The sequence below is a fragment of the Leclercia sp. Marseille-Q4284 genome (assembly GCF_916618945.1).
GTDB classification, from domain to species: domain Bacteria; phylum Pseudomonadota; class Gammaproteobacteria; order Enterobacterales; family Enterobacteriaceae; genus Enterobacter; species Enterobacter tamurae.
Window position 1 is genome coordinate 3,043,457 of the sequence record NZ_CAKAKG010000001.1, and the last position, 90,043, is coordinate 3,133,499.

The following is a 90,043-nucleotide window of genomic DNA, read 5'->3' on the forward strand; positions in this document are numbered from 1 at the left end:
GCCTTCATTTAACCGAAGACCGCCTGTTCGGATGGTGCGGCTACGGTACCGGGCACATTCACCTGCTGTTTAACCTTTGGTATGGCGGAGAGTACAAATCTTCAGGCTTCCAGCATGAACCGCAAATTGACCACATTTTTGCCCGAAGTCTGTTAAAGGAAGAGAAGGTTTTAAACGAAGAAACCGGGCGCATGGTGCGCGTCTACGAAAACTGGGAAATCGACCAGTTAGCGAACTGCATGTTATTACCTGCGCATCAGAACGGCACTGGCGACAAAGGTGCCCGGTCTCTGGATAAATGGCTGAAAGACCAGTCCCCGGAGTTTCTGGATCTACACTGTATTCCCCAGACACCCAAAACTTTATGGAAACTGGAAAACTACCCGCGCTTTATTGAGAAGCGCAAACAGTTGATTCAGGCACGTATCGCCGAAATGGGATTACTTGAGAACGAAGAATAAGTGGTCTGAATTGCGGTGGCGTAAAGCCACCGCTGTTGCTTGTATCTGAATAAAAGCAGGGTTAACAGATATTTTTCCTATGACCTGCCACTATAACGATGTCCTATACTGGCATCAGAACCTGATCCTTTTAAAATGATAACCATCGAAAAATCCAGCCCGACCTCCACCGACTCGGAGGCACTTATCGAGCAACTCTCCGCTGAGCTGGCCGCGATTACCGGTGACAGCGGTAAAAGTCACTTTAATCCCCAGGATGTCTCAGGTGCGCGGGCCGTGTGGGCCATCGCGAAAGATGAAAACAATCATCCCGTTGGCTGCGGCGCGTTGCGGCCCCTCTCGGACACCACTGCCGAACTCAAGCGAATGTTCTCTTCCCGCGCTTATCCGGGCACGGGGGCAGCGCTGCTCGCCTGGCTTGAAGAGGCGGCGCGAACGATGGGCTATCGTGAGCTGTGGCTGGAGACGCGAAAGATTAACACTCGTGCCGTGCAGTTTTACCTGAAGCATGGCTATGCACAGATAAACAACTATGGCCCCTATGTCGGGCGTGAAGAGGCGATCTGTCTGGCAAAACGGTTACCGGACCAGGCCTGATTACTCTCCCGCCAGAATCACGTATCATTGCCCTCCCCTGTTTTCGCTCATGCCATTACTGTCCTATGAATCTCAATTCCCTCTGTTATTTTCTTCTGGTCCTTACCGCGGTGGGCAGCACCCTGCTGCCACACCCTTTGCCGACGTGGTTTGTGCTTTCCAGCGTGCTGACGCTGGTTATCTACGGTGCAGACAAACTGGCGGCCCGCAAAGCCTGGCGCCGGGTACCTGAGTCGACATTGCTGCTATTTGGCGTGGTGGGCGGATGGCCAGGGGCGATCCTCGGCCAGCAGCTGTTTCGCCATAAAACCCGGAAACAGCCGTTCAGGACGTACTTTATGATCACTGTAGTAGTGAACGTCGTGGTGCTGCTGGCAGCCTGGCGGTTCTGGCCTTGATTGACAGCCGCTTGTGAAACATGGTTGTATAGTACAACTAAATAGCACAAGTTAAGGTTAATGATGGCTGATTCGTCGATTGTTGAAGAAATTCGTATCTCGTCGCGCCTGATGGTGCGGGAACTCGGATTCATGAATCACACCCTGGCGGCAACGGACTACTCCCCTTCTGTCGTGCATACCCTGTTGGAAATGGAGAGCCGGGGCTCAATGACGGCAGCCCAGATCGTACAGGTTCTGGGACTGGAGAAATCCAGCGTCAGCCGGATGCTCGCAAAACTGATTAAGGCCGGTGAGCTGGAAGAAACCCCCTCCACGGAAGATGCACGGTTCAAGCAACTGAGCCTTAGCGCACAGGGCAAAGAAACGGTGCGCAAGATTAATGCTTACGGCAATGAACGCGTCATTTCTGCTCTGCAAAAAATGGACGCCAGCCAGCAGCGCATCGTTTCCGAGGGTCTTGGCTTCTATGCCAGCGCCCTGAAAGCCTGCCGCGATGATGCCGACCTGAACACCAGGAGCGACATCGAGATTGTCTCTGGCTATCACCCGGGCATGATTGGCCGCATAACGGAAATGCATGGCAGCTTTTATGCTCGCGAACACAATTTCGGCAGTTTCTTTGAGAGTAAAGTCGCCGCGGGCCTGGCGGAATTTTCAGGGCGTCTGGATAACCCGGACAATCAGATCTGGCTGGCAATGCTCAACGGGCGCATCGTCGGCTCTGTCGCCATTGATGGCGAAGACCTGGGAAACAACGAGGCGCATTTGCGCTGGTTTATCCTGGATGACGGCTGTCGCGGCAGCGGCGTAGGCAGAAAGCTGATTGCCGAAGCGATGAAATTTTGCGATGAGAAGGCGTTTTCTGCTGTTCAGCTGTGGACCTTCAATAAGCTGGCGGCGGCGCGGCGTTTGTATGAGTCATTCGGTTTTGAACTCGCGAAAGAGTGGCAGGGCGAACAGTGGGGTAGCTCCATCACCGAGCAGCAGTTTACGCGCAGATAGCGTTCGTGGTTCGTAGGCCGGGTAAGCGCAGCGCCACCCGGCGTATTATCTTCGAATGTCTACGTGATAAATAATGATTTTGGCCCGACCTGCCTGCGTCGTTCAGGTAAGCGTATCCAGTAAAGATCACATTCCTCAGATAATTGATAGAAAGATAAATATAATCCCGGTAGTCTTCTCAAAAACACACCAGCTATTTGATTATTACCCGGGATAAGTAATGAATGATTTAATCTTTATTGTCGATGAAGAGACTTACGACGATTTTTCAAACAAAGAGATTCTCACAACCTTAATCACCAATGGCGAAGAAATAGAAATTGAAAATGCGGCCAAAAAAGGCAAGACATTTATATCGCCTAAAAACAAATCGGAAGCAGAAACCGAACCAAAAGAGAAAGGCTTACTCAATTACCAGACCGCAGGAATGGCGATGGCCGTTGCGTCAAAGTTGCTTCCTTTGCCTGTTGCGGTTCTCGTCAATGCGGCACCAGCTGCGTTTTCACTGTATCAACTCCTTAGTAAGAAAGATGATAAGGATGTTTCGGTTGGAACGCTTAAAAACTCTGCACTTGCATTTGATAAATATATGAAGCGCATCAGCATGACGCCGGAAATAGCCTCAAATAAGAAATACACGTTTCAGCCAGGACATCCGCAAATAAATCTGGCGTATATCAAACATCCCCTTGCTAAGCCTGCATCAGTAAAAGAAAACTATTACATTCTTAGCGACACGCTGGATGACATTCTGCTTCAGGAACGTGAAACGGAGATGATTAAAGTATTCGTCAGCCTCGGCGCAACGAAAATAGAAATTCGTAAACAAACTGAAGCCAGAGCATCCAGTCACCTCCACGCCAAAACAGAAGCCGGACTTTCGGGGCGTACAGGGGAAGTAGAATTAAAAATGGAGTCCGCCTCCAGGGACACCGACACCGATAAACGCGTGATTACGCTGGGCGGTCGTGAATGGAAAAAAGGAATGACGCTGGAAACAGAGCAATTCAACTGGTTGAAATTTGAACCCTCCTGGGAGGCGATAGTGTATGCCAGAGAGATGGGCGGTTGTCTTAGCGCAGAGCTGGAGCTGAAGAAGAAAAGCATCTTCTCTTCCAATAAAGCGGGACGCCTGGGGCTGGGAGTACAAATGTTTAAGAGCTCGGTGGAAACCAGTATGGATCTGAGTCAGGAGCAGGATGAGACCTACAGCGTATATGTGGAGTTTAATCAGCCGGTGTAATACTCGCTGCCGATAGTTCCGTTTAAGCCGGTTACCCCTCACGCCAAAACAGGGGTGCCGCCTCCCCTTTCCCCTGCTCACTTATCTAATCGCCTCATAACAGCATTCTCGATTTAAGAGTAATCCCACCCCCATCGCCGTCTATGCTTAACGTTTAAAAAACAGACGACACAGTCGCACCCTCTTTCCTTTTTCATCCCCTTTAAACACCGGAGGCCTGGCATGAGCAACCAAGGCGAATATCCTGAAGACGGACAGCAACACGATTTCAGCCTGTCCCGACGGGATCTGATCAAAGTCAGTGCCGCAGCGGCGGCAACCGCGGCGGTTTACCCTTGTGGCGCACTGGCCGAGGGCGAACCCGCCGTTACGCCACCACCTGAGATCCTGCCCCTGACGCTGCGCGTTAACGGCAAAAGTCAGCAACTTGAGGTGGATACACGCACTACCCTACTGGATGCGCTGCGCGAGAATTTGCAGCTTACCGGCACCAAAAAAGGCTGTGATCATGGCCAGTGCGGGGCCTGTACCGTGCTGGTGGATGGCCGCCGGATTAACGCCTGCCTGACGCTGGCTGTCATGCATCAGGATGCTGAGATCACCACCATCGAAGGACTGGGTACGCCTGACAATCTGCATCCCATGCAGGCGGCATTTATCAAACATGATGGGTTCCAGTGCGGCTACTGCACATCAGGGCAAATCTGCTCTTCTGTCGCGGTCCTGAAAGAGATCGAGGCGGGCATTCCCAGCCACGTCACGCTCGATCTTGTCTCCCCTCCACCAATGAATGCGGATGAAATTCGCGAACGCATGAGCGGCAACATCTGTCGCTGCGGCGCGTACGCCAACATTCTGGACGCCATCGAAGACGCTGCGGGGGAGCTTAAATCATGAAAGCCTTCACCTATGAACGGGTAAAAACCCCGGCCGAAGCTGCTGCCAGCGCCAGGGATAAAAGCGGCGCAAAATTTATCGCCGGTGGCACTAACCTGCTCGATCTGATGAAGCTGGAGATCGAGACCCCCACCCATCTGATCGACGTCAACGGGCTCGGTCTGGACGAGATTGTCGCCACTGACGAGGGTGGTCTGCGCATTGGCGCGCTGGTGCGAAACACCGATCTGGCCGCCGACGAGCGCGTGCGCCGTGACTATGGTGTGCTTTCCCGGGCGCTACTTGCGGGCGCTTCCGGGCAGCTCCGCAACCAGGCCACCACGGCCGGTAATCTTCTTCAGCGTACGCGCTGCCCCTATTTTTACGACACCAACCAGCCGTGCAATAAACGCCTTCCCGGCAGCGGCTGCGCGGCGCTTGAGGGCTTTAGCCGTCAGCACGCGGTCGTGGGCGGCAGCGAAGCCTGTATCGCCACGCATCCGGGTGACATGCCTGTCGCGATGCGCCTGCTGGATGCGGTAGTGGAAACCATTTCCGCTGACGGCAAAGCGCGCAACATCCCGCTGGCCGACTTTTATCGCGCCCCGGGGAAAACGCCCCATATCGAAACCGTTCTGACGCCAGGGGAGCTGATCACCGCCGTCACCCTGCCGCCACCTGTCGGTGGGCAGCACATCTACCGTAAAGTGCGCGATCGCGCCTCCTACGCCTTTGCGCTGGTATCGGTCGCCGCGATTGTCCAGCCCGACGGTAGCGGACGCGTCGCCCTGGGCGGCGTGGCCCATAAACCCTGGCGGGTTGAGCAGGCCGATGCGCAACTCCCTCAGGGCGCTCAGGCCGTCTATGACGCGTTGTTTGCCGACGCTCACCCGACGCCTGAAAACGCGTTCAAATTAACCCTGGCGAAGCGAACGCTTGCCTCCGTGCTGACAGAAGCGAGGGCTGTGGTATGAAATTCGATAAACCCGCAGGTGAAAACCCGATCGATCGCTTAAAAGTGGTCGGTCAGCCCCGGGACCGTATTGACGGCGCATTAAAAACCACCGGCACGGCACACTACGCCTATGAATGGCATGATAAGGCGCCCAATGCGGCCTATGGCTATGTCGTTGGATCGGCGATCGCCAAAGGCGAGATCGCTACCCTCGACACCCAGGCCGCGAAAAACGCGCCGGGCGTGCTAACGGTAATCACCGCCAGTAACGCGGGCGAGCTCGGCAAAGGCGAAAGAAATGCGGCCACGCTGTTGGGTGGCCCGAAGATAGAGCACTACCATCAGGCCGTTGCGCTGGTGGTGGCTGAGACCTTTGAGCAGGCACGGGCGGCAGCGTCGCTGGTGCAGGTAAGCTACCGGCGTGAAAAAGGATCGTACTCGCTGGCGGATGAAAAACCCAATGTCAAACAGCCTCCCGAGGATACGCCCGATAAAAATACCGGGGATTTTGAATCCGCCTTTTCCACCGCCGCGGTGAAGCTGGATGCCACCTACACCACCCCCGACCAGAGCCATATGGCGATGGAGCCGCACGCCTCGATGGCCGCCTGGGAGGGCGATAAGGTGACAGTCTGGACCTCCAACCAGATGGTGGCCTGGTGCCGTACCGATCTGGCGGAGACCCTGAAGATCCCAGAGGAGAATGTGCGCGTCATCTCCCCGTATATCGGCGGCGGCTTTGGCGGGAAGTTGTTCCTGCGTAGCGATGCGCTGCTGGCCGCGCTGGCCGCCCGCGCCATAAAACGCCCGGTTAAGGTGATGCTGTCGCGACCGACGATCCCCAATAATACCACCCACCGTCCGGCTACCATTCAACATATCCGTATCGGGACGGACAGCGCCGGGAAAATTACCGCCATCGCCCACGACAGCTGGTCCGGGAATCTTCCCGGCGGTACGCCGGAAACGGCGGTTCAGCAGACTGAACTGCTCTACGCTGGCGCGAATCGCCATACCGGTCTGCGGCTGGCCAAACTGGATCTGCCGGAGGGTAACGCCATGCGCGCCCCTGGCGAAGCACCAGGTATGATGGCGCTGGAGATCGCCATCGACGAGCTGGCAGAAAAAGCGGGCATCGATCCGGTTGAGTTTCGCATCCTCAATGACACTCAGGTTGATCCGGCCGATCCGAGTCGGCCTTTTTCCCGTCGTCAGCTGATTGAGTGCCTGCGCACCGGCGCTGAGGAGTTCGGCTGGAAACAGCGCAACGCGACGCCCGGCCAGGTTCGCGACGGTCGCTGGCTGGTGGGTATCGGCATGGCCGCCGGTTTTCGTAATAACCTGTTAGATAAATCCGCCGCCCGGGTGCATCTCGACGCGGCCGGGAATGTGACGGTCGAAACCGACATGACCGACATCGGCACCGGGAGCTATACCATCATCGCCCAGACGGCAGCGGAGATGCTGGGCGTCCCGCTGGAAAAAGTGACGGTTCACCTCGGTGATTCGAGCTTCCCGGTCTCCGCCGGATCGGGCGGGCAATGGGGAGCCAATACCTCCACCTCGGGGGTGTACGCCGCCTGCGTGAAGTTACGCGAAAGCATTGCCACAAAGCTGGGGTTTGATCCCAACCAGGCGCAGTTTAGCGACGGCAAGATAACGACTGATACCCGCAGCGCAAACATTGCTGAGGCCGCCGCCCACGGCACGCTGATCGCCGAGGACGGCATCGAGTTCGGCGATCTGGATAAGCAGTATCAGCAGTCAACCTTTGCCGGACATTTCATTGAAGTGGGCGTGGACAGCGCCACCGGGGAAGTGCGGGTGCGCCGGATGCTCGCGGTGTGCGCGGCCGGACGCATTCTTAACCCGAAAACCGCCCGCAGCCAGGTTATCGGTGCGATGACCATGGGGCTGGGTGCGGCGCTGATGGAAGAGCTGGCGGTGGATACCCGGCTGGGCTATTTCGTCAACCACGATATGGCCGGGTATGAAGTCCCGGTCCATGCCGATGTTCCCGAGCAGAAGGTGATTTTCCTCGATGATACGGACCCTATCTCCTCGCCGATGAAGGCTAAAGGCGTAGGTGAGCTGGGCCTGTGCGGCGTGGGCGCGGCTATTGCCAATGCGGTATATAACGCGACGGGGGTGAGAGTCCGGGATTATCCCATCACCCTCGATAAGCTGCTCAGCAACCTGCCGGACGCGGTTTAAGGAGGAACCATGCCCCAACTTTTTAATCTGGCGGACGATCTGCGCCGGACGCCGGAACGGGCGTTTCTCACCGACGACAGCCGGGAGATAATGCGCTTCGCGGTGGAGACCCTGATGTCCGGCCAGGAGGCGGCGCTGGTGATGCTGACCGAGATACGCGGCGGCGCGGCGCGATCCCTGGGGGCGCAGATGGTGGTGCGTGAGGATGGCCAGTACTGTGGCTTTGTCTCGGGGGGCTGCGTCGAAGCGGCAGCGGCGTTTGAAGCGCTGGAGGTCATCGCGACAGGAGAGGATCGCGAGGTGCGTTACGGTCAGGGCTCGCCCTGGTTCGACATTGTCCTCCCGTGCGGCGGGGGGATTACGCTTGCCATTCATAAGCTGCGTTCGGCGCAGCCGCTGCTGGCGGTGCTGAACCGCCTTGAGCAGCGCCAGCCCGCCGGGTTGCGCTACGCCCCGCAGACCCAAACCCTCACCTGCCTCCCGGCTTCAACCCGAACCGGCTGGCATAACAACGGCATTGAGATGTGCTTCAACCCTTGCGTGCAGGTGCTGATCCACGGGGGGTCCATCGAAGCGCAGGCCACGGCTGAACTTGCGGCCGCCGCCGGGTATGACATTTGCCACTTCGACCCCTGCTCCGGTATCCCTGCTTCGCAAATTGATACTGACACGGCGGTGATCCTGCTGTGGCACGATCTTCACCGGGAACTGCCCGTTCTGCAGGCCGCCCGCAACGCGAACCCCTTTTACATCGGCGCGCTGGGCAGCCAGCGAACCCATATGCAGCGGCGGCAAAAGCTCAGTGAGCTGGGCTGGCGGGAAGAAGAGATAGACCGCATCAAGGCGCCGATCGGCATCTTCCCGAAAGCCCGGGATGCGCGCACCCTGGCGCTGTCCGTTCTGGCAGACGTGGCCGCCGCGCGCCTGCGCCGGGACGAAGGCTAATGTCCTCGCCGGTTGTGCTTATTCTCGCCGCCGGACGTGGCGAACGCTTTCTCGCCTCGGGGGGCAATACCCACAAGCTGGAGGCGCTGTTGGGCGAGCAAACCGTGCTGGCACATGTCATTCAGGCGGTAGAAGCCGCGCACCTGCCCTGGCATCTCGTCAGGCCTGAGGGCGGCACCTGTGGCATGGGGGAGTCGATCTCACTTGGGGTGCAGGCGACTGCTGAGGGGTCGGGGTGGTTGATTTTGCCTGCGGATCTGCCGCTGATCCAGCCAGCCTCTTTACTGAGTGTCGCTGGAGGGCTTGGGGAGAAAGGGATTGTGGTTCCACACCACCAGCAGCAGGCGGGGCACCCGGTGGGCTTCCGGCGGGAATATCGCGAGGCGTTGCTGGGGTTGAGTGGAGACAGGGGCGCAAGGGAGATAGTCATGGGTGCGCGAAGTCAGGAAGATGTTCTGGATCTTTCGCTGGCGGATTATGGGGTTACGTTTGATATCGATACGCTGGCAGATTTACGGACAGCGCAGGAAATACGGTAGGTAACCTCCGACGTTCCTGACTGAGACGGTTTTAACTACCCTTATCCAGGGTAGTAGAATTCAATTTCAATCTAATTGGCCAGCCCGTTAATTTGACTGGCGGACATGCCGGTCAAGAAAATCACGCACGTCGATACCTATCTCTTGAGCATGCGTTTCAAGGGCGAAGTGGCCGGTGTCATAAAAGTGTATTTCAGCTTCAGGCAGATCACGTTTCCAGGCTTCAGCTCCCGCCGCCATGAAAAACGGATCGTTTTTTCCCCATACGGCTAATAACGGTGGCTGATACTGACGGAAATAGTGCTGAAACAGCGGGTACATCTTCACGTTAGAGGCATAATCCAGTAACAGATCCAGCTGAATATCCGCATTACCTGGCCGTAATACCTGCGTCCCTTCAAGCGTATAACCATCAGGTGAAACCAGACTCTGATCGGCAACCCCTTCCAGATACTGCCATTTGATTGAAGCTGGCGTCGGGAATTCACTCAGCGAACGTCGGTTTTCAGAAGTGGGTTCGCGCCAGTATTTCTGTATAGGTGCCCAGGCCTCTCCCAGGCCCTCTTCGTAGGCATTGCCATTCTGGGAAATAAGGGCTGTCACGCGCTGCGGATGGGCTAATGCCAGACGCCATCCGACAGGGGCACCGTAGTCATGGACCATCAGAGCATAGCTATCGAGATTGAGCGCTTCGGTAAACTGGCCAATGGTCTTGGCAAGCTGGTCAAAGGTATACGCATATTCACCTCGTGCTGGCGCCTCGGTAAAACCAAAGGCCGGCAAATCTGGCGCGATGAGATGATAACGATCGGCCAACTGGGCAATAAGGTCACGGAACATAAAGGATGAGCCCGCGAAGCCGTGAAGCATCAGCAATACAGGTGCAGCCGGATCGCCTGCTTCCCGGTAGAAAACGTTAACATCGCCTGACTGTTGATAGCGGTAATGGATCTGCGTAGCTGGCGAGGCAGATGCGTTATCTGTGATGGAGGTGGTCATGACAAACTCCTTGTAACCGTTGAAGTGATAATTTGAAGGTTACACGCAAATTTGGTAACCTGTCAAAATGATTTTGTGAGTTACGGATAATTATGGAATTCAAACAACCTCCCTCTCAGCCTCTCTTCCTGGCCGATAACCTCGCACTGGATTTTATTAACAGTGAATATGGGACAGGTGATGAGCGGCATGATTGTTTTGAAGACAATCTCAGCGTCATCGACTGGCTGGAAACGGCGGGCCTTGTGCCGAAAGGCACTGAAGCACCCGATGACTTACTGGTTGAAGCCCGTCAGCTGCGCGATGCCGCCAGAGCAGTGGTCCACGCCGCGATGAAATCCGTTGCGGCTAACCTGACGGTGATTAACAGGGTGCTGCAAGCGGGACGTCCTGAGATCGGGCTGCAATGGGATGAAAATACACAGCGATACCGTGTTGATGTCTGTTCCGACGCGCATAGCTCTGCAGGCCTGCTCTGGCCCGTTGCTGATGCCCTGGTGAAACTGGTCACGGATGACAAGTTTGAATACGTGAGACAGTGTGAAGCACATAACTGTATTTTGCTTTTCCAGGATTTGAGCAAATCGCATCGCCGCCGCTGGTGCAGTATGGCGACGTGCGGTAATCGCATGAAAGTGGCGGCCTACCGCAACAGAAAAGGTTCATAGCGATTCTGGTCGCCTGTGTTTGTCAGATGACGCGTTCAGGCTGACCGCCCCCATCTCATTAACCCATCAGGTCAAAAAGAGTGTTGACGCGCACTTGACCGAGGAGAACGATCGTTCTACCATTAACCTATGAACAAAAATACGACTGATACCCGAGATAAAATTCTCGCGACCGCTGAACAGCTCATTTACCAGAACGGTATTCATGCCACCGGTATGGATCTTCTGGTAAAGACTTCAGGTGTGGCGCGCAAAAGTATTTATCGCTATTTCGCCAACAAAGACGAAGTGGCGGCAGCCGCGCTGAAGGCACGGGATGTACGCTGGATGGAATGGTTCAGGACTGAGTGCGACAAAGCGGATACGCCGCAGGAACGCATCCTGAATATGTTCACCGTGCTCAAAGGATGGTTTGAGTCAGAGGGCTATCGCGGGTGCGCATTCATCAACACCGCGGGGGAAGTGGGTGACAGTGCCGATCCCGTTCGCCAGATTGCCAGACTGCATAAACAAAAAATCCTGGACTATGCCCTTGAACTTACCGGACAGCTAAATATTGAGCACTCCTCAGCACTGGCAAGGCAGTTGCTGTTATTGATTGAAGGTGCCATCACCATGTCACGTGTTATGGGCGATTACAGCGCCGCAGATGATGCCAAAGATATTGCTCAGCTATTACTGAAACAGGTCTCATAACAGAGGCCTGAATTCCAGAGATAAAATACTCACTGAATATCCAGTATTACTGGAGGCTTTGACACATATGTGATTAATTCAATTCCACACTGCGCTATGAAATATTAACACCCTGCATCTACTTCTATTATCGTTAATTCAAAATTAACAATAGATATCGTATTCTGTTTTTCCTTCCCTTATCCCTACCGCTATTCCTCATCTCATTAAAACCTTATTTATCAGCAAATTAAAAACCTTATCGAGTTATTTTTTTATTTTTTAACTATTTTCATAAAAACCATGTTGACGAGGTAGAACGATCGTTCTACCATCAATTCATAGACACGACGCCCCCTCTGAAAATGAATGTCAGTGCTAATGGACAATGCTGAATCATCAAATAACAGGGGAGGAATTTATGTCTGAGTTTCGTAAAGCAGGATCATACCGATCCACCCAAATTTACAGGAGTCTTTACCATGTCTGATGCACAAATCCGTCCACCGCTTCCGCCGTTTACCCTTGAATCAGCGATTGAAAAAGTAAGGCTTGCTGAAGATGGCTGGAACAGCCGCGATGCTAAAAAGGTCTCGCTGGCCTATTCTCTGGATACCAAATGGCGTAACCGCGCAGAATTTGCCAATAATCGCGAAGAAGCCAAAGGATTCCTTGAGCGCAAATGGAAAAAGGAACTTGAGTACCGTCTTATTAAAGAATTATGGGCATTTGGCGGCAACCGCATTGCAGTCAGATATGCCTACGAGTGGCGCGATGATTCAGGTAACTGGTTCCGTTCTTACGGCAACGAGAACTGGGAATTCGGCGAAGATGGTCTGATGCAACGTCGTTTCGCGTGTATCAATGATATGCCCATCAAGGAAAGCGAGCGCAAATACCACTGGCCGTTGGGGCGTCGTCCGGACGATCATCCAGGGTTATCGGAACTGGGCCTGTAGCGTCCCGGTTTATTCCTCTGCAGATAAGAGTTTCAAATTCAAATAATGCCCTGGGCTTATCAGGTCCTGATAAGCCCGATGGTTCGCTTGTGTGAAAAGCACGCAAAATAATGTTATGCATTATTAATAAGGTAACACTATGAATATCAAGTCCGCGTTATTGTCTGTCGCAATGGCGGCAGTTTCAGCCAACAGCTTTGCTGATACAACTGCCCCAGAACGTCATGTTCAACAATTCCTTAATGCGCTGAACGGTAGCGGAGGGACGCCCATTGAGCAATTGTCTCCTCAGGCAGCACGTCAGGTCTTGATTGATGCGCAGAAAGGGGCAGCACTGCCTGCGGCCGACGTCAGTGAAAAAACAATTACTGTTAATGGGCAACAAATAACACTGAATATTGTGAAGCCTCATAACGCGACGGGTACCCTGCCGGTATTCATGTTCTTCCACGGCGGTGGCTGGGTCCTTGGCGATTTCCCGACACATGAGCGTCTCGTTCGTGATCTGGTTAATGCGTCCGGAGCAGCAGCCGTTTTCGTCAACTACACGCCATCCCCGGAAGCGCATTTCCCCGTTGCGATTAATCAGGCTTATGCAGCAACCCGCTGGGTAGCCGAAAACGGAAGTGAAATTGGCGTGGACGGCAAACGTCTGGCACTGGTGGGTAACAGCGTCGGCGGTAATATAGTCGCGGCCGTAGCACTTCAGGCTAAACAACATAAAACGCCTGCTATTCGCTATGACGTCATGCTCTGGCCTGTCACTGACGCGAATTTTAATACCGATTCTTATAATCAGTATGAAAACGGCTATTTCCTGACACGCAATATGATGAAGTGGTTCTGGGATGCCTACACCACCAATGAGAGCGACAGAAATAACATTCTTGCCTCTCCGCTGCGCGCAACAACCGAACAATTGCAGGGGCTGCCACCCACTCTGATTCAGACGGCTGAACTTGATGTGCTGCGCGATGAAGGCGAGGCTTTTGGTCGCAAACTTGATGTCGCCGGTGTAGACGTGACGGTTACGCGCTACAACGGATTAATCCATGATTATGGTCTGCTGAACGCGCTGAGTGACGTCCCTGCCGTGCGGACTGCTATTGATCAGGCGGGCTATCAGCTGAAAGAACATTTGAAATAACGACAAGGTGGCCAGCGGGACTTACCGGCTGGTCATTCTCAGCATGGCTTGAATTGGTGCGATAATAGGAACAAAACCAACAGCATAAAGACATTGATTTTAAATGACTTTATTTTATTCGATCTTTTAGCATACCCCCAGATGTCAGTATGTCACACAGTTCTTTTTTTTAGTGGCGTTCAAAAGTATCAGGTATCAGCCTTGATATCTGAAATCATTCCTGTGGCATCCAAGGCTACTACTGGGTCGAATTCATGTTCACACGTTCATTCGGCCGCCAAAGATTTCATCGGGTGCTTTAAAGTGTTTATTGTTGAGTTGCTCTACAAAGAGTTTGCTTCATCATCTTGTTTACTTAGGGTCCAGGGGCATATCCCCAGCCAAAAATGAGCGGATCGCACTGTCGATTATCTCGCGAGTGAGCACCGGCTCTTCCACGATGATTTGCAAACCAATGCCGCTACGATAGCCAGATTGAATGCGGTAGCCAGGAGTAACTACAGGCGGGTTGTCGCGCATGACTTCGGCCAAGCGTTTATCAATGTAGTCGAAATAGGTTAATCCACCGAATTGAGGATAAGAAACGCGGGTACGTTCTACCACCGTATGGCTAACCACCTTCCCTTTCGCATTGTAGTTTGGTGTTGTATCCATGCGGGCTTCATCTTCCTGCTGGTTTTGACTCAACATGGCATGAGCTTCTTCAAACACCAGATTTTCCACAATATCCGCACGCGCTACGTCAATGGTAATGATCTCCGCATTCCAGTACACATCTGGCGAATTACCCAAGAATAAAACATCGCTCCAGGTCCACATCCAACCCGCAGCAATGGCCTCTGCATTTTCAGAATCGCAATCATCATAATGCAGCCCTCCGCAGCGGTGACGCTCGCGCTGGATCAGATTCTTGACGTGTTGTGTCCGGGCACGACGCCGACGGCGGGAAAGAGTATTAAATGGTTTGTTTCTGCGGATCATGGTTCACTCTGCGCGTGCTCGCTGGGAGGAATCCAGCCGCACAGTTTAACTAATGGGAATAAGGAAATCTACTTGCTAACAAGAGGTCAAAAAGTAAGGGACCAGGGCAATATGCTGCATATCATTAATGTGCAGGGACGAAGTCAATGTGCTCATAGACACGCGAATAAAAATCTATCTAGATGTCGAAAACTTATTACCGTACCTCAAGCTCACGGGTAATAGCCTTTGGCTGGCCCTCAACCATCAAGTCATACCAACGAACCTGCATTATATTGATTTGCACAGAGTGCGTCTTCGCACGTAAGCAGCCAGTTAAGCATCCCACCGAGATCTGGATCTACGTCATGAGCGCACGTTAATAGTTTTAGAAATCAAGCTAATTAGCATAATATCTCTTAACTGAAGGGATATGGAGCCGCAGAAATAAATGAAGACACGGCAGTATGCGCAAAAATCTATCTTCGATCTGGAAGCAATCTTCGAACAGTCCCGCAACAATGTTAGTGAACTTGAACAGCTGTTGAGCGAGCTGACCTTTCGCAACACTGCCAGGGCGCGGACGCTGACGTCTAAAATCGAGCAATCTCTAACTGCACTTAGCGACCGCAGCGAGATCGCCATGTCGGCTTCCAGCCCATCAACATGTAATCCCGATTCGGCGTCCATACAATTTTCTCAAGCTGTGCCCCACAATGCACCTGCAGCTGTAGAGCAACTGCAACCGAAGGCTATCCCAGACACTGCCATGCGACAGCAATTCGACAAAGGCCAAATTGATCTAGGTCCACTCCCGTCTTTCTCTCCGTCAGAAAAGGCGAATGATGCGCGAGCAATACTGGCAGCATGGACAGCCCTCGAAGCACTGTCGCCTCAAGGTTATAAACGCCCAGAGGATATGGCAACCGGCGACCGCTCCAGGGTTGCTCTCTTGGAGCGAGGTGTTCCATGGGGACCAAATGCCCGCAGCAAGCCCAGTTATAAGCTTTATTTCGAGGTCGTCCTCGGCTCCATCGCTCTCGACAAGGCGACGGACGAGCTGGTCAAGGTTTTTGGCGAGGATGAGGAGCGTTCACGCCCGGACGGTAAGAAAGCGGCCATCGGCTCGATCCTGATCGACAAAGAAGGCTATGTGCTTGAGGACAAAGGCGTTGCCGTTTCCAGTTTTGCCTGGGCACTCAAGCTGGCTCTCGATCTGAAGCTTGGAAGCTTAGGGAATTGGCCGAATGTTGAGCAGCGCATTATCGAGCATCTGGATCGAATAGTTCGCCGCCACAACGAGGATGGAGAACCCATACCGATCGATCTGAATGTTGTTCATAACGCTTATAAATGGCTTGTATCGCAGTTCAGTGTACCTGAGCATTTGGTTGAGCCACCCACATTCGCGATTAAGGTGTTTCATCATTTCAAGGCCAGGGCGCTGCCTGAACCTTCGTTACTGAATTCCTTCTATCTTGAAGATCTCAGTGAAGCAACCAAATTGCTCGAGACGGGCAAAGCCGGGGCCGGTTTGCGCCGCTACATGGGAATTGGCAGGCCTGAACAGAAAATCGACGTGCTATCGCCCATTTCCGCAGTTGAGCCATTCGTCGCACCGTCGCTCATGCCGCAGGCTCGTTGGCCTTCGAAAGGCGGCCATCCACTGGTGCTGCTTCAACAGGCTGCCGTGAATGCGGCGCGTGCTGAGCTGAATGATGCTCCAGGTATCATCGGCATCAATGGGCCTCCGGGAACCGGAAAGACTACTCTTCTGCGAGATATTGTCGTTGGGTGCATTCTTGATCGGGCCACGGCGATGTGCGGCTTCAACAAACCGCAGGATGCCTTTTCCACAACAGGCGAGAAGCTGGCATTCGGTTCCAATGCATTCCTGCATTTCTACAAGTTACATGAATCCTTGAGGGGACATGAAATCGTCGTAGCCTCCTCGAATAACAAAGCGGTCGAAAACGTTAGTAAAGAGCTTCCTCTCAAGGAAGCCAATGGTCGTCATGAACAGATCGCCTACTTCCGGTCCATCAGCGACCTGATTGCGAATCCCAAACGCGCCGGCTATTTCGAAGCCGAGGCCGAGGGGGATATCCCCTCCGACCCTGTCGAAACCTGGGGGTTGATAGCCGCTGCTCTCGGCAAGAGCAGCAACCGAGGCGCGTTCCAGCAAAGTTTCTGGTGGAATGAAGACGGTGGTTTCCTTACCTACCTGAAAGCAGCTCGCGGCTTAAACGTCTTGCGTGAGATCAAGGACGAACAAACTGGCGAAATCATCGATCGCGTGATGCCCAGCGTGGTCGTCAATGAGCGGCCCAGCACCAACGAAGCGGACGCTTTAGCGGCCTGGCGGAAAGCGCGAACCGTTTTCCTTAAACTCAAGGAGACGGTAGACGCCGAAATCACCAGCATCGAAGAGATGCGACAGGATATCCAGGCGCTCAAGGGAGCGACCACCGAACTTCAAAGGGTGGAACAGCGTCGTCCGAGTCTGAATGAAGCCGTCGAAGAGGCACACCAGACTGCTGAATCCTGCCAACGGGAGCATGAGAAGGCAAAATCGCAGATCGAGCAGGATAAGATCATGCTCGACAGCCATCTTGCTGGCCGTCCAGGTTTCTTCTCCCGTTTGTTCGCGACTACGGCCTGGAAGTCGTGGAGATCGACACTGCAGAAGCTCTCGGCGACCTTGCAGCAATCAGTCTTACGGGCGCAGAAGACAGACGGTGCCCTGGAGCTTGCAAGGACTGAGTGGAGCAATACTGAGTCCCAGTTACAGCAGCTCGACAAGGAAATTTCCAGCAAATGTCAGGCTGTCTCGAAATTGAAGGCAACCGAGGCACAGGCACGAAACCGCATGGGAGACAGGGTCGTTGATGAGAGATTCTTCGAGCGCGAGCACGAGGCCATCCACCTGACTGCGCCATGGCTTCCCGATGAGGTTCATCGCCTGCGGGAGGATCTTTTCGCCGCTGCCCTGACTGTTCATAAAACGTTCATCGATGCTTCGGCCAGCCGCTTGCAACACAATCTTGGGCTATTGATGTCGGGCATGGTGGCTGGTGCCTTCCAGTCTTCCGCTCACCGTGAACTTCTCCCCGACCTTTGGTCGAGCCTTTTCATGGTTGTGCCGACCGTGTCCACGACCTTCGCCTCTGTTCGGACGATGTTCGGGGATCTGCCATCAGAGAGCATTGGCTGGCTTCTGGTAGATGAAGCGGGCCAGGCCGTTCCTCAGGCAGCAGTTGGAGCTATCATGCGGGCAAAGCGCTGCATCGTGGTAGGTGACCCGTTGCAAATACCACCTGTAGTTTCACTTCCTGAAAAGCTGAACGCCGAAATCTGCAAGTTCTTTGACATTGACCAAGTCGAATGGTCTGCCCCCGCAGCATCTACGCAGACCCTTGCTGATCAAGCATCGCGCTTCAAATCCACCTTCGTCATGGACGTAGGTGATCGAGAAGTCGGGCTGCCACTGCTCGTTCACAGGCGTTGCCAGAACCCAATGTTCGACGTTTCTAACTCCATCGCGTATGCCAAGCAAATGGTCCATGCTGTCGGGCCTAAAAGACCTGGATCTATCGGCTCGGCATTGGGGAGATCTCGCTGGGTGGATATCAATGGCGATGCTGAGACGAAGTGGTGTCCCGATGAGGGAGAAGCGGTTGTACGAATGCTAAAAGAGCTGGCAGCATCGGGCATTAAAAATCCAGACGTATTTATCATTACACCATTCAAGATCGTAGAGCAGAACATGCGTCGGCGTCTCGACAGAGAAACCGACCTGCTGCGAACGTTCGGCGTAAAGTTGGACGAGTGGTGCCGTGATCGTGTAGGCACGATCCACACGTTCCAGGGCCGAGAAGCGGACACAGTCATCCTGTTACTGGGTGCTCCGAAAGCGAGTCAGCAAAGGGCGCGTCAGTGGGCGGCAAGCCCGCCAAACATAATCAATGTAGCCGTCTCGCGCGCCAAGCAAAACCTGTATGTGGTCGGCTCGGCTGCTGCATGGGCAGGGGCGGGAACTAGTCTTCAGGTCCTGCATCGGCAATTGGCGAAATCAGCCTGACAATCTCCGCGGTGGCCCTCATTGCTGAGGGCGCATCGCGGCTAATCTACAACCTGCATGAGGTGTTTAAATGAGTTTTATTAAATACATATATTCCAGTAAGACATCTGGACTGACTGAACTTACCGAGAAAGAGTACATGGACATGTTAGTGAATATATGTCCCGATAAGGCAGAAAAAGCCTTCGAGAAGGCATGGGCAACAAGAAATTTTGAAATTGAAATGTATTGGAAAAGAGCAACATACTTTTGGGCATTCATTGCTAGTATATTTGTAGGTTACTTTGCTTTAATTTCATCAGAAAATTATGTCAAGTATGATAGATTTAACCATGTTGAAGTGTATTTTTTGATATGTATAGGTTTTGTACTTTCGTTAGCTTGGCATTTTACTAATATAGGCAGTAAGTCGTGGCAGAGGCATTGGGAGGTTCATGTTGATTTACTTGAAGATGCCTTTACAGGCCCATTGTATAAAACCGTTCATCCCCAGCTAACATATTCTGTTTCTAAAATAAATGAAATTGTAAGTTTTGTTTTTGTTTTTATTTGGTTTCTTCTTGGCGTAAAATATTTATTTGACCAAAATCTAATTCGTTCTCTTGGAGAGACTAAATCTGTAAACTGGTTTGTTGTTACAAGCACCATCATGTCATTACTCGTTGTTTGTTCAATGATTTTTGGCCATGGCAGAGGTCGTTTTGGTTCAAGACCAATAAAAATGTACAGAAGAAATGTTTCTTATAAAAGTTAATGTCATGAGTAAATAATGACCATCAAATCTATTTACTAAGGCGTGAAATTCTATTTTCAATAAAAAGGGGCAAATAAATGCTAAGCGATGGACTTATTGAAATACTACGAGATAAAAAAATTCCGGAAAAATTGATAAATGATGTAATAGATTCAGGCTATATACTCAGAAATTTTCATGATCCATTCTCCGGTTATAAATGGTTGAGTGTTAGTGATAAGATGTATGGCAACAAGCAGCATTCCAGTTCATTTGACATTGATGATTTTGTTAAATATATCAAAGGAGATAATGTTTTCGAAAAACTACCTAGCTTCACGGAATTTACAGCGAAAAACTATAAGGATATAGAGGAAATTTTATCTGAACCAAGGAGGCAGCACTATATTAATGAAGGCACGCTTTCATTTCGTGGTCAAACATCTCAATATACTTATAAGCGAAAAATCCCGAATCCAGTAAGAGCAGATCAAAACGGAAGGGAACTATCTATATTTCCTGGTTTATATAGACAAAAAGAGGAACTGTACTCATTCAATATTATTCAAGATGAACAAAGGAGTGCCCTCAGTGTTCTTCAAGAGCTCGAGCCCAACAATCCGAACGTGTTCTTTGATAGTTCTTATTCATACGATATTATGCGGGTGGAACAGCATTATGCCACTCAAACAGCTGGTTTAGACATATCATTTGATATTGAAACAGCTATATTTTTTGCCACCTATAAGTTTCTTTTTAATTCGCATGGTAATGCATATCATAGCAAGATTAAAAAAGGCGAACATGAGGGTGTTATTTATGGATTTCGTTTTAGAGCCCCCCCAGTAAAAAAAACTGAATTTCTAATTGAAAAATTTGATTTATTTAAAACATATAGACCTGAGAGGGTTCTAAGGCAAAATTGTGCCTTACCATTATTTAGTGATTATGAACGTAACATTGCAATCACCGATTTAGATTTTATAATATATCTCGATAAAGATTTTGACTATGAGGGTAAGAGAGAACCTAGTTATATGTTCCCAAATATAAAAGAAGATCGATTCTATGGAAAACTGCTTGAATTGAAAGATGCACATCCGCATTTACTTGCTAATGTTATCGAGTATCAAGGTAGCCGAGATTAAACTTATGAGCGTTTAATGTGCCAGATAGCGATGATATTTTATAATCTCATGTGTCTGCTTCTCGCTCAAAGCAGACCTTATGACCTCGATTTCTGGCAGATCCGAAGAGTGGACATTGGTAACATCAACGGCCTCTAGACCTGCGTCTTCCTGATGATATGCTCAATACTCGGCAAGGTCTGATATCTCGTTTCATTGAATCCCTTGATGCAAAGATTACAGCACGCTACCGAAGTAAGCTGAAGCAGGGTAAACGAACATATCCCTGCCACCTGCGAGATGCCTGGGTTCGGGAGGTGGGTGAGATTAATCAGAAATCGCATTACCACATGGTGTTGTTCGTGAATAACGATACGTTCAATGGACTGGGGAGTTACAAAGAAGACGGGACGGGCCTGGCGTCCCTGATACGAGAGGCCTGGCTGAGTGCTTTACAGCTTAGTCACAGCCCAGAGCACGGGACGCTAGCCCGCTTTCCCGATAATCCACTTTATTACTTGGATATTAACTCCCCCGGTTACAGCGAGGTTTATGATCAACTGACGTTTCGCTTGAGTTACTTCGCGAAAGAGAGAACCAAATCCTACAGCCGTGAAGAGCGATCTTTTGGCTGTAGTCAGCGTTAATACCTCTTGAGGCATCTATCTAAGAGGACAATTACTTGGTAGGCAACTCCAGAAATTAATGAATACCATTCATAGTCCCTATCCTCCCCCCTGTGATTATCAACAAGCACAAACCCGTTAACATACCCTTATCTCTTCATGTCCAACGGATCACCATGCTTAATCAACAGGCACAAACACAGTCGGCTGCAGCTAAAAAAACCGGTCTCTCGTTTCTACTCATTCTCAGCGCCCTGATGGCTGTAACCTCTTTATCAACCGACATCTATCTTCCGGCTATGCCGGTCATGGCAAAAGTCTTACAGGGTGATGCAGAGCTGACAATCACAGGGTTTCTTATCGGCTTTTGCATTGCACAACTGATTTGGGGACCGATTAGCGATCGTTATGGGCGTCGACTTCCACTGTTTATCGGTTTAGGTCTGTTCATCATCGGCTCGGTGGGCTGCGCGTTATCAACAGATATCGTGCAAATAGTCTTCTGGCGTGTTTTTCAGGCGTTAGGTGCCTGTACCGGGCCGATGCTGGCACGAGCAATGATCCGTGACCTGTTTAGCCGCACTCGTGCAGCACAAATGCTTTCGACACTGATGATAATCATGGCCATTGCGCCGATTGCCGGGCCCCTGATCGGCGGGCAGATCATTAAAGTCACCTCGTGGCATGCCATTTTCTGGCTGCTGGCGATTATCGGAACATTAATGCTGATGTCTTTATTCTGGTTACCCGAAACATTACCTGCTGAAAAACGCTCGCAAGCCTCCGTAACAAGAGCCTTTCACAACTACTATGCCTTGCTCACCAACGCCAGATACATGCGGTTTACGCTATGCCTGACGTTCTACTACGTTGCAGCCTACGCCTTTATCACCGGTTCTCCGTTTGTATACATCACGTACTTCGGTGTTGACCCGCAGCATTACGGTTGGCTGTTTGCAGTAAACATTGTTGGACTGATGGCGGTGAGCATGGTCAACAGACGTCTGGTTCACCGCTATCCACTGGAAGCGTTGCTCAGGAATGCCGTATTCATTGCCGCTATTGCGGCAATAGTACTGGCGGTCACCACCGGCCTGGGCGTAGGTGGAATTACCGTGATTGTCGGCACTGTGTTCGTATTCTTCTCCATGAATGGCATCATCGCGGCGACATCCACGGCTTGCGCTCTGGACGCAGTGCCTAATGTGGCTGGCTCCGCATCGGCGCTAATGGGGGCATTACAATACGGCAGCGGCATCATCTCTTCACTGCTTCTTGCCTTGTTCAGTGATGGCACACCCTGGACGATGGGCTGGATAATTGCGTTGTTTACAGCAGCCAGCGCCCTGATGGCACTGACCGTTCAGATAAAAAAATAAAACGTCGTTATTGATGCCAGACGACACTTTCGTCCAGAGATACCCGCCCTTCCCTGTAACTCAGGGAGGGATGCGTTTCATCTGGGATCCCAAAAGAAATACCGTAAAGCAGCCTGAAGCCCTCAGGAACATTTAATATTCGACGCACCGTTTGGGCAAAATAACTCAGCACTGCCTGTGGAACGCCTGCGTAACCGCGAGCTGCCAGGGAAAGCAGGAATGTCTGGGCATACATACCGGCGTCCGAGGCTACGCGAACGTTGTCCCCTACAGCAGGAATGAACAGCAGGGCAACATGAGGCGCGCCGAAAAACCTCACATTACGCTCGACCACTTCTGAGCGACTTAAGCAATCCCCCCGCGCAACGCCCAGTGCCTGATAGTACGAGCGCCCCTGCTCCAAAGCCCGTTGCCTGAATGGCTCGGGATAAGCTTCTTTATCAAACGTAAAATCAAGACTGTAGTTCCCCGCCCTCAGATCTTCCGTCAGTGCGTGGCTTAATTCACGAAGTTTATCTCCTGCAACGATATGCAGGGACCAGGGTTGAGTATTGCAGTTGGATGGTGCGCACTGCGCTTCGAGCAAAATGTCTTTGAGGATATCGCTGGGGATAGGAGATGGAAGAAAGGCTCTTGCCGAGTACCTGTTTTTTACTACCTCGCTAAATGTTGGCTCTTGCGAACTCATTTGCTTCTCCGCCTGAAAGTAATTTGAAGTGAATGATTCACTCTCTCCCGATCCATCCTGTCACATCAGGCCCATCGTTTTCATTGCTGGTTCCAGATTAGGTCTATGAATTCCATTCATAACGTCTATTTAAGCAGCGTAATTATCTTTAACCGCAACTTCGTTAATCTGGGTCTATCGCGTGAATACGCAAGCGGAAAGTGGCTACAGCTGATGGACATACCCCAGCCTGCGCGGCTGGGGCGTCATCGGAGGCTAGCTAAATATTCTTATCGAAGAAGACGTCTAACTTTTGCATCGCCTGGTCAACGTACTTTGGCACCCAATACGTCTCGATATGGGTAGCGCCATCGATCAGGAAGAGTTCTTTGTTCTTCGTACCGGTGGCTTTCGCGAACGCATCTTCAGTCATATAGAGCGTATCCGCTTTTGTGCCGGCAATCATCAGCAGCGGTTTATTGATGAGATTGATATGGTCCGTTACGTCAAAGCTCATCAAATCCAGAAGACTGCTGGTGGTGTATTTAAACGTGGAGTTCGGGTGGGCATGGGTTTTCCAGTAGTACTCGTAGCCCTGGCGATACAAGGCAAAGGGTAATTTAGCAATCTGTTCATCAGTCAGGTTGGCATCGCCGGAGTAAAGTACTTCTCCTCCGGCGGCTTCCTGAGCACGTGCGTCAGAAGCCTGCTGAAGACGCTGCTGGATAGTATCCAGCTGTGAATCCTGCATACCGTTGCGGCGCACAAGGCCTGAATTGAACATGCTGATGGTTGCTATCGATTTGAACCGCTTGTCAGTTTCGGCCGCAACAAGTGAATACCCGCCGCCTCCGCAAATACCCAGCAGACCAAGGCGGGCGGTATCTACACCGGGATACTGGCTGATGTAGTCAGCCATGCCGTGGATATCCTCAATACGATTAGCGGGTTTATCCACGCTGCGCGGCATCCCACCGCTGGCACCCTGATAAGCCGCGTCGGCGGTAATCGTGATGTAGCCCTGTTCGGCGAGACGCTGGGCATACAACCCGGCGACCTGTTCTTTTACGCCGCCATTAGGATGTGCCACCACTACAGCAGGGTATTTTTTGGCGGGATCGTAGTTAGCAGGGGTATAGACATTCGCAGCAATCTGGATGCCATGCAGATCGTATTTCACGGGATGAATGTTGACCTTGCCTTTGACGTTCTCAGTTATGGCACCGTCATAGACGAGTGTGAATGGATTTTTTTTGTAATCAGCCGCATTGACTGAGGTCACTCCGGCCATTGCCGTGAGTAGCATTGCACTGATAAGCGTGAATTTCATGGTCTCTCCCGATGAGTGTCGGCCTGGTTATACAGGCTCGCGGAATCAAATTTGCAGGCTCAGATTAGGCGGAGAGGGCTGTCAGCATCGTGACAGGGAAATAACATTTTTGTCAGGAAACAGGCTGGGATGGGAAAGCATTTCTGACAGCGCTGTCAGGTAGCCGTCAGCTTTATGTTGGCAATCCAAAGGCAGAATGGTCTCGCTTAAATGAGATTCATGTTCAATTTTCTGAGAAACGGAGCGATCAATGAAAAGACAGAATGCCCCAACAATGCCAGAGCGGCGCAAGCTATTAGTCGCCGGGGCCGGTATTGCCGCCGCCTCGCTGATTCCGCACGTATCAGCGGCGAGCCAATCCTCTCAGGTCGATTCATCCAGACAACCCAGCCAACGCAATGCTGCGCCGGTCAAGCGTAAACTCGGGAGGCTGGAAGTTTCTGCCGTCGGTCTGGGCGTGCAGAACATGAGTCGCAAATACGACACGTCCGTTCCCTGGCGTCCCGAGATGATCAATGTTATCCACCGGGCATTTGATGAAGGGGTAACGTTCTTCGACGCTGCTGAAGCCTACGGCCCGTTTGAAGTCGAAAAAATTCTCGGGGAAGGCGTCGCCCCGTTCAGGGACAAAATCGTTATCGCCACCAAGTTTGGCTGGAACATTGACCAACAGACGGGTAAGCGTCTGCCGGGCCTTAACAGCAGGCCGGAGCATATCAGGCAGGTCGTCGACAATATGCTCAAACGCCTGCGTACCGATCGTATCGATTTACTGTATCAGCACCGGGTTGATCCTCAGATCCCGATCGAAGATGTCGCCGGTGTGGTGAAAGATTTAATGGATCAGGGGAAAGTCCTGCACTGGGGTCTGTCTGAAATGGGCACCAACACGTTGAGACGCGCCCATGCCGCATTACCCGTTACCGCCGTGCAAAGTGAATACTCCATGCTCTGGCGCGGCCCTGAAAAGCAGGTACTCCCGGTATGTGAAGAGCTGGGCATTGGGTTCGTGCCATGGAGTCCACTCGGCGTGCAGTTTTTAACGGGCTGGATTGATGAGAATACCCGGTTGGCTGCCGGTGATTTTCGCGCGACAGAAACGCGTTTCTCGCCTGACAACCTGCCACATAACTTACAGCTGGTTGAACTACTGAAATCCTGGGCAATACGAAAAAATGCCGCACCGGGACAGATTGCGCTGGCATGGCTCCTGGCGCGTAAACCCTGGATTGTTCCCATCCCTGGCACCACCAATAAAGACCATATGCTGCAAAACACAGCGGCTACCGGCGTATCGCTGACTTCCGCTGAGATGACCGAGCTCACCCGCTCACTGGATGCGATCACTATCCAGGGGCAACGTCTGCCGGATGCCGTGCAGGTTTATTCCGATGTTGAAGCACCGTTGAAAAGTTAAGAGGAAGTCCCGTTATGCGCCTGCTGTTAGTCGAAGATGAAGAAAAAACGTCAACCTATCTCTCCCGTGCGCTGGGTGAGTCCGGGTTTACGGTAGATGTCTCTGCAGATGGCGCTGAAGGTCTTCATTACGCACTGGAGTTCGACTACGACGCGATAATACTGGATGTGATGCTGCCGGGAATGGATGGTTACCTGGTACTCGAGGGTGTGCGGGCAGTCAAACAGACCCCGGTGCTGATGCTTTCTGCACGGGGATCGGTCGACGAGCGCGTTAAAGGGCTGCGCCTTGGCGCGGATGATTATCTGCCCAAGCCCTTTTCGCTTATTGAGCTGGTGGCGCGTATTCAGGCACTGGTGCGTCGTCGCTCTACGGATGGCACAGATATCACCCAGCTGCAAATTCACGATCTGCATCTTGACCTGCTGGCTCGCCGGGTATTTCGCGCCGGAACGCGACTGGAGCTAACCGCGAAAGAGTTTTCCCTGCTAAGCCTTCTGGCCCGGCATCAGGGGGAGATCCTGTCAAAGATGATGATTGCGGAACAGATATGGGACATGAATTTTGACAGCGATGCCAACGTGGTTGAAGTGGCCATTAAACGACTTCGGGCCAAAGTGGATGCGCCGTTCGATATCAAACTGCTGCATACCGTTCGTGGCATGGGGTATGTCCTCGAAGTCCGGTCCGAATAAATGAAGGGGATAAGCATGCTTAAGCGTTCCATCTCCGTTCACCTGGCGCTGATGTTTGCCTTATCCGCGCTACTGATTGTTTCCGTTATCGGCATTCTGCTCAGAAGCTCCTTGCATGACTCTTTGCAAAAGCAGATGCACAACGAGCTGCTGTTCCGCGAATCATTAATGAGTCCGTGGATCACCGCACGAACCTCTTCTGACGGCTGGTCACTGCTTGCCAATAAATTTACCGTATTAACCAATTCTGAAGGTGAACGCGTTCGCTACTGGATAGTGAGCGATAACCCACGCTTTAGCATGGGGGGAACACCACCGGTAGGTGTTAAGTGGTCTTCTTTGCGGGAAGGCTTTAATAAAGTGCCCGGCGCATCAGAAGGTGCATGCTCGCTGTTTCTGTTAGTGAAAACGATCCCCGCCAACGGTGAGCGGCCTGAGCTGCGCTATGTGGTTGCCATCGACTCCACGCCGTACATGGGCACACTCGATGCGTTCACGCGGACATTGCTGATCATTACCGCACTGGGCGTCGTGATTGTCGCCTTACTGGGATACGTCGTGTCAAGGATCGGTCTTCGTCCCGTTGGGGCGCTCAGTAAACAGGCCCGGCAACTCGCTCCCGGGGACCATGGTCAGCGCCTGAATACCGAAGCATTACCTGACGAATTACAGCAGTTAGCATCCTCTTTTAATGGCGTGCTGGAACGGCAGGAGGTCGCCTGGCGGCAGCTCGAAAGCTTTAATGCCGATGTTGCGCATGAACTCCGGACTCCGCTGACTAACCTGATTGGCCAGACGCAGCTGGGGCTTTCACGCCGACGCTCGCAGGATGAACTGGAAGAGTTACTGGGCTCCAATCTGGAAGAACTTGAACGCATGACGTCTATCGTTAACGACATGCTGTTCCTTTCCCATGCCCATGCGGGTGAACATGCGTCCCAGCTTACCCAAGTGTCCCTTCGCGAAGAAACCCTGAAAACAGCGGAGTATGTGGAACCCTCTTTTGCTGAAAAACAGCTCTCTCTCGATGTTCAGGGCGACGTCACCGCGCACATCGACCGACGACTGTTCCACCGTTCACTGGCCAATTTACTGGAAAACAGCGCAAGACACTCCCCCTCCAACAGTACGGTTACTGTGCGGTTAAGCGAAACCGGTCATCAAGCCTGTGTTGAATTGTCAAACCCGGGCGATCCAATAGCACCAGAGCACTTACACCGGCTTTTCGAGCGGTTCTATCGCGTTGACACCTCCCGGGCCAGGAGTGATACCCATCATGGACTGGGCCTGTCAATCGTGCGTGCCGTCGCCATTATGCACCGGGGAGATGTCTTTGCCCGTAGTGAAGGTGGCATCAATACTTTTGGCCTCACCTTTGCGCTACAAGCGGATAAAGCGCCAGACAATGCTCAATCCGGTACTGAGCCGGGACCCGGGTTAGCTGACAGAATTGTCAGGGGGGCGTCAGCCTGACGTCATTACCCTCCCGATAAAATCATCGCAGGCAATCCCCTCTTCATTGATAAGGACGCTTTGCATGATCGGACATTTACTTTACCTCGGGCTGTTACTGCCCTTCTTCACATTTTCATCCTGGGCAGCGGAGCAAAATCCCGCTGTCCATATCGCCCCCGCAGGAAGTCAGAATGCGGTGTTCGGGCCAGCCGAGAACTTTACCGGTCGTGTCAGGGTTGATCCTCTCTTCAAACCGGATAACGACATTCCTGTTTCCGGGGCTTATGTCACGTTTGAACCCGGCGCTCGTTCCGCCTGGCATACGCATCCGGCAGGTCAGCGGCTGATTGTGACCTCGGGTGTTGGGCTCACCCAGCAAGAAGGCCAGCCGGTGCAGGTTATCCGCGCCGGTGACGTTGTCTCTTGCCCGGCGGGCGTCAAACACTGGCACGGGGCGGCCCCCGGCAGCGCGATGACGCATCTGGCGATAACCGGGATTGTGGATGGCAAAAGCGTTAACTGGATGGAGAAAGTGACAGATGAACAATACCACGCCCATTAAAACATTAGCGGCAGCGGTACTGCTGACCTTTGGTTTTGGTCTCGCGGCACATGCTGCGCCCGTCAGTAAAGGAGCCTCAGAAATGAACCACGAAAAAAAGGTTTCAGATACGTTGTCAGCCCGCCAACAGGCCATCCCGTTGATTGCGGCATCGATGGCCAGCAGTCAGATGGATAAGCTGAATGCAGCCCTGAATCAGGGACTGGATGCCGGGCTCACGATAAACGAAACCAAAGAGATTCTCGTCCAGCTTTATGCCTATACGGGCTTCCCCCGTAGCCTGAATGCGCTTAATGAACTGATGAAAGTCGTCGAAGTACGTAAACAACGTGGTATCAAAGACGTGGAGGGTAAAGAACCGGTTGCCCCGATCCCTGTCGGGTATGAGCTTCGCCGTGTCGGTACCGCAAACCAGACGAAAATCTCAGGCGCTCCCGTCCAGGGTCCGCTGTTTGATTTTGCCCCGGTCATTAACCAGTTCCTGCAAACGCACCTTTTCGGCGACATTTTCGCCCGCGATAACCTCGACTGGCAAAGCCGCGAGCTGGCAACGGTTGGCGCATTAGCGGCCACGCCGGGCGTCGAATCACAACTGCTGTCGCATACGCGAGCAAGCATGCGGGTCGGCCTGACGGCAGCGCAGCTGCGCCAGCTGGCACAGGTTCTGCGTGAACATGGCGAAAGTGATGCCGCAACGCGAGCTGAAAAGGCGCTGCAACAGGCGCTCGCAAACAATTAGGAGTGGGTTATGGAGCATGATCCCAACCGCAGAATGTTAATCACCGCACTTGCCGGGCTGACGCTGGCGAACGTTTCTTTTGCATCAGCTGCGACCGGAACCGCAAACGTGCAGGGTAAAAGCCGTGTTCTGGTGGCGTACTTTTCCCGCAGCGGAAATACACGGGTGATTGCGGGCGTCATTCACCGCAGCCTGAATACCGATCTGTTTGAAATCGAACCGGCTACGCCTTATCCAGAAGACTATTTTCAGACCGTTGAACAGGCGAAAAATGAGCGTGAGCGAGGTGTAAAACCGGCATTAAAAAATAGCGTTGCAGATATCTCACGCTACGAGACCGTGTATTTAGGCTTTCCGATCTGGGGGACCAGCGTGCCGCCTGTAGTGCAAACATTTCTCAGCAGCCACAACCTTGCGGGCAAATTACTCATCCCCTTCATTACTCACGGTGGCTACGGTAAAGGAGACAGCGACGACATCCTTACCCTTCTCGCCTCAACTGCGCGTCGGGAAAAACCGCTGGTCATTGAATGCGACCAGGAGCGAAGAACCACTGAAGCGGTCACCAGTTGGTTAGAGACAATACGCAGTTAATCGTCCGCATTCATGAGTCTGCCAAATAAGGGCAATCAGGGGTGCTAAATAATTAACGCTGACTACTCAGATATGATTGAACGGCAAACATAACAGAGGATGTAATCTTGAAGACAATCTTAAAAACGCTGGCCATCTGCGTGATGGCGGGTGGCCTGATGGCTCAGTCGGTATACGCCGAGCCGCTGGTCATTCAGGAACAGGGAAGCTTTTCTGCTGGTGGCACTATCATCACCGCGCCAGGAACATTTGACGCGAAAAAGCCGCTGGATTCAGCTGGCCAAACCTATCATGGCGATCATGCCTCAGTGTTCTACCAAATCCCGGAGAATCCGCATAAATACCCTATCGTCATGCTGCACGGCGCAGGTCAGTTCTCCCGTACCTGGGAAAGTACCCCGGATGGTCGCGAAGGGTTCCAGAACATCTTCCTGCGTCGCGGGTTCTCAACTTATCTTGTCGATCAGCCACGTCGGGGCAGCGCCGGGCGCACGACCGTAGAAGGTACTGTTTCGCCAAAACCGGATGAACAGATGTGGTTCAACCAGTTCCGCGTTGGCGTGTGGCCAGAGTATTTTAAGGGCGTTCAGTTCTCTCACGACAAAGAAGCACTGAATCAGTATTTCCGTCAGATGACCCCAAATACCGGGCCGTTTGATATCAATGTCATCTCTGATGCGATGTCCGCCGTCGTGGATAAATCCGGCCCCGCTATCCTCTTCACCCACTCTCAGGGTGGCGGACCAGGCTGGTACACGGCGATGAAAAATGACAAGGTCAAAGCCATTGTCGCCTTTGAGCCCGGCAGCAGCTTTGTCTTCCCGGAAAAAGAACTCCCTGACCCTATGCCAAGTGCGTTCGACACGCTGAAGGGTGAGCCTGTTCCAATGGAGCAGTTTATGGCACTGACCAAAATCCCGATTCTGATTATTTACGGCGATAACATACCGGATAAACCTGTCGCCATGCCCGCGCAGGACAGCTGGCGCGTAAGACTGGCGATGGCCCGTGAGTGGCGTGACGTGGTGAACAAGCATGGCGGGGATGTCACGGTGACGCATCTGCCTGAAGTGGGAATCAAAGGGAATACCCACTTCCCTTTCTCTGATTTAAATAATGTGCAGATTGCTGATTTGGTTAATAAATTTTTGAAGGAAAAAGATCTGCAGTAGGAAGAGCCAATATTGAGTCTTCATTAATGAAGGCTCAATACAAACATCAGTTTTTTCAAAAAATAAAATGGGAACGTGACGGTCTGCTTTGAGCGATTAGCGGACGTTAAAATCATGGCGATAGGGATGTTATGCCACATTAGACATAACATCCCTATCGCCCCATTAGTCGTTTTTCACCATCAAGCTAGACAGGGACTTTCATCCCAAGTCTGAGAAATGAGCACGCCCCCTCACCGAATGACCCAGCAACTTGGACAGCTCCGAGAAACAATTAAAAAGAACTAAAAACAATAAAAAACATGTTTACATGAGTAAGCATTTCAAATATATTTCGGATTAACAAGGTGACACAATGAAAAACAAGGGGTAAACATGAAGGTTCTTATAGATATTGAAGATTCAGTGGTGCGCGAGATTCTTAACCATGCTAATGAAAACGACGAAGACATGGACTTCGAGGACATTGTTTCATCGCTTCTTAGTGATGCTGTTAATAGTAAAAAAACCAAAACTTTAAGCGATGATGAAATCAATGAAGTAATTCATCAGATGATTTCCTTTGCGATACAAAACCGTAAAGAAAACAAGAGTTTCAAAGCAAATGAGTTATATTTTAAAGCCTTAAATGAATCATGGAGCAAACTGAGTCCCTCAACTAGAAAATCTTTGGGTCGTCGGTTCCGCACCACTGCTAACGAACTCTGGGATAAAGCAGCAGAGGGCGAGTTGGTTGTTGAGTTTCAAAACCGTAACATCAACAATGCAGCAGTATACGAGGTCGTAAAAAAAGTTGATTTGTAATTACTAATCAGAGTTCCCGTTACAGAAAGCCGCCAGATAGGGCGGCTTTCTTGTCGCTTGCAATCGTATTGATTTACCATAGCATCTCTTGGCCGCACCCCCGCAGGGGTCTTAAGCGCGTTTCAGCGGCCTCCTATCTGTTTAGAGCACCTTTCTTGTCCGTATCTCGAAAAAACCTCCCTGATGATCCCGGCATGTTTGCATGACTATGCGATAAGATCTGTTCTACGCGGATTAATGAATGCAAATCTTGGAAACGTCCGCTTTTGGCACGAAGCTGACTGAGCTGAAGGTCCGCTTTGAGCGATTAGCGGACGTTAAAATCATGGCGATAGGGATGTTATGCCACATTAGACATAACATCCCTATCGCCCCATTAGTCGTTTTTCACCATCAAGCTAGACAGGGACTTTCATCCCAAGTCTGAGAAATGAGCACGCCCCCTCACCGAATGACCCAGCAACTTGGACAGCTCCGAGAAACAATTAAAAAGAACTAAAAACAATAAAAAACATGTTTACATGAGTAAGCATTTCAAATATATTTCGGATTAACAAGGTGACACAATGAAAAACAAGGGGTAAACATGAAGGTTCTTATAGATATTGAAGATTCAGTGGTGCGCGAGATTCTTAACCATGCTAATGAAAACGACGAAGACATGGACTTCGAGGACATTGTTTCATCGCTTCTTAGTGATGCTGTTAATAGTAAAAAAACCAAAACTTTAAGCGATGATGAAATCAATGAAGTAATTCATCAGATGATTTCCTTTGCGATACAAAACCGTAAAGAAAACAAGAGTTTCAAAGCAAATGAGTTATATTTTAAAGCCTTAAATGAATCATGGAGCAAACTGAGTCCCTCAACTAGAAAATCTTTGGGTCGTCGGTTCCGCACCACTGCTAACGAACTCTGGGATAAAGCAGCAGAGGGCGAGTTGGTTGTTGAGTTTCAAAACCGTAACATCAACAATGCAGCAGTATACGAGGTCGTAAAAAAAGTTGATTTGTAATTACTAATCAGAGTTCCCGTTACAGAAAGCCGCCAGATAGGGCGGCTTTCTTGTCGCTTGCAATCGTATTGATTTACCATAGCATCTCTTGGCCGCACCCCCGCAGGGGTCTTAAGCGCGTTTCAGCGGCCTCCTATCTGTTTAGAGCACCTTTCTTGTCCGTATCTCGAAAAAACCTCCCTGATGATCCCGGCATGTTTGCATGACTATGCGATAAGATCTGTTCTACGCGGATTAATGAATGCAAATCTTGGAAACGTCCGCTTTTGGCACAAAGCCGATCTTCAGCCCTCCCTAAAAATTAATGAACACATCTAATAAACCCTAGCTAATTACCCCATCTAATCGAATAAATCAGTTTGCGTTATGCTTTTCCAACACAACAGCTGAAGGATAACGTCATGCAAACTGTAAAACTGAACAACGGTATTGAAATGCCCCTGCTAGGCTTTGGTGTCTTCCAGATGACGGATGCTGCTGAATGCGAAAGAGCCGTTATTGATGCGATCGATACGGGATACCGCCTGATCGATACCGCTGCGTCTTACCAGAATGAAACTCAGGTCGGGAACGCTCTGAAACAGAGCGGTATCGCGCGTAACGAACTTTTTGTAACGACCAAACTGTGGCTACAGGATACCAATTACGAAGGCGCTAAAGCCCAGTTCGAACGTTCTCTGAATCGGCTGCAACTTGATTACGTCGACCTGTATCTGATTCACCAGCCTTACGGCGATGTCCATGGGGCATGGCGTGCTATGGAAGAACTGCAGCAGGCAGGCAAAATTCGCGCCATTGGCGTCAGCAACTTCCATCCAGACCGACTGGCCGACCTTATCGCCTTTAACAAAGTGGCCCCTGCGGTAAACCAGATTGAAGTAAACCCCTTCAACCAGCAGCTGCATGCTGTTCCGTGGAATCAAAGCCATGGCATTCAGCCGGAAGCCTGGGCACCGTTTGCTGAGGGTAAAAATGGCCTGTTCCAGCATCCCGTGTTAACGGCGATTGGCCAGAAGTACGGCAAAAGCGTGGGTCAGGTTGTGCTGCGTTGGATCTTCCAGCGAGGCATCGTTTCGCTGGCGAAATCGGTGCGCAAAGAACGCATGGAAGAGAACATCAACATTCTCGATTTTGAACTCAGCTCTGAAGATATGCTGCAGATTGCTGCCCTCGACACTGCAACCAGCGCCTTCTTCTCTCACCGCGACCCGGCGATGGTGGAATGGCTGACGGGCCGCAAACTTGATGTTTAAGTCGCGATAAAAGAGGTATTCATTCAATGCAAAAACGTTATCTGGGTAAATCCCGACTTGAAGTATCCGCGCTTGGGCTCGGTTGCATGGGCTTAAGCCACGGCTATGGTCCGGCGACCGATACTCGTCAGGCTATCGAGCTCATTCGCGCAGCGGTTGAACGTGGCGTAACCTTCTTCGATACCGCTGAAGTGTATGGCCCCTTCCTCAATGAAGAAGTTGTCGGCGAAGCCTTAAAACCGTTTCGTGACCGTGTGGTCATTGCCACTAAGTTTGGTTTTACTTTTGGCGACGACAACAAGCAGCAGATTTTAAACAGCCGTCCGGAGCATATCCGTGAAGCTGTGGAAGGATCATTACGCCGTCTTAAGACTGATGTCATTGACCTGCTATATCAACACCGTGTCGATCCGGATGTCCCGATTGAAGATGTTGCGGGTACGGTAAAAGACCTGATAGCTGAAGGCAAAGTTAAACATTTCGGTCTGTCCGAAGCGGGTGCGCAAACCATTCGTCGTGCGCATGCCGTACAACCTGTCACGGCCCTACAAAGCGAATACTCAATGTGGTGGCGCGAGCCTGAGCAGGAGATCCTGCCGTTACTGGAGGAACTGGGTATTGGTTTTGTGCCCTTCAGCCCATTAGGCAAAGGATTCCTGACGGGATCGATTAAGCCAGGAACCACTTTTGGCAAGGATGATTACCGCAGCACCGTGCCGCGTTTCGCCGAGCAGGCGATCGAAGCCAATGAAAAGCTGGTCTCATTGCTGGGTGTACTGGCGGCAGAGAAAGGCGTGACGTCTGCACAAATCGCGCTGGCATGGCTGCTGGCACAAAAGCCGTGGATTGTTCCTATCCCTGGTACCACGAAACTGCACCGGCTGGAGGAAAACCTGGGGGCCGCCGACATCATCCTTTCTCAGGATGACTCGCGACAGATAACCCAGGCGCTTGAAACGATTAAAATCGTCGGCGAACGTTACTCTCCTGAGCACCAGGCCCGCGTAGGCCGTTAATACCCGGACGGGTCCGCTGCAATTGGCGGACCCGTTATTCCTGATAGCGAAGTGCATCGATCATCAGCGCAAAAGCGGGGGGATGCTGCTTGCGGCTCGGGTAGTAGAGGTAATATCCGGGGAAAGATGGGCACCAGTCCTGCAAAACCTGAATAAGCTCTCCTGACTTTATATAATCCTGCACTCTGTCTTCAGGTATACAGGCGATGCCAAAACCGGATAACGCCGCATCAATTCTTTCCGCCTGCAGATTAAACGTTACCTGCCCTTCCACTCTGACCCTTAACGGTTTCCCTTCCTTCTCAAACTCCCAGTGGTAAAGCCCACCGGCTGTCGGCAGGCGCATATTGATACACCGATGATTTTGTAGCTCGTGCGGCGTTTCAGGTGCAGGATTTGCAGCGAAATAAGACGGCGCTCCTACCACGGCCATTCTCATGTCCGGCCCAATTCTTACCGCAATCATGTCCTTATCCACGCTTTCGCCCAGGCGGATCCCGGCGTCAAAACGCCCCTCAACAATATCGACAAAGCCGTTATCAACCACCAGTTCAACATTGATTTCCGGATATTCCCTGAGGAAGGGTTTTAGCTTCGGCCATACCAGACTTCGCACGGCATGCTCCCCGGCAGATAAACGGATATTGCCGGAGGCAGTGCCGTTCAGTTGAACAAGCGATTCCAGCTCCTGCTCAAGATCGGCAATACGCGGTTCAAGGCAGGCAATAATTCTCTCACCGGCCTCTGTAGGGGCAACGCTTCGGGTCGTGCGGGTCAGAAGGCGGATATTCAGCCTTTCCTCCAGGGCCTTCATCGCGTGGCTGAGTGCAGATTGAGAAACGCCCAGTTTGCCCGCTGCTTTGGTAAAACTTCGCTCCCTTGCCACCACAAGAAAGATTTGCAGTTCGTTGAAATTTTCTTTGAGCATCGGCGATTTCCTTATGGAGGCATTCCCTTCATCGCACACTCATGAAGGGTGTTCATAGACACAATCATTTTAGCCCCATTACTGACATTAATGATAATTGATATTCTGACCGTATCGAAAATAAGTCTGAATTATCAGTAGGTTTATCATGAGAATACTCGTTGCAGGGGCGACAGGAAGTATTGGCCTTCATGTCGTCAATACCGCTATCAAAATGGGCCATCAGCCTGTAGCGCTGATTCGAAATAAGCGCAAAGTGAAATCGCTTCCTCGGGGAACAGATATTTTTTACGGCGATGTTTCATTACCTGAAACACTCACCGAATTACCGAAAGATATTGATGCCATCATCTTCACTCTCGGTTCCGATGGTCAGGGTCGTATTGGTGCCAGGGCGATAGATTATGGCGGAGTGCGCAATATTTTACGAATATTCAGGGATGTATCTGTTCGTATCAGCCTGATGACCACGATTGGCGTGACTGAACGACTCAGCACCTGGAATCAACGCACTGAGGTTCATGACTGGAAAAGACGTGCCGAGCGTCTGGTCAGGGCCACTGGTCACCCCTATACCATCGTCAGGCCCGGCTGGTTTGATTACAACAATGATGATGAACACCGAATCGTTATGCTTCAGGGAGATCGTCGCCATGCAGGAACACCGGAAGATGGTGTGATATCCCGGGAGCAAATCGCCCAGGTTCTGGTCAGTGCCCTGACCCACGACGAGGCAAAAAATAAAACGTTCGAGCTGGTGGCTGAACGAGGTGAAGCACAGCAGGATCTTAACCCACTGTTTGCAGACCTGCAGGCTGATGATCCACAAAAAAATGATGGGATTCTGGACATAGACAATATGCCGCTACGTGAAGAACCTGACTGCATTTTTAACGAGCTGAACCTGTATTCAAAAAAATAACCAATCTACAACCCTGACAATTTTGTCATATAGCGGTCAGTCTCATGACAGCTTAAGTCTGTATATTTGAATACTCAGATGGAGGAAGTTACTCCTGATACAAATCCAGTTTCAAGCATATTGTTAAAGAGGTACTAGATATGAAAGCAAGACTTATTACTACATTGGTCATGGGATTTATTTCAGTGAATGCCGCATCTGCCGCTCAGGAAATTAACCACGCAGTTGGGAAAGAAAAGATGGGTGTAGTCTCAGCCAGCAATGCCTATACGCTTGATGAGTTATCGGATGTTCTTTCTCGTAAGGCTGATGAGCAAGGGGCAACATCATTCAAAATCCTGTCGACAACGGGGGATAACAGGCTACACGGGGTTGCTGAAATCTATAAGTAAATCAGTAACATCCCGAACAGAATATGTCACAACCCTCTTAAAGTGAGCGTCGTTCTATGTTCAGAACAGAAGACATTATCGATGAGATAATTCAATGGATTGATTCAAACTTACATAAACCGCTGAAGATAGAGGATGTTGCTGCGCGGGCAGTATACTCTAAGTGGCATCTTCAGCGGATTTTTTTGCAGGTAAAAGAAGTTAGCCTTGGGAAGTATATTAAAGATAAAAAGCTTAGACTTGCGGCGAAAGATCTTATTGAAACTAATGAACCAGTGATGGGCATAGTCTATAAATATTACCAAGGGGGGGGTATTACGAAAATTGAAGGCCTTTTACTCCAAACTTTTCTGGCCCAGAACGAAGTTTATAGCCTGCTGTACAAGGCTATAATATTCAACTGTTACACAATACCCTTCAGTTACTGCACATTAGCAGAATAAATCAGAATCTGATGTTTATACAAACCACATATATCAATACAAATTCATATTTGCGAGACTAGTATTCCCATTTTTTAATTGTGGATAATTTCACTCAAAGAACAATATATGTTGTATTCAGACAGACCCAAGACTGAGTAAAATTTATCTTACAACAGCTTACAACCAAATACATTAATAATAACAACCGTCAAATAAACTGTTTAATATTTATAAAACCAAGCTGGAAACATAAAATAATGGCTCACACTCAAAAAGCTGAGCCATTATTAATTATCATTCAGGCAGGGAAGAAACCTTTTCTACCATTTGAGCCAGACATTCCTACGAATTCAGTATATTTTAGCTTTTCTTTTTGTAACGGAGATGGCTCTTCATTTTCAAGAACTATTATCTGGCCTAATGTAGTTTCGTTTCCTAGCCAGGAATAGAAACGTTCTTTGACACTTTCATCTAAAAGCTCTTCATCTTCATTATCAACTGAATGCTTTGGATCTTTATAAGTAACTACAGGTGAATCAATAATCAGAAAACCTGGATGAGGGTATCCATTCTTAATTGCCCGATCCATTAGACAAATCATGAAAGCAGTTAAGAAAATCCCTCTTTTACCTTTACCGAAAGATACGCGTTGACGATGATTTATCAAAATATCAGAAAATTCATCATTGAAAGAAATGCTATTTACCCCAGGCACCTGCCATTCAGATAATAAAAAAATTATATCTTGGCATAAAGCAGTACTACTTACTGATAAATCCCTAATGACTTTATGCTTAGTTCTTTTTGTTTTCTTTGCTACCTCAGCGAGACGGACGCTTAAACTATCTAATTTTTCCATCGATTTAATAAATAATGTTAGTTCGCTTTTTTTTTCTGACAAAAGATCAAACCCAAATCTGTCAATCGGTTCTACTGGTTTCATTAATAATTTTTTCTTCGCTACAACATCACTAATCATTTCCATTATAAGATTTTTTTCATTAGCTAAAAAACTTATGTCGCTTCGAATTTCGCTAACAGCATCCAGAAGACCGGATTGAAGGCTTCTAATTTTCACAATTTCAGATTCAGATGCTGAACAAAGAACTGAAAAATCCAAATTATTACTATCATTACCAATTTGATTTTGTAATGGAGTCGAGCACAACGGGCAAGATTTTATTTCAAAACTTGGTACAATTGCAGCTGCTTTCTTAAGTACTTCTAATCTAGAAATATCATTTGAATACTTTTCATTCAAAAGATCAAAGCGAGATAGTGATTCATTGAATGCTATTATTTCACTATCTATTCTACTCTTTTCTTTTTCAAGAAAAATCTCTTGCGTTCTTATTTGAATCAATTCCTCACTCAAGTCCTTCACTACTCCATTAACTCTTTTAATTTCAGAATCAATTTTTCTTAAGGAATCTTCAAGTTCGCTTCTAACCAAATTTTCAGGCAACTCTTTTTTGAGGGTATCAATTTGCTCTTCAATAGCAGCGGCGTGACCTTTAGCTTTATTAATCTCATCCGTTGATAAAGGTAAAATAATATTAGAATCATCGTTACCGGATAGAACCAAAGCCATACTTGCCGCATTTCTAGTCTTTAAGTTTGTATCTGTGCCAACGAAAGCATCATTGTCTAATGTTCTTATCTCATCAAAAATTGAAATAAATCGTATGTCGCCTGCAGTGAAATTACCCTTTACTCCACGCTTAGTTAAAATTAGCTTACCATCAGCATTACTCCATTTAACTAACAATGAAGACAAGTCTTCATTCAGTTTATTATGCTGTGAGCTTGGTATTATATCAGTAAATCCACGATATACATTTTGCTCATTACTCACTAAGTCTCTGAATATAGTAAACTCTTCTTTTTCATTAACTTTAATCTGTAATGAAAGTGTTGAATAACCCTCAGAAAAACCAATATCTTTTGGCTTATCCCTTCCACCCAAACAATAACGAAAACACTCTACAATATACGACTTTCCTGTATCAGTCGGCCCAAATATCAAATGAGACTCACAGTTGAATAAGATAGTGGCTTTTTCTTTCTTTATTCCAGATGCTGTGAGTTTGAATATTTTAATTGTCATAAATAATTCCATTTCACTTCTGAAGAGGAAAACTCCGCACCCCAAGCCAAGCTTTTCTTATCAAATAAGGATGAGAGTTCGCTTACACTTAAATCTCCAAAATGTCTCGAGACCCATTCGCAAGACAAAAGTAGCTGTGATGCATAACTACCTCCAATAAGTCCCACTAGTGCAGGTCCATTTTCACCAACAGAATAATAGATACCCGAAGGGTCATAAGTAACATCAATAAAAGATCTTGCTGACATTAGATAAAGGCCATGCTCAATAACATCTCTTTTGCATATATACTCCCCCCCTCTCATTGGAACAGGAGTATGTAAACTTGTTGGGCCACCTAAATCCTCAGAATATACAGCTGCATATTCAAGATATACTAACTTTTGCAAATCAGCCTTTCTTGGATATAGCGAAAGCAAAAGAAAAACCATTCGAACCCCTATTTCAAATGGCGAATTAAATAAATTATTCATCCTCATCCTCCTCAACCCAACATAATGTTCTATTATTAGCTAGGTGATGGCATGTTCCTTGGAGATCTCCGGCTTGTAACCGTGCATGTAGAGGGTTAGAAGTAACCTGAAGGGCATTAGCCACCTTTTGAACCTCTGTAATTTTTTCAACACCATGTGTATAAGGAAGCGATTCTACTGAACCTATTCCTGTATTGACTTGGTCTAGCAGGTCCTCAAATGCTCCTGGAATCTTATCCCTGCTAAATCTATTCAACCCCTCGGCAGAATAGAAGAGAATCCTTTGCTGAGAGAAATGCTTATTATAAATTTTTGGTATTTCACTAATCGATAAAACTTCTTTCTGCTGTGCACTACCATAGGCTTTACATAATTTTTTTATATAGTTTTGCTCTTGAATTTCCGGCTCGTTAGGAACTTCGGGGTTATCTCCTCGCGGACCTAAGATGCCAAAAACTTCCCAGTGCTTATCAGTTCTAGAATGTATATCAATCAATTCGCTTGGAGTTTTTATCTTTATAATATCAAAAGGAAACTTCTCTATGAACAACTCTAATTCAGGGGTCATATCTTTCTTAAAGGTTTTAAAGTCTCCTTTTTTATTTTCCCACTCTTTTAAAATCCAAGTTTTTAGTGTTTCACCATTTAATGAAATAGGATTAGTGACTAAATCGTAGAGTTTGGGCCCAATTCTAAGTGCACAGATAAAATAATTTTTTGGTTGTGTGTATTGTTTTGAAAAAACATAAAACAAAAATTTTGCAAGATCAGGAGCAAACGTGCTCGGCGATAATGTATCTTCATAATGTTTGGCTTGGTAAAGATCCCAAGAACAGAATTCAGTCTTTTCCTGTGTGTTACCACAAACATCACGCCCTTTATCTCCGGCACCACCAATACGATGTACCTGTGTATACACTCCTTCTTTAGCAAGTTGATACACAGACTGCAGGATAAAATTTTCCCAATCATCCTCATTCATAAGCAACAATCTTTGCTCTGGTGTTGGAAGCGATGGTCCTCTATGGTAAGCAATGCTCATGATCATCCCTCGTAGACAGCCAATACGTTGTTTCGCCTGATCTTTAACCCAGCACGGATAATGACTTTAAAAACACTCATTTTCGCTAATTTTGATACACATAGTTTTATTTACAAAAGTCATTCAATTATCTCAGTTAAACATGATTTTAAGAACTAGATACTTATCAATTTGTTATGTCAGTACAGATTAATAGTAAAAAGTCATTTTGACTGTAAGAAAAGCATTACAACACAATCGTATGAAAAGAGACATGGTAGTTACCATGCCTCAATCCATTGATATTTAATACTTTATCGAAAAAAAACTATGATGTCCAACGGTCGAAAACCAGCAAAGTGAACGATTTGTATTAGATTTTGTAGCCTGACAGCATTGCGGAATTTAAATCAATAATGAGATCGCTATACCACTGCATCATCTCCCTACGTCCTTCCAGATACAACGCATGGTTGTACGTCCCACGAATCGCGTTCTTATCGACATGCGCAAGCTGGGTTTCAATCCACGCTGTATTGAACCCTTCCTCATGCAAAATCGTACTCATCGTGTGGCGGAAACCATGCCCCGTTACCTTCCCCGTGTATCCAATCCGCTTGAACACCTGATTTATACTCGCTTCGCTCATCGTTTTACGCGGGTCATTCCTTCCTGGAAACACAAGAGGATATTGCCCAGACATCACTTTGAGTTGCTGTACGATTTCCAGCGCTTGGGTAGAGAGGGGCACCAGATGAGGCCGTTTCATCTTCATACGCTCTGCAGGTATTTCCCACACCGCTTTTTCAAGATCAAACTCACTCCAGAAAGCACCTCGAAGCTCGCCGGTGCGAACTCCCGTAAGGATCAGCAAACGTGCGGCAAGAACAACCAGCGGGCTGCCTGTATAGCCAGAAAGAGCTTTAAAGAAGTCTGGTAACTCCTCAACGGTAAGGAAGGGATAATGCTTCGATTCATGCCCTGACATCGCGCTGGTAAGATCCGCTGCAGGATTATATTCCGCACGGCCAGTCACGATGGCGTAACGAAAGACTTCGCTGCAGCGCTGGCGAACTTTCTTGGCCTTCTCTGTCGCGCCACGGCTTTCCATTCGACGCAGCACATTAAGCAGAACCAGCGGTTTGATTTCATTCACCGGCTGTTGACCAATATAGGGGAAAATATCTTTATTGAAAGCTTCGATAATGTCCGAGGCATAACCTTCTGACCACCGGCTCACCTTCGTTCCGTGCCATTCAAGCGCCACAGACTGGAACGTGTTGTTGAGCTGCACATCCCGAACCAGCTTTTCTTCTTTCTTTGCGAAAGACGGATCGATACCCTCGGCCAGCTTTTTCTTGGCTTCATCACGCAGTGCCCTCGCTTGTGCAAGGGACACTGCCGGATAGACCCCAAAAGCCATACGCTTCTCTTTTCCATTGAAGCGATATTTCATCCGCCAGTATCGGGAACCAGAGGGAACGACTTCAAGATACAAACCAGCACCATCTGCCAGCTTATAGGCTTTCTCTCTGGGTTTAGCTGCATCTACCTGCCGCGCATTTAGCTTCATTGGGGGCATCTCCCTGGACCGAACACAGAATGCCCCCACTTATGCCCCCAACTATAACTTGATTCCGGTTGAGTCCAGTTGATAACAGGAGATAAGATACGGGCTTGAATCCGCAGTATACGGGCTTTAAGTTGATTTCGGTAGACTTGGGAAGAGTTTGAAATGGTGCCGATAATAGGAGTCGAACCTACGACCTTCGCATTACGAATGCGCTGCTCTACCAACTGAGCTATATCGGCCCTGAGAGGCCGGTTACGAACGTAACCACGGGGCAAAAGCCTAGATCTAACCTCGCGATGCGTCAATAGCCTTATGCACCGAACGGCTATTTTTGCATCGTTTCCCTGCGCGCTTACCGCTTCTGCCGGGCGCAGTCAACCGCCGACACGGCTTGTCTTAGATTTGCTGCAAAAGAGGCGTAGAATAATAATACGCCCTCCCCCTAAATAATTGCTTTACTCTTTTTGGTCTATTTTTGTTATTAAACATGAAGCTATGTAAATTATTCAAAATAGTCCCATAAGCTTGTTACGATTGTATATAGTTTATAACAAATCCACCTGGAATGATTAAAAGGAATTATCATGAAAGATGTCTATTTGCTGAACAATCATGTTTATTTTAATGCGGCCGCTGGCTTGCTCTCAACTTCACTCTGCTTTTCCAGTAAAGTCTCACTTAGCAGGCCCGCAACTAACTGTCTTAAGCTGCTGATTACCAGGCAGGGCGATCTCTGTGCCTACCCTTACCTGAGCCGTAAGATATGGGGCGACAGGGGGAAGTGGATTACTAATAACACACTGCACCAACATATTTACCAGCTCCGTAATAGCCTTAAAAAAGCGGGAATCCAGGAAGAGGCTATCATTACCGTTCCACGAAAAGGTTTTCAGCTTTGCCCGCATTTTTCCGCCTTACCCATCGATGAAATCCCGCCTGTAACTGATAACGAAACTACAACGTCGACGGGGCCAGATAATCAATCCGGCATCACGTTGTCATTACGCTTTTTTTATACGCTGCTTATATCTAATGCAATATTGATGCTTATTCTTATCGCCATACTTATTCATAATTAATCGTAAAGTTTGCCGTCGCGTTGGCTTCTCCGGCCTGAATACGGCTTTCCGTCTGCACATAGCGGGCCGTAAAGCCGTAGCTGTTGACGCCGCTGCTGGTGGTGCCCAGGGAGAGCGCCTGACCCAGCGTTACCGTATTCTGTCCATACAGCAGCTCCAGGCCCACCCCCTTCGCCGTGGTGGAGGCATCTGAATTATCCAGCGGCAGTACCGTTCCGCCAGAGGTCGAGACGCCGGTAAATGTCACCGTCGGCTTGATGCTGGAGTCGCAATCCATATCCAGCGAAAAAGGCTTGCTCCCGGCGCTGCTACCCACGCCGGTGAAATGCGAGACGTGAACCTCTCCCAGCGGCACTGTCGGGGTGTTATTGATTAGCGAGCAGCTTTTGACGTTTACGACAAAGCTATTGAGCATGATATCGACAAAATTTACCCCATCAGAGGTTCGCCAGCGGGCTAATAATCCTGCTGGCACTACGCCGCCCTGGGATATTCTGCCCGCCTGATACAGATAGACGGTGGCATTCCCAATATCAACCCAGCGGCCGGATCCGCTGTTGATGGTGCTTGCCAGACGGCTGTAGCTCCCTCCCGCAGTAGTCGGAAACAGGATACCCGTCGCCGTGCCGGGGGTATAAACAATATACATATAGAGGTTGGGTATCCCCGTCTCTATATAGCCGGTATTACCCGGGGAGTAGCCTGCCCGCACGGTATAGGCGCTGTCGGTGATCATCAGGTTTTCTCCGCCGTTGCAGGCGGCGATACGCTGCGACCCGGTGATGCCCATCGCCGATGCCATAGTCGCATTGCTTATTGCCCGCGTCTGTTTTTGCGTACCGGCGCTGACGCCGGGATCGAACGTCTCTGTCGAAAAGGAGATAGAGACGCTCCCTGCCTTCGCCCCGTTTTGCAGGGTACAGGTGGCCCGCACGCTGGTGGCGCTAACGCTCAGCCCCGCCAGTGCCGCGTATAAAGCCCATTTTCTCATCATCACTCCTTAATTCGTCCTGCATTCGAGATCCATAATGGCGATACCGTTAACTTTCGTGACCTTGCTAAGATCGGCGGACGCCACACAGCCTTTGCCGCTACCCCATGTCACGCTAAGCGCCACCCTGTCATCCAGCCCGCTGAGGTAGACCTCACCACGCTCGTTAACGATGCCGCTGTGCGAGTCGCCGGCATTCACCAACGCACCATAGGGGACATTTTTCCCCTGCCAGAACAGCCGGGTATAGAGCCTGTTACCGCGCTGAGGCTTGAATTCCGCCAGCACCAGCGCGCCGCGGCTTGGGACCACGCGCTGCAGGGTGTTGCCAATCTCCACATCGTCCGCCGCGCTTTGGGCGTCAATTGGAATGATGTTTTCCTGATAGACGGTAAGCCACGGCACGACGGCGTTCCCCGCGCTATCGGTTGAGACGCCGGTGGCGTTTTTCACTTTCAGGTTTCCGCCGCCGGGGGCGTGCACCAGCGCGCTGGCTCCCCCTTCCGCAAGCTCCTGCCCTGCGGTCAGGCCATAAGGATGTAACAACAGCGAGCCCTGCAGCCCATAGTTAATGCGCTGGCTTTGCCCGTATTCCGTGGAGTACCCCACGGATGCCACCCCTTTACTGCCGGTGTAGCGGAGACTGGCGGCGCTGCCGCTGCTATGCCCGGTCTGATCATCGTTGACATAGCTTTGCGACAGGGAATAGTTCAGGTTGCGATCCTCCAGCGCGGTCCCGGACAGGGTGGCCTGGTTCTGACTGCGTCCGCTCTGCGCATGCGTCTGGCTATAGCTGGCAAGCGCGGTATTGGATCGACTCAGCCAGCGGTTCAGCGGTAACGAAAGGTTTAGCGACGCGATTTTATCGTTACCCTCGTGTCCCCGGGTCTGGTTATCGCTGTAGCTGAGCGACACCCCCACCCCGAAGATGCTCACGTTGTAGCCGAGCGTCAAAGAGCGCGTTTTGCTGCCATCACCCCGCCAGTAGTTTTGCTGATACGCGGATAAGGTGAGGCCTCCCCCCTCGCCGAGGCTCTGGTTCAGGATCATCTGCATGCGCTGCTTCGGCTGGCCATACGGGTGCGAACGATCGTCCCGCCAGGCCTCGCTGGCCTCTTCAAAGCTGTAATAGCCGACGGTCGAGTAGCGATAGCCCGCCAGGGTCATGGTGGTGTCCGTGGCGCTGATATTTTTGCTGTAGCGAAACTGCACCGAGTTGCCCTTAGCCTCATCCCGGTCAGAGAAACGGCTTTGCGCACGGGTGATATCGACTGAGACAGCCCCCAGCTCGCCCAGCCCCTGACCAATGCCCACAGCGGCCGCGGCATAATGTTCGGCACCCGTCACGCCGCCATACAGGGTGGTCGCGTTCAGCACACCGTAAACCATCTCCCCCTGGACGAACTGTTGCCGGGTAGCTGAGGCGTAATCGCTACGGTATTTGCCGCCGCTCAGCGCGTATTTCAACTGGCCCTCACGCACCATGGCCGGTGCGGATGAAAACGGCTGCACGAAGGTACGGACGCTGCCATCCTCTTCCCGGATGGTGATGTTCAGATCGCCGCTTGAGGAGGTGGGAAAAAGATCGGTTATTTCGAACGCGCCGGGCGGCACCCACGTCTGGTAGATAATATTGCCCTTCTGGCGCACCTCGATCTGGGCATGGCTCACCGCGATGCCGCGAATGATGGGGGCAAAGCCTTGCTGGCTCTGCGGCAGCATGCCGTCGTCCGAGGCCAGCATCAGCCCGCTGAAATTAAAGCTGTCAAAGACCAGCGCCGTGGTGGCGCTTTCACCCAGCGTCAGGCGCGATCGCAAAGCCCGGATATCGCGCTCAAGCCAGGTCTGCATGCTCTGCCAGCGGTCGCCGCTATGATTATCATGGCTGTAATAGCTGTAGTTGCGTAAGCGCCAGGGCCCAAGGTTAGCGCCATTGCGCAGGTTGAGGTACTGCGATCGGTCTCTGCTATCCTGGTAGCGCGACGCCATACCGTTGAGGTTGTAGCTGGTAAACAGCATCGGCAGGCCATCGTCCCATCGCGCGGGTGAAACATCGCCGCGGATCATCGGTTTTAACGCCGCCTGAGGAACCATCAGCAGCAGCTGCTGCCGTGCCGGGTCAAACAGGCTCGTTGCGTGCGGAATATAATTTTCAATGTCCGTCAGCCCCTGATCGGCTGGCAGCGCGGCCAGCTCAGGAAACTGTTCGGTGCGCACGCCCAGCTCAGACAGCAGCGCCGGTGAATAGCGGGCGCAGAGCCTTTTTCCGCAGGCATCGAAGGTGATGGTGCGCTGCCCGGTAGCCACGCCGTTAACCAGTACCTCCACATCCCAGTCCCCGGTAGAAGCCGTTTCGGGATCGCTAAATGATTGAAGATTAAGCTGCTGCTTCTGCTCATCAGAGAGATCTAACGCGTTGGTATCAAAATAGAGATCGGCATGCGCGCCCCACGGCGTGCAGCCCCAGGTCAGCAAAAGCGCCAGCTTTCTTACTCTCATCTTCTATGTCCATATTGATCTGATGATTAGAAATCAAGCGTGACTGCCGAGGTTAAACCGCCGTAATCGTTTATCGCCTGGATCTCAAGCTTTCCCTGCCGCTGTGGATGGCTAATGGAGCGGGTGGCAAAGGGGGCGATATAGCCCGGCGTCTTTACCGGCAGACCATTCACCCGTAGCGAACCAATATTGATAAAATAGGGACCCGGGTTGCGCAGCGTAATGGTTTGTCCATCGCCTTTGGCGCTAATCTGCTTTACTGCATCGGCCGCGGCTGATGCGCTTAACGATGCGGGACGCCAAATCAATTTCATTACGCTCTTGGTGGCAATCAGCATACGGTTATGCTCATTGCTATCCACTGCGGGAATAGCTTTAACATTGAGCCAGAAAAGTGATTCGCGATCCTGCGGCAGCGTATCGCGTATTTTGGTAATACGAATTTGCCAGGTAGTATCTGGCATCAACTTAAAAAGCGGTGGTGTAATAACAAAGGGTGATGAGGTATCGCCGCGATCGCTATTTTCCAGCCACGACTGCACCAGCCAGGGGCGATTTTCACCGGAGGTGCTAATGCTAATAGCCGCCTCTTTCGCAGATGCATCATAAATCACCCGCGTTGCGCTTAATGTAATACCCGCCAAAGCAGGCTGCATGCAGAATATAATCAGCAACAGTGAAATTAATAATTTCAATTACTATTCTCCAGAGCGGATTAATCGCATTAAAAGAGCTGGCTTATCACCAGCCCCAGCATTATGGATAAACGATGGTAAAATTAGAGGTCGCGGCAATATTACCGACGTTGACGGTATCCGCCGTGGATTGCAGTTTGGCCGAGAAATTAAGCGTATTCGCCGCCGTCTTTGACAATACGTAAGCGCTGGACGGGCTATTTGGCAGCACCTGCACATTGTTGGCATCATAAATGGCAATACCCACATTGCTCGCATTATCTGCCCCACTATCTACCTGAAACAGCTTACCTTCTGCATCGGCGTTGCCGTCGAAGCGAACGGTAGCGCTTTCGTACGGGCAGTCGGTCAGGGTCAGCTGAAATGCACGGCCGCCCGTCGTGTCACCTTTCGCCTTAAAGGCGCTGGCAGCAACCGTGCCAAAATCGACCGTGACGTTACTGGTGGAAATAGTACATGACGTATCGGTGATAGTGCCGGTAAAAGTGATGGTGCCGTCGCTGGCGAAAGCGGTGGCGCTGAAAAAAAGTAAAGCTAAAGGAACGGCATGTTTCATGGGTAGCATCCTTTTAAATAAACCCTCCCTGGCGTCTGTTTACCGTTAATGGAGGTGATGTTGGTGAAGCTGAGGTATATCTGGGTTATCAAATAATTGCACTAATGCGCATGTTTTTATGCAGCTCAATAATATTCCTGACACCCAACTTGGCATAAATTCGGTGTCTGTGGGTGTATACCGTTTTAGGACTTACATATAACTCTTCCGCAATTTCCGTCGGGCTTTTTCCCTGAGCCAGATAGTTCATTACTTCACGTTCTCGCTTTGATAACGCCGAAAGCATTGAATCAGTACTGTTAAGCATGATTCGTCCGGTACGCGAAAAACGATTTAGCAAACGCGTGGGACCATGCTGCATAAGTAAACCTAATTGAGTCAGGTTACGCTTTATCCCGGGTATGCTTTCGTAACGATTAACCAGAATGTCACAGATCGGCATTAATACAGGGATAAACGGATTTTGATAATCCACAATCTCATTTACGAATACCATAATGCGAATCAGCGGATATTCACGTTTGATCCGATTAAGCAGGCTAATGGTTCTGGCATTAAGATTATCATGGATGTTTACGATTAATGCGCTGCATCGGTTAGCAGCCAAAGTGCGATCGATACTCCCCCGCCAGGTGACAAAATAAATATCCGTCACCGCATCGTTTTTTACCTGCGTGCTGACATCTGATTTCACCTCTTTCAGTAAAACCGTTATAGCCTCACCAAAGATATAATCGTCACTCAAAATCAGTATTGAACTCAATAGGGTGCTCCATGTTTAAAAAGCTGATTAGTGTACTCGCTATACGTTACCCATATTCATTACAATCTATGTATAAATATTAAATAAAAAGACCATACTTATCCAATGGGATTCTTCCTCAGTATCTGTAATAATAATCCTAAATATTAAACTTATTGATTTTCGATAATGAAATTTTCTTTATTTAAAGCTAACGCCCTATAAGCCTTAATTCCAATGAAGTTTTATTAAAAAATCAATTAAGAGACAAATAGTTTAAAAACAACAAGTTAAATAGTTTAACTTAAGGAGATTAGGCGCATATTTCAGCGCAACGAACAGGGTGGATAGTGACGGTCACGCAATAGGCTGACTGTTTTTTACTCACCAGCCGATCAACCAGCAACAATGAATGTGTGTTGCTGCCGTTTTGCCTGGCCATACGCATCCTCCGTCACATTTGGCAGCTATTTGCCGTTAACACGCATCGCATCTACTTCTTTTAACCCTATAATCGGCTATCTTTACCTTTACCTTTTTGAAATAAAGCCCCGCCGGAACAGGTCGATACTAATTCTAATCGGAACACAGAAATGCCTGAGAGAGTGGGTAAATAATGCATAAATTTTTTGTCACCGATGATATATCCGGTACGGATCTGGAGCCGAAAAGAACGGCGACCTTTATCAAACGTGCCCTGCTGCTGATGTTTGCCCTGCTGTCAGGGCTGTTTATTATCGCCATCATCGCGCTGCTGACGATTGTGCAAAACATCAATCAGGACAGCGATAAGCACAGTGCCATGCTGCTGGAAAAGGCGATCCATAACCGCGTCGATACGCTCACCACCCATGTCAAAGACTACGCCTGGTGGGGCGAAGCCTACCAGCATCTTCATCCCAGCGTGGATACTGACTGGGCGTACACCCGGCAAAACATGGGTGCCACGCTGTGGCGCGATTTTGAGTACGAAGGGCTGTTCGTCGTGGACGGCAGCGGGCAGACCCGTTACAGCGTGATCGACGGCAAGCTGGTGACAGGCTCGCTGCAAACCTGGCTGGGAGACGATCCTCTGCCCGAGCTGCTGCAGAAAATAGCCCAACCGGACGCCATGCCGGTGTCCAGTACAGTGGTGATGAAGGACGGCCATCCGGCGCTGGTGGCGGCAGCGCGCATCACCACGGGTGACGACATGAGTATCCCTGTAGCTCCCGGCCCCGCCTCCGTGCTGGTCTTCGTTGACGTGCTGGATGCCCGTAAGCTCAGCGCGCTGGGTGAAGAGTACGGTATCAATCAGACCCGCGTGCAGCACAAGGGCGCCGCGAAACTGGCAGGGCGACGCGGGGTGGCAACCCTTCCCATTGATGGCCAGCAAATCACCTTTGAATGGAAAAGCGAGAACCCTGGTCGGGAACTGCTGCGCTATATCCTGCCGCTGTTGATCCTGCTGGCACTCTGCACCGCGATCCCCGGCCTGATGCTGGGACGCAACGCGCTCAAAAAGGCGCGGATGTATGATGAAAATACTTATCTGCTGGCCCAGAACCGTCTGGCGCTCACCGCCAGCGAACGCCGTTTTCGTGACGTCGCCGAGGCGACCACGGACTGGATCTGGGAGACCGATCCCGAGCTGCGTTTTACCTGGCTTTCCGAGCGTTTTCCCGGCATTACCGGGCACAGCATATCAGCCTGGATCGGCCGCCCGCTGAGCGAGTTGATGTCCGCAGAAAACCAGTCGCTGGCGGAGTGGATCACCCTCCCCGGCCAGACGGGTCATCGCCGCCTGCTGCACTGCCGCTATCTCTCCGCGATGGGCCACCAGCGCTACTGCCATATTGCGATCAAACCGGTTATCACCCCGGAAGGGATAACCGGCTACCGGGGCACCGCCACGGATGTCACGCTGGAGGTCGAAGCTCAGGCGCGCGTGGAGTATCTCTCCCGCCACGACGAGCTGACCGGGCTGCCCAACCGGGTGCGGATGCGCGAGTTTCTGGAGGGCAAACTGCGGGCGCAGCCGACGCAGATGCACCCGCTGGCGATGCTTAGCCTCGATCTCGATAAGTTTAAACCGGTCAACGATCTGTTCGGTCACGGCGCCGGCGATATCGTGCTGCATGAGGCCTCGGCCAGGCTCCGGCACTGTATCCGCGATTACGATCTGGTGGCGCGCCAGGGCGGAGACGAGTTTATTCTGGTTATCTCCGACATTCATGACCGGCGGTACATTGATACCCTGTGTGAACGTATTATTGCCGAGCTGACCCGCCCCTTCCTGATCAACGGGAACGAGATCGTGATCGGGGCCAGCATCGGAATCGCGATGGCGCCGCACGATGCCGTCGATGCGGGCGAACTCCTGCGCTTCTCGGACATCGCGCTGTACAAAGCCAAAAGCACCGGGCGCAACAAGTGGGTGTTCTATATGCCCGAAATGGCTGAGCAGATGGTGCAGCGCCGGGAGATGGAAGAGAGCCTGCGCGACGGCATTAAAAAAGAGCAGTTCCGTCTGGTTTACCAGCCGCGTTACGGCCATGACCTGTCGCGGATCATCGCCGTGGAGGCGTTAATCCGCTGGGATCACCCCGAGCTTGGCCTGATCATGCCGGATCAGTTTATTTCGCTGGCCGAAGAGACCGGGCTGATCATTCCGCTCAGCGACTGGGTGCTGAAGACCGCCTGTCGGGATGCACAGCAGTCCCTGCACGGTCTCTCGGTCTCGGTGAATATCTCTGCCGTCGAGTTCCAGTCCTGGCAGGTGGTGGATCGTATCAAGGATGCGCTGCAGATCTCACAGTTAGACCCGGCCCGGCTGGAGATCGAAATCACCGAAAACGCCACCCTGTGGAACCCGGAAAACAGCCTTGAAATCATGCTGGCGCTGAAGAAGCTGGGCGTGAAGCTGCTGATGGATGATTTCGGGACCGGCTACTCCTCCCTGAGCTATCTGCGCAATTTCCCGTTCGATGGCATCAAGCTGGATAAGTCCTTTATCGACGGCATGCCGGATAGCGACAGCGCCAACACCATCGTTGAAAACATTATCGGCCTGGGTAAAGCATTCTCGCTGAGTATTACCGCTGAAGGGGTAGAGACCGAAGGCCAGCTGCAGAAGCTGATGATGATGAAGTGCGATGAAACGCAGGGCTATTTAATCAGCAGGCCACTCAGCCTGACGGCGTTGCAGGAGCAAATTGCCACGCTGGACTCGGCGGCACAGGAACGTATCGAACAGAATTCACAGGGATAGCGCGGGCAGCAGTTGCCGCCCGCACGGGGATTACGCCCGAATGGTATCGTCGCCGAAGCCGACCCACTTGTAGGTGGTTAAGGCTTCCAGCCCCATCGGGCCGCGCGCGTGCAGCTTCTGGGTGCTGACCGCCACTTCGGCGCCGAGGCCAAACTGGCCGCCGTCGGTAAAGCGGGTGGAGGCGTTGACGTACACGGCAGACGAGTCCACTTCGTTCACAAAGCGGTTGGCGTTGCTCAGGGTACGGGTAAGGATCGCGTCCGAGTGCTGAGTGCCGTGGGCGCGAATGTGGGCGATGGCGTCGTCCAGATCGGCAACCACTTTCACGTTCAGGTCCAGCGACAAAAACTCGTCGTCATACTGCTCTGCTTTCACTTCCTCAACCTTCGCCGGGCCCGCTTTCAGCAGCGTCAGCGCACTGGCATCGGCGTGCAGGGTGACGCCGCTCTGCGCCATCTGCTGGCTCAATGCAGGCAGGAAACGTTCGGCGATATGCTGATGCACCAGCAGCGTCTCCACCGTGTTACAGGTGCTCGGACGCTGGGTTTTGGCGTTGACGATGATCTTCAGGGCCGGTTCGATCTCAGCACTCTCATCGACAAAAATATGGCATACGCCGATACCGCCGGTGATCACCGGGATGGTCGACTGCTCGCGGCACAGCTTGTGCAGCCCTGCCCCGCCACGCGGGATCAGCATGTCGATGTATTTGTCCATCCGCAGCATCTCGTTGACCAGGGCACGATCCGGGCTTTCAATCGCCTGTACCGCACCGGCGGGCAGGCCGCACTCTTCCAGCGCCTGCTGGATCACTTTTACCGTGGCAGCGTTGGTACGCCAGGTCTCTTTCCCGCCGCGCAGAATGGCAGCGTTGCCGGTTTTCAGGCACAGAGAAGCGACATCAAGGGTGACGTTAGGTCGTGCTTCGTAGATCACGCCAATTACGCCGAGCGGCACGCGGCGACGTTCAATGCGCAGACCGCTGTCCAGCAGCCCGCCGTCAATCACCTGCCCAACCGGATCGGCCAGGCTGCATACCTGACGCACATCGTCGGCAATGCTTTTCAGGCGCACGGGGTTTAAGGCCAGGCGATCGAGCATCGCCTCGCTCAGGCCGTTGTCGCGCGCTTCGGCTAAATCCTGTTCGTTGGCACGTAAAATCTCTGCGGATTGTGATTCCAGATACTCTGCGATTTTTTCCAGCACGCGGTTTTTCTCGCGGCTGGAAAGGAGCGCCAGTTTGTACGAGGCGGCTTTGGCAGCGGCGCCCATTTGTTCCAGCATGTCCTGCTCCTTAACGGGTGATCATATCGTCGCGATGGACAGCAACCGGGCCATACTCATAGCCGAGAATGGCATCGATCTGCTGTGAATGGTGGCCTGCAATACGGCGCAGCGCGTCGCTATTGTAGCGGCACACGCCGTGGGCAATGTCGCGCCCTTCCAGATTACAGATACGGATCACTTCACCACGGGAGAAGTTGCCTGTCACGTTTTTAATTCCTTTTGGAAGCAATGAGCTGCCTCGTTCCAGAATCGCGGCAGTAGCACCTTCATCAACGGTAATCTCCCCGGCAGGCGGCGCGCCGAAAATCCAGCGTTTGCGGTTTTCCAGCGGGGTGGCTTCGGCGTGGAAACGGGTTCCAACCGAAATGCCTTCCATCACATCGCCAATCACGCCCGGACGGCTGCCGGCGGCGATGATGGTGTCGATACCCGCCCGGCACGCCACGTCGGCAGCCTGCAGTTTGGTGCCCATCCCGCCGGTGCCAAGGCCAGAGACGCTGTCGCCCGCAATGGCACGCAGCGCATCGTCGATGCCTTTCACATCGGTGATCAGCTCGGCCTGCGGGTTGGTGCGTGGGTCAGCGGTGAACAGCCCCTGTTGATCGGTGAGCAGCAGCAGCTTATCCGCACCTGCCAGAATGGCGGCCAGCGCCGAGAGGTTATCGTTGTCGCCAACCTTAATTTCGGCGGTGGCGACCGCGTCGTTCTCGTTAATGACCGGCACGATGTTGTTATCCAGCAGCGCGCGCAGGGTATCGCGGGCATTGAGGAAACGCTCGCGGTCTTCCATATCGGCGCGGGTCAGCAGCATCTGCCCGACGTGGATACCATAGATAGAGAACAGCTGTTCCCAGAGTTGAATCAGTCGGCTTTGTCCGACGGCAGCCAGCAGCTGCTTGGAGGCAATGGTGGCCGGGAGTTCGGGGTAGCCCAGATGTTCACGCCCGGCGGCAATCGCCCCGGAGGTCACAATCACAATACGGTGCCCTGCGGCATGCAGCTGTGCGCACTGGCGCACCAGTTCGACAATGTGGGCGCGATTAAGGCGGCGCGATCCGCCTGTTAATACACTGGTGCCGAGTTTTACCACCAGCGTCTGGCTGTCACTCATGATTCTCTGCCGTTTAACAATAAGGAAAATGATATCAATCAGACTTTTTATCAGGACTGGGGCTCGTTGCCAACCGCCATAACACGCAGGCTGGTACTTTGTTGCGCGGGACCAGGAAGCGTAGCGGCAAACGTTGACACTTTTATTACTGAAATAAAAAAATACGCTTTTTTAAACTTATTCTGTATTTGTCATAAAACGTTCATTTCAGAACGTTAAAACCCTTCCTGTTTTTTCACGGAACATAAGCTTGAGCTGACTGTTCAGCGAATATTAGCGCGTTTATAAGAAACCAGGATTGAAAATGAAAAAGAGTACTCTGGCATTAGTGGTCATGGGCGTTGTAGCAACTTCATTTGTACAGGCAGCCGAAGTATTTAATAAAAACGGCAATAAACTGGACGTGTACGGTAAAGTAAAAGCCATGCATTATCTCAGCGATGATGATGCCAAAGATGGTGACCAGACTTATGTGCGTTTTGGCTTTAAAGGCGAAACCCAGATTAACGAACAGCTGACCGGTTATGGCCGTTGGGAAGCTGAATTCTCCGGCAATAAAGCCGAAAGCGACGCGACACAGAAAACCCGTCTGGCCTTCGCCGGTATCAAGCTGAAAGACTTCGGTTCATTCGACTACGGTCGTAACCTCGGCGCCCTGTACGACGTCGAAGCCTGGACCGATATGTTCCCGGAATTCGGCGGCGACTCCTCCGCGCAGACCGACAACTTCATGACCAAACGCGCCAGCGGCCTGGCTACCTACCGTAATACCGACTTCTTCGGTGCCATTGATGGTCTGGACCTGACCCTGCAATATCAGGGTAAAAACGAAGGCCGTGAAGCGAAGAAACAGAACGGTGACGGTTTCGGTACGGCGCTGACCTATGATTTCGGCGGCAGCGACTTCGCCATCAGCGGCGCCTACACCAACTCTGACCGCACCAATGCCCAGAACCTGCTGGCACGTGGTGAAGGTGAAAAAGCCGAAGCCTGGGGCACCGGTCTGAAATATGACGCCAACAACATTTACCTGGCGACCATGTATACCGAAACGCGCAATATGACGCCAATCTCCGGTGGCTTCGCCAATAAAGCACAGAACTTCGAAGCGGTTGCACAATATCAATTTGACTTTGGTCTGCGCCCTTCCCTGGGTTATGTCCAGTCTAAAGGCAAGGATATTGAAGGCATCGGTGATGAAGATATCGTGAAATATATCGACGTCGGCGCGACCTACTATTTCAACAAAAATATGTCCGCGTTTGTTGATTATAAAATCAACCAGATTGATGACGACAATAAACTGGGCGTGAGCAGCGATGATATCGTTGCCCTGGGCATGACCTACCAGTTCTGATTGAGCGAAATAAAAAACCCGGCGCTGGATGGCCGGGTTTTTTTATTGTCTGCTTTTTACGCCGGACGTTAAGCGGTCAGCTTCACCGGTTCGTTGGTGAAATCATCCGCAGGCTCGAGTTTCAGATCGAACGTCGCCAGCAGCGCGCGGGCTTTCTCATGGAATTCACGCAGGGTGTGCTCCAGGCGCTGAACCACTTCAGGATCCTTAATCGCCGTCGCCTGCCAGTGACCGTCTTTATCGAACAGGCCAAACTGGTAGTTATAGGTGAAGCGTGACGCTTCGGCTTCCATTTCCATCCACCATCCCCAGAATTCGCGCTTTTCCGGCGATGGCTTTACGTTAACGCAAACGGCCAGACAGTCGAAAAAAAAGCGATTCTCTTCGCACTGCTCTTCGCGGATGTAGGGGCCAAGAGCCATAAACTTCTTGATCATTCTACTTTTGGGATGTCCACTCGGTAACGTCATTGCGATCTCCTTTTATGAAGCCACTGTTGTACCAAAACACCAAAAATTAGCAATCTCTTAACTCAATCTCTGATGGATCCAGCGCGCTATCTGTTGCAGTGCCTTGTCAAAATTCTGATACACAGGATTGAACGGCACCTCCAGCAGCTTGCCATCGACAGATGACGAGGTGATTAAGCGGGACTCCTCTTCCGGGCTGAAGGGATCGTTTTTCCAGAAGCCAGAGAGCATCGGCGTCGGACAACGACGGCCCAGTAAGCCCTGGGTTTTCAGGGAGTAGCGATTGAGTTCCACGCGCAGCGCCTCGTCGGAGGCATCGTGCATGCCGAGGCTACTGGCCAGCACGTCGAGGTACATTTCCGGCACGCTGCCCTGCCGCGCAGGTTCGCTTAACAGCGCATGCACCACCGGCCCCAGACAGGCCACCGCTTTCAGGCGTGAGGATTCCAGATAGGCCAGACGCACGGCGACGTTAGCGCCAAAGCGGAAGCCAAACGCCGCCACCCGGGTATGATCCACCCACGGATTCTGCTCCAGCGCCTTGAGGGCATGCTGGTGGAGCAAGCTGGAATCCTGGGTCAGTTTCCACTTGGACGAGAAGCCGATTGACGGCATGTCGAGAGTCAGCATCGCCAGCCCTTTCGGGGCTAAGTAGCGCTCATACAGGCTGTAGTAATCGGTTTGCAACGAGTCGAGGCCGCCGCACATCATCACCGTCGGGAAGGGGCCGTCGCCTGCGGGCAGATGCAGGAAGCCGGTCACCGCCGGGCCGCCAGGGATGGTAAAGGTGAGTTCGCGCATCTGACCCGGCAGATGCTGGGCCGCTTCCTGGTAGGCGCGGTTCGCCAGCGCCTGCGCCTGCTCGGCCAGTTCGTCGCCTTTCAGGTGCGGGTAAGCCGCAATGCTGTAGAGATTACAGGCATGCAGCCAGTGCTTGCCGCTTAGCAAGGGGTCCTCTTCCTGGCTCGCCTTTTGCTGCCAGATCATCGCCTGGGTTGCCCATTCGTAGATCCAGTTGCCACCGCGATAGCCCACCACCGTGTCGTACAGATCGTCGTCGGTACGTTCGGCCTGACTCATCACGATACGCGCCTGCACATCCAGAATTTCACGAGGATCGATGCCGCGCCAGATCCACATCAGACGGTTAACCATGCGATACCAGTGCGGGATGTTTTTGCCATCCAGCGCCGATTGCACTGACGGTTGTACGCCACTGTTGAAGCGACGAACCAGCGTCGAGGTTTCCGGGTGTTTGAATTTGGGCTTGAAGAGAATTTCGCTGAGATTCGCCTGGGACATTGCGCGCTGCCTCTTAAGATACGTCAGAGGGCATCATTGTAACGCGACAAGGGCAAAAAAAATAACGCCCGGCATCACCGGGCGTTAAAAATGTATGGATTAGCGGCCTGAAATAGGTGGGACGAATACTACGCCCATATCCCATGGCTGTTCGATCCAGGTATCCTGCGGGATATCAATCACATAATCGTCAACCAGCGGCTGACCGGCTGGCTTAGCGAAGATGGTAACGAAATGGGCTTTTGGATACATTTCGCGAATAGCGACTGCTGTACCGCCGGTATCAACCAGATCGTCAATCACGATGAAACCTTCACCATCGCCTTCAGCGCGTTTCAGCACTTTCAGCTCACGCTGGTTGTCGTGGTCGTAGCTGGAGATGCACACGGTATCGACATGGCGAATACCCAGCTCACGTGCCAGCAATGCCCCCGGTACCAGGCCACCGCGGCTAACCGCGATGATGCCTTTCCACTGCTCAGATGGCATCAGGCGTGCAGCCAGTTTACGTGCATGAATCTGCAACATGTCCCAGGTGACGATGTATTTTTCGCTCATGTGAATTGTCCCAGCCTGTTTATATACGGCTTAAAAAGTGTTCGAGGGGGAAAATGGTTGCGCGAGATTATAGAGATCTGAAGCACTAAAAACCAGTGCTAAGCGGCCCGGCCCGGAGTTTTTACTTGCTAACCCCTACCAGCCGACAGAGAAAGTGGTATTCTCGAACCCACCTCGCAAGTCTGACTTGTGGTAACTCTAAACCTGCTAACCCCGTGACCTGCAACATTGTCTGCAGGCCATCGACAAGGAGACTTACTGTGTCTGAACTGTCTCAGTTATCGCCACAACCGCTGTGGGATATTTTTGCCAAAATCTGCTCCATTCCTCACCCGTCTTATCACGAAGAACAGCTTGCCGAACACATCATGGGCTGGGCGAAGGAAAAAGGGCTGCACGCCGAACGCGACCAGGTTGGCAACATTCTGATCCGTAAACCTGCCACCGCCGGGATGGAAAACCGTAAACCGGTTGTGCTCCAGGCGCACCTGGACATGGTTCCACAGAAGAACAACGACACCGTTCACGATTTCACCAAAGATCCGATTCAGCCGTACATCGACGGCGAGTGGATCAAAGCCCGCGGCACCACTCTGGGTGCCGATAACGGTATCGGTATGGCCTCTGCGCTGGCGGTACTGGCAGACGATCGCGTTGAGCATGGTCCGCTGGAAGTGCTGCTGACCATGACCGAAGAAGCCGGGATGGATGGCGCCTTTGGTCTGCAGGCGAATTGGCTGCAGGCGGATATCCTGATCAATACCGATTCCGAAGAGGAAGGCGAAATCTACATGGGTTGCGCGGGCGGTATCGACTTTATCTCCACCCTGCCGCTGACTCGTGAAGCGATCCCGACAGGCTTCCAGACCTTCAAGCTGACGCTGAAAGGGCTGAAAGGCGGCCACTCCGGCGGTGACATTCACTTAGGGTTAGGCAATGCCAACAAGCTGCTGGCCCGCTTCCTGGCCGGTCATGCTGCCGAGCTGGATCTGCGTCTGGTGGATTTCAACGGCGGTACGCTGCGTAACGCGATCCCGCGTGAAGCCTTTGCCACCGTGGCCGTTGCCGCAGACAAAGCCGATGCGTTGAAAAAGCTCTCCACCGTCTATCTGGATATCCTGAAAAACGAGCTGGAAGCGAAAGAGAAGAACCTGACCGTGGTGCTGGAAGCAGTTACGACGGATAAAGCCGCGCTGACTGAACAGTCCCGCGACCGCTTTGTTCAGTTGCTGAACGCTACGCCAAACGGCGTGATCCGCAACTCTGACGTGGCGAAAGGCGTGGTAGAAACCTCCCTGAACGTCGGCGTGGTGACCATGGCTGACGACAGCGCAGAGATTATCTGCCTGATCCGCTCCCTGATCGACAGCGGGAAAGAGTACGTGGTGAGCATGCTGGAATCTCTGGGCAAACTGTCTGGCGCGCAAACCGTCGCCAAGGGCAGCTACCCGGGCTGGCAGCCAGATGCGAGTTCACCGGTGATGGCGCTGGTGCGCGAAACCTATCAGCGTCTGTTCAACAGCACGCCGAACATTCAGGTGATCCACGCGGGTCTGGAGTGCGGTCTGTTCAAGAAACCGTACCCGGATATGGATATGGTTTCCATCGGGCCAACTATTACCGGTCCTCACTCTCCGGATGAGCAGGTGCATATCGAAAGCGTGGGCCATTACTGGACCCTGCTGACCGAACTGCTGAAAGCGATCCCGGCGAAGTAATCCCCTCACCCCAGCCCTCTCCCACAGGGAGAGGGAGAAAGACCCAGGCCCGGTAAGCGTCAGCGCCACCGGGCTTTTTTACAGCCCCAGTACCAGCTGCCGCTCCAGCTGCGGATCCAGCAGCGTGACATGCAACCCCACCAGCCGTACTCCCCGCCCTGCCCGACGCTCTTCCCAGGTTTTTTTCGCGGTGGCAATCAAATCCTCTTTGTTCAGCCGCGGCCAGACGTGTTCCTGGGTGGTTTGCTGAAAATCGTTGAACTTGAGTTTCACCCCCTGGCGGGCAATCAGCAGATCCGGTTTGACCTTCGCCAGCCGCCGCTCCAGCTCAGGATAGAGCTGCCCGACGATAATGGCTTCGCAGTCTGCCCAGTCGTGAATATCCTCCGCCAGGGTGCGTTCCACCCCCACCGATTTACGCAGTCGCTCGCTGTTAACATTGCGCTCATCAATGCCCTGGCTCCGCTCCCACAGCACCCGGCCAAACTTACCGAAGCGCTTTAACAGCATCCCCAGATCGCTGTTCTGCACATCTTCACAGGTGCGCAGCCCCATGTTCTCCAGCTTTGCCGCAGAGACTTTCCCTACGCCGGGGATCTTGCCCAGCGGCAGCGTTTTGATAAACGCCGGCACTTCGTCAGGGGTGATCACATACTGGCCGTTGGGCTTATTGAGATCCGAGGCGATTTTGGCGAGAAATTTAACCGGCGCGACGCCCGCCGAGGCGGTGAGCTGCAGTTCATCAAAAATCGTCTGACGGATCTCCTGGGCCATCAACGTGGCGGAGCCGTGACAGTGAAGGCTGTCGGTGACATCCAGATAGGCTTCGTCCAGCGACAGGGGTTCGATCAGGGAAGTGTAGCGGGAGAAGATCTCACGAATATGGTGGGACGCTTCTTTGTAGGCCTCGAAACGGCCTGGTAACAAGGTGAGGTGCGGGCAGAGTTTTAACGCCATCGCGGTCGGCATGGCGCTGCGCACGCCAAATTTACGTGCCGGGTAGTTCGCGGTACTGATTACTCCGCGCTGCACACGGCTGCCGCCAATGGCAATGGGGATATCCCGTAGCGCCGGATTATCCCGCATTTCCACCGCAGCAAAAAAACAGTCCATATCGACATGGATTATTTTGCGCATCATCTTCACCACACCTGTAATTATGCACAGTATAACAAAGTGCAAAAAATGCGTCAGCAGATTTACTGTCGCACTTCTGTCATTAAACCGTGGTACAAGGATAAGCCATTGGGCATTTACAACTCATTGAATTACATGATTTAAAATGGAAAATTATTCATGAAAAAGATGATTATCGCTTCACTTCTGCTAACGACCTCCGCCTGGGCCAGCCCACAAATTATCGCTCACCGCGGAGGAACCGCCGATGCGCCGGAGAATACGCTTCCGGCCATCCAGCTTGCGCTGGAAAACCGCGCTCAGGCGATCTGGGTCACCGTGCAGCTCAGCCGTGACGGCGTGCCCGTTTTGTATCGCCCGAGCGATCTCAGCGCGTTAACCGCAGCAAAGGGCAACGTCTCTCAGTACACCCAGGCCGAGCTGGCGACCTTTGATGCCGGTGCAAAATGGAAAGAAAAGGTCGCCGGAACCACCATTCCGACCCTGAAAGCGGTACTGGAACGCTGGCCTGACGTCCACTTTTACATCGATATTAAATCCCCCGATGCCGATCCGGCTGAGATGGGCAAACAGCTGCTTGGCGTGCTGAAAGAGACCAACAGCCTGGCGCGTGTTCGCGTCTATTCCACAGAGGATCGCTATCTGGATGCCCTGCCTGCAGAGGTGTCGCGCTTTGTCACCCGGAGTGAAACCCGCACCCGGCTGGCGAATATCTCCCTGAACCACGTTTGCCAGACCCCGGCAAAGAAAATGGATGCGTACTGGTACGGGCTGGAGCTGAATCGCAAGGTGGAAGTGGTGGAGAAATTCACACTGGGGGATGGTATCTCCCCGGCTACCCTGACATGGGATAAGGAGGCGATGGACTGTTTCCGCTCACAGGGGAATGCCCATGTGATCCTGCTTGGTGTTAACTCCGCTGAGGATTATCAGAAAGCCCAAACGTTGGGGGCCGATGGGGTGATGGTGGATTCTCCGGCCCAGGCCAGAGCGTGGGTTAAGTAAAAAAAACAGGCCGCTGTTGCGGCCTGTTTCGTTCAGAGAATTCGGTTTTGCTGGCGCTGTGCTTCGCGTTCCATGCGCTTTTTACGCGCGTCGCACGGCTCCGGGCAGTCGCAGACTTTCTCCATCCCCAGCGAAGAGATGCCGCCGCAGCTGCCCTGAATGCTTTTACGCTTAATCAGCCAGCCGAGCGACATGCCAAATATCACCAGCACAAAGATCGCGAAGGTCAGCAGGAAGGTCACCATCATCAGCCTCCAAAATCATCCAGCATGATGTTCTCATCTTCCACGCCGAGATCCTGCAGCATTTTGATCACCGCGGCGTTCATCATTGGCGGCCCGCACATGTAGAACTCGCAGTCTTCCGGAGCAGCGTGGTGTTTGAGGTAGTTTTCATACAACACGTTATGAATGAACCCGGTGTAGCCGGTCCAGTTATCTTCCGGCAGCGGATCGGACAGCGCAATGTGGAAGCTGAAGTTTGGGTTATCCCGCGCCAGCTGTTCAAACTCCTCCTGATAGAACATCTCCCGCAGCGAGCGGGCGCCGTACCAGAAGCTGATCTTACGCTGGCTACCCAGACGCTTAAGCTGGTCAAAGATGTGCGAGCGCATCGGCGCCATCCCGGCCCCCCCGCCGATGAATACCATTTCGGCATCGGTCTCTTTGGCAAAGAACTCACCAAACGGACCGGAGATAGTTACCTTATCGCCCGCTCTCAGCGACCAGATATAGGATGACATGATCCCCGGCGGTGCATCCGGTACGCCTGGCGGCGGCGTGGCGATACGCACGTTGAGCATGATGATGCCCTTCTCGTCCGGGTAGTTGGCCATGGAGTAGGCGCGCAGCGTCGGCTCCTTAACCTCAGAGACAAAGCGGAACAGGTTGAATTTATCCCAGTCGCCGCGGTACTCGTCCGGCACGTCAAAGTCTTTATAGGCGACGGTGTGCTCCGGGCATTCGATCTGAATGTAGCCACCCGCGCGGAACGGCACGTCTTCGCCATCGGGTACCCGCAGCTTCAGCTCTTTAATGAAGGTGGCTTTGTTATCATTGGAGATAACCTCACACTGCCACTTTTTCACGCCGAAAATCTCTTCCGGCAGTTCAATCTTCATGTTCTGACGTACCGCCACCTGGCAGGCCAGACGACAGCCCTCTTTCGCCTCACGCTTGCTGATGTGCGACAGTTCGGTCGGCAGTATATCGCCGCCACCCTCTTTGACCGTGACCCGGCATTGCCCGCAGGAGCCACCGCCGCCGCAGGCAGAAGAGATAAAAATGCCATTGCCGGAGAGCGTGTTCAGCAGCTTGTCACCCGCAGGGGTGCGGATCTGCTTATCCGCCTCATCGTTAATCTCGATGATCACATCGCCGGAGTTCACCAGCTTTGACCGCGCCACCAGGATCAGCCCCGAGAGCACCAGCACGATCAGCGTAAACATCACCACGCCAAGAATAATTTCCATACAGTTTGCCCTTACAGCTGCACACCGGAGAAGGACATAAAGCCCAGCGCCATCAGACCGGTGGTGATAAAGGTGATCCCTAAGCCGCGCAACCCGGCCGGCACGTTGGCATACTTCATTTTTTCACGCAGGCCCGCCATCGTCACGATAGCCAGCATCCAGCCAATGCCGGAGCCGAAGCCGTAGACCACCGACTCGCTAAAGTTGTAATCACGTTGCACCATGAACGACACGCCGCCGAAAATGGCGCAGTTCACGGCAATCAGCGGCAGGAAGATGCCCAGCGCGGTGTAGAGTGACGGGAAGTATTTATCGAGGATCATCTCGAGGATTTGCACCAGCGCCGCGATCACCCCAATGAAGGTGATGAAGTTGAGGAAGCTCAGATCAACGCCATCCACCAGCGCGCTGTCGCGCAGCACCAGGTTAAAGACCAGGTTGTTGATCGGCACCGACAGCCCCAGCACCACCGTAACGGCAACGCCCAGGCCGAAGGCGGTCGACACCTTTTTGGACACGGCGAGGAACGTACACATGCCGAGGAAAAATGCGAGCGCCATGTTTTCAACAAACACCGCCCGCACAAACAAACTCAGGTAATGAGCCATTGTCGGTTACTCCTTTTCCTGCTGCTCAGGGCGCCAGGTTCTCACCGCCCAGATCAGCAAACCGATAATGAAGAACGCGCTGGGGGCCAGCAGGAACAGGCCGTTCGGCAGATACCAGCCGCCGTTTTGCACGGTATCGAACACGGTGATACCAAACAGTTTGCCGCTGCCGATCAGCTCGCGCAGGAAACCGACCGTCAGCAGGATCACGCCGTAGCCGAGACCGTTGCCGATGCCATCCATAAAGCTCGCCAGCGGCGGCATCTTCATGGCGTAGGCTTCTGCCCGGCCCATTACGATACAGTTGGTGATAATAAGACCGACAAACACCGACAGCTGTTTTGAGGTTTCGTAGGCAAAGGCCCGCAGCAGCTGATCCACCACGATCACCAGCGAGGCGATGATCGCCATCTGCACGATGATGCGCACGCTGTTGGGGATGTGGTGGCGGATCATCGAGATGAACATGCTGGAAAACGCCGTCACCAGGGTTACCGCCAGGGTCATCACCACCGCGGTTTCCATTTTGGTGGTCACCGCCAGCGCCGAACAGACCCCCAGGACCTGCAGGGTAATCGGGTTGTTGGCGATCAGCGGCCCGATAAGAACCCGTTTAACTTCTTTCAGTTCGCCCGCATCAGCCATTGTTCAGCTCTCCTTCACGTACCTTTTTAAGAAAGGGTCCAAAGCCCAGCTCACCCATCCAGAAATCAAAGCTGTGCTGAACGCCGTTTGAGGTCAGCGTGGCACCAGAGAGGCCATCGACAGCGTACTCATCCCCCGGACGTGCGGCCCCTTTCATCACTTTCAGCGCCGGTTGACCGTTATCATCCAGCACCTTTTTGCCGACAAACTGCGCCCGCCAGGCCGGATTCTCTACTTCGCCACCCAGCCCCGGGGTTTCGCCCTGGTCGTAATAAGTGATGCCTTTAACCGTGCGGCCATCAGTATTGAGGGCGACGAAGGCATACATCATCGACCACAATCCGTTGCCGTACACCGGCAGAACCAGCTCCTGGACGCGTTGTTGCTCATCCCGCACCAGGTAGATCTCCGCCGTGTTGCTGCGACGCTTGATGCCAGCCGGATCCTGACTGGCCTCCAGCACGGTGCTGCGCTGTGGATCTTTCAGCGCCTGCGCCTGGTTGTAGCTGGACGGATCGCTCTCAAGCAGCTCGCCTGTATTGAGATCCACCAGACGCGGGGTGATGCGTTCGGCAAAGGTCTGCGCCACATCTTCGGCGCTCATTTCGCCCTGCATCAGGCTGGCCACCGCCAGAATGTTACGTTGCTTATCGAGGGCGCGTTGTTCCTGCTGACGGGACTTAAGCCCTACCGCAGAGCCCGCCACCACGATGGAGCAGACCAGGCACAACACGATGACCACCATCAGCGTCTTGCCGATGCTGTCATTATTTTTTATCTCAGCCACGCGCCTTCCTCCGTTTGATGTTGGCCCGCACTACCAGGTAATCGAACAGCGGCGCAAACAGGTTGGCGAACAGGATCGCCAGCATCATCCCTTCCGGGTAGGCCGGGTTCACGACGCGGATCAGTACACACATCACACCGATCAGCGCCCCGTACCACCATTTGCCTTTATCGGTAAAGGAGGCTGACACCGGGTCGGTGGCCATAAACATCATGCCGAAGGCGAAACCGCCCAGCACCAGATGCCAGTACCACGGCATGGCGAACATCGGGTTAGTCGTCGAGCCGATCAGATTAAACAGCGTTGCGGTGAGGATCATGCCGAGCATGACGCCAGCCACGATGCGCCAGGAGGCGACGCGGCCAAACAGAATGATGGCACCACCAATCAGGATCATCAGCGTGGAGACTTCGCCTATCGAGCCCGGAATGGTACCGATAAAGGCATCGAACCAGCTGACCGGTTGCCCGGTGGCGTTGTTGACCAGCGCCTCGCCGCCGTGGGCGGCCCACTGCGACAGCGGCGTCGCACCGGAGAAACCATCCGCCGCCGTCCAGACCAGATCGCCGGAGATTTGCGCCGGGTAGGCAAAGAACAGGAACGCACGTCCGGCAAGGGCCGGGTTGAGGAAGTTACGCCCGGTACCGCCGAAGATCTCCTTCGCCATCACCACGCCAAAGCTGATGCCCATCGCCGCCTGCCACAGCGGCAGCGTTGGCGGGACAATCAGGGCAAACAGAATGGAGGTGACAAAGAAGCCTTCGTTGATCTCGTGCTTACGGATAATCGCGAACAGCACTTCCCAGAAGCCGCCGACCAGGAAGACCGTCAGGTAGATGGGCAGGAAATAGACCGCCCCCAGGGTCATCATGCTGATCCAACCGGCATCAGGGGTAAAGCTGACCCCCAGCATCTGCGCCACCCGGTAGTGCCAGTCCCCCGCGATAATCTGCGGCAGCTGCTGGGCATCATAAAGATGCGTCAGCGCCGGGATAGTCTGCAGGCCGACGTTGTACATGCCCCAGAACATCGCCGGGAACACCGCGAACCAGACGAGGATCATCATGCGCTTGAGGTCGATGGCATCACGCACGTGCGCGGCCCCTTTGGTGACCTGGCCAGGCGTATAGAACAGCGTCGCGGTCGCTTCAAACAGCGGGTAGTACTTTTCCAGCTTGCCGCCGTGGGTAAAGTGCGGCTCCAGCTTCTCAATGAGATGTTTCAGGCCCATCAGTTATCCTTCCTGCTCAATGCGGGTTAATACCTCGCGCAATACGGGTCCGTATTCGTATTTACCGGGGCAAACGTAGGTGCACAGGGCCAGATCTTCTTCATCCAGCTCGAGGCAGCCCAGCGCCTGGGCACTGTCGGTATCCCCCGCCAGCAGATCGCGCAGCAGCAGGGTCGGCAGGATGTCGAGCGGCATTACGCGCTCGTAGTTGCCAATGGGCACCATCGCCCGCTCGCCGCCGTTGGTATCGGTGGAGAAGTTAAACAGCTTGTTGCGCAGGAAGTGGCCGAGTGTGGTGCGGGTGACGGAGAACTTCTCTCTGCCGGGCATCACCCAGCCGAACAGCTCTTTCTCGCGCCCCTCTTTCACCACGCTGACCTGGAGATGAAAGCGCCCGAGATACGCGTAGGTGCCTGTGGCATGCCTGCCGCTCAGGACTGAACCCGAAATATGACGGTTTTCGCCGTCCAGGGTTTCATCCGCCAGCAGATCATTGATGTCTGCTCCCAGGCAGGTGCGCACCAGACGCGGGTTGCGCATCTGCGGGCCGCCGAGGGCGATAACCCGCTCGGTACAAAGCTCTCCGGTGGTGAACAGCTTGCCGATGGCGATCACGTCCTGGTAGTTCAGATGCCAGACCTGTTTGGTCTGGCTGACGGCCTCCAGGAAATGAATGTGAGTGCCTGGCAACCCTGCCGGATGCGGCCCGGCGAAGGCGTTGAACGTCACTTTCCCCTGCGGGTGCCCGCCCAGCTTGCCGCCGCCCGCCTGGCAGACATGCACTTTGCCGTCCGTCAGGCGTGTGAGGAGGGTCAGCCCCGCGTCAAATGCCTGACGCTGGGCCAGGATAATCGGCTGCGGGTCGGCGCTGAGCGGATTGGTGTCGATGGCGGTGACGAAAATGGCGGCAGGCACGGTGCCAGGCACCGGGGTTTTGCTGAATGGACGGGTACGCAGCGCCGTCCACAGCCCTGATTCCAGCAGTTGCGCCTGCACCGACTGGCGTGAAAGCGTGGGCAGGTCAGCAGTATCGTGACGGGTAAACTCGCGCTGCCGATCGCCCTCCAGCCGGATCACCACCGATTGCAGTACCCGACGCTCGCCACGATGAATGGCCACTACCGTTCCGCTGGCGGGTGCGGTGAAGAGGACGCCGGGATTTTTTTTATCCTCGAAAAGCGCCTGGCCCTTCATGACGCTGTCGCCCTCCTGCACCAGCATGGTGGGACGCATCCCCAGGTAATCGTCCCCGAGGATCGCTACATGGCGGGGAGCCGCACAGGGCGAAATCTGCTGTACGGGAATGCCGGAAATCGGCAAATCAAGTCCTTTTCTTATTCTGATCATAGTGTTAGTTGATATCCATGAATAACCGTTCCGCCCAGGGGGGCGGACGAGTCAGAAGTCGTTGCACAGGATAAAGAAAGGCGGCGAGAACTCGCCTGTGTGAACAGCAGGATCGCGGATGATCCTGAAAAAGCGTCCTTTCTTACCCTTCGGTCATAAGACGGGCGCAGTGTACCATTTTCACCTATCAGGAGGCAGAGATAACGCAGCGGCAGGTGCTAAAATGCGACCGATTACGCAAAGTTCTCAATGCCAGCGCGACCGATCCAGGTTATAAGGGAAAACTATTTTGTAAACCGTCGAGCTGGCGCTTGCGAAAAAATGCAGTGGTGCTAATGTGAGCACGCCCGATACAGACAAATCTGATTTCGGCTCTCTTTTGCCGTCCTGGCAAGTTGGTTATGTTTTATCAAGGAACATGTAGTATGCGTAAAATCGCATTGTTCATTGCGATGCTTCTTATTCCGTGCGTTTCGTTTGCCGGGCTGCTCAGCAGCAACAGCTCCACGACGCCAGTGAGCAAAGAATACAAGCAGCAGTTGATGGGCTCTCCGGTCTATATCCAGATCTTCAAGGAAGAGCGTACGTTAGACCTGTTTGTGAAGATGGGTGAGACGTATCAGCTGCTCGACAGCTATAAAATCTGTAACTACTCCGGCGGCCTCGGCCCGAAACAGCGTCAGGGCGATTTTAAAAGCCCGGAGGGGTTCTACAGCGTTCAGCGTAGCCAGCTAAAACCCGACAGCCGCTTCTATAAAGCCATTAACATCGGCTTTCCGAATGCCTATGACCGTGCGCATGGCTATGATGGTAAATACCTGATGATCCACGGGGCATGTGTTTCCGTTGGCTGCTACGCCATGACCGACAGCGGGATTGATGAGATCTTCCAGTTTGTGACCGGTGCGCTGGTGTTTGGCCAGTCTGCCGTGCAGGTGAGCATCTATCCGTTCCGGATGACCGATGCCAATATGGCGCGTCACAAAACGTCCTACTACGCGGAGTTCTGGAAACAGCTTAAACCGGGTTATGACTACTTCCAGCAGACCCGTAAGCCGCCGACTGTTTCGGTAGTGGATGGACGTTACGTGGTCAGCAAGCCGCTGAGCCACGAAGTCGTCCAGCCACAGCTGGCGTCAAACTACACGCTCCCCGAGACAAAATAAGATCCACTCGCCTGGCATAATTTTTTGCCAGGCTTCGTTGCCCGTCAGCGGCTGCGTTGCAATCACAGTGACCACATCGTTCGGTGTGGTCTCTTTCTGAAAGTCGATTTCCACATCCTGATCCAGCAGCTTTGCCACGCCAAACGGCGCCCGGCGGGTGATCCAGAACAGATTCGTGGAGCAGAACGCCATCACGTAGCGCCCGTCAGACAACAGCATGTTAAACACGCCCTTCTCACGTAGCTCGGACGCCAGCGACGCAATGTATTTAAACACTGCGGTCATGTTGCTCGGGGTGCGTGGATAGCGCTCGGTCAGCTTATGCAGCAGCCAGCAGAAGGCTTTTTCACTGTCGGTTTCCCCCACCGGACGGAAGTTGCCGGTCTCCAGTGACTTATAGCCGCTCAGCTGGCCGTTATGGGCGTAGGTCCAGTTGCGACCCCACAGCTCGCGGGTAAACGGATGGGTATTTTCCAGCGCGACTTCGCCGCGGTTGGCCTGGCGAATATGGGCCACCACCGAGCGGGATTTAATAGGATAATCCTGCACCAGTCTGGCAATCGGGGAGTTAAAGCTGGGTTGTGGATCCTTGAACGTGCGACAGCCTTTCCCTTCGTAGAAGGTGATACCCCAGCCGTCTTTATGCGGCCCGGTTCCTCCACCGCGCTGCACCAGCCCGGTAAAACTGAAGCAGATATCGGTCGGCACATTGGCGCTCATCCCGAGCAGTTCGCACATACATCACCTCCACAACTGTGGGGGCGATATGCCCCCAGCGAAGTCTTACTTAACCATCTCTTTTTCGATTAACTGAATCAGGATATGGATCACTTTGATGTGAATTTCCTGAATACGGTCAGCGTAACCGAAGTGAGGCACGCGAATTTCGATATCCGCCGTACCCGCCATTTTCCCGCCGTCTTTGCCGGTCAGGGTAATGACTTTCATCCCCTTCTCGCGTGCCGCTTCAATCGCTTTGATCACATTACCGGAGTTGCCGGAGGTGGAAATCCCCAGCAGGACATCCCCTTCACGACCCACCGCTTCAACATAGCGGGAGAAGATGTGATCGTAACCGAAGTCGTTGCCCACGCAGGAGATGTGGCTGACGTCAGAGATGGCGATCGCCGGATAGCCCGGACGGTTTTCACGATAACGACCGGTCAGCTCCTCGGCAAAGTGCATGGCATCACAATGTGAACCGCCATTGCCGCAGGAGAGCACTTTACCGCCCTCTTTGAAGCTGTCGGCCAGCAGGACCGCCGCGCGCTGAATAGCGTGAATATTGGCTTCATCTTTCAGAAAGTTAGCCAGCGTTTCCGCCGCTTCGTTCAGTTCGTTACGAATAAGATCCTGGTACATGAGGATAATCCTTCAGTATTGATGAAATAACAGAGCAAGTTTACCGGATAGCGGTAAAAGCGAGAAGCTAAAGCCGCATGAATCGGCAGGCGTTTTGCTTATTTGTGCCGCGTAAAACATGAACAATGTGAACCAGGTTGTAATTATTTTGTGAATGCATTGCTAAAAGAAATAACATCCACTACAACCATATCATCACAAGTGGTCAGACCTCCTACAAGACAGGGAGCATTTCTTTATGATGATTTTAAGTATTCTTTTATCCGTTATGCTGATCGGGGTGTTGTTCTATCACCGTGTCAGCTTGCTTTTGAGCAGCCTCATCTTGCTGGCCTGGACCGCTGCGCTCGGCGTCGCTGGCATCTGGAATATCTGGGTGCTGGTGCCGGTGGCGATCATGCTGGTGCCGTTCAACATGCCTTCCATGCGTAAGTCGATGATTTCCGCTCCGGTATTCCGTGGCTTCCGCAAAGTCATGCCGCCGATGTCGCGTACCGAAAAAGAAGCTATCGATGCGGGCACCACCTGGTGGGAAGGCGATCTGTTCCAGGGCAATCCTGACTGGAAAAAGCTGCACAACTACCCTCAGCCGCGCCTTACTGCGGAAGAGCAGGCGTTCATTGATGGTCCGGTTGAAGAAGCCTGCCGGATGGCGAACGACTTCCAGATCACCCATGAGATGGCCGATCTGCCACCGGAACTGTGGGCATTTTTAAAAGAGCATCGCTTCTTCGCGATGATCATCAAGAAAGAGTACGGCGGGCTGGAGTTCTCTGCTTACGCTCAGGCTCGCGTGCTGCAAAAACTGTCCGGCGTCTCCGGGATCCTGGCGATCACCGTCGGCGTGCCTAACTCCTTAGGCCCGGGAGAACTGCTGCAACATTACGGTACTGAAGAGCAGAAAGATCACTACCTGCCGCGTCTGGCACGCGGTCTGGAAATCCCATGCTTCGCACTGACCAGCCCGGAAGCGGGTTCCGATGCTGGTGCCATCCCGGATACCGGTGTGGTCTGCATGGGCGACTGGCAGGGTGAACAGGTGCTGGGTATGCGCCTGACCTGGAACAAACGCTACATTACGCTGGCGCCAATCGCTACCGTGCTGGGGCTGGCCTTTAAACTCTCCGATCCGAATAAGCTGTTAGGCGGTGAAGAGGATCTGGGCATTACCTGTGCGCTGATCCCTACCTCTACCCCGGGCGTGGAAATTGGTCGTCGCCACTTCCCGCTGAACGTGCCGTTCCAGAACGGTCCGACCCGCGGTCAGGATATCTTTGTCCCAATTGATTACATCATCGGCGGCCCGAAAATGGCCGGTCAGGGCTGGCGTATGCTGGTGGAATGTCTGTCTGTTGGCCGCGGCATTACCCTGCCGTCGAACTCAACCGGCGGTCTGAAATCGGTGGCGATGGGGATTGGTGCTTACGCTCATATCCGCCGTCAGTTCAAAGTCTCTATCGGTAAAATGGAAGGGATTGAGGAGCCGCTGGCGCGTATCGCAGGCAACGCCTACGTAATGGATGCAGCTGCCTCCTTAATTACCTACGGCATTATGCTGGGTGAAAAACCAGCCGTGCTGTCCGCCATCGTGAAATATCACTGTACCCACCGTGCGCAGCAGTCGATCATCGACGCGATGGATATCGCTGGCGGGAAAGGCATTATGCTCGGCGAAGGTAACTTCCTGGCACGCGGCTATCAGGGCGCACCTATTGCCATTACCGTGGAAGGGGCCAACATCCTGACCCGCAGCATGATGATCTTCGGTCAGGGCGCAATCCGCTGCCATCCATACGTACTGGAAGAGATGGCGGCCGCACAGAACAATGACGTGGATGCTTTCGACAAGCTGCTGTTTAAACACATCGGCCACGTCGGCAGTAACCAAATGCGCAGCTTCTGGCTGGGTCTGACCCGCGGCCTGACCAGCGCCACGCCAACCGGCGATGCTACCCGTCGTTACTACCAGCATCTGAACCGTCTGAGTGCCAACCTTGCGCTGCTCTCCGACGTGTCGATGGCGGTGCTGGGCGGTAGTCTGAAGCGCCGGGAACGTATCTCCGCTCGTCTGGGTGATGTGCTGAGCCAGATCTTCCTCGCCTCTGCGGTACTGAAACGCTACGACGATGAAGGCCGTCATGAAGCGGATCTGCCGCTGGTGCACTGGGGTGTGCAGGATGCGCTGTATCAGGCTGAACAGGCTATTGACGATCTGCTGGTGAACTTCCCGAACCGCATTGTCGCCGGTGCCCTGCGCGTGGTCATCTTCCCGACCGGCCGTCACTATCTGGCGCCGTCCGATAAGCTGGATCATAAAGTGGCGAAGATCCTGCAGGTGCCGAGCGCAACCCGCTCCCGTATCGGCCGCGGTCAGTACCTGACCCCGAGCGAGCATAACCCGGTGGGACTGCTGGAAGAGGCGCTGCTGGATGTGATGGCTGCCGATCCGATTCATCAGAAGATCTGCAAACAGCTCGGTAAAAACCTGCCGTTCACCCGCCTGGATGAGCTGGCGAAACAGGCCCTCGCCGGGGGCATCATCAGTCAGGACGACGCTGCCCTGCTGATCAAAGCGGAAGAGAGCCGTCTGCGCAGTATTAACGTCGATGATTTCGATGCCGATGAGCTGGCAACACAGCCGGTAAAGCTGACAGAGATCGTGCGTAAACCGGAAGCCGCATAACCCATTGCAGTGCTAAACAACCCCGCCTGGTGCGGGGTTTTTTATTGCCGCCCGTTTCTCTGATTGTCGTGCTACAGTGTCAAAATGTGGTTCTTCGAGGAGTCTTACTGTGCCTGGTTTGAAGATTACGCTTTTGCAACAACCGCTGGTGTGGATGGATGGCCCCGCCAACCTGCGCCATTTTGATCGTCAGCTGGAGGGGATCGCCGGACGCGACATCATTATCCTGCCTGAAATGTTCACCACCGGGTTTGCCATGGAAGCGGCAAAACAGTCCCTGCCGCAGGAGGATGTAGTGGCCTGGATGCAGGCCAGAGCGCAGCAAACTCAGGCATTAATCGCCGGGAGCGCCGCGTTGCAGACCGAACGTGGGCCGGTTAACCGTTTTCTGCTGGTTGAGCCCGAGGGCAAGGTGCATTTCTACGATAAGCGCCACCTGTTCCGCATGGCGGATGAGCACCAGCATTATGAAGCGGGTAATGAGCGGCTGGTGTTTGAGTGGCGCGGCTGGCGCATTCTGCCGTTAGTCTGTTACGACCTGCGCTTCCCGGTATGGTCGCGTAACCGTAACGATTATGACCTGGCGTTGTATGTCGCTAACTGGCCTGCCCCGCGCTCGCTGCACTGGCAGGCGCTGCTGACCGCACGGGCAATCGAGAACCAGGCCTATGTCGCGGGCTGCAACCGGGTGGGTACTGACGGCAATGGGCATCACTATCGCGGCGACAGCCGGGTGATAAACCCGCAGGGGGAGATAATCGCCACCGCAGAGCCGCATCATGCCACACGCATTGACGCCGAGCTGTCATTGACGGCATTGAGAGACTATCGGGAGAAGTTTCCTGCCTGGCAGGATGCGGATCCGTTTAGCATTAACTAAACATCTGCCGGGTAGCATCAAAGCGTGTTGCCCGGCCAAATCTGCAGCGCTGATAAAACGAGAAAGGCCTGAATCATTGCTGATTCAGGCCTTCTGAATAGTGGCGGAACGGACGGGACTCGAACCCGCGACCCCCTGCGTGACAGGCAGGTATTCTAACCGACTGAACTACCGCTCCGCTGTGTTCCCTTGGGAACGAGGCAGATATTACGGTTTGCCTCCGATCCCGTCAATGCTTTTTCTCTGCTTTTGAATCGTTTGCTGCAAAAACGATCCAAACGGTTATTTTACCAGCATTTCTGTCGCAATTAACTGCGCCAGAGGCAGCTACCGCCCTTCTTCTGCACCAGATCCAAGCGCGATTCATGTTGCAGTAACTCTTCATCGCTGGCAAGAATGACGCGTAGTGCGCTGGCCTGACGAACAATGCGCTGAATTTCGTTCTCTCCGGACTGCTGCTGGGAATCATTTTCGGCGTTAAAGGCCAGCGCTGTCTGGCCCCCCGTCATGATCAGATAGACATCGGCCAGGATTTGGGCATCGAGTAATGCCCCGTGCAGCGTTCGTTTGCTGTTATCTATTTCATAGCGCGAGCACAACGCATCGAGGCTGTTACGCTTGCCGGGGAACATCCTCCTCGCCATCGCCAGACTGTCGGTGACTTTACAGAAGGTATCGGTCTTCGGCAGGCCGCGGTTAAGCTTGCTGAATTCATAGTCCATAAAGCCGATATCAAACGAGGCGTTATGAATGACCAGCTCGCCGCCTTTGATGTAGTCGATGAACTCATCGGCGACGTCGGCAAAGGTGGGTTTATCCAGCAAGAATTCATCTGCGATACCGTGAACGCCAAAGGCTTCCGGGTCCACCAGCCGGTCTGGCTTCAGGTAAACGTGAAAGTTATTGCCGGTAAGACGGCGGTTGATCACCTCTACCGCACCGATCTCGATAATCTTGTGCCCTTCATAGTGAGCACCGATCTGGTTCATACCGGTGGTTTCGGTATCGAGGACGATGATCCTGTCGGCATTATGTGTGTCTGCAATACTCATTCTGAAAACCTGCTCTGTTCAACGGCGACATTGTAAACAACCTGGCCAGGCCTTCAAAGGCTAATTCGCACCGACTCTATTTTGCAGTGCTGATGGCGACCATTTATGTCAGACTTACCGTTTTGATTACAGGATGTCTGCCAGGATGCGTAAACAGGTAGAGATTTACACCGACGGATCGTGCCTCGGCAACCCGGGGCCGGGGGGCTACGGTGCAATTTTGCGTTATCGCGAACACGAAAAAACCTTCAACGAAGGCTATCGCCTGACCACCAACAACCGTATGGAGTTGATGGCGGCGATTGTGGCCCTCGAGGCGCTAAAAGAGCACTGCGATATCGTGCTGAGCACCGACAGTCAGTATGTGCGCCAGGGGATCACGCAGTGGATCCATAACTGGAAAAAACGGGGCTGGAAAACGGCCGACAAAAAACCGGTGAAGAATGTCGATCTCTGGCAGCGTCTGGATGCGGCACTCAGCCAGCATAAAATCCAGTGGGAGTGGGTGAAAGGCCACGCCGGGCATCCTGAAAACGAACGCTGTGACGAACTGGCCCGCGCAGCGGCGATGAATCCGCAGCATGACGATCTAGGGTATAAACCGGAAGCCTGATCAGGGCTTACGGTATTGTCGTGTCGCACCCACGGCGGCACGCAGCGGCGTTTTCGCTTTGCTCTGTTTCATGGGGTTAAGCGTCAGAGGGATGGTGCGCTTGCGCGCCACAATCAGCTGCATACAGCCCAGCGCCGGGAAATGGGTGCTGAGCATCTTCCCGCCCTGCCGCGTCCAGGGTAAAACCTGAAAACCGCTATGGTGCATCACCTCAAAGTTGAGCAGCGACAGCCAGTCGAGCTGGCGCATCAGGGTGAACATCCGGCTGTTGTACGGCGGGGTGTGGCGCAGAACAGGCACCAGCTTACGCAGCCCCATCAGACTCATCGGGTTAAACCCGCTGATCACCAGCCAGCCATCATCAATCAGCACCCGATCAGCTTCCCGCAGCAAACGGTGTGGATCTTCGCACCAGGGCAACGAATGCGCCAGCAGGCAGGCATCCACAGATTTTTCAGCAAACGGCAAATGTAACGGGTCCGCCTTCACCTGAACGGGCTCGCCCCCCAGCGAAACATTAACCTGATGTGAGATCCCGCAACTTTCGGTGTTGATTTCCGCGCTCAGATTGCCAATCTTAAGCAGGTGAAAACCATACATTTTCGCAAACCAGGGCTTAAGCTGCTGCTCAAGCGCTTCGCGATAATATTCGCCCCAGGGCAATTCCGCCCAATGTGCTGGTGCTGAGACAATCTGAGGTATCCTTGCCGGTTTCATCAAAACACCCGCCACGCTATGAGAGGTAATGTATGAATCTTATCAGTATTCCTGCTTTTCAGGACAATTACATCTGGGTTTTAACCAATGATGAAGGTCGCTGCATCATCGTCGATCCTGGCGAAGCAGAGCCGGTGCTGAAGGCCATTGAGCAAAACCAGTGGCAGCCGGAAGCGATTCTTCTGACCCATCATCACCACGACCACGTGGGCGGCGTGGCAGCAATCTGTGCAAAATTTCCGCATCTTGTGGTCTATGGCCCCGCTGAGACACAAGATAAAGGTGCTACCCGCATAGTCGAAGATGGAGAAAAGATCCTCATTCTTGCGTCGGAGTTTTCCGTAATTGCCACACCGGGTCACACTTTAGGACATATCTCGTTCTTCAGTTTTCCTTATCTTTTCTGTGGCGATACCATGTTCTCCGGCGGCTGCGGAAGACTGTTCGAAGGCACGCCAGCCCAGATGTACCAGTCCTTCCAGAAAATTAACGACCTTCCCGCCGACACCCTCATTTGTTGCGCGCATGAATACACTTTAGCGAATATGAAGTTTGCAATGCACGTTTTGCCCGAGGATATGGCGATTCAGGATTATTACCGCAAAGTTAATGAGTTACGTGCGAAAAAACAAAAAACACTCCCCGGAATTCTGAAAAATGAACGTCAAATTAATTTATTTCTCAGAACTGATGACATTGATTTAATTAATAAAATTAATGAAGAAACAAATATGCAACAACCTGAAGAGATTTTTGCATGGTTAAGGGCTAAGAAAGATAACTTCTCATAATTGTGTGTTGCCTTTTCAAATATTCGTCGTTATCATCGCTCGTCTTTTAAGCAACTATTGACACACACATGAAGGCAAAAGCGATATTACTCGCCTCTGTCCTGCTTGTGGGTTGCCAGGCGTCTCAGAACACTGGCAACGTACAACAGCACGCACAGAGCCTTTCTGCAGCTGGTCAAGGGGAAGCAGGGAAGTTTACAAGTCAATCGCGATGGGCAGACGATGGGACGTCTTTCGCACAGGATCAAGACTTGTGGGTCTCTATTGGCGACGAGCTAAAGATGGGAATTCCGGAAAACAGCCGGATTCGCGAACAGAAACAGAAGTATTTAAGCAATAAGAGCTATCTCCACGATGTAACTTTACGGGCAGAGCCGTATATGTACTGGATAGCAGGGCAAGTTAAGAAACGTAACATGCCTATGGAACTGGTACTACTACCCATAGTGGAGAGCGCTTTTGACCCACATGCAACGTCTGGCGCCAAGGCCGCAGGTCTTTGGCAGATCATTCCGAGCACAGGGCGAAATTATGGTTTAAAACAGACCCGCAACTACGATGCGCGTCGTGATGTGGTCGCTTCGACGACTGCAGCACTCGACATGATGCAACGTCTGAACAAGATGTTCGACGGTGACTGGCTGCTGACTGTCGCTGCGTATAACAGCGGTGAGGGTCGTGTACTGAAGGCAATGAAAGCGAATAAAGCACGGGGTAAACCTACCGACTTTTGGTCGCTTCCACTGCCACGGGAAACCAAATTATACGTACCAAAAATGCTGGCTTTGAGTGAAATTTTCAAAAACAGCCAACAGTACGGCGTGAAGCTGCCGACCTCGGACGAGAGTCGCGCGCTGGCGAGAGTGCGTATCAACAATCCTGTTGAACTGCGACAGGTTGCGGATATGGCAGGTATCTCGGTCACCAAACTGAAAGCCTTTAACGCAGGTGTAAAGGGCTCTACGTTGGGTAACAGCGGGCCGAAGTACGTTCTGGTGCCGCAGAAACACGCTGAACAGTTACGGGTATCTCTGGCGGCGGGTGAAATTGCTGCGGTTCAGTCTACGCTGATCGCGGATAATTCACCGGTTAACAGCCGTAGCTATCAGGTACGTACAGGCGATACGCTTTCAGGTATTGCATCACGTCTTGGCGTGAGCACCAACGATCTGCAGCAGTGGAACAAGCTGCGCGGCTCTAGCTTGAAAGTGGGTCAGAACCTGACGATTGGCGCGGGTACCAGCGCGCAGCGTCTCGCCAATAACAGCGATAGCATTACCTATCGCGTGCAAAAAGGCGATTCGCTCTCCAGTATTGCGAAGCGTCACGGCGTGAACATCAAAGATGTGATGCGCTGGAACAGCGATACCGACAATCTGCAGCCTGGCGATCGGATAACGTTGTTTGTGAAAAACAACGCGACACCGGATTCCTGATTTCAGAGACCTGATGTAAAAAAGGCACCGATTCCCCCGGTGCCTTTTTTGTTTTATCCCGCTTTCCGGGCTTCAGCGAAGAGCGTATCGCCGGTGAATGAACCCTCCTCCTGCAGCTCAAAATAGGCTTTTACCTCTGCGGAAGCGCTGTCCTGATAGAGACGAATTGCCTGGCTCAATGCCTCTGGCGTGCGCATACGAGCAATCCATGAAGAGAACTCCAGGGTCAGCCTGTCGGTCTGCAACGCCCGCGTAATCAGCCCGGCGTCAGTGAACATCGATAACCATTCGCCGCTGGAGTAATTACGGACATGGGAGGTATCACGCAGGGCTTCAACCGTCTGCAACCAGATATCCCGAACAGGATGGCCGGGCGACATGATATCCATGATGATGACCACACCGCCCGGTTTCAGAACCCGCTTAACTTCGCGTAACGCCTGGCCGACATCATGCCAGTGGTGCGCCGAGTAGCGGCTGATGACGATATCAAAAGAGTGGTCGGCGAAGGATAAGGATTCGGCATAACCCTGGCGGGTAGCAATATTCCCCAGCCCCTTCTCACTGGCAGCCGCAGCGACCACCTCCAGCATCTGGCTGGATAAGTCATATGCCGTCACATGAGCGACCTGCTGTGCCGCCACAAAGCTGGCATGACCCGCTCCGCAGCCTAAATCCAGCACGCTGGCATCGGGAAAGTCGGCCAGACGCTCAGCCAGACGCTGGAGATCGCGCCCGGACGCGTGAACCGCGCTGGTGAGATAGGCCTTCGCCTGGGAGCCAAACTGTTTTTCTACGTTGTCATGATGGGACTGTATTGTCATTTTTTGCTGTCCTTTGGTTGATGAAAAATAAAGGGCAGCACCCGCACAGGCCTGCCCCACGGCAGACCTGACATACCTCTATCTCTCAGGCTTGCCGGGACTGAATTCGACGAGTAGCGGATTGTGATCGGATGCGCGCGTCACCAGCACTGAAGCTTCACTGACGTTCAGACCACGATAGAAGACAAAATCGAGCGGGCGACCAAACGCCTTGCGACGTTGGTCATCAGTAAAGCGCACTTCGCGCAGCGACATCTCACGCGCGAAGCGATAAAGCGCATTCATCCGCGGGCGGCTCCAGGCATTGAAATCACCGGCCATTACCACCGGACCGCTGTGATGCGCGATCTGATCCCCGATGGGCAGCAACTGTTTGCTGTAGACATCAACGCCGAGGCTGAAATTGACCGCATGGATATTCACCACCATCAGCAGACGGGTATCCGGCAGTGGGTAGACGGTGACCAGGGCAGATTTTGCCAGGCGCAGGAGCGGTTCTCGTTCCCGCAGCGGGCAGCAATAAACAGGGTGGGCGGCAGAGAGCGTCATCACGCCTGACGGATGCTGAGGCAGGACAAATGCCGGTACCTGGTCAGCAGCAAGATAGTTAGTGGTCGCAAACCTGACCAGCTCTGGTGTGGTTTGCGCCTCCTGCAACAGCACCAGGTGCGCATCCTTACCAAAGTTTTGCAGAACGGATAACCATTCGGCGCGCTGCTGTTTGAAGATATTCCACACCAGCACCCGAATTTTTTCATCACTGCTTAAAGGTGCGCCCGCGGGCAACGCCTGGCCAATGCTCGCAAACGACCCCGGAGGCAAAATTCTCTCCGCAGGTTGTCCGGCAACATAACGCATGGCATAGGTATTTTTTCGCACGATGTGAAACGACCTCTATAGACAGAACCCGTCCAGAAACAGGAGCGGGTTCTAATGTTATAGGGTTTTAAGCTCACACTTTCAACGCAATTACTGATAAACCGCTGTTTGGTTTTGTTAGCAAGTGCTTACACCAACTTATTCCAGCACAACACGAGGGGTCTTATCCAGGCGACCGCTCAGGCCAATCAGCATAAATGCTGCGAGTACAATTACCGCCCCAATCCATGGCGTTTGTGCCAGACCAAAGTGCTCTACGGTCTGCCCGCCAATAATAGACCCCAGCGCAATGCCCACGTTGAAAGCAGCGATGTTCAAACCAGAGGCAACATCTACGGCATTAGGGGTATAGAGCTCGGCTTTTTGTACCACGTAGACCTGCAGGCCCGGTACGTTACCGAAGGCGAAGATCCCCATCACCAGTACCGTCGCCAGCGCGGCATATTGCATCGAGGCGGTAAACTGGAAGACCAGCAGCAGGACAACCAGTGCGGCAAAGATAATTTTTAGTGCCGGAACGGCGCCGTGCTTATCTGCCAGCTTGCCGCCCCAGATGTTGCCGATCGCCACCGACACCCCATAGCCGAGCAGGATCCAACTGACTGCGCTCGGTGAGAATCCGGCCAGATCCTGCATCATGGGTGCCAGGAAGGTAAAGGCGGTAAACACACCGCCGTAACCCAGCGCCGTAATGGCGTAGATCATCAGCAGGCGAGGATGGGTCAGCACCTTCACCTGATCGCGTAACGTTGCTGCCGCACGACCCGGAATGTTCGACGGGATCAGTATCAGACTGCTGATCAAAGCGATCACCCCCAGCAGCGAGACCGCAAGAAACGTTTCACGCCAGCCAAAATGCTGTCCGATAAAGGTGCCCAACGGGACACCGGTAACCAGCGCCACGGTTAAACCACCAAACATGATGGCAATGGCAGAGGCTGCTTTCTCTTTAGGCACCAGGCTTGTCGCGATGGTCGAGCCGATGGAGAAGAAGACCCCATGGGCAAGGCCGGTCAGCAGACGGGCAATCACCAGGGTGGTGTAATCAGGTGCCTGCCAGGCAAGAATATTGCCGGCAGTGAAAAGTACCATCAACGCCATCAGCAGTTGTTTACGCGGCAGACGGCCTGTAAGGGCAGTCAGCACCGGCGCGCCGATCGCCACGCCCAGGGCATAGATGGAAACCAGCAGACCCGCAGAAGGCAGGGAGATGGCAAGCTGGTCAGCAATTGTTGGAACCAGACCTACAATAACAAATTCGGTAGTGCCGATTGCAAAGGCACTGATCGTCAGGGCAAGTAGCGCCAGAGGCATATAAAACTCCGTCTCATCAGGATTAAGATGACACGGAGTATGCGCCAGTGTTTAAATAACAAAAATGCTCAAAGTATCAATACAATTTTGCGGATTAAGCAACAATGAAAGCAACCTCTGAGGAACTGGCGATCTTTGTCGCCGTCGTTGAGAGCGGCAGCTTTAGCCGCGCCGCCGAACAGCTCGGTCAGGCCAATTCAGCCGTCAGCCGGTCGGTAAAAAAGCTGGAGATGAAGCTGGGCGTCAGCCTTCTGAACCGGACGACCCGCCAGCTAAGCCTGACAGAAGAAGGCGAACGTTATTTCCGTCGCGTGCAGTCTATCCTGCAGGAGATGGCGGCGGCAGAAACAGAGATTATGGAAACCCGGAGCACGCCGCGCGGCCTGTTGCGTATCGACGCCGCCACCCCCGTGGTGCTCCATTTCCTGATGCCTTTAATTAAACCTTTCCGCGAGCGTTATCCGGAAATGTCGCTGTCTCTGGTCTCGTCAGAAACCTTTATCAACCTGATTGAGCGCAAGGTGGATGTGGCGATCCGCGCCGGGACGCTAACCGATTCCAGTCTGCGGGCACGCCCGCTGTTCACCAGTTATCGCAAAATCATCGCCTCTCCGGACTATATTGCCCGTTTCGGCAAGCCTGAGACGATTGAGGAGCTCAAGCAGCATCTGTGTCTGGGCTTTACGGAGCCGGTATCCCTTAATACCTGGCCCCTTGCCTGTCGGGATGGCCAGCTTCATGAAGTGGCGAGCGGGTTATCCTCAAACAGCGGCGAGACGCTCAAGCAGTTATGCCTTGAAGGGAACGGGATTGCCTGTCTTTCGGATTATATGATTGATAAAGAGATTGCCAGGGGGGAGTTAGTGGAGCTGATGGCGGATAAGCGCCTGCCGGTTGAGATGCCCTTCAGCGCGGTCTATTACAGTGACAGAGCGGTAAGTACCCGCATCAGGGCCTTTATCGACTTTCTGAGCGAGCATGTAAAACAGCTCCCGAAGGAGCTGTAAGAGGGTTTTGGGTACAGAGGGAGGGTTAAATTAATCCCAGTTCGGCGCCAGCCCTTCCGGGCTCACCAGGCGATCGTTGCAATCCAGTGCCGCGATCGTTTTTTTATCGTCCTGATCCAGCGTCAGATCCTGTGCCAGCAGGTTGCTCGCCAGGTTTTCACGTTTGGTTGAAGAAGGGATCACCGCATATCCCTCCCCCATCGCCCACGCCAGGATAACCTGCGCGGCAGTGGCGTTATGTTTGGCAGCGATACGCAGAATGGTTTCATCTTTTAGCGCTTTGCCGTAAGCCAGCGTCATATAAGAAGTGATATGAATGTCGTGCTGCTGCGCCCACTCCACTACCTGACGGTTCTGCAGATAAGGGGAAAGTTCGATCTGATTGGTCGCGATATTTTCTGCGCCAACAGCCGCAATCGCCTTTTCCATCAACGGGATAGTAAAGTTAGAAATCCCAATCTCACGCGTCAGCCCCTGGGATTTAGCTTCCAGCAACGCCTGCATAAACTCTTCAACTGACACGGTGTCGTTTGGCGATGGCCAGTGGATCAAGGTCAGATCGACATAATCGGTGCGCAGCTTTTTCAGGCTCTCTTTCAGGCCTGGAATTAATTTCTCTTTGCTGAGGTTCTCAATCCAGATTTTGGTGGTGATAAAAAGTTCGTCGCGCGGTACGCCGCTCTCTTCGATGGCCTGGCCGACCGCAGCTTCGTTATCATAGATCTGCGCGGTATCAATCGCGCGATAGCCCAGTTCGAGGGCAGTTTTAACGGATGCGATGACAACGTCGTCTTTAAGGCGGAAAGTGCCGAGACCAAATGCAGGGATAGTCATTGAATTCCTCTTTTCTTCATCATGTTTGTTAATAAAGAGGATTATTACTGCTGGGGCGATGTGAAAAAAGAGCGTATTAAGCAGAGGATTTTTGCGTTTATAGCAATAATTAAACGACAGGCAAGAAAAAAGCCCTGAGCGTTAGCTCAGGGCTTTCAATAGGTGGCGGAACGGACGGGACTCGAACCCGCGACCCCCTGCGTGACAGGCAGGTATTCTAACCGACTGAACTACCGCTCCACCGAATACTTCTGTAACCACCGGATTAACGCCCCGGTTCACTACGTAATTTGATGCCTGGCAGTTCCCTACTCTCGCATGGGGAGACCCCACACTACCATCGGCGCTACGGCGTTTCACTTCTGAGTTCGGCATGGGGTCAGGTGGGACCACCGCGCTACAGCCGCCAGGCAAATTCTGTTGTCATGCCCCAAGGGCACACCGGTTAATCTGTATCAGCTGAAAATCGTCTTCTCAAATCCGCCGAAACAGCTTCGGCGTTGTAAGGTTAAGCCTCACGGTTCATTAGTATCGGTTAGCTCAACGCATCGCTGCGCTTACACACCCGACCTATCAACGTCGTCGTCTTCAACGTTCCTTCAGGACCCTTAAAGGGTCAGGGAGAACTCATCTCGGGGCAAGTTTCGTGCTTAGATGCTTTCAGCACTTATCTTTTCCGCATTTAGCTACCGGGCAGTGCCATTGGCATGACAACCCGAACACCAGTGATGCGTCCACTCCGGTCCTCTCGTACTAGGAGCAGCCCCCCTCAATTCTCCAGCGCCCACGGCAGATAGGGACCGAACTGTCTCACGACGTTCTAAACCCAGCTCGCGTACCACTTTAAACGGCGAACAGCCGTACCCTTGGGACCTACTTCAGCCCCAGGATGTGATGAGCCGACATCGAGGTGCCAAACACCGCCGTCGATATGAACTCTTGGGCGGTATCAGCCTGTTATCCCCGGAGTACCTTTTATCCGTTGAGCGATGGCCCTTCCATACAGAACCACCGGATCACTATGACCTGCTTTCGCACCTGCTCGAGCCGTCACTCTCGCAGTCAAGCTAGCTTATGCCATTGCACTAACCTCCTGATGTCCGACCAGGATTAGCTAACCTTCGTGCTCCTCCGTTACTCTTTAGGAGGAGACCGCCCCAGTCAAACTACCCACCAGACACTGTCCGCAACCCGGATTACGGGTCCACGTTAGAACACCAGCCATTAAAGGGTGGTATTTCAAGGTTGGCTCCACGCAGACTGGCGTCCACGCTTCAAAGCCTCCCACCTATCCTACACATCAAGGACCAGTGTTCAGTGTCAAGCTATAGTAAAGGTTCACGGGGTCTTTCCGTCTTGCCGCGGGTACACTGCATCTTCACAGCGATTTCAATTTCACTGAGTCTCGGGTGGAGACAGCCTGGCCATCATTACGCCATTCGTGCAGGTCGGAACTTACCCGACAAGGAATTTCGCTACCTTAGGACCGTTATAGTTACGGCCGCCGTTTACCGGGGCTTCGATCAAGAGCTTCGCGTTGCCGCTAACCCCATCAATTAACCTTCCGGCACCGGGCAGGCGTCACACCGTATACGTCCACTTTCGTGTTTGCACAGTGCTGTGTTTTTAATAAACAGTTGCAGCCAGCTGGTATCTTCGACTGATTTCAGCTCCACGAGCAAGTCGCTTCACTTACCATCAGCGTGCCTTCTCCCGAAGTTACGGCACCATTTTGCCTAGTTCCTTCACCCGAGTTCTCTCAAGCGCCTTGGTATTCTCTACCTGACCACCTGTGTCGGTTTGGGGTACGATTTGATGTTACCTGATGCTTAGAGGCTTTTCCTGGAAGCAGGGCATTTGTTGCTTCAGCACCGTAGTGCCTCGTCATCACACCTCAGCGTTAGTAAGGTTCCGGATTTACCTGGAACCTCCGCCTACATGCTTAAACCGGGACAACCGTCGCCCGGCCAACATAGCCTTCTCCGTCCCCCCTTCGCAGTAACACCGAGTACAGGAATATTAACCTGTTTCCCATCGACTACGCCTTTCGGCCTCGCCTTAGGGGTCGACTCACCCTGCCCCGATTAACGTTGGACAGGAACCCTTGGTCTTCCGGCGAGCGGGTTTTTCACCCGCTTTATCGTTACTTATGTCAGCATTCGCACTTCTGATACCTCCAGCAGACCTCACAGTCCACCTTCGACGGCTTACAGAACGCTCCCCTACCCAACAACGCATAAGCGTCGCTGCCGCAGCTTCGGTGCATGGTTTAGCCCCGTTACATCTTCCGCGCAGGCCGACTCGACCAGTGAGCTATTACGCTTTCTTTAAATGATGGCTGCTTCTAAGCCAACATCCTGGCTGTCTGTGCCTTCCCACATCGTTTCCCACTTAACCATGACTTTGGGACCTTAGCTGGCGGTCTGGGTTGTTTCCCTCTTCACGACGGACGTTAGCACCCGCCGTGTGTCTCCCGTGATAACATTCTCCGGTATTCGCAGTTTGCATCGGGTTGGTAAGCCGGGATGGCCCCCTAGCCGAAACAGTGCTCTACCCCCGGAGATGAGTTCACGAGGCGCTACCTAAATAGCTTTCGGGGAGAACCAGCTATCTCCCGGTTTGATTGGCCTTTCACCCCCAGCCACAAGTCATCCGCTAATTTTTCAACATTAGTCGGTTCGGTCCTCCAGTTAGTGTTACCCAACCTTCAACCTGCCCATGGCTAGATCACCGGGTTTCGGGTCTATACCCTGCAACTTAACGCCCAGTTAAGACTCGGTTTCCCTTCGGCTCCCCTATACGGTTAACCTTGCTACAGAATATAAGTCGCTGACCCATTATACAAAAGGTACGCAGTCACACCACGAAGGTGCTCCCACTGCTTGTACGTACACGGTTTCAGGTTCTTTTTCACTCCCCTCGCCGGGGTTCTTTTCGCCTTTCCCTCACGGTACTGGTTCACTATCGGTCAGTCAGGAGTATTTAGCCTTGGAGGATGGTCCCCCCATATTCAGACAGGATACCACGTGTCCCGCCCTACTCTTCGAGTTCACAGCAGGTGTATCTTCGTGTACGGGAGTATCACCCTGTACCCTGCGACTTTCCAGACGCTTCCACTGACACACATGCTGATTCAGACTCTGGGCTGCTCCCCGTTCGCTCGCCGCTACTGGGGGAATCTCGGTTGATTTCTTTTCCTCAGGGTACTTAGATGTTTCAGTTCCCCTGGTTCGCTTCGTTAAGCTATGTATTCACTTAACGATAGTGCAACGGATTGCACTGGGTTTCCCCATTCGGAAATCGTCGGCTATAACGGTTCATATCACCTTACCGACGCTTATCGCAGATTAGCACGTCCTTCATCGCCTCTGACTGCCTAGGCATCCACCGTGTACGCTTAGTCGCTTAACCTCACAACCCGAAGATGTCTCTTTCGATTCATCATCGTTTTGCAAAAATTTGAGAGACTCGAACACACCGCTCATCTGCTCTTATTACGGAGAGCAGACACAGTGTGTCGTTTCAATTTTCAGCTTGATCCAGATTTTTAAAGAGCAAAACTTCGCAGCGCACCTTCGCAGGTACACTCTGAAGTTTTTGTGTTGTCGCAGTAAAGGATGGTGGAGCTATGCGGGATCGAACCGCAGACCTCCTGCGTGCAAGGCAGGCGCTCTCCCAGCTGAGCTATAACCCCATCGTAGTTAAATCTCTTCAAATTTGCGTGGCAAATTTGGTAGGCCTGAGTGGACTTGAACCACCGACCTCACCCTTATCAGGGGTGCGCTCTAACCACCTGAGCTACAAGCCTGCAGAGATTTTTTACTGCTTACTTTTCATCAGACAATCTGTGTGAGCACTGCAAAGGCAGGTTCTTTAAGGTAAGGAGGTGATCCAACCGCAGGTTCCCCTACGGTTACCTTGTTACGACTTCACCCCAGTCATGAATCACAAAGTGGTAAGCGCCCTCCCGAAGGTTAAGCTACCTACTTCTTTTGCAACCCACTCCCATGGTGTGACGGGCGGTGTGTACAAGGCCCGGGAACGTATTCACCGTAGCATTTTGATCTACGATTACTAGCGATTCCGACTTCATGGAGTCGAGTTGCAGACTCCAATCCGGACTACGACGCACTTTATGAGGTCCGCTTGCTCTCGCGAGGTCGCTTCTCTTTGTATGCGCCATTGTAGCACGTGTGTAGCCCTACTCGTAAGGGCCATGATGACTTGACGTCATCCCCACCTTCCTCCAGTTTATCACTGGCAGTCTCCTTTGAGTTCCCGGCCGGACCGCTGGCAACAAAGGATAAGGGTTGCGCTCGTTGCGGGACTTAACCCAACATTTCACAACACGAGCTGACGACAGCCATGCAGCACCTGTCTCAGAGTTCCCGAAGGCACCAAAGCATCTCTGCTAAGTTCTCTGGATGTCAAGAGTAGGTAAGGTTCTTCGCGTTGCATCGAATTAAACCACATGCTCCACCGCTTGTGCGGGCCCCCGTCAATTCATTTGAGTTTTAACCTTGCGGCCGTACTCCCCAGGCGGTCGACTTAACGCGTTAGCTCCGGAAGCCACTCCTCAAGGGAACAACCTCCAAGTCGACATCGTTTACGGCGTGGACTACCAGGGTATCTAATCCTGTTTGCTCCCCACGCTTTCGCACCTGAGCGTCAGTCTTTGTCCAGGGGGCCGCCTTCGCCACCGGTATTCCTCCAGATCTCTACGCATTTCACCGCTACACCTGGAATTCTACCCCCCTCTACAAGACTCTAGCCTGCCAGTTTCGAATGCAGTTCCCAGGTTGAGCCCGGGGATTTCACATCCGACTTGACAGACCGCCTGCGTGCGCTTTACGCCCAGTAATTCCGATTAACGCTTGCACCCTCCGTATTACCGCGGCTGCTGGCACGGAGTTAGCCGGTGCTTCTTCTGCGAGTAACGTCAATCGATGAGGTTATTAACCTCACCGCCTTCCTCCTCGCTGAAAGTACTTTACAACCCGAAGGCCTTCTTCATACACGCGGCATGGCTGCATCAGGCTTGCGCCCATTGTGCAATATTCCCCACTGCTGCCTCCCGTAGGAGTCTGGACCGTGTCTCAGTTCCAGTGTGGCTGGTCATCCTCTCAGACCAGCTAGGGATCGTCGCCTAGGTGAGCCATTACCCCACCTACTAGCTAATCCCATCTGGGCACATCTGATGGCAAGAGGCCCGAAGGTCCCCCTCTTTGGTCTTGCGACGTTATGCGGTATTAGCTACCGTTTCCAGTAGTTATCCCCCTCCATCAGGCAGTTTCCCAGACATTACTCACCCGTCCGCCACTCGTCACCCGAGAGCAAGCTCTCTGTGCTACCGTTCGACTTGCATGTGTTAGGCCTGCCGCCAGCGTTCAATCTGAGCCATGATCAAACTCTTCAATTTAAGTTTGATGCTCGTGAATTAAACTTCGTAATGAATTACGTATGTTCACTCAGAGACTTTGGTATTCATTTAT

At 52.5% G+C, this 90,043-nt stretch carries 78 protein-coding genes, 5 tRNA genes, 3 rRNA genes and 2 pseudogenes (1 of these 88 only partly in view); 45 read left to right on the forward strand and 43 right to left on the reverse strand.

Annotated elements, in window-relative coordinates:
* The 10 genes from LG383_RS14365 to LG383_RS14410 form a co-directional block, all read left to right on the forward strand.
* A protein-coding gene (locus tag LG383_RS14365; RefSeq protein ID WP_225759432.1) for a DUF262 domain-containing protein crosses the window boundary here: on the forward strand, positions 1-461 show its end. It extends 1,225 nt beyond the left edge of the window; only the last 461 of its 1,686 coding nucleotides appear in the window; the start codon falls outside the window, past its left edge; the stop codon is at positions 459-461.
* 135 nt (positions 462-596) lie between these two features.
* Positions 597-1,058: a GNAT family N-acetyltransferase gene (locus LG383_RS14370; RefSeq protein ID WP_225759433.1), complete on the forward strand. Its 462-nt coding sequence runs from the start codon at positions 597-599 to the stop codon at positions 1,056-1,058.
* Positions 1,059-1,123: 65 nt separating this feature from the next.
* Complete coding sequence (locus tag LG383_RS14375; protein ID WP_106992071.1) at positions 1,124-1,456, forward strand: DUF1294 domain-containing protein; 333 nt, start codon at positions 1,124-1,126, stop codon at positions 1,454-1,456.
* A gap of 60 nt (positions 1,457-1,516) precedes the next feature.
* Entirely contained in the window at positions 1,517-2,461 is a 945-nt protein-coding gene (locus LG383_RS14380) for a bifunctional helix-turn-helix transcriptional regulator/GNAT family N-acetyltransferase (RefSeq protein ID WP_225759434.1), read from the forward strand.
* 220 nt (positions 2,462-2,681) lie between these two features.
* Positions 2,682-3,704 carry a hypothetical protein gene (locus LG383_RS14385; RefSeq protein ID WP_225759435.1) on the forward strand — a complete coding sequence of 341 codons (1,023 nt, stop codon included), beginning with the start codon at positions 2,682-2,684 and terminating at the stop codon, positions 3,702-3,704.
* A gap of 222 nt (positions 3,705-3,926) precedes the next feature.
* Entirely contained in the window at positions 3,927-4,601 is a 675-nt protein-coding gene (gene paoA / locus LG383_RS14390; RefSeq protein ID WP_225759436.1) for an aldehyde dehydrogenase iron-sulfur subunit PaoA, read from the forward strand.
* A complete protein-coding gene (locus LG383_RS14395; RefSeq protein WP_225759437.1) occupies positions 4,598-5,554 on the forward strand; it encodes a xanthine dehydrogenase family protein subunit M in 957 nt (318 codons plus the stop codon). The genes paoA and LG383_RS14395 overlap by 4 nt, the downstream gene beginning before the upstream one ends.
* A complete protein-coding gene (paoC, locus tag LG383_RS14400; protein ID WP_225759438.1) occupies positions 5,551-7,749 on the forward strand; it encodes an aldehyde oxidoreductase molybdenum-binding subunit PaoC in 2,199 nt (732 codons plus the stop codon). The genes LG383_RS14395 and paoC overlap by 4 nt, the downstream gene beginning before the upstream one ends.
* Positions 7,750-7,758: 9 nt before the next feature.
* Complete coding sequence (locus LG383_RS14405) at positions 7,759-8,694, forward strand: XdhC family protein (protein ID WP_225759439.1); 936 nt, start codon at positions 7,759-7,761, stop codon at positions 8,692-8,694.
* Positions 8,694-9,233: an NTP transferase domain-containing protein gene (locus tag LG383_RS14410; RefSeq protein ID WP_225759440.1), complete on the forward strand. Its 540-nt coding sequence runs from the start codon at positions 8,694-8,696 to the stop codon at positions 9,231-9,233. The genes LG383_RS14405 and LG383_RS14410 overlap by 1 nt, the downstream gene beginning before the upstream one ends.
* An 87-nt stretch (positions 9,234-9,320) precedes the next feature.
* Here the strand turns inward: LG383_RS14410 and LG383_RS14415 are convergent, their stop codons facing one another.
* The gene (locus LG383_RS14415; protein ID WP_225759441.1) at positions 9,321-10,232 is read right to left on the reverse strand and encodes an alpha/beta fold hydrolase; all 912 of its coding nucleotides are present in this window, start codon (positions 10,230-10,232) and stop codon (positions 9,321-9,323) included.
* 92 nt (positions 10,233-10,324) lie between these two features.
* On the opposite strand from LG383_RS14415, the gene LG383_RS14420 reads away from it, so the two are divergent.
* The 4 genes from LG383_RS14420 (at position 10,325) to LG383_RS14435 (ending at position 13,681) form a co-directional block, all read left to right on the forward strand.
* On the forward strand, positions 10,325-10,900 hold the full coding sequence (locus tag LG383_RS14420; protein WP_106992063.1) for an ABATE domain-containing protein: 576 nt from the start codon (positions 10,325-10,327) through the stop codon (positions 10,898-10,900).
* Between the two features lie 129 nt (positions 10,901-11,029).
* Entirely contained in the window at positions 11,030-11,596 is a 567-nt protein-coding gene (locus LG383_RS14425; protein ID WP_225759442.1) for a TetR/AcrR family transcriptional regulator, read from the forward strand.
* 461 nt (positions 11,597-12,057) lie between these two features.
* On the forward strand, positions 12,058-12,534 hold the full coding sequence (locus tag LG383_RS14430) for a DUF1348 family protein (protein WP_225759443.1): 477 nt from the start codon (positions 12,058-12,060) through the stop codon (positions 12,532-12,534).
* 172 nt (positions 12,535-12,706) lie between these two features.
* On the forward strand, positions 12,707-13,681 hold the full coding sequence (locus LG383_RS14435) for an alpha/beta hydrolase (RefSeq protein ID WP_370635168.1): 975 nt from the start codon (positions 12,707-12,709) through the stop codon (positions 13,679-13,681).
* Between the two features lie 351 nt (positions 13,682-14,032).
* Here the strand turns inward: LG383_RS14435 and LG383_RS14440 are convergent, their stop codons facing one another.
* Positions 14,033-14,662 (reverse strand): hypothetical protein, encoded by a 630-nt coding sequence (locus tag LG383_RS14440; protein WP_225759445.1) that lies wholly within the window; start codon positions 14,660-14,662, stop codon positions 14,033-14,035.
* A gap of 430 nt (positions 14,663-15,092) precedes the next feature.
* Here LG383_RS14440 and LG383_RS14445 point away from each other — a divergent pair, with 430 nt between their 5' ends.
* From LG383_RS14445 to LG383_RS14465, 5 genes and pseudogenes are all read left to right on the forward strand, one after another.
* Positions 15,093-18,722 carry an ATP-binding protein gene (locus LG383_RS14445; protein WP_225759446.1) on the forward strand — a complete coding sequence of 1,210 codons (3,630 nt, stop codon included), beginning with the start codon at positions 15,093-15,095 and terminating at the stop codon, positions 18,720-18,722.
* 70 nt (positions 18,723-18,792) lie between these two features.
* Positions 18,793-19,476 carry a hypothetical protein gene (locus LG383_RS14450; protein WP_225759447.1) on the forward strand — a complete coding sequence of 228 codons (684 nt, stop codon included), beginning with the start codon at positions 18,793-18,795 and terminating at the stop codon, positions 19,474-19,476.
* A gap of 77 nt (positions 19,477-19,553) precedes the next feature.
* On the forward strand, positions 19,554-20,603 hold the full coding sequence (locus LG383_RS14455; protein WP_225759448.1) for a hypothetical protein: 1,050 nt from the start codon (positions 19,554-19,556) through the stop codon (positions 20,601-20,603).
* Between the two features lie 134 nt (positions 20,604-20,737).
* Positions 20,738-21,229: pseudogene (locus LG383_RS14460) on the forward strand (inovirus Gp2 family protein); the annotation flags it as partial.
* 155 nt (positions 21,230-21,384) lie between these two features.
* The gene (locus LG383_RS14465) at positions 21,385-22,587 is read left to right on the forward strand and encodes a multidrug effflux MFS transporter (protein WP_225759449.1); all 1,203 of its coding nucleotides are present in this window, start codon (positions 21,385-21,387) and stop codon (positions 22,585-22,587) included.
* A gap of 7 nt (positions 22,588-22,594) precedes the next feature.
* Here the strand turns inward: LG383_RS14465 and LG383_RS14470 are convergent, their stop codons facing one another.
* Together LG383_RS14470 and LG383_RS14475 are read right to left on the reverse strand one after the other, a co-directional pair.
* On the reverse strand, positions 22,595-23,275 hold the full coding sequence (locus tag LG383_RS14470; RefSeq protein WP_225759450.1) for a nitroreductase: 681 nt from the start codon (positions 23,273-23,275) through the stop codon (positions 22,595-22,597).
* Between the two features lie 259 nt (positions 23,276-23,534).
* Positions 23,535-24,560, reverse strand: coding sequence for an alpha/beta hydrolase (locus LG383_RS14475; RefSeq protein ID WP_225759542.1), 1,026 nt, complete (start codon positions 24,558-24,560; stop codon positions 23,535-23,537).
* A gap of 274 nt (positions 24,561-24,834) precedes the next feature.
* Here LG383_RS14475 and LG383_RS14480 point away from each other — a divergent pair, with 274 nt between their 5' ends.
* The 11 genes from LG383_RS14480 to LG383_RS14530 all read left to right on the forward strand — a co-directional run bounded on the left by LG383_RS14480 (position 24,835) and on the right by LG383_RS14530 (position 35,306).
* Positions 24,835-26,001, forward strand: a complete 1,167-nt coding sequence (locus tag LG383_RS14480; RefSeq protein WP_225759451.1) for an aldo/keto reductase — start codon at positions 24,835-24,837, stop codon at positions 25,999-26,001.
* Positions 26,002-26,015: 14 nt separating this feature from the next.
* Entirely contained in the window at positions 26,016-26,696 is a 681-nt protein-coding gene (locus LG383_RS14485) for a heavy metal response regulator transcription factor (RefSeq protein ID WP_225759452.1), read from the forward strand.
* Between the two features lie 15 nt (positions 26,697-26,711).
* Positions 26,712-28,169, forward strand: coding sequence for a heavy metal sensor histidine kinase (locus LG383_RS14490; RefSeq protein WP_225759453.1), 1,458 nt, complete (start codon positions 26,712-26,714; stop codon positions 28,167-28,169).
* A 64-nt stretch (positions 28,170-28,233) separates the two neighbouring features.
* Positions 28,234-28,713 (forward strand): cupin domain-containing protein, encoded by a 480-nt coding sequence (locus LG383_RS14495; protein ID WP_225759454.1) that lies wholly within the window; start codon positions 28,234-28,236, stop codon positions 28,711-28,713.
* Positions 28,691-29,452: a carboxymuconolactone decarboxylase family protein gene (locus tag LG383_RS14500; RefSeq protein WP_225759455.1), complete on the forward strand. Its 762-nt coding sequence runs from the start codon at positions 28,691-28,693 to the stop codon at positions 29,450-29,452. The genes LG383_RS14495 and LG383_RS14500 overlap by 23 nt, the downstream gene beginning before the upstream one ends.
* Before the next feature lie 9 nt (positions 29,453-29,461).
* Entirely contained in the window at positions 29,462-30,046 is a 585-nt protein-coding gene (locus LG383_RS14505; RefSeq protein ID WP_225759456.1) for a flavodoxin, read from the forward strand.
* 107 nt (positions 30,047-30,153) lie between these two features.
* Positions 30,154-31,218, forward strand: coding sequence for an alpha/beta fold hydrolase (locus tag LG383_RS14510; RefSeq protein ID WP_225759457.1), 1,065 nt, complete (start codon positions 30,154-30,156; stop codon positions 31,216-31,218).
* Positions 31,219-31,593: 375 nt separating this feature from the next.
* Positions 31,594-32,022, forward strand: coding sequence for a hypothetical protein (locus LG383_RS14515; RefSeq protein ID WP_225758889.1), 429 nt, complete (start codon positions 31,594-31,596; stop codon positions 32,020-32,022).
* 586 nt (positions 32,023-32,608) lie between these two features.
* Positions 32,609-33,037, forward strand: coding sequence for a hypothetical protein (locus LG383_RS14520; RefSeq protein WP_225758889.1), 429 nt, complete (start codon positions 32,609-32,611; stop codon positions 33,035-33,037).
* 401 nt (positions 33,038-33,438) lie between these two features.
* Complete coding sequence (locus LG383_RS14525; protein WP_014226777.1) at positions 33,439-34,290, forward strand: aldo/keto reductase; 852 nt, start codon at positions 33,439-33,441, stop codon at positions 34,288-34,290.
* Between the two features lie 26 nt (positions 34,291-34,316).
* Positions 34,317-35,306 carry an aldo/keto reductase gene (locus LG383_RS14530; RefSeq protein WP_225759458.1) on the forward strand — a complete coding sequence of 330 codons (990 nt, stop codon included), beginning with the start codon at positions 34,317-34,319 and terminating at the stop codon, positions 35,304-35,306.
* A 34-nt stretch (positions 35,307-35,340) separates the two neighbouring features.
* Here LG383_RS14530 and LG383_RS14535 read toward each other — a convergent pair whose 3' ends face one another.
* Positions 35,341-36,234: a LysR family transcriptional regulator gene (locus LG383_RS14535; protein WP_016243455.1), complete on the reverse strand. Its 894-nt coding sequence runs from the start codon at positions 36,232-36,234 to the stop codon at positions 35,341-35,343.
* A 148-nt stretch (positions 36,235-36,382) separates the two neighbouring features.
* Here LG383_RS14535 and LG383_RS14540 point away from each other — a divergent pair, with 148 nt between their 5' ends.
* The 3 genes from LG383_RS14540 (at position 36,383) to LG383_RS14550 (ending at position 37,991) form a co-directional block, all read left to right on the forward strand.
* Complete coding sequence (locus LG383_RS14540; RefSeq protein WP_225759459.1) at positions 36,383-37,156, forward strand: SDR family oxidoreductase; 774 nt, start codon at positions 36,383-36,385, stop codon at positions 37,154-37,156.
* Positions 37,157-37,296: 140 nt separating this feature from the next.
* On the forward strand, positions 37,297-37,548 hold the full coding sequence (locus LG383_RS14545; protein WP_225759460.1) for a DUF1471 domain-containing protein: 252 nt from the start codon (positions 37,297-37,299) through the stop codon (positions 37,546-37,548).
* A gap of 56 nt (positions 37,549-37,604) precedes the next feature.
* Positions 37,605-37,991: a hypothetical protein gene (locus LG383_RS14550; protein ID WP_225759461.1), complete on the forward strand. Its 387-nt coding sequence runs from the start codon at positions 37,605-37,607 to the stop codon at positions 37,989-37,991.
* Between the two features lie 280 nt (positions 37,992-38,271).
* Here LG383_RS14550 and LG383_RS14555 read toward each other — a convergent pair whose 3' ends face one another.
* The 5 genes from LG383_RS14555 to LG383_RS14575 all read right to left on the reverse strand — a co-directional run bounded on the left by LG383_RS14555 (position 38,272) and on the right by LG383_RS14575 (position 43,386).
* Complete coding sequence (locus LG383_RS14555) at positions 38,272-40,080, reverse strand: hypothetical protein (RefSeq protein WP_225759462.1); 1,809 nt, start codon at positions 40,078-40,080, stop codon at positions 38,272-38,274.
* Positions 40,077-40,553: an ABC-three component system middle component 2 gene (locus LG383_RS14560; RefSeq protein WP_225759463.1), complete on the reverse strand. Its 477-nt coding sequence runs from the start codon at positions 40,551-40,553 to the stop codon at positions 40,077-40,079. Before LG383_RS14560 ends, LG383_RS14555 begins: the two co-directional genes overlap by 4 nt.
* Positions 40,546-41,595, reverse strand: coding sequence for an ABC-three component system protein (locus LG383_RS14565; RefSeq protein ID WP_225759464.1), 1,050 nt, complete (start codon positions 41,593-41,595; stop codon positions 40,546-40,548). Before LG383_RS14565 ends, LG383_RS14560 begins: the two co-directional genes overlap by 8 nt.
* 352 nt (positions 41,596-41,947) lie before the next feature.
* A complete protein-coding gene (locus LG383_RS14570) occupies positions 41,948-43,147 on the reverse strand; it encodes an integrase arm-type DNA-binding domain-containing protein (RefSeq protein WP_225759465.1) in 1,200 nt (399 codons plus the stop codon).
* Positions 43,148-43,310: 163 nt separating this feature from the next.
* A tRNA-Thr gene (locus tag LG383_RS14575) sits at positions 43,311-43,386 on the reverse strand.
* Positions 43,387-43,731: 345 nt separating this feature from the next.
* Here LG383_RS14575 and LG383_RS14580 point away from each other — a divergent pair.
* Positions 43,732-44,226 carry a winged helix-turn-helix domain-containing protein gene (locus tag LG383_RS14580; protein ID WP_225759466.1) on the forward strand — a complete coding sequence of 165 codons (495 nt, stop codon included), beginning with the start codon at positions 43,732-43,734 and terminating at the stop codon, positions 44,224-44,226.
* Here the strand turns inward: LG383_RS14580 and LG383_RS14585 are convergent.
* The 5 genes from LG383_RS14585 to LG383_RS14605 form a co-directional block, all read right to left on the reverse strand.
* Positions 44,213-45,217 carry a fimbrial protein gene (locus tag LG383_RS14585; protein ID WP_225759467.1) on the reverse strand — a complete coding sequence of 335 codons (1,005 nt, stop codon included), beginning with the start codon at positions 45,215-45,217 and terminating at the stop codon, positions 44,213-44,215. The two genes, LG383_RS14580 and LG383_RS14585, sit on opposite strands and share 14 nt — an antisense overlap.
* Positions 45,218-45,226: 9 nt before the next feature.
* Positions 45,227-47,716: a fimbria/pilus outer membrane usher protein gene (locus LG383_RS14590; protein WP_225759468.1), complete on the reverse strand. Its 2,490-nt coding sequence runs from the start codon at positions 47,714-47,716 to the stop codon at positions 45,227-45,229.
* Between the two features lie 26 nt (positions 47,717-47,742).
* Positions 47,743-48,411 carry a molecular chaperone gene (locus LG383_RS14595; RefSeq protein ID WP_225759469.1) on the reverse strand — a complete coding sequence of 223 codons (669 nt, stop codon included), beginning with the start codon at positions 48,409-48,411 and terminating at the stop codon, positions 47,743-47,745.
* Between the two features lie 61 nt (positions 48,412-48,472).
* Positions 48,473-48,967, reverse strand: coding sequence for a fimbrial protein (locus tag LG383_RS14600; protein WP_225759470.1), 495 nt, complete (start codon positions 48,965-48,967; stop codon positions 48,473-48,475).
* An 88-nt stretch (positions 48,968-49,055) separates the two neighbouring features.
* Positions 49,056-49,730: a LuxR family transcriptional regulator gene (locus LG383_RS14605; protein ID WP_225759471.1), complete on the reverse strand. Its 675-nt coding sequence runs from the start codon at positions 49,728-49,730 to the stop codon at positions 49,056-49,058.
* A gap of 595 nt (positions 49,731-50,325) precedes the next feature.
* Between LG383_RS14605 and LG383_RS14610 the strand changes: the two genes are divergently transcribed.
* Positions 50,326-52,959 (forward strand): EAL domain-containing protein, encoded by a 2,634-nt coding sequence (locus LG383_RS14610; RefSeq protein ID WP_304608146.1) that lies wholly within the window; start codon positions 50,326-50,328, stop codon positions 52,957-52,959.
* Between the two features lie 30 nt (positions 52,960-52,989).
* On the opposite strand, the gene proA is transcribed toward LG383_RS14610, so the two are convergent.
* Both proA and proB read right to left on the reverse strand, forming a co-directional pair.
* Positions 52,990-54,243 (reverse strand): glutamate-5-semialdehyde dehydrogenase, encoded by a 1,254-nt coding sequence (gene proA, locus LG383_RS14615; protein ID WP_225759472.1) that lies wholly within the window; start codon positions 54,241-54,243, stop codon positions 52,990-52,992.
* 10 nt (positions 54,244-54,253) lie between these two features.
* Positions 54,254-55,357 carry a glutamate 5-kinase gene (proB, locus tag LG383_RS14620; protein WP_032616689.1) on the reverse strand — a complete coding sequence of 368 codons (1,104 nt, stop codon included), beginning with the start codon at positions 55,355-55,357 and terminating at the stop codon, positions 54,254-54,256.
* A gap of 304 nt (positions 55,358-55,661) precedes the next feature.
* Here proB and phoE point away from each other — a divergent pair, with 304 nt between their 5' ends.
* Positions 55,662-56,714, forward strand: coding sequence for a phosphoporin PhoE (gene phoE / locus LG383_RS14625; RefSeq protein ID WP_225759473.1), 1,053 nt, complete (start codon positions 55,662-55,664; stop codon positions 56,712-56,714).
* A 68-nt stretch (positions 56,715-56,782) separates the two neighbouring features.
* On the opposite strand, the gene crl is transcribed toward phoE, so the two are convergent.
* The 3 genes from crl to gpt form a co-directional block, all read right to left on the reverse strand.
* Positions 56,783-57,184: a sigma factor-binding protein Crl gene (crl, locus tag LG383_RS14630; protein ID WP_106995993.1), complete on the reverse strand. Its 402-nt coding sequence runs from the start codon at positions 57,182-57,184 to the stop codon at positions 56,783-56,785.
* A 57-nt stretch (positions 57,185-57,241) separates the two neighbouring features.
* Entirely contained in the window at positions 57,242-58,486 is a 1,245-nt protein-coding gene (frsA, locus tag LG383_RS14635; protein WP_106995994.1) for an esterase FrsA, read from the reverse strand.
* Between the two features lie 99 nt (positions 58,487-58,585).
* Positions 58,586-59,044, reverse strand: a complete 459-nt coding sequence (gene gpt / locus LG383_RS14640; protein WP_106995995.1) for a xanthine phosphoribosyltransferase — start codon at positions 59,042-59,044, stop codon at positions 58,586-58,588.
* 260 nt (positions 59,045-59,304) lie between these two features.
* Here gpt and pepD point away from each other — a divergent pair, with 260 nt between their 5' ends.
* On the forward strand, positions 59,305-60,762 hold the full coding sequence (gene pepD, locus LG383_RS14645; RefSeq protein WP_106995996.1) for a cytosol nonspecific dipeptidase: 1,458 nt from the start codon (positions 59,305-59,307) through the stop codon (positions 60,760-60,762).
* A 78-nt stretch (positions 60,763-60,840) separates the two neighbouring features.
* Here pepD and dinB read toward each other — a convergent pair whose 3' ends face one another.
* Positions 60,841-61,899, reverse strand: coding sequence for a DNA polymerase IV (dinB, locus tag LG383_RS14650; RefSeq protein WP_106996018.1), 1,059 nt, complete (start codon positions 61,897-61,899; stop codon positions 60,841-60,843).
* Positions 61,900-62,058: 159 nt separating this feature from the next.
* On the opposite strand from dinB, the gene LG383_RS14655 reads away from it, so the two are divergent.
* Positions 62,059-62,904 (forward strand): glycerophosphodiester phosphodiesterase family protein, encoded by an 846-nt coding sequence (locus LG383_RS14655; RefSeq protein WP_225759474.1) that lies wholly within the window; start codon positions 62,059-62,061, stop codon positions 62,902-62,904.
* A gap of 32 nt (positions 62,905-62,936) precedes the next feature.
* Here LG383_RS14655 and nqrM read toward each other — a convergent pair whose 3' ends face one another.
* From nqrM to LG383_RS14690, 7 genes are read right to left on the reverse strand one after another with little or no spacing between them, the layout of a single operon-like run.
* Positions 62,937-63,152: a (Na+)-NQR maturation NqrM gene (gene nqrM / locus LG383_RS14660; RefSeq protein WP_166181652.1), complete on the reverse strand. Its 216-nt coding sequence runs from the start codon at positions 63,150-63,152 to the stop codon at positions 62,937-62,939.
* The gene (gene nqrF / locus LG383_RS14665; protein ID WP_225759475.1) at positions 63,152-64,375 is read right to left on the reverse strand and encodes an NADH:ubiquinone reductase (Na(+)-transporting) subunit F; all 1,224 of its coding nucleotides are present in this window, start codon (positions 64,373-64,375) and stop codon (positions 63,152-63,154) included. Before nqrF ends, nqrM begins: the two co-directional genes overlap by 1 nt.
* Before the next feature lie 11 nt (positions 64,376-64,386).
* Positions 64,387-64,983: an NADH:ubiquinone reductase (Na(+)-transporting) subunit E gene (gene nqrE, locus LG383_RS14670; RefSeq protein WP_106996000.1), complete on the reverse strand. Its 597-nt coding sequence runs from the start codon at positions 64,981-64,983 to the stop codon at positions 64,387-64,389.
* 6 nt (positions 64,984-64,989) lie between these two features.
* Positions 64,990-65,628, reverse strand: a complete 639-nt coding sequence (locus LG383_RS14675; protein ID WP_225759476.1) for an NADH:ubiquinone reductase (Na(+)-transporting) subunit D — start codon at positions 65,626-65,628, stop codon at positions 64,990-64,992.
* The gene (locus LG383_RS14680; RefSeq protein WP_225759477.1) at positions 65,621-66,415 is read right to left on the reverse strand and encodes a Na(+)-translocating NADH-quinone reductase subunit C; all 795 of its coding nucleotides are present in this window, start codon (positions 66,413-66,415) and stop codon (positions 65,621-65,623) included. The genes LG383_RS14675 and LG383_RS14680 overlap by 8 nt, the downstream gene beginning before the upstream one ends.
* Complete coding sequence (locus LG383_RS14685; protein ID WP_106996003.1) at positions 66,408-67,646, reverse strand: NADH:ubiquinone reductase (Na(+)-transporting) subunit B; 1,239 nt, start codon at positions 67,644-67,646, stop codon at positions 66,408-66,410. The genes LG383_RS14680 and LG383_RS14685 overlap by 8 nt, the downstream gene beginning before the upstream one ends.
* A gap of 3 nt (positions 67,647-67,649) precedes the next feature.
* A complete protein-coding gene (locus LG383_RS14690) occupies positions 67,650-68,993 on the reverse strand; it encodes a Na(+)-translocating NADH-quinone reductase subunit A (protein WP_225759478.1) in 1,344 nt (447 codons plus the stop codon).
* Positions 68,994-69,418: 425 nt separating this feature from the next.
* On the opposite strand from LG383_RS14690, the gene dpaA reads away from it, so the two are divergent.
* The gene (dpaA, locus tag LG383_RS14695) at positions 69,419-70,159 is read left to right on the forward strand and encodes a peptidoglycan meso-diaminopimelic acid protein amidase (RefSeq protein WP_225759479.1); all 741 of its coding nucleotides are present in this window, start codon (positions 69,419-69,421) and stop codon (positions 70,157-70,159) included.
* Here dpaA and LG383_RS14700 read toward each other — a convergent pair.
* Both LG383_RS14700 and lpcA read right to left on the reverse strand, forming a co-directional pair.
* Positions 70,130-70,897 carry a class II glutamine amidotransferase gene (locus LG383_RS14700; RefSeq protein ID WP_166181648.1) on the reverse strand — a complete coding sequence of 256 codons (768 nt, stop codon included), beginning with the start codon at positions 70,895-70,897 and terminating at the stop codon, positions 70,130-70,132. The two genes, dpaA and LG383_RS14700, sit on opposite strands and share 30 nt — an antisense overlap.
* Before the next feature lie 45 nt (positions 70,898-70,942).
* A complete protein-coding gene (lpcA, locus tag LG383_RS14705; protein ID WP_059308682.1) occupies positions 70,943-71,521 on the reverse strand; it encodes a D-sedoheptulose 7-phosphate isomerase in 579 nt (192 codons plus the stop codon).
* A gap of 238 nt (positions 71,522-71,759) precedes the next feature.
* On the opposite strand from lpcA, the gene fadE reads away from it, so the two are divergent.
* Positions 71,760-74,204 (forward strand): acyl-CoA dehydrogenase FadE, encoded by a 2,445-nt coding sequence (fadE, locus tag LG383_RS14710; protein WP_225759480.1) that lies wholly within the window; start codon positions 71,760-71,762, stop codon positions 74,202-74,204.
* A gap of 109 nt (positions 74,205-74,313) precedes the next feature.
* A complete protein-coding gene (locus tag LG383_RS14715) occupies positions 74,314-75,084 on the forward strand; it encodes an amidohydrolase (RefSeq protein WP_106996008.1) in 771 nt (256 codons plus the stop codon).
* 101 nt (positions 75,085-75,185) lie between these two features.
* Here the strand turns inward: LG383_RS14715 and LG383_RS14720 are convergent.
* Positions 75,186-75,262: transfer RNA gene (locus tag LG383_RS14720), tRNA-Asp, on the reverse strand.
* A 130-nt stretch (positions 75,263-75,392) separates the two neighbouring features.
* Positions 75,393-76,136 (reverse strand): DNA polymerase III subunit epsilon, encoded by a 744-nt coding sequence (dnaQ, locus tag LG383_RS14725; RefSeq protein ID WP_225759481.1) that lies wholly within the window; start codon positions 76,134-76,136, stop codon positions 75,393-75,395.
* Between the two features lie 145 nt (positions 76,137-76,281).
* Here dnaQ and rnhA point away from each other — a divergent pair, with 145 nt between their 5' ends.
* The gene (gene rnhA, locus LG383_RS14730) at positions 76,282-76,749 is read left to right on the forward strand and encodes a ribonuclease HI (protein ID WP_225759482.1); all 468 of its coding nucleotides are present in this window, start codon (positions 76,282-76,284) and stop codon (positions 76,747-76,749) included.
* Here the strand turns inward: rnhA and LG383_RS14735 are convergent, their stop codons facing one another.
* Positions 76,750-77,466 carry a class I SAM-dependent methyltransferase gene (locus tag LG383_RS14735; RefSeq protein WP_106996010.1) on the reverse strand — a complete coding sequence of 239 codons (717 nt, stop codon included), beginning with the start codon at positions 77,464-77,466 and terminating at the stop codon, positions 76,750-76,752.
* A gap of 32 nt (positions 77,467-77,498) precedes the next feature.
* On the opposite strand from LG383_RS14735, the gene gloB reads away from it, so the two are divergent.
* Complete coding sequence (gene gloB, locus LG383_RS14740) at positions 77,499-78,257, forward strand: hydroxyacylglutathione hydrolase (protein WP_225759483.1); 759 nt, start codon at positions 77,499-77,501, stop codon at positions 78,255-78,257.
* A 68-nt stretch (positions 78,258-78,325) separates the two neighbouring features.
* Entirely contained in the window at positions 78,326-79,693 is a 1,368-nt protein-coding gene (gene mltD / locus LG383_RS14745) for a murein transglycosylase D (RefSeq protein WP_106996012.1), read from the forward strand.
* A gap of 53 nt (positions 79,694-79,746) precedes the next feature.
* Here the strand turns inward: mltD and LG383_RS14750 are convergent, their stop codons facing one another.
* The 3 genes from LG383_RS14750 to LG383_RS14760 form a co-directional block, all read right to left on the reverse strand.
* Positions 79,747-80,517, reverse strand: a complete 771-nt coding sequence (locus LG383_RS14750; protein WP_225759484.1) for a class I SAM-dependent methyltransferase — start codon at positions 80,515-80,517, stop codon at positions 79,747-79,749.
* 78 nt (positions 80,518-80,595) lie between these two features.
* The gene (locus tag LG383_RS14755) at positions 80,596-81,396 is read right to left on the reverse strand and encodes an endonuclease/exonuclease/phosphatase family protein (protein ID WP_039032074.1); all 801 of its coding nucleotides are present in this window, start codon (positions 81,394-81,396) and stop codon (positions 80,596-80,598) included.
* A 138-nt stretch (positions 81,397-81,534) separates the two neighbouring features.
* Positions 81,535-82,710 carry an MFS transporter gene (locus LG383_RS14760; protein WP_166181643.1) on the reverse strand — a complete coding sequence of 392 codons (1,176 nt, stop codon included), beginning with the start codon at positions 82,708-82,710 and terminating at the stop codon, positions 81,535-81,537.
* A gap of 104 nt (positions 82,711-82,814) precedes the next feature.
* On the opposite strand from LG383_RS14760, the pseudogene yafC reads away from it, so the two are divergent.
* A pseudogene (yafC, locus tag LG383_RS14765) lies at positions 82,815-83,746 on the forward strand (DNA-binding transcriptional regulator YafC).
* Position 83,747: 1 nt separating this feature from the next.
* Here the strand turns inward: yafC and dkgB are convergent.
* The 7 genes from dkgB to LG383_RS14800 all read right to left on the reverse strand — a co-directional run bounded on the left by dkgB (position 83,748) and on the right by LG383_RS14800 (position 89,970).
* Positions 83,748-84,551, reverse strand: a complete 804-nt coding sequence (gene dkgB, locus LG383_RS14770; protein WP_225759486.1) for a 2,5-didehydrogluconate reductase DkgB — start codon at positions 84,549-84,551, stop codon at positions 83,748-83,750.
* Positions 84,552-84,714: 163 nt separating this feature from the next.
* A tRNA-Asp gene (locus tag LG383_RS14775) sits at positions 84,715-84,791 on the reverse strand.
* A gap of 55 nt (positions 84,792-84,846) precedes the next feature.
* A 5S ribosomal RNA gene (gene rrf, locus LG383_RS14780) occupies positions 84,847-84,962 on the reverse strand.
* Positions 84,963-85,055: 93 nt separating this feature from the next.
* Positions 85,056-87,962 (reverse strand): 23S ribosomal RNA (locus LG383_RS14785).
* 207 nt (positions 87,963-88,169) lie between these two features.
* Positions 88,170-88,245, reverse strand: a tRNA-Ala gene (locus tag LG383_RS14790).
* Positions 88,246-88,282: 37 nt separating this feature from the next.
* A tRNA-Ile gene (locus LG383_RS14795) sits at positions 88,283-88,359 on the reverse strand.
* A gap of 71 nt (positions 88,360-88,430) precedes the next feature.
* Positions 88,431-89,970, reverse strand: a 16S ribosomal RNA gene (locus LG383_RS14800).
* The 16S, 23S and 5S rRNA genes sit together here with 3 tRNA genes alongside, the layout of an rRNA operon.
* Positions 89,971-90,043 lie beyond the last annotated feature (73 nt).

Coding starts and splice junctions, on each gene's coding strand:
- LG383_RS14370 (WP_225759433.1), top strand. CDS start 597: ATGATAACCATCGAAAAATCCAGCCCGACCTCCACCGACTCGGAGGCA.
- LG383_RS14375 (WP_106992071.1), top strand. CDS start 1,124: ATGAATCTCAATTCCCTCTGTTATTTTCTTCTGGTCCTTACCGCGGTG.
- LG383_RS14380 (WP_225759434.1), top strand. CDS start 1,517: ATGATGGCTGATTCGTCGATTGTTGAAGAAATTCGTATCTCGTCGCGC.
- LG383_RS14385 (WP_225759435.1), top strand. CDS start 2,682: ATGAATGATTTAATCTTTATTGTCGATGAAGAGACTTACGACGATTTT.
- paoA (WP_225759436.1), top strand. CDS start 3,927: ATGAGCAACCAAGGCGAATATCCTGAAGACGGACAGCAACACGATTTC.
- LG383_RS14395 (WP_225759437.1), top strand. CDS start 4,598: ATGAAAGCCTTCACCTATGAACGGGTAAAAACCCCGGCCGAAGCTGCT.
- paoC (WP_225759438.1), top strand. CDS start 5,551: ATGAAATTCGATAAACCCGCAGGTGAAAACCCGATCGATCGCTTAAAA.
- LG383_RS14405 (WP_225759439.1), top strand. CDS start 7,759: ATGCCCCAACTTTTTAATCTGGCGGACGATCTGCGCCGGACGCCGGAA.
- LG383_RS14410 (WP_225759440.1), top strand. CDS start 8,694: ATGTCCTCGCCGGTTGTGCTTATTCTCGCCGCCGGACGTGGCGAACGC.
- LG383_RS14415 (WP_225759441.1), bottom strand. CDS start 10,232: ATGACCACCTCCATCACAGATAACGCATCTGCCTCGCCAGCTACGCAG.
- LG383_RS14420 (WP_106992063.1), top strand. CDS start 10,325: ATGGAATTCAAACAACCTCCCTCTCAGCCTCTCTTCCTGGCCGATAAC.
- LG383_RS14425 (WP_225759442.1), top strand. CDS start 11,030: ATGAACAAAAATACGACTGATACCCGAGATAAAATTCTCGCGACCGCT.
- LG383_RS14430 (WP_225759443.1), top strand. CDS start 12,058: ATGTCTGATGCACAAATCCGTCCACCGCTTCCGCCGTTTACCCTTGAA.
- LG383_RS14435 (WP_370635168.1), top strand. CDS start 12,707: ATGGCGGCAGTTTCAGCCAACAGCTTTGCTGATACAACTGCCCCAGAA.
- LG383_RS14440 (WP_225759445.1), bottom strand. CDS start 14,662: ATGATCCGCAGAAACAAACCATTTAATACTCTTTCCCGCCGTCGGCGT.
- LG383_RS14445 (WP_225759446.1), top strand. CDS start 15,093: ATGAAGACACGGCAGTATGCGCAAAAATCTATCTTCGATCTGGAAGCA.
- LG383_RS14450 (WP_225759447.1), top strand. CDS start 18,793: ATGAGTTTTATTAAATACATATATTCCAGTAAGACATCTGGACTGACT.
- LG383_RS14455 (WP_225759448.1), top strand. CDS start 19,554: ATGCTAAGCGATGGACTTATTGAAATACTACGAGATAAAAAAATTCCG.
- LG383_RS14465 (WP_225759449.1), top strand. CDS start 21,385: ATGCTTAATCAACAGGCACAAACACAGTCGGCTGCAGCTAAAAAAACC.
- LG383_RS14470 (WP_225759450.1), bottom strand. CDS start 23,275: ATGAGTTCGCAAGAGCCAACATTTAGCGAGGTAGTAAAAAACAGGTAC.
- LG383_RS14475 (WP_225759542.1), bottom strand. CDS start 24,560: ATGCTACTCACGGCAATGGCCGGAGTGACCTCAGTCAATGCGGCTGAT.
- LG383_RS14480 (WP_225759451.1), top strand. CDS start 24,835: ATGAAAAGACAGAATGCCCCAACAATGCCAGAGCGGCGCAAGCTATTA.
- LG383_RS14485 (WP_225759452.1), top strand. CDS start 26,016: ATGCGCCTGCTGTTAGTCGAAGATGAAGAAAAAACGTCAACCTATCTC.
- LG383_RS14490 (WP_225759453.1), top strand. CDS start 26,712: ATGCTTAAGCGTTCCATCTCCGTTCACCTGGCGCTGATGTTTGCCTTA.
- LG383_RS14495 (WP_225759454.1), top strand. CDS start 28,234: ATGATCGGACATTTACTTTACCTCGGGCTGTTACTGCCCTTCTTCACA.
- LG383_RS14500 (WP_225759455.1), top strand. CDS start 28,691: ATGAACAATACCACGCCCATTAAAACATTAGCGGCAGCGGTACTGCTG.
- LG383_RS14505 (WP_225759456.1), top strand. CDS start 29,462: ATGGAGCATGATCCCAACCGCAGAATGTTAATCACCGCACTTGCCGGG.
- LG383_RS14515 (WP_225758889.1), top strand. CDS start 31,594: ATGAAGGTTCTTATAGATATTGAAGATTCAGTGGTGCGCGAGATTCTT.
- LG383_RS14520 (WP_225758889.1), top strand. CDS start 32,609: ATGAAGGTTCTTATAGATATTGAAGATTCAGTGGTGCGCGAGATTCTT.
- LG383_RS14525 (WP_014226777.1), top strand. CDS start 33,439: ATGCAAACTGTAAAACTGAACAACGGTATTGAAATGCCCCTGCTAGGC.
- LG383_RS14530 (WP_225759458.1), top strand. CDS start 34,317: ATGCAAAAACGTTATCTGGGTAAATCCCGACTTGAAGTATCCGCGCTT.
- LG383_RS14535 (WP_016243455.1), bottom strand. CDS start 36,234: ATGCTCAAAGAAAATTTCAACGAACTGCAAATCTTTCTTGTGGTGGCA.
- LG383_RS14540 (WP_225759459.1), top strand. CDS start 36,383: ATGAGAATACTCGTTGCAGGGGCGACAGGAAGTATTGGCCTTCATGTC.
- LG383_RS14545 (WP_225759460.1), top strand. CDS start 37,297: ATGAAAGCAAGACTTATTACTACATTGGTCATGGGATTTATTTCAGTG.
- LG383_RS14550 (WP_225759461.1), top strand. CDS start 37,605: ATGTTCAGAACAGAAGACATTATCGATGAGATAATTCAATGGATTGAT.
- LG383_RS14555 (WP_225759462.1), bottom strand. CDS start 40,080: ATGACAATTAAAATATTCAAACTCACAGCATCTGGAATAAAGAAAGAA.
- LG383_RS14560 (WP_225759463.1), bottom strand. CDS start 40,553: ATGAATAATTTATTTAATTCGCCATTTGAAATAGGGGTTCGAATGGTT.
- LG383_RS14565 (WP_225759464.1), bottom strand. CDS start 41,595: ATGAGCATTGCTTACCATAGAGGACCATCGCTTCCAACACCAGAGCAA.
- LG383_RS14570 (WP_225759465.1), bottom strand. CDS start 43,147: ATGAAGCTAAATGCGCGGCAGGTAGATGCAGCTAAACCCAGAGAGAAA.
- LG383_RS14580 (WP_225759466.1), top strand. CDS start 43,732: ATGAAAGATGTCTATTTGCTGAACAATCATGTTTATTTTAATGCGGCC.
- LG383_RS14585 (WP_225759467.1), bottom strand. CDS start 45,217: ATGAGAAAATGGGCTTTATACGCGGCACTGGCGGGGCTGAGCGTTAGC.
- LG383_RS14590 (WP_225759468.1), bottom strand. CDS start 47,716: ATGAGAGTAAGAAAGCTGGCGCTTTTGCTGACCTGGGGCTGCACGCCG.
- LG383_RS14600 (WP_225759470.1), bottom strand. CDS start 48,967: ATGAAACATGCCGTTCCTTTAGCTTTACTTTTTTTCAGCGCCACCGCT.
- LG383_RS14610 (WP_304608146.1), top strand. CDS start 50,326: ATGCATAAATTTTTTGTCACCGATGATATATCCGGTACGGATCTGGAG.
- proA (WP_225759472.1), bottom strand. CDS start 54,243: ATGCTGGAACAAATGGGCGCCGCTGCCAAAGCCGCCTCGTACAAACTG.
- proB (WP_032616689.1), bottom strand. CDS start 55,357: ATGAGTGACAGCCAGACGCTGGTGGTAAAACTCGGCACCAGTGTATTA.
- phoE (WP_225759473.1), top strand. CDS start 55,662: ATGAAAAAGAGTACTCTGGCATTAGTGGTCATGGGCGTTGTAGCAACT.
- crl (WP_106995993.1), bottom strand. CDS start 57,184: ATGACGTTACCGAGTGGACATCCCAAAAGTAGAATGATCAAGAAGTTT.
- frsA (WP_106995994.1), bottom strand. CDS start 58,486: ATGTCCCAGGCGAATCTCAGCGAAATTCTCTTCAAGCCCAAATTCAAA.
- gpt (WP_106995995.1), bottom strand. CDS start 59,044: ATGAGCGAAAAATACATCGTCACCTGGGACATGTTGCAGATTCATGCA.
- dinB (WP_106996018.1), bottom strand. CDS start 61,899: ATGCGCAAAATAATCCATGTCGATATGGACTGTTTTTTTGCTGCGGTG.
- LG383_RS14655 (WP_225759474.1), top strand. CDS start 62,059: ATGAAAAAGATGATTATCGCTTCACTTCTGCTAACGACCTCCGCCTGG.
- nqrM (WP_166181652.1), bottom strand. CDS start 63,152: ATGATGGTGACCTTCCTGCTGACCTTCGCGATCTTTGTGCTGGTGATA.
- nqrF (WP_225759475.1), bottom strand. CDS start 64,375: ATGGAAATTATTCTTGGCGTGGTGATGTTTACGCTGATCGTGCTGGTG.
- nqrE (WP_106996000.1), bottom strand. CDS start 64,983: ATGGCTCATTACCTGAGTTTGTTTGTGCGGGCGGTGTTTGTTGAAAAC.
- LG383_RS14675 (WP_225759476.1), bottom strand. CDS start 65,628: ATGGCTGATGCGGGCGAACTGAAAGAAGTTAAACGGGTTCTTATCGGG.
- LG383_RS14685 (WP_106996003.1), bottom strand. CDS start 67,646: ATGGGCCTGAAACATCTCATTGAGAAGCTGGAGCCGCACTTTACCCAC.
- LG383_RS14690 (WP_225759478.1), bottom strand. CDS start 68,993: ATGATCAGAATAAGAAAAGGACTTGATTTGCCGATTTCCGGCATTCCC.
- dpaA (WP_225759479.1), top strand. CDS start 69,419: ATGCGTAAAATCGCATTGTTCATTGCGATGCTTCTTATTCCGTGCGTT.
- LG383_RS14700 (WP_166181648.1), bottom strand. CDS start 70,897: ATGTGCGAACTGCTCGGGATGAGCGCCAATGTGCCGACCGATATCTGC.
- lpcA (WP_059308682.1), bottom strand. CDS start 71,521: ATGTACCAGGATCTTATTCGTAACGAACTGAACGAAGCGGCGGAAACG.
- fadE (WP_225759480.1), top strand. CDS start 71,760: ATGATGATTTTAAGTATTCTTTTATCCGTTATGCTGATCGGGGTGTTG.
- dnaQ (WP_225759481.1), bottom strand. CDS start 76,136: ATGAGTATTGCAGACACACATAATGCCGACAGGATCATCGTCCTCGAT.
- rnhA (WP_225759482.1), top strand. CDS start 76,282: ATGCGTAAACAGGTAGAGATTTACACCGACGGATCGTGCCTCGGCAAC.
- LG383_RS14735 (WP_106996010.1), bottom strand. CDS start 77,466: ATGAAACCGGCAAGGATACCTCAGATTGTCTCAGCACCAGCACATTGG.
- gloB (WP_225759483.1), top strand. CDS start 77,499: ATGAATCTTATCAGTATTCCTGCTTTTCAGGACAATTACATCTGGGTT.
- mltD (WP_106996012.1), top strand. CDS start 78,326: ATGAAGGCAAAAGCGATATTACTCGCCTCTGTCCTGCTTGTGGGTTGC.
- LG383_RS14750 (WP_225759484.1), bottom strand. CDS start 80,517: ATGACAATACAGTCCCATCATGACAACGTAGAAAAACAGTTTGGCTCC.
- LG383_RS14760 (WP_166181643.1), bottom strand. CDS start 82,710: ATGCCTCTGGCGCTACTTGCCCTGACGATCAGTGCCTTTGCAATCGGC.
- dkgB (WP_225759486.1), bottom strand. CDS start 84,551: ATGACTATCCCTGCATTTGGTCTCGGCACTTTCCGCCTTAAAGACGAC.